At 39.8% G+C, this 115,343-nt stretch carries 100 protein-coding genes and 3 pseudogenes (2 of these 103 cut by a window edge); 40 read left to right on the top strand and 63 right to left on the bottom strand.

What is annotated here, in order from left to right:
- From glnD to FD716_RS09125, 4 genes are all read right to left on the bottom strand, one after another.
- Nucleotides 1-319: the 5' portion of a [protein-PII] uridylyltransferase gene (gene glnD / locus FD716_RS09140; RefSeq protein WP_139852037.1), read on the bottom strand. Its footprint begins 2,348 nt before the window's first position; 319 of the gene's 2,667 nt are visible here — the first part of the coding sequence; the start codon lies at nt 317-319; the stop codon falls past the left edge of the window.
- Between the two features lie 21 nt (nt 320-340).
- On the bottom strand, nt 341-1,558 hold the full coding sequence (gene purT / locus FD716_RS09135; RefSeq protein ID WP_139852036.1) for a formate-dependent phosphoribosylglycinamide formyltransferase: 1,218 nt from the start codon (nt 1,556-1,558) through the stop codon (nt 341-343).
- A gap of 152 nt (nt 1,559-1,710) precedes the next feature.
- The gene (locus tag FD716_RS09130) at nt 1,711-2,715 is read right to left on the bottom strand and encodes an LLM class flavin-dependent oxidoreductase (protein ID WP_139852035.1); all 1,005 of its coding nucleotides are present in this window, start codon (nt 2,713-2,715) and stop codon (nt 1,711-1,713) included.
- 350 nt (nt 2,716-3,065) lie between these two features.
- Nucleotides 3,066-3,488 (bottom strand): hypothetical protein, encoded by a 423-nt coding sequence (locus tag FD716_RS09125; RefSeq protein ID WP_139852034.1) that lies wholly within the window; start codon nt 3,486-3,488, stop codon nt 3,066-3,068.
- Between the two features lie 366 nt (nt 3,489-3,854).
- Here FD716_RS09125 and prfA point away from each other — a divergent pair, with 366 nt between their 5' ends.
- Complete coding sequence (gene prfA, locus FD716_RS09120) at nt 3,855-4,943, top strand: peptide chain release factor 1 (RefSeq protein WP_139852033.1); 1,089 nt, start codon at nt 3,855-3,857, stop codon at nt 4,941-4,943.
- Nucleotides 4,943-5,779 carry a peptide chain release factor N(5)-glutamine methyltransferase gene (gene prmC, locus FD716_RS09115; RefSeq protein WP_139852032.1) on the top strand — a complete coding sequence of 279 codons (837 nt, stop codon included), beginning with the start codon at nt 4,943-4,945 and terminating at the stop codon, nt 5,777-5,779. Before prfA ends, prmC begins: the two co-directional genes overlap by 1 nt.
- A gap of 128 nt (nt 5,780-5,907) precedes the next feature.
- On the opposite strand, the gene FD716_RS09110 is transcribed toward prmC, so the two are convergent.
- The 7 genes from FD716_RS09110 to FD716_RS09080 form a co-directional block, all read right to left on the bottom strand.
- Nucleotides 5,908-7,203, bottom strand: a complete 1,296-nt coding sequence (locus FD716_RS09110; protein ID WP_139852031.1) for an MFS transporter — start codon at nt 7,201-7,203, stop codon at nt 5,908-5,910.
- Between the two features lie 544 nt (nt 7,204-7,747).
- On the bottom strand, nt 7,748-8,527 hold the full coding sequence (pcaD, locus tag FD716_RS09105) for a 3-oxoadipate enol-lactonase (protein ID WP_139852030.1): 780 nt from the start codon (nt 8,525-8,527) through the stop codon (nt 7,748-7,750).
- A gap of 75 nt (nt 8,528-8,602) precedes the next feature.
- Complete coding sequence (gene pcaF / locus FD716_RS09100) at nt 8,603-9,811, bottom strand: 3-oxoadipyl-CoA thiolase (RefSeq protein ID WP_139852029.1); 1,209 nt, start codon at nt 9,809-9,811, stop codon at nt 8,603-8,605.
- Between the two features lie 268 nt (nt 9,812-10,079).
- The gene (locus FD716_RS09095) at nt 10,080-10,736 is read right to left on the bottom strand and encodes a 3-oxoacid CoA-transferase subunit B (RefSeq protein ID WP_139852028.1); all 657 of its coding nucleotides are present in this window, start codon (nt 10,734-10,736) and stop codon (nt 10,080-10,082) included.
- 21 nt (nt 10,737-10,757) lie between these two features.
- Nucleotides 10,758-11,429 (bottom strand): 3-oxoacid CoA-transferase subunit A, encoded by a 672-nt coding sequence (locus tag FD716_RS09090; RefSeq protein WP_139852027.1) that lies wholly within the window; start codon nt 11,427-11,429, stop codon nt 10,758-10,760.
- Nucleotides 11,430-11,807: 378 nt separating this feature from the next.
- A complete protein-coding gene (gene catC / locus FD716_RS09085) occupies nt 11,808-12,098 on the bottom strand; it encodes a muconolactone Delta-isomerase (protein WP_139852026.1) in 291 nt (96 codons plus the stop codon).
- Nucleotides 12,099-12,137: 39 nt separating this feature from the next.
- Nucleotides 12,138-13,244, bottom strand: coding sequence for a muconate/chloromuconate family cycloisomerase (locus tag FD716_RS09080; RefSeq protein WP_139852025.1), 1,107 nt, complete (start codon nt 13,242-13,244; stop codon nt 12,138-12,140).
- 114 nt (nt 13,245-13,358) lie between these two features.
- Between FD716_RS09080 and FD716_RS09075 the strand changes: the two genes are divergently transcribed.
- Nucleotides 13,359-14,285: a LysR family transcriptional regulator gene (locus tag FD716_RS09075; RefSeq protein WP_139852024.1), complete on the top strand. Its 927-nt coding sequence runs from the start codon at nt 13,359-13,361 to the stop codon at nt 14,283-14,285.
- Between the two features lie 170 nt (nt 14,286-14,455).
- Here FD716_RS09075 and FD716_RS09070 read toward each other — a convergent pair whose 3' ends face one another.
- Together FD716_RS09070 and FD716_RS09065 are read right to left on the bottom strand one after the other, a co-directional pair.
- On the bottom strand, nt 14,456-15,367 hold the full coding sequence (locus FD716_RS09070; RefSeq protein ID WP_139852023.1) for an alpha/beta fold hydrolase: 912 nt from the start codon (nt 15,365-15,367) through the stop codon (nt 14,456-14,458).
- Nucleotides 15,368-15,424: 57 nt separating this feature from the next.
- Nucleotides 15,425-15,970: a PadR family transcriptional regulator gene (locus tag FD716_RS09065; protein WP_139852022.1), complete on the bottom strand. Its 546-nt coding sequence runs from the start codon at nt 15,968-15,970 to the stop codon at nt 15,425-15,427.
- Between the two features lie 153 nt (nt 15,971-16,123).
- On the opposite strand from FD716_RS09065, the gene FD716_RS09060 reads away from it, so the two are divergent.
- From FD716_RS09060 to FD716_RS09025, 8 genes are all read left to right on the top strand, one after another.
- The gene (locus tag FD716_RS09060; protein WP_139852021.1) at nt 16,124-18,148 is read left to right on the top strand and encodes an NADPH-dependent 2,4-dienoyl-CoA reductase; all 2,025 of its coding nucleotides are present in this window, start codon (nt 16,124-16,126) and stop codon (nt 18,146-18,148) included.
- 177 nt (nt 18,149-18,325) lie between these two features.
- Nucleotides 18,326-18,730, top strand: coding sequence for a nuclear transport factor 2 family protein (locus FD716_RS09055; RefSeq protein WP_139852020.1), 405 nt, complete (start codon nt 18,326-18,328; stop codon nt 18,728-18,730).
- Nucleotides 18,731-18,913: 183 nt separating this feature from the next.
- Nucleotides 18,914-22,357 (top strand): DEAD/DEAH box helicase, encoded by a 3,444-nt coding sequence (locus FD716_RS09050; RefSeq protein ID WP_139852019.1) that lies wholly within the window; start codon nt 18,914-18,916, stop codon nt 22,355-22,357.
- Nucleotides 22,358-22,660: 303 nt separating this feature from the next.
- A complete protein-coding gene (locus tag FD716_RS09045; protein WP_139852018.1) occupies nt 22,661-23,341 on the top strand; it encodes a paraquat-inducible protein A in 681 nt (226 codons plus the stop codon).
- Nucleotides 23,338-24,156 carry a paraquat-inducible protein A gene (locus FD716_RS09040; RefSeq protein WP_139852017.1) on the top strand — a complete coding sequence of 273 codons (819 nt, stop codon included), beginning with the start codon at nt 23,338-23,340 and terminating at the stop codon, nt 24,154-24,156. Before FD716_RS09045 ends, FD716_RS09040 begins: the two co-directional genes overlap by 4 nt.
- An 11-nt stretch (nt 24,157-24,167) precedes the next feature.
- A complete protein-coding gene (locus tag FD716_RS09035; protein WP_139852016.1) occupies nt 24,168-25,865 on the top strand; it encodes a PqiB family protein in 1,698 nt (565 codons plus the stop codon).
- Nucleotides 25,855-26,598, top strand: a complete 744-nt coding sequence (locus tag FD716_RS09030) for a PqiC family protein (protein WP_139852015.1) — start codon at nt 25,855-25,857, stop codon at nt 26,596-26,598. Before FD716_RS09035 ends, FD716_RS09030 begins: the two co-directional genes overlap by 11 nt.
- A gap of 286 nt (nt 26,599-26,884) precedes the next feature.
- Nucleotides 26,885-27,733 (top strand): LysR family transcriptional regulator, encoded by an 849-nt coding sequence (locus FD716_RS09025; RefSeq protein WP_139852014.1) that lies wholly within the window; start codon nt 26,885-26,887, stop codon nt 27,731-27,733.
- Between the two features lie 64 nt (nt 27,734-27,797).
- On the opposite strand, the gene FD716_RS09020 is transcribed toward FD716_RS09025, so the two are convergent.
- The 3 genes from FD716_RS09020 to FD716_RS09010 form a co-directional block, all read right to left on the bottom strand.
- The gene (locus tag FD716_RS09020; protein WP_139852013.1) at nt 27,798-28,694 is read right to left on the bottom strand and encodes a SphA family protein; all 897 of its coding nucleotides are present in this window, start codon (nt 28,692-28,694) and stop codon (nt 27,798-27,800) included.
- 103 nt (nt 28,695-28,797) lie between these two features.
- Complete coding sequence (locus tag FD716_RS09015; protein ID WP_139852012.1) at nt 28,798-29,607, bottom strand: SDR family NAD(P)-dependent oxidoreductase; 810 nt, start codon at nt 29,605-29,607, stop codon at nt 28,798-28,800.
- A complete protein-coding gene (locus tag FD716_RS09010; protein WP_139852011.1) occupies nt 29,604-30,101 on the bottom strand; it encodes a cupin domain-containing protein in 498 nt (165 codons plus the stop codon). The genes FD716_RS09015 and FD716_RS09010 overlap by 4 nt, the downstream gene beginning before the upstream one ends.
- 430 nt (nt 30,102-30,531) lie before the next feature.
- On the opposite strand from FD716_RS09010, the gene FD716_RS09005 reads away from it, so the two are divergent.
- Both FD716_RS09005 and FD716_RS09000 read left to right on the top strand, forming a co-directional pair.
- A complete protein-coding gene (locus FD716_RS09005) occupies nt 30,532-30,894 on the top strand; it encodes a helix-turn-helix transcriptional regulator (protein WP_139852010.1) in 363 nt (120 codons plus the stop codon).
- Nucleotides 30,888-32,213, top strand: coding sequence for a type II toxin-antitoxin system HipA family toxin (locus FD716_RS09000; RefSeq protein WP_215895458.1), 1,326 nt, complete (start codon nt 30,888-30,890; stop codon nt 32,211-32,213). Before FD716_RS09005 ends, FD716_RS09000 begins: the two co-directional genes overlap by 7 nt.
- 87 nt (nt 32,214-32,300) lie before the next feature.
- On the opposite strand, the gene FD716_RS08995 is transcribed toward FD716_RS09000, so the two are convergent.
- Nucleotides 32,301-32,999, bottom strand: coding sequence for a DUF1826 domain-containing protein (locus FD716_RS08995; protein WP_139852009.1), 699 nt, complete (start codon nt 32,997-32,999; stop codon nt 32,301-32,303).
- Between the two features lie 162 nt (nt 33,000-33,161).
- Between FD716_RS08995 and FD716_RS08990 the strand changes: the two are divergent.
- Together FD716_RS08990 and FD716_RS08985 are read left to right on the top strand one after the other, a co-directional pair.
- Nucleotides 33,162-33,708, top strand: a pseudogene (locus FD716_RS08990) (HipA domain-containing protein); the annotation flags it as partial.
- The gene (locus FD716_RS08985) at nt 33,705-34,019 is read left to right on the top strand and encodes a helix-turn-helix domain-containing protein (protein WP_139852008.1); all 315 of its coding nucleotides are present in this window, start codon (nt 33,705-33,707) and stop codon (nt 34,017-34,019) included. The pseudogene FD716_RS08990 and the gene FD716_RS08985, both read left to right, overlap by 4 nt.
- Before the next feature lie 102 nt (nt 34,020-34,121).
- Here FD716_RS08985 and FD716_RS08980 read toward each other — a convergent pair whose 3' ends face one another.
- The 5 genes from FD716_RS08980 to FD716_RS08960 all read right to left on the bottom strand — a co-directional run bounded on the left by FD716_RS08980 (nt 34,122) and on the right by FD716_RS08960 (nt 45,726).
- Complete coding sequence (locus FD716_RS08980) at nt 34,122-35,579, bottom strand: DASS family sodium-coupled anion symporter (RefSeq protein ID WP_139852007.1); 1,458 nt, start codon at nt 35,577-35,579, stop codon at nt 34,122-34,124.
- 709 nt (nt 35,580-36,288) lie between these two features.
- Nucleotides 36,289-36,525, bottom strand: coding sequence for a VF530 family protein (locus FD716_RS08975; RefSeq protein WP_139852006.1), 237 nt, complete (start codon nt 36,523-36,525; stop codon nt 36,289-36,291).
- A gap of 463 nt (nt 36,526-36,988) precedes the next feature.
- The gene (locus FD716_RS08970; RefSeq protein WP_139852005.1) at nt 36,989-42,067 is read right to left on the bottom strand and encodes a hypothetical protein; all 5,079 of its coding nucleotides are present in this window, start codon (nt 42,065-42,067) and stop codon (nt 36,989-36,991) included.
- Nucleotides 42,068-42,140: 73 nt separating this feature from the next.
- Nucleotides 42,141-43,277 carry a hypothetical protein gene (locus tag FD716_RS08965; RefSeq protein ID WP_139852004.1) on the bottom strand — a complete coding sequence of 379 codons (1,137 nt, stop codon included), beginning with the start codon at nt 43,275-43,277 and terminating at the stop codon, nt 42,141-42,143.
- A 76-nt stretch (nt 43,278-43,353) separates the two neighbouring features.
- Nucleotides 43,354-45,726, bottom strand: a complete 2,373-nt coding sequence (locus FD716_RS08960) for a DUF4238 domain-containing protein (RefSeq protein WP_139852003.1) — start codon at nt 45,724-45,726, stop codon at nt 43,354-43,356.
- Nucleotides 45,727-45,873: 147 nt separating this feature from the next.
- Here FD716_RS08960 and FD716_RS08955 point away from each other — a divergent pair.
- Nucleotides 45,874-46,964, top strand: a protein-coding gene (locus tag FD716_RS08955) for an IS4-like element ISAba1 family transposase (RefSeq protein ID WP_088631513.1) whose coding sequence is annotated in 2 segments (ribosomal slippage) — nt 45,874-46,414 and nt 46,414-46,964 — 1,092 coding nt in all. Because the reading frame shifts where the segments join, the coding sequence is not laid out codon by codon here.
- Nucleotides 46,965-47,048: 84 nt separating this feature from the next.
- Here FD716_RS08955 and FD716_RS08950 read toward each other — a convergent pair.
- Nucleotides 47,049-47,540 (bottom strand): hypothetical protein, encoded by a 492-nt coding sequence (locus tag FD716_RS08950; RefSeq protein WP_171477013.1) that lies wholly within the window; start codon nt 47,538-47,540, stop codon nt 47,049-47,051.
- 85 nt (nt 47,541-47,625) lie between these two features.
- On the opposite strand from FD716_RS08950, the gene FD716_RS08945 reads away from it, so the two are divergent.
- Nucleotides 47,626-47,835, top strand: coding sequence for a helix-turn-helix domain-containing protein (locus FD716_RS08945; RefSeq protein WP_139852002.1), 210 nt, complete (start codon nt 47,626-47,628; stop codon nt 47,833-47,835).
- Here the strand turns inward: FD716_RS08945 and FD716_RS19060 are convergent.
- A pseudogene (locus FD716_RS19060) lies at nt 47,824-48,045 on the bottom strand (hypothetical protein); the annotation flags it as partial. The gene FD716_RS08945 and the pseudogene FD716_RS19060 overlap by 12 nt on opposite strands.
- A gap of 13 nt (nt 48,046-48,058) precedes the next feature.
- Between FD716_RS19060 and FD716_RS08935 the strand changes: the two are divergent.
- Both FD716_RS08935 and FD716_RS08930 read left to right on the top strand, forming a co-directional pair.
- A complete protein-coding gene (locus tag FD716_RS08935; protein ID WP_139852001.1) occupies nt 48,059-48,307 on the top strand; it encodes a hypothetical protein in 249 nt (82 codons plus the stop codon).
- A gap of 3 nt (nt 48,308-48,310) precedes the next feature.
- Nucleotides 48,311-48,682 (top strand): hypothetical protein, encoded by a 372-nt coding sequence (locus FD716_RS08930; protein ID WP_139852000.1) that lies wholly within the window; start codon nt 48,311-48,313, stop codon nt 48,680-48,682.
- Here the strand turns inward: FD716_RS08930 and FD716_RS08925 are convergent, their stop codons facing one another.
- Nucleotides 48,683-48,862: a hypothetical protein gene (locus FD716_RS08925; protein WP_139851999.1), complete on the bottom strand. Its 180-nt coding sequence runs from the start codon at nt 48,860-48,862 to the stop codon at nt 48,683-48,685.
- A 370-nt stretch (nt 48,863-49,232) separates the two neighbouring features.
- On the opposite strand from FD716_RS08925, the gene FD716_RS08915 reads away from it, so the two are divergent.
- Nucleotides 49,233-50,558 (top strand): ISNCY family transposase, encoded by a 1,326-nt coding sequence (locus tag FD716_RS08915; RefSeq protein ID WP_139850444.1) that lies wholly within the window; start codon nt 49,233-49,235, stop codon nt 50,556-50,558.
- A 110-nt stretch (nt 50,559-50,668) separates the two neighbouring features.
- Here the strand turns inward: FD716_RS08915 and FD716_RS08905 are convergent, their stop codons facing one another.
- Entirely contained in the window at nt 50,669-51,559 is an 891-nt protein-coding gene (locus FD716_RS08905; RefSeq protein ID WP_139851997.1) for a LysR family transcriptional regulator, read from the bottom strand.
- A 527-nt stretch (nt 51,560-52,086) separates the two neighbouring features.
- Between FD716_RS08905 and FD716_RS08900 the strand changes: the two genes are divergently transcribed.
- Nucleotides 52,087-53,310 (top strand): MFS transporter, encoded by a 1,224-nt coding sequence (locus FD716_RS08900; RefSeq protein ID WP_267285306.1) that lies wholly within the window; start codon nt 52,087-52,089, stop codon nt 53,308-53,310.
- A 101-nt stretch (nt 53,311-53,411) separates the two neighbouring features.
- Here FD716_RS08900 and mdlC read toward each other — a convergent pair whose 3' ends face one another.
- Both mdlC and FD716_RS08890 read right to left on the bottom strand, forming a co-directional pair.
- A complete protein-coding gene (mdlC, locus tag FD716_RS08895) occupies nt 53,412-55,013 on the bottom strand; it encodes a benzoylformate decarboxylase (RefSeq protein ID WP_139851995.1) in 1,602 nt (533 codons plus the stop codon).
- Between the two features lie 126 nt (nt 55,014-55,139).
- Nucleotides 55,140-55,901: an alpha/beta fold hydrolase gene (locus tag FD716_RS08890; RefSeq protein ID WP_139851994.1), complete on the bottom strand. Its 762-nt coding sequence runs from the start codon at nt 55,899-55,901 to the stop codon at nt 55,140-55,142.
- A gap of 313 nt (nt 55,902-56,214) precedes the next feature.
- On the opposite strand from FD716_RS08890, the gene FD716_RS08885 reads away from it, so the two are divergent.
- Nucleotides 56,215-57,417 carry an amino acid aminotransferase gene (locus FD716_RS08885; RefSeq protein ID WP_139851993.1) on the top strand — a complete coding sequence of 401 codons (1,203 nt, stop codon included), beginning with the start codon at nt 56,215-56,217 and terminating at the stop codon, nt 57,415-57,417.
- 117 nt (nt 57,418-57,534) lie between these two features.
- On the opposite strand, the gene FD716_RS08880 is transcribed toward FD716_RS08885, so the two are convergent.
- Entirely contained in the window at nt 57,535-58,647 is a 1,113-nt protein-coding gene (locus FD716_RS08880) for an S-(hydroxymethyl)glutathione dehydrogenase/class III alcohol dehydrogenase (RefSeq protein ID WP_139851992.1), read from the bottom strand.
- Nucleotides 58,648-58,948: 301 nt separating this feature from the next.
- Here FD716_RS08880 and FD716_RS08875 point away from each other — a divergent pair, with 301 nt between their 5' ends.
- Complete coding sequence (locus FD716_RS08875; protein ID WP_139851991.1) at nt 58,949-60,397, top strand: phospholipase D family protein; 1,449 nt, start codon at nt 58,949-58,951, stop codon at nt 60,395-60,397.
- 167 nt (nt 60,398-60,564) lie between these two features.
- Nucleotides 60,565-62,043 (top strand): phospholipase D-like domain-containing protein, encoded by a 1,479-nt coding sequence (locus FD716_RS08870; RefSeq protein ID WP_139851990.1) that lies wholly within the window; start codon nt 60,565-60,567, stop codon nt 62,041-62,043.
- Here the strand turns inward: FD716_RS08870 and FD716_RS08865 are convergent, their stop codons facing one another.
- Nucleotides 62,044-63,450, bottom strand: coding sequence for an aminotransferase-like domain-containing protein (locus FD716_RS08865; protein ID WP_139851989.1), 1,407 nt, complete (start codon nt 63,448-63,450; stop codon nt 62,044-62,046).
- 167 nt (nt 63,451-63,617) lie between these two features.
- On the opposite strand from FD716_RS08865, the gene FD716_RS08860 reads away from it, so the two are divergent.
- Nucleotides 63,618-64,481 carry a DMT family transporter gene (locus FD716_RS08860; protein ID WP_139851988.1) on the top strand — a complete coding sequence of 288 codons (864 nt, stop codon included), beginning with the start codon at nt 63,618-63,620 and terminating at the stop codon, nt 64,479-64,481.
- Nucleotides 64,482-64,581: 100 nt separating this feature from the next.
- On the opposite strand, the gene FD716_RS08855 is transcribed toward FD716_RS08860, so the two are convergent.
- The 6 genes from FD716_RS08855 to FD716_RS08830 form a co-directional block, all read right to left on the bottom strand.
- Nucleotides 64,582-65,232, bottom strand: a complete 651-nt coding sequence (locus FD716_RS08855; protein ID WP_139851987.1) for a uracil-DNA glycosylase family protein — start codon at nt 65,230-65,232, stop codon at nt 64,582-64,584.
- Nucleotides 65,233-65,281: 49 nt separating this feature from the next.
- Nucleotides 65,282-65,998, bottom strand: a complete 717-nt coding sequence (locus FD716_RS08850) for an SGNH/GDSL hydrolase family protein (RefSeq protein ID WP_139851986.1) — start codon at nt 65,996-65,998, stop codon at nt 65,282-65,284.
- 154 nt (nt 65,999-66,152) lie between these two features.
- On the bottom strand, nt 66,153-66,896 hold the full coding sequence (locus FD716_RS08845; RefSeq protein WP_139851985.1) for an SDR family oxidoreductase: 744 nt from the start codon (nt 66,894-66,896) through the stop codon (nt 66,153-66,155).
- A 13-nt stretch (nt 66,897-66,909) separates the two neighbouring features.
- Nucleotides 66,910-67,608 (bottom strand): histidine phosphatase family protein, encoded by a 699-nt coding sequence (locus FD716_RS08840; protein ID WP_139851983.1) that lies wholly within the window; start codon nt 67,606-67,608, stop codon nt 66,910-66,912.
- Nucleotides 67,605-68,726, bottom strand: coding sequence for a phosphotransferase family protein (locus FD716_RS08835; protein WP_139851982.1), 1,122 nt, complete (start codon nt 68,724-68,726; stop codon nt 67,605-67,607). The genes FD716_RS08840 and FD716_RS08835 overlap by 4 nt, the downstream gene beginning before the upstream one ends.
- A 46-nt stretch (nt 68,727-68,772) precedes the next feature.
- Nucleotides 68,773-70,023, bottom strand: coding sequence for an acyl-CoA dehydrogenase family protein (locus FD716_RS08830; protein WP_139851980.1), 1,251 nt, complete (start codon nt 70,021-70,023; stop codon nt 68,773-68,775).
- A gap of 92 nt (nt 70,024-70,115) precedes the next feature.
- Between FD716_RS08830 and FD716_RS08825 the strand changes: the two genes are divergently transcribed.
- Nucleotides 70,116-71,033, top strand: a complete 918-nt coding sequence (locus FD716_RS08825; protein ID WP_139851979.1) for a LysR family transcriptional regulator — start codon at nt 70,116-70,118, stop codon at nt 71,031-71,033.
- Between the two features lie 162 nt (nt 71,034-71,195).
- Nucleotides 71,196-71,843 (top strand): DUF805 domain-containing protein, encoded by a 648-nt coding sequence (locus FD716_RS08820; RefSeq protein ID WP_139851978.1) that lies wholly within the window; start codon nt 71,196-71,198, stop codon nt 71,841-71,843.
- Between the two features lie 14 nt (nt 71,844-71,857).
- On the opposite strand, the gene pdxR is transcribed toward FD716_RS08820, so the two are convergent.
- The 10 genes from pdxR to FD716_RS08770 form a co-directional block, all read right to left on the bottom strand.
- A complete protein-coding gene (gene pdxR, locus FD716_RS08815; RefSeq protein WP_139851976.1) occupies nt 71,858-73,327 on the bottom strand; it encodes a MocR-like pyridoxine biosynthesis transcription factor PdxR in 1,470 nt (489 codons plus the stop codon).
- A gap of 145 nt (nt 73,328-73,472) precedes the next feature.
- Entirely contained in the window at nt 73,473-73,637 is a 165-nt protein-coding gene (locus FD716_RS08810; RefSeq protein WP_139851975.1) for a cbb3-type cytochrome oxidase assembly protein, read from the bottom strand.
- A complete protein-coding gene (locus FD716_RS08805; RefSeq protein ID WP_139851973.1) occupies nt 73,634-74,446 on the bottom strand; it encodes a hypothetical protein in 813 nt (270 codons plus the stop codon). Before FD716_RS08805 ends, FD716_RS08810 begins: the two co-directional genes overlap by 4 nt.
- A gap of 157 nt (nt 74,447-74,603) precedes the next feature.
- Nucleotides 74,604-74,714, bottom strand: a complete 111-nt coding sequence (locus tag FD716_RS08800) for a DUF2474 domain-containing protein (RefSeq protein ID WP_139851972.1) — start codon at nt 74,712-74,714, stop codon at nt 74,604-74,606.
- A gap of 9 nt (nt 74,715-74,723) precedes the next feature.
- Nucleotides 74,724-75,728 (bottom strand): cytochrome d ubiquinol oxidase subunit II, encoded by a 1,005-nt coding sequence (gene cydB / locus FD716_RS08795; RefSeq protein WP_139851970.1) that lies wholly within the window; start codon nt 75,726-75,728, stop codon nt 74,724-74,726.
- Nucleotides 75,725-77,170 (bottom strand): cytochrome ubiquinol oxidase subunit I, encoded by a 1,446-nt coding sequence (locus FD716_RS08790; RefSeq protein ID WP_139851969.1) that lies wholly within the window; start codon nt 77,168-77,170, stop codon nt 75,725-75,727. The genes cydB and FD716_RS08790 overlap by 4 nt, the downstream gene beginning before the upstream one ends.
- 234 nt (nt 77,171-77,404) lie before the next feature.
- A complete protein-coding gene (locus tag FD716_RS08785) occupies nt 77,405-77,860 on the bottom strand; it encodes a DUF2946 family protein (RefSeq protein WP_139851968.1) in 456 nt (151 codons plus the stop codon).
- Between the two features lie 262 nt (nt 77,861-78,122).
- Entirely contained in the window at nt 78,123-78,614 is a 492-nt protein-coding gene (locus FD716_RS08780) for a hypothetical protein (RefSeq protein WP_139851966.1), read from the bottom strand.
- Between the two features lie 188 nt (nt 78,615-78,802).
- Nucleotides 78,803-80,197 carry a class II fumarate hydratase gene (fumC, locus tag FD716_RS08775; RefSeq protein WP_139851965.1) on the bottom strand — a complete coding sequence of 465 codons (1,395 nt, stop codon included), beginning with the start codon at nt 80,195-80,197 and terminating at the stop codon, nt 78,803-78,805.
- A gap of 122 nt (nt 80,198-80,319) precedes the next feature.
- On the bottom strand, nt 80,320-81,318 hold the full coding sequence (locus tag FD716_RS08770; protein WP_139851964.1) for an NAD-dependent epimerase/dehydratase family protein: 999 nt from the start codon (nt 81,316-81,318) through the stop codon (nt 80,320-80,322).
- 75 nt (nt 81,319-81,393) lie between these two features.
- Here FD716_RS08770 and tusD point away from each other — a divergent pair, with 75 nt between their 5' ends.
- From tusD to FD716_RS08750, 4 genes are read left to right on the top strand one after another with little or no spacing between them, the layout of a single operon-like run.
- On the top strand, nt 81,394-81,762 hold the full coding sequence (gene tusD, locus FD716_RS08765; RefSeq protein ID WP_139851962.1) for a sulfurtransferase complex subunit TusD: 369 nt from the start codon (nt 81,394-81,396) through the stop codon (nt 81,760-81,762).
- A gap of 43 nt (nt 81,763-81,805) precedes the next feature.
- Nucleotides 81,806-82,156 carry a hypothetical protein gene (locus tag FD716_RS08760; RefSeq protein ID WP_139851961.1) on the top strand — a complete coding sequence of 117 codons (351 nt, stop codon included), beginning with the start codon at nt 81,806-81,808 and terminating at the stop codon, nt 82,154-82,156.
- A gap of 11 nt (nt 82,157-82,167) precedes the next feature.
- Nucleotides 82,168-82,452, top strand: coding sequence for a DsrH/TusB family sulfur metabolism protein (locus FD716_RS08755; protein WP_139851960.1), 285 nt, complete (start codon nt 82,168-82,170; stop codon nt 82,450-82,452).
- A gap of 50 nt (nt 82,453-82,502) precedes the next feature.
- Entirely contained in the window at nt 82,503-82,814 is a 312-nt protein-coding gene (locus FD716_RS08750) for a TusE/DsrC/DsvC family sulfur relay protein (RefSeq protein ID WP_139851959.1), read from the top strand.
- A 182-nt stretch (nt 82,815-82,996) separates the two neighbouring features.
- Here the strand turns inward: FD716_RS08750 and FD716_RS08745 are convergent, their stop codons facing one another.
- Together FD716_RS08745 and FD716_RS08740 are read right to left on the bottom strand one after the other, a co-directional pair.
- Nucleotides 82,997-85,387, bottom strand: a complete 2,391-nt coding sequence (locus FD716_RS08745) for a glycerophosphodiester phosphodiesterase family protein (RefSeq protein WP_139851957.1) — start codon at nt 85,385-85,387, stop codon at nt 82,997-82,999.
- A gap of 326 nt (nt 85,388-85,713) precedes the next feature.
- On the bottom strand, nt 85,714-86,058 hold the full coding sequence (locus FD716_RS08740; protein WP_228714933.1) for an immunity protein Imm33 domain-containing protein: 345 nt from the start codon (nt 86,056-86,058) through the stop codon (nt 85,714-85,716).
- A 1,133-nt stretch (nt 86,059-87,191) separates the two neighbouring features.
- On the opposite strand from FD716_RS08740, the gene aroQ reads away from it, so the two are divergent.
- From aroQ to FD716_RS08720, 4 genes are all read left to right on the top strand, one after another.
- A complete protein-coding gene (gene aroQ, locus FD716_RS08735; protein ID WP_139851955.1) occupies nt 87,192-87,647 on the top strand; it encodes a type II 3-dehydroquinate dehydratase in 456 nt (151 codons plus the stop codon).
- An 18-nt stretch (nt 87,648-87,665) separates the two neighbouring features.
- On the top strand, nt 87,666-88,082 hold the full coding sequence (locus FD716_RS08730; protein ID WP_139851953.1) for an acetyl-CoA carboxylase biotin carboxyl carrier protein: 417 nt from the start codon (nt 87,666-87,668) through the stop codon (nt 88,080-88,082).
- An 18-nt stretch (nt 88,083-88,100) separates the two neighbouring features.
- Nucleotides 88,101-89,465: an acetyl-CoA carboxylase biotin carboxylase subunit gene (accC, locus tag FD716_RS08725; RefSeq protein WP_139851952.1), complete on the top strand. Its 1,365-nt coding sequence runs from the start codon at nt 88,101-88,103 to the stop codon at nt 89,463-89,465.
- A gap of 301 nt (nt 89,466-89,766) precedes the next feature.
- Nucleotides 89,767-91,776, top strand: coding sequence for an esterase/lipase family protein (locus FD716_RS08720; RefSeq protein ID WP_407641926.1), 2,010 nt, complete (start codon nt 89,767-89,769; stop codon nt 91,774-91,776).
- Nucleotides 91,777-91,851: 75 nt separating this feature from the next.
- Here FD716_RS08720 and FD716_RS08715 read toward each other — a convergent pair whose 3' ends face one another.
- The 6 genes from FD716_RS08715 to FD716_RS18875 all read right to left on the bottom strand — a co-directional run bounded on the left by FD716_RS08715 (nt 91,852) and on the right by FD716_RS18875 (nt 96,246).
- A complete protein-coding gene (locus tag FD716_RS08715) occupies nt 91,852-92,961 on the bottom strand; it encodes a DUF475 domain-containing protein (protein WP_139851950.1) in 1,110 nt (369 codons plus the stop codon).
- Nucleotides 92,962-93,791: 830 nt separating this feature from the next.
- Entirely contained in the window at nt 93,792-94,253 is a 462-nt protein-coding gene (locus tag FD716_RS08710) for a DUF3969 family protein (protein WP_228714931.1), read from the bottom strand.
- 112 nt (nt 94,254-94,365) lie between these two features.
- Nucleotides 94,366-94,647, bottom strand: coding sequence for an addiction module antidote protein (locus FD716_RS08705; protein ID WP_139851948.1), 282 nt, complete (start codon nt 94,645-94,647; stop codon nt 94,366-94,368).
- Complete coding sequence (locus tag FD716_RS08700; protein WP_139851946.1) at nt 94,648-94,944, bottom strand: type II toxin-antitoxin system RelE/ParE family toxin; 297 nt, start codon at nt 94,942-94,944, stop codon at nt 94,648-94,650. It abuts the gene before it with no gap.
- 86 nt (nt 94,945-95,030) lie between these two features.
- A complete protein-coding gene (locus FD716_RS08695; RefSeq protein ID WP_139851945.1) occupies nt 95,031-95,744 on the bottom strand; it encodes a hypothetical protein in 714 nt (237 codons plus the stop codon).
- Between the two features lie 349 nt (nt 95,745-96,093).
- Nucleotides 96,094-96,246, bottom strand: coding sequence for a hypothetical protein (locus FD716_RS18875; RefSeq protein ID WP_171477012.1), 153 nt, complete (start codon nt 96,244-96,246; stop codon nt 96,094-96,096).
- 138 nt (nt 96,247-96,384) lie between these two features.
- Between FD716_RS18875 and FD716_RS08690 the strand changes: the two genes are divergently transcribed.
- The 3 genes from FD716_RS08690 to FD716_RS08680 are packed head-to-tail and all read left to right on the top strand — an operon-like array spanning nt 96,385 to nt 99,095.
- A complete protein-coding gene (locus FD716_RS08690) occupies nt 96,385-97,014 on the top strand; it encodes an MptD family putative ECF transporter S component (RefSeq protein ID WP_139851944.1) in 630 nt (209 codons plus the stop codon).
- 3 nt (nt 97,015-97,017) lie between these two features.
- Nucleotides 97,018-97,680 carry an energy-coupling factor transporter transmembrane component T family protein gene (locus FD716_RS08685; protein WP_139851943.1) on the top strand — a complete coding sequence of 221 codons (663 nt, stop codon included), beginning with the start codon at nt 97,018-97,020 and terminating at the stop codon, nt 97,678-97,680.
- On the top strand, nt 97,668-99,095 hold the full coding sequence (locus FD716_RS08680) for an ABC transporter ATP-binding protein (protein WP_139851942.1): 1,428 nt from the start codon (nt 97,668-97,670) through the stop codon (nt 99,093-99,095). Before FD716_RS08685 ends, FD716_RS08680 begins: the two co-directional genes overlap by 13 nt.
- Nucleotides 99,096-99,396: 301 nt before the next feature.
- Here the strand turns inward: FD716_RS08680 and FD716_RS08675 are convergent, their stop codons facing one another.
- From FD716_RS08675 to FD716_RS08645, 8 genes and pseudogenes are all read right to left on the bottom strand, one after another.
- Complete coding sequence (locus tag FD716_RS08675) at nt 99,397-100,515, bottom strand: hypothetical protein (RefSeq protein WP_139851941.1); 1,119 nt, start codon at nt 100,513-100,515, stop codon at nt 99,397-99,399.
- A 9-nt stretch (nt 100,516-100,524) separates the two neighbouring features.
- A complete protein-coding gene (locus FD716_RS08670) occupies nt 100,525-100,713 on the bottom strand; it encodes a hypothetical protein (RefSeq protein WP_139851939.1) in 189 nt (62 codons plus the stop codon).
- Nucleotides 100,714-101,020: 307 nt separating this feature from the next.
- Nucleotides 101,021-103,660, bottom strand: a complete 2,640-nt coding sequence (locus FD716_RS08665; RefSeq protein WP_139851938.1) for a bifunctional aconitate hydratase 2/2-methylisocitrate dehydratase — start codon at nt 103,658-103,660, stop codon at nt 101,021-101,023.
- Nucleotides 103,661-104,077: 417 nt separating this feature from the next.
- Nucleotides 104,078-104,347, bottom strand: coding sequence for a hypothetical protein (locus tag FD716_RS08660; RefSeq protein WP_139851937.1), 270 nt, complete (start codon nt 104,345-104,347; stop codon nt 104,078-104,080).
- A 131-nt stretch (nt 104,348-104,478) separates the two neighbouring features.
- A pseudogene (locus FD716_RS19415) lies at nt 104,479-104,650 on the bottom strand (glyoxalase superfamily protein).
- A 54-nt stretch (nt 104,651-104,704) separates the two neighbouring features.
- Complete coding sequence (locus FD716_RS08655) at nt 104,705-105,079, bottom strand: hypothetical protein (RefSeq protein WP_139851936.1); 375 nt, start codon at nt 105,077-105,079, stop codon at nt 104,705-104,707.
- A gap of 183 nt (nt 105,080-105,262) precedes the next feature.
- On the bottom strand, nt 105,263-109,777 hold the full coding sequence (locus tag FD716_RS08650; RefSeq protein WP_139851935.1) for a translocation/assembly module TamB domain-containing protein: 4,515 nt from the start codon (nt 109,775-109,777) through the stop codon (nt 105,263-105,265).
- A gap of 134 nt (nt 109,778-109,911) precedes the next feature.
- Nucleotides 109,912-112,599 (bottom strand): autotransporter assembly complex protein TamA, encoded by a 2,688-nt coding sequence (locus tag FD716_RS08645; RefSeq protein WP_139851933.1) that lies wholly within the window; start codon nt 112,597-112,599, stop codon nt 109,912-109,914.
- A gap of 177 nt (nt 112,600-112,776) precedes the next feature.
- Between FD716_RS08645 and FD716_RS08640 the strand changes: the two genes are divergently transcribed.
- Complete coding sequence (locus tag FD716_RS08640) at nt 112,777-114,096, top strand: MFS transporter (RefSeq protein ID WP_139851932.1); 1,320 nt, start codon at nt 112,777-112,779, stop codon at nt 114,094-114,096.
- Nucleotides 114,097-114,098: 2 nt separating this feature from the next.
- Complete coding sequence (gene coq7 / locus FD716_RS08635; RefSeq protein WP_139851931.1) at nt 114,099-114,734, top strand: 2-polyprenyl-3-methyl-6-methoxy-1,4-benzoquinone monooxygenase; 636 nt, start codon at nt 114,099-114,101, stop codon at nt 114,732-114,734.
- A 202-nt stretch (nt 114,735-114,936) separates the two neighbouring features.
- Here the strand turns inward: coq7 and FD716_RS08630 are convergent, their stop codons facing one another.
- On the bottom strand, nt 114,937-115,343 hold the 3' portion of the coding sequence (locus tag FD716_RS08630; protein ID WP_139851930.1) for a response regulator. Its footprint extends 307 nt past the window's final position; 407 of the gene's 714 nt are visible here — the last part of the coding sequence; its start codon lies beyond the right edge, outside the window; the stop codon is at nt 114,937-114,939.

The following is a 115,343-nucleotide window of genomic DNA, read 5'->3' as shown; positions in this document are numbered from 1 at the left end:
CCATGGATTCTTGATCTGCACTTAAATCCTGTTCAGACAAAATCATGGTATCAACATCGGAACAGGGCAACATTTCGCGGCGACCGTAGCCGCCCACCGCAAATAAACTCAATGGGGTTTGATCAAGACCAACATGTGTCCAGAGAAAATGCAAAGCTTCATCAATCGAGCATGCGCGTGCACGGAGAATATCCCGTATCGGATGACCGATGGCATAGTACTGATCTAATTGCATTTCGACGGTTTGACGCCATTGATTAATCGCTTGAATATCATTCGCGTGATCAACGTTCTCTAACAAAGGCGCGGTCTTGATCATTTTAAAGTCCCCAGTGTTGTATTATTTATGGTGGCTAACGACGACTTGATCGGCAGCAGCTTGTGCCAATTGGCGTGCTTGATCGGTAGTTTCTGCACGTGCAGTCGCGACGCCCATACGACGGCGTTTAAAGCCTTCTGGCTTACCAAATAAACGCAAGTCAGTATCTGGATGTTGTAAGGCAAGGTTTAAATTGGAATAACTTAAATCGTTCGCATCAACACCCGCATAAATCACTGCACTGGCAGCTTGGCTATGTCGAGTGGTATTGACGCTAAGACCAAGAATCGCACGCGCATGTAATTCAAATTCACTTTGGAACTGTGAGGCCAACGTGACTAAGCCTGTATCGTGTGGGCGTGGCGATACTTCACTAAACCAAACTTTGTCGGCTTTAATAAACAGTTCAACCCCGAATACACCACAGCCACCTAACGCTTTGGTGACTTTGTCGGCAATACGTTTGGCTTCTTCCAGTGCGATTGGGCTCATGGCTTGAGGCTGCCAACTTTCGACATAATCACCCGCGTCTTGGCGGTGCCCAATTGGATCGCAGAAATGGGTTTCAATTTCACCTGTTTCTGGATTTTGAGCGCGTACAGTCAATAAGGTAATTTCAAAGTCAAAGTCAATTTGTGCTTCAACGATAACGGTACAGTTTTGTACACGGCCACCGGTTTGTGCGTATTCCCACGCAGCATCGACTTCTTCAAAGGCTTTAACGCGTGACTGACCTTTGCCAGACGAGGACATCACTGGTTTTACAAAGTTAGGATAACCAATGTCGTCACAGGCTGCTCTAAAGCTTTCAAGCGAATTTGCAAAGCGATAGGCCGAAGTGGGTAGGCCCAGTTCTTCCGCTGCAAGGACACGAATACCTTCACGATTCATGGTCAAGCTCACGGCTTTAGCAGAAGGAATGACTTTGGCGATATTTTTACTTTCAATGTCAATCAGCACATCTGTAGCAATGGCTTCAATTTCTGGAACGATTAAATGAGGTTGAATGCTTTCAATCAGCTGCTGTAAGGCCACTGGATCAGTCATATCAATGGTATAAGAAAAGTGGGCAACTTGCATGGCAGGCGCATTTGAGTAGCGGTCTGCGGCATGGACTTCTACGCCCAATCGTTGTAAAGAAATCACCACCTCTTTACCCAATTCTCCAGACCCAAGGAGTAAAACTTTATATGCAGAAGATTGAAGTGGGGTGCCAAGTGTTACGCTCATGCGACTCATCCATGCTGGTTATGCAGGCATTTAGCATAGCAGAACTCGTCGTGCTGTTCAGGCTTGATTGAAATAAAATATGCGATTTATTCAGCAATTGAGTTCAGGTCGGGACAAATGCAGCCACTGACCCGAACCCAATCGATTGATCTGTTCAGCGCTTAGGCTGATTGTTTGATTTGCATGAGTAAATCGAAGTTATTCAATCGCTTCGCTGTGTCGTAGATATCACATGTAAAAATAAACTCATCAACCTCATAGCGTTGTAACAATTGTTCTAGGCCTGCCTTTACGGTTTCGGCAGAACCAATTTGTGCCATGCCAAAAAAGTTGTTGACGGCCATTTTTTCAGCAGCACTCCACAAGCCTTGCATCGATGCAACCGGTGCTTTGAGTTTTAAACTGCCGCCACGCAATAAACCCAAGATACGTTGATAAGCACTGGTGGCTAAGTATTCAGCTTCTGCATCCGAGTCTGCAACCACGGTGGGTACGCCCATAGACACATAAGGGCGGTCTAAGTGAACCGAGGGTTGGAAATTTTCACGATACAGTTGAATCGCTTGGCCCAGCATCCGTGGTGCAAAATGTGATGCAAATGAATAGGGTAGTCCTAATTGAGCAGCAAGTTGTGCACTAAATAAGCTTGAACCTAACAACCAAACCGGAACATGTGTGCTTTGACCGGGGGTCGCAGTAATGCGTTGACCAGGTAGCGGGTCTGCAAAGTATTGCAAGATTTCAACCACATCTTGTGGGAACTGAGATTCAGTCTCTTGAACGCCACGACGTAAGGCACGCATGGTGGTCTGATCGGTGCCTGGTGCACGGCCCAGACCGAGTTCAATTCGATTGGGATAGAGGGTTGCCAAGGTGCCAAATTGCTCAGCCACCACTAACGGTGCATGGTTGGGCAACATGATGCCACCGGAGCCAACCCGAATTTTCTGCGTATTGGCGAGAATATAACCCAGTAACACGGCAGTTGCAGAGCTGGCAATCCCATCCATATTGTGATGTTCTGCTAGCCATAAGCGGTCATAACCTAGTTTTTCAGCGTGTTGAGCCAGTTCTAATGCATGTTGAAGGGAGAAGGCAATGCTCTTGTCATCGCGTACTGGCGCGAGTTCTAAGATTGAAAATTTAGTCTGTTGCAGGCTTTGCATAAACAACGCTCAATAATTTTGAATATCGAAATACTACGATATGTCAGCGACTTTGTATATCGTTTATTTTCGATATATGCTGTTTTTAGTTTTATTTAAGGGGCTTTCAGACATAATTGATTAATTTAAAATAGCAGTATTTGTCTTAACTGACTGGCATTCGGGTGAGGGGGATTTGGAATTCGAAGCAAAAAAAAACACCTTATCTTGAATGGAACTGCTCAGATAAGGTGTTTGGTTTATACAGAAACCACAGCGCTATATACTTTAAGAGATTGAAACTTTTAAACTTATTAAATAACCCATAATATATATATGGGTATGAGTGTTAGATAAATCAAGTCCAATCATTAACGATAATGTCTTTTATGACGCTTATGGCTTTTATAATTTGTCTTTTGGTTGTCTTGAGAAATTTTATTACCTAACGCCGAACCGCCAGCTGCACCTAGGGCTGAACCAATGTAGCCACCTGAGGTACCGCCCATATTTCTACCTGCTGCATAACCACCGGCACCCCCCAAACCACCACCAATGGCAGCAGAAGTACGATCACTTTTATGACTTGCAGCAGCAGCGCCCCCAGCACCACCAACAGCAGCACCAATCATGGCACCACTATGACCGCCCATTTCTTTGCCGATCGCAGTACCAACCACGCTGCCTAGGGCAGAGGTTGCAGCAACACGAGTGGTATTACCTGCATGCGCTGTTGTGATACTCAACAGCGTGGTTACGAATGCAGCACTTAGTAAATAAGCTTTAAATTTCATTATGTTCTCCATGTCCTAGGGATTGGACTTGCTTGATTTGATGCAGCAAATGTAACAAATGTTTTTCACTGAAATATGGAGATTCACATTGGAACTGCTACAGTTTAGTTTCCAGATGTTGAGTTTTATTAATGGATTAACTGAAAAATAGGCAAATCGTGGCAATTGAGGAGAAAAGATGTAAGTCATTGATCAAAAAGTGATTAACCAAGAAAACCCGCTTGCGTTCAGCATTGAAAGTTTTACATCTAGATATGTTATTTAAAAGTCAGAGTCGTTACACTATACGCAAATTTTACAATTGCTTAAGCAACCGCCATTTGGGTGTGTTGCAGTACTTAAGTTATCGATTGAGACGCTATTAAAATGAAAGACTCGTTACGGTTACGATTAGACCAACTGTGTGATCGACACGAAGAATTAACGGCGCTATTGGCCGATATTGAAGTCATATCAGACAACAAACGTTTTCGTAATTTGTCACGTGAACATAATGATTTAACTGAAATCACTGAATTTTGGAAAAAATACAGACAGGCCGAAGAAGATATTGTTACCGCTGAAGCGATGCTTTCCGATCCCGATTTTAAAGAAATGGCTGTTGAGGAAATCAAAGACAATAAAGCGTTATTGGAAACGCTTGAAAGCGACCTGAACGTTTTAATGATTCCAAAAGATCCAAACGATGCCAATGCGGCTTATTTGGAAATTCGGGCAGGGACTGGCGGTGACGAAGCTGCAATTTTCTCTGGCGATTTGTTCCGTATGTATAGTAAATATGCGGAAACTCAAAATTGGCGCATTGAAGTTTTATCTGCCAATGAAGGTGAACATGGTGGCTATAAAGAAGCGATTTGTCTGATTAAAGGTGAAGGCGTTTATGGTCGTTTAAAATTTGAAAGTGGTGCACACCGTGTACAGCGTGTTCCTGCAACTGAATCACAAGGTCGGGTACATACCTCAGCTTGTACTGTTGCAATTTTGCCTGAAATTGATGTCGATACCACGGTTGAGATTAACCCATCCGATTTGCGTATTGATACCTACCGCGCATCGGGTGCTGGTGGTCAGCATATTAACAAAACTGACTCTGCCGTTCGTATTACCCATATTCCTACCGGTACGGTGGTGGAATGTCAGGAAGAACGTTCACAGCATAAAAACAAAGCCAAAGCCATGGCTTGGTTGGCGTCACGTTTAGAAGGTGCCAAACGTGCTGCGCTAGAGTCGGCAACCTCTGAAATGCGCCGTGACTTGGTGGGTTCAGGTGACCGTTCAGAGCGTATTCGTACTTATAACTACCCGCAAGGCCGTATGACCGATCACCGGATCAACTTAACCTTATATAAGTTAGAAGCGGTGATGGAAGGTGATTTAACTGAATTGTTAGACAGCTTGCATCGTGAATATCAAGCAGACCAGTTGGCAATGCTTGCACAGCAAAATGGTGGCTAATGAATATTGCCCAAGCTTTGGCTGTTCGCGGTGATGCCGACAGCTATGAGCGTCAAGAAAATGCATGGTTACTCGAACATATTTTAAAGCTCAATTCGCTTGAACTTAAAATTCGTGCAGATGTCGTGTTGAGTACTGAACAACAGCAAACGTATGTTCAAGGGCTGGCACGTATTGCTGCTGGTGAACCATTGGCTTATGTGATTGGTTCTCAGCCATTTTGGTCTTTGGACCTAAAAGTAACCGCAGACACCTTGGTGCCAAGACCTGACACTGAGGTTTTGGTTGAAACGGTGCTTAATTTAGCGCTAACGGATACAGCACATGTGGTTGATCTTGGTACGGGCACGGGAGCGATTGCTTTATCACTGGCCACCGAGCGACCACAATGGCAGGTGATTGCCACTGATATCTATCCACCGACTTTAGCTGTCGCGCAAGAAAATGCCACACGGCATGGACTGAATCAGGTGCAGTTTTTCTGTGGCGCTTGGTATGCAGCCTTTGCAGGCCATGCGCTAGAAAAGTTTGATTTGATTGTATCGAATCCACCGTATATTGATGCACTCGATCAGCATATGTTGGCGCTTGCGGCAGAACCTGAACGTGCTTTGGTGGCTGATCATCAGGGACTAGCGGATATTGAACAGATTATTGCGGATGCACCGATGTGGTTAAAGCCACAAGGTTGGGTGGTGTTAGAGCATGGTTTTCAACAGGCTGCAGCTGTTCAGGCGTTATTTGCAGCGGCAGGCTTTGCTCAGATTAAAACTGTAAAAGATTATGGTGCAAATGATCGGGTTACTTTGGCGCAGTTTAATCCTGAGTTAATGTGAAAATCTAATGTTATAACTGTTAAAAAAGGCTGATTAATCATGTTAATCAGCCTTTTTGTTGTTTAAGATTTGGTTTTTTAAATTTTAACCACCAAACCCGTGATCTGAGTGGTTAAAATTCCAGTTATTTACTTGTCGTGGTGTAGATATTCTGGTTCTTTGGGCAAGCGCAAGCTACAGAATAAGCAGACAATCAACATGACAATGACGTAGACAAAGAAGGTGTTTTCATAGCCTGAACTTTTAAACTGTAACGCGACGGCAGGTGCAGAACCACCAAAAATGGCATTACCCACTGCATAAGCAAAACCCACACCGAGGGCACGGATATGTGCAGGGAACATCTCAGCTTTAACCAGTCCACTAATTGAGGTGTAGAAGCTGAGCAGCATCAATAAGAAGATCAGTAACAACGTCACAATTAAAGCAGAATCATGGAAATAGCGCATTGCGATAACCATCACTGGATAGACGAAAATCGCACAGCTGACACTGAAGCAAATCATGGATGCACGGCGACCAATACGGTCGGAGAGCATACCAAATAACGGTTGTGCCAACATAAATACAAACAGTGCTGCAGTCATCATATAACCAGAAACGCGTTCATCGAAACCGAGACTGGTAATATAGGTTTTGGAGTAAACGGTCAGTACATAGAAGGTTAATGAACCTGCAGAGGTATAACCAACCACCAATAAGAACGTCCCCCAATTGTTTTTAAACAATTCTCGCAAGCTACCTGCTTCTTCTGGCTTATCACTTTCTTGTAAGGTTTCTTTTAAGTTACGACGGGCAAAATACGACAAGATCGCAACCACACCACCGATCAGGAAGGGAATACGCCATCCACCATCCATCATTTGCTCTTTGGTCATTAACATCAGCATGACCACACCAAGCAAACTCGCCAATAACTGACCACCTGACAAGGTGACATATTGGAAGGATGAATAGAAACCACGCTGACCTTTCAGTGCAACTTCACTCATATAGGTGGCCACGGTACCATATTCACCACCAACGGATAGACCTTGTAGTAAGCGCACCGCAAGCAGTAAGAATGGGGCGGCCATACCGACTTGTTCGTAAGTTGGCAAAGCCGCAAATAGGAATGAACTGATGGCCATGAGGGTAATCGACATGGTCATGGATTTTTTACGGCCAAAGGTATCGCCAATCCAGCCAAATAACCAACTCCCCAATGGGCGCATAAAGAAACTGGCTGCGAAAATTCCCCAAACGTAAATGGCTTTGCTGGATTCGTCCATATCTGGCGCAGTCAGCGCATGTTGAAAATAAACCGCAAATGCGGCGTAAATATAAAAGTCAAACCATTCAACTAAATTACCCGAAGCAGCACCAACAATGGCTTTGATCCGGTCTTTTTTTTCATGAGGCTGATATGTAGGGGCTTCACTCATAAGCTATCTCGATTTTAGTACTTCAGTTTTAGTACTTCGGTTTTATTGGCAGTCCATTGAACTTATGTTCAAGTGATAAAGGCAGAATCACAGTATTACCCTGAATTGGCTAAGTTGTTTTTGTGATCTGTTTATTTAAAAATAATGTGTAGTAAAACTTATTAATGAATCATTTGTCTAGAGAGATAAGGGTGGCTTGCACATAAAATAAGATCGGGCGACCAAATTCATCAAACAAATAGATTTTCATAACCATAATCTTTTTTTAAAAAATGATTTGTATTTAAAGTGTTGCCTACAATTTAGTGTGCTTATGCTATTGCTCTAAAGCGCTTATCGCAATTACTCAGATGTTGTTTTTATGAGCATGTGGAAACTGAGGATTTAGGTTTTTTAATTTTTAAATTTGATTGTTGAGTCTGAATTTTAGAAAAGGCTAAAAAATTTAAGTCTTATTCGAAAAATTAAACACCTGCCAGTCAAGGACCAACAGGTGTTTAGGGAGAGATGTCATTTACAGCTTAAAACTCAATTTAAAACCTGACTAGCGTTGAATAAAATCGGCAACAGCTTGGTTAAATGCTTGTGGTTGCTCGATATTAGAAATATGCGAGGCATCAATTGCAAATAATTGGCTATTGGCAATCTGCTGTTGGATAAATTCACCATCAGCGACGGTGGTCACTGGATCTTGTGTTCCTGCAATCACCAATACCGGAATTTGAACTGTGTTCAAATCGGCACGTAAGTCCGCCTTAGCCAAAGCTTCGCAACAACTTGCATAGCCTTCGACGCTGCCAGCTGCCAAATCATGACTTAAGTTTGCGACAACTGCTGCTTGGCTTTGGATAAAGCGTTCGGTAAACCATCGTGTTGCTGCTGTTGCTGCAATTTGGCTCAAGCCATTGGCGCGAACTGCTGCTGCACGTTCAAGCCAAGCACTTTCTTGGCCAATTTTTGCAGCAGTATTACAGACAATCACGTGGTTAAAACGGTGTGGGTGATGCACCGCGAGCCATTGCCCGGTAATGCCACCCATTGAAATTCCACAAAAACTGGCTTTTTCGACTGCCAGATGGTCCAAAAGTTGAATCACATCATTGCCCAATTGTTCAAGGCGATAAGGGCCTTGGGGCGCAGTCGAATTGCCATGACCACGGGTGTCATAGCAAATCACAAAATAATCGTGCTTAAAATAATTAAACTGCTTTTGCCACATCCCATAGTTGGTTCCGAGCGAATTTGAAAAAATCAGCGCAGGTTTTGTTGCATCCCCAAAGGTTTCATAATTGAGCGTGACTTCATTGGTCGTCAGGGTTGGCATGCATTTTATCCTTAAGTTCTATTCGAGAGTTCTGTTCGAAAATTTTGTTTTAAAAGCTCTAATCTTAAATGGGATTTAGTCCATTCGCTCAATAATCAGCGCAATCCCTTGACCGACACCGATACACATTGAACAAAGGGCATAACGACCATTGCTGGCTTCAAGTTGGCTTAATGCTGTCATGACCAAACGTGCACCCGAAGCCCCCAATGGATGACCAATTGCAATTGCGCCACCATTTGGATTAACACGTTCACTGTCGTCTGGCAAACCGAGGCTACGCGTTACAGCCAGTGCTTGTGCAGCAAAAGCTTCATTCAGTTCAATCACATCCATCTGATCTAGACTGAGGCCAGTTTGTGCCAAGAGTTTTTCAATCGCTGGTGCTGGTGCAAAACCCATAATACGTGGTTCAACCCCAACAGTTGTTGCACCAATAATTCTGGCACGTGCTTTGAGTTGATACTGTTCAACGGCTTGATCCGATGCAATTAAAATCGCAGCAGCACCATCGTTAATCCCTGAAGCATTACCCGCAGTGACACTGCCATCTGCCGTAACGACACCTTTGAGTTTGTTTAAGCCAGCAAGTGTGGTTGAGGCACGTGGATGCTCATCTTGATTGATGACAATTGCATCGCCTTTTCTGGGCTGAATGGTCACCGGCAAGATTTCTTTGTCAAAGAAACCACGGGCTTGTGCTGCCGCCGTGCGCTGTTGGCTGTTAAAGGCAAACTGATCTTGATCTGCACGTGGAATTTGGAACTGTTCTGCAACATTCTCAGCCGTTTGCGGCATGCTATCCACGCCAAAACGGGCTTTTAAGGCTGGATTGATAAAACGCCAGCCCATGGTAGTGTCTTCAATTTTTTGACTACGGCTATAAGCGCTGTCTGCTTTACCCATTACAAAAGGTGCGCGTGACATGGATTCAACACCGCCAGCAATGATCAAATTGGCTTCACCAGCTTTAATCGCACGTGCCGCCATTGCGACTGCATCGAGTGACGAACCACAAAGACGATTGACCGTGGTCGCAGGAACTTGAAATGGAACACCTGCAAGCAATGCAGACATGCGAGCCACGTTACGGTTGTCTTCACCTGCTTGGTTGGCACAGCCATAAATCACATCATCTACTTTGTGCCATTCCACCGATGGATTACGTTGCATCAATGCTTGGATCGGGAGTGCACCCAAGTCATCGGCACGAATCGTGGCAAGTCCACCGGCATAATGACCAAAAGGGGTGCGAATTGCATCGATAATATAGGCGTTTTTCATTTTAACTTCCTTAATCTTTATACTCCCTCTCCCTTTGGGATGAGGGTTGGGGAGAGGGGTCATTCAAACCTCCCTCTCCCTTTGGAGAAGAAGTATCTTCTGAAAGTGCGGTGAGGGGGCATACAACCTCCCTTAATCCCTCCTTAAAAGGAGGGAGACACGCAATGCCAATTAGTGGTTTAAAAGCACCCTCTTCCCAGCCTTCTCCCAGAGGGAGAAGGGGCTTTCAAAACTCCCTCTCCCTTTGGGAGAGGGTTGGGGAGAGGGGTCACCCAGCATTCGTTGCATCAATCAGGGTTGCACCCGTCAATGACTGGAGTTCCTCAAAAGAAAGACCTTCAACTTTTTCAATCACTTTCATGCCATCAGCGGTCACATCAATCACGCATAAATCGGTATAAATACGATCAACGCATTGTTTGCCAGTGACGGGATAGCTGAGTTCAGCCACAATTTTAGCTTCGCCCGTTTTGGTCACATGATCTGTGGTCACAAACACTTTTTTTGAACCCACGGCTAGATCCATTGCGCCACCCACGGCAGGAATGGCATTGGGTGCGCCCGTATGCCAGTTGGCTAAATCACCATTGGCGGCCACTTGGAAAGCGCCCAATACACAGATATCTAAGTGACCGCCGCGCATCATGGCAAAAGAGTCGCCATGGTGAAAGAAGCTACCACCAGTAAGCATGGTGACAAATTCTTTACCTGCATTGATCAGCTCAGGGTCTTCTTCGCCTTTGGCAGGCGGAGGACCGAAGGCCAATAAGCCATTTTCAGAATGTAAGAAAATGTCTTTATCGGCTGGGAGATAATTTGAAATTTTGGTTGGGAGTCCAATGCCTAAATTGACATAGGCACCATCTGGAATGTCGATGGCAACACGTGCAGCGATTTGATCACGGGTCAGTTTCTGATAGCTCATTGCGCTTTTCCTTCTGGATGCTTATTGTGCAGGTTGAACCTGAACCACATGTTGGACAAAAATACCGGCAGTAATGATGTGCTCTGGATCTAAGGCACCAAGCTCGACCACTTGGGCGACTTGGGCAATGGTCACATCGGCAGCCATCGCCATAATCGGGCCAAAGTTTCGTGCAGATTTGTTATAGACCAAATTGCCCCAACGATCGCCTTGATGCGCTTTAATCAATGCAAAGTCGGCACGGATTGGGTTTTCCAATACATAGTCTTTGCCTTCATAGTTCATGGTGGGTTTGCCTTCGGCCAACAGCGTCCCAAAACCAGTCGGGGTATATACTGGACCAAGTCCCATACCTGCGGCTTGAATACGACAGGCGAGATTGCCTTGTGGTACCAATTCCAATTCAATTTTTCCAGCGTGGAACAGTTCGTCAAAGACCCAAGAGTCCGATTGGCGTGGAAATGAGCAAATAATTTTTCGAACAGCCCCTGTTTTTAGTAACTTGGCTAAGCCATAGTCACCATTACCCGCATTGTTATTGATAATCACCAAATCTTTGCAGCCCAGCTCAATCAGACCATCAATTAATTCGGCAGGCTGACCAGCCGTGCCAAAACCACCAATCATGATGCTTGAACCATCTTTAATTTGTGAAAGGACTTCTGCTAAAGAAGTGGAACTTTTATCGATCATGGTCTTTCCTCGTTAAATTCCAGCTGGATTCAACTCAATGATGGGTCGGGATGGTCTGTGTTTTGATCAACATCTCGAACGGCTAAAATGGTATTGAATAGATGATGCATTGATTACCCTTACCAGAACAGCCGATTGGATTGGCTGCTTTCGTAAAAGTACCTACTGAATGCCTTTAATTTAATGTAGTGAATTTAAGTCATTCAAGCAAATCATCTGTAATAAAATGAAGCTTAATTTTTTGGGACAGTCAGAAAGTCCGATCTCCTTCAAAATTAAGCTTATGGGGGTGAAGCTTAGGCAAGTGAGCAACACATTGGGGTTAATCAATTAAGTTATCAATCAACCCATCACCCCCTGAATACAAAAGTCGATTAATTAACTGTCATCGTCACGAACAGAAGAAGGATGACGATTAAGCGGCATAACTTCAATATCCATGTATGGATAAAGCGGTAAGCCTTGCAAAATGTTGTGCAGTTCTTCGTTGCTTTCTACATCAAAAATACTGATGTTTGAATATTGGCCAGTAACACGCCAAATATGACGCCATTTTCCTTGACGTTGTAAATCTTGTGAATAGGCTTTTTCAACCGTTTTAATTTGGTTGGCCTGTTCAGCTGGCATATCGATTGGAATGTGAACATCCATACGAACATGAAACAACATAATCTGCTCCTAATATTGCGTTATAACGATTTTGACGGCTTAACGGCGTAATTGCTCGATACGGTCTTCATCAATTTCAATTCCGAGTCCTGGGGTATTTGGAACCACCAACTCAAAATTTTCATACTGTAATGGGGTTTTTAAAATATCTTCAGTGAGCAACAACGGACCAAATAATTCGGTGCCGAAGGCCAAGCTTTTAAAGGTAGAGAAGGCATGTGCCGAAGCAATACTGCCCACTGGACCTTCGAGCATGGTGCCACCGTACAGATCAATTCCAGCAAGTCCAGCAATGGTTGCCACTTCACAAGCTTCAATCAAACCACCAGATTGGGCGATTTTAACCGCAAATACACCAGCAGCATGTTGCTTGGCAAGACGATAAGCACTCACCGGACCCGTCAGCACTTCATCGGCCATAATCGCCACATCGAAACGCTGGGTTAAACGGGTCAAGGTATCATTTTGGTCAATTGAGCAGGGCTGTTCAATGAGGTCAATGCCGCCATCTTGCAATTGCTGAATCCCATGGATGCATTCTTGCTCTGACCATGCACGGTTTACATCAACACGGATACTGACATCTGGGCCAAGGGCTTTCTTGATTGCAATCACATGATCAACGTCTTGTTGCCAAGGGTTGGCACCGATTTTCAACTTAAAGAAGTTATGGCGTTTTGCTGCAATCATTTTCTCAGCTTCAGCGATATCTTTGGCTGTATCACCCGATGCTAAAGTCCAAAGTACCGGTAAACGGTCACGTAAACGACCACCCAACAATTCACTGAGCGGCAATGACAAACGCTTGGCTTGAATATCCAGCAGTGCGGTTTGAACCGCACATTTAGCAAAGCGGTTGCCATTAATCGCCTTATTGAGCTGTTGCATGGTTTGCGCAATGTTCAATCCTTTTAGGGATTTGAGCAAGGGCGCAAAATAAGTTTCAATATTGGTCTTAACACTTTCAGGACTTTCTTCTGCATAATTGAGACCGCCAATCGTGGTGGCTTCTCCCCAACCAACCAGACCGTCTTCCGTGGTAATTTTGACCAACACCAAGGTTTGGGTTTGCATCGTCGTCACAGAAAGTTTGTGTGGACGTATTGTAGGAATATCTACAAGGATGGTCTCGATTGATTTATACATTTGGCTAATTCACCATATTCATTTTCATTTCATTTGTGAATACCTTAAAAGAATGATTTAATGCTGTCTAAGATTATATTGGCATTTATTTATACTTCTAAGGTATGCATAAAAATGGAACTTCGTCATTTACGTTATTTTGTTGCAGTCGTCGAAGAGCAGAGCTTTACCAAAGCGGCTGAGCGGCTTTTTATTGCACAACCGCCTTTAAGTCGTCAAATCCAAAATTTAGAACAAGAGCTTGGTACACAACTGTTTGAGCGTGGTAGCCGACCTTTGCAAACCACCGCTGCTGGACATTTTTTTTATCAGCATGCCACCAAGCTATTGGCCAATGCTGAAGAAATTAAATCGATGACACAGCGGGTTGGTTCTACCGACCGTGTGGTTCGTATCGGCTTTGTCTCTTCTTTGCTCTATGGTTTATTACCACGCATTATTTATTTTTATCGTCAGCAGTACCCACAACTTAAAGTTGAAGTTCTTGAAATCAGTACCAAAGATCAAATTCAAGCCTTAAAAGAAGGCAAGATTGATGTGGGCTTTGGTCGGTTACGGATTTCAGATCCTGCCGTGCGCCGTATTTTATTGCGTGAGGAACGACTGAGTATTGCCGTGCGCAACAGCCACCCTTTATCGCAACATCAACAGGGCATATTTTTGGCCGACATTGCCGATGAATCCCAATTTTTCTATCCAACCACGTCTAAGCCCAATTTCTCTAACCAAGTACAAGCGCTGTATTCTGAGCATGGTTTAGCACCGAAATACACCCAAGAAGTGCGTGATATTCAAGTCGCTTTGGGCTTGGTGGCTGCGGGTGAAGGGATTTGCATTGTTCCTGAAAGTGCCAGCAAAGTACAAATGCCGCATGTGAGCTATATTCCTTTGATGGATGCCGATGCGATCAGCCCGATCTTTCTTGCAATGCGTGGTTTAGAGCCAAGTGATGATATTCGTGCCTTATTTGGCTGTATCTATCAAATCTATGATTTGGAAGGGGTCAAATATGACCGCGAGGCTGTTCGACATTTTTTCTAAATTTTCGGGCAAACACTAAGCGCAGACACTAGCTTCAAAAAACCAAGTTCAAGCACTGTTCAAGCACTTGATTCCAATGATTCTAAATGCTTGGTTCAAATGCTTAGGCAAGACCCTAAAATGATGCGCTTTAAGGTAGGGCTTTGCCAAATGAGTTTGCTTTAGATTGGTTAATGGCTTTGGTTTAAAAAAGAGCTCAACTCACGGCTAAACTTGAAAGGCTCCGTCAACAGTGGTGTATGTCCTGAATGTTTAAACATAATCTGCTGACTCTGTGCTAAGCCTTGGGCAATTTGGATTTGACCTTGTGCCGCATACAAACTGGAGCGCTCGCCAATAAAAAAGGTGGTTGGACAGCGTAAGTCGGTAATTGCTTGCCGATAATCTTGATCATGTTCAAGGTAATTACGGATATACCACGACAAATAATCTAGACGTTGCATGGGCAAAAGATGCTTTTGCAATTTCGGTCGTTTTAACGCAAGTTTAAACAGCAATGGACTGAGTTTATTGCTGCCTTGTAGCTGAATAAAGCGCAGCCACATTTTAATCAGAGTTTGACGGGGCTGGGTTTCAAGTTGCTCAATCCGTTCAAGATGTTGATGTTCAGTCAGAAAATCCGACATCTTTTGCAGCAACTGCATAAATTTTGGATATTTTTTACCGAACAAGCCATAAGGCCAATTGGCATCACTCGGAATTTTGGGGGTCTGATCGATATGTAAGTAAGCTTTGAGTTGCTCACCAAGCTGGGCATATTGCATACCATGCATGGCGGTGGTTGCGCCCATCGAATAGGCAATTAAAATAAAATCGGTTAAGGCCAGTTGTTTGATCAAGCACTCAACATCAGACCAATGGCTTTGAATGGCATTGAGGTCATTCGGGATTTTACAGTGCTTGGACCCACCAAAACCACGCCAATCTGGAATAATAAAGCGATAATTCTTTAGATTTGGCAGTAAATAAGGAATCCATTGCCAACTTTGCATACCGAGGCCTGAAAGGATCAGCACTGGTTGGCCCTGACCAATTTCACGAACAAATAAAGATTCACCATCTGGCATTGCATAGAAAGACATCTTCGATTCCTCAATATTTTATTGCTTGTGCTGGCCGAGTCATGAATACGCTACAACTTAAACTTGGGCATCAAAGGCTTTTAATTGAGGAATAAAGTCCTCCAACCATTTGATCCAGCCCATTTCCAGATCAATGCCCAATTGTAAAATCATTTTATGAATAAACAAGGTCCGATCTTGCGTACAGGCTTGAGAAAAATCTTTGGCATAAATCTGCTGATAGATTTTTAGGTTTTGTTGATGCAGGAGCAAATGACGTTCTAGCTCAGGCAACATTTTATTGCTGTTCAACTGTGCTTCTGCGCGTAAACGGACCATGAGTTCTTCACGTAACTGTGCCGGTGAACTTTGTTTGACCATCCAATCGGCCAAGGCTTGGCGCCCCAAAGCTTCAACCTGATAGGTTTTTTTACGACCGGCATAATCGGGCTGCTCAAGGGTCGAAATCCAGTCATTTTTTAACATGCTGCTCAATTCACGATAAATCTGTTGATGCGTGGCTTGCCAAAAAAAGCCCATCGAACGATCAAAGCGCCGTGCAAGTTCGATCCCGGTGCTGGGTTTTTCTAAAAGACTGGTTAAAAGTGCATGACTGAGAGACATGAAAAAATCAATTACGAAGCATAAGATGAACAGTCATTATGCAACATGTTGCATTAAAATAGAAACTAGATTATAAAAATAGCCATTCATCTGTAATTCAACTTGTTTTGATTGAAAAATAAAAAGCCAGCATACGCCAGCGCAGGAGCATACATGTCAAGTTTTCCGCATTTACTCACCCCATTAGATCTGGGTTTTACCACTTTAAAAAACCGCGTATTGATGGGATCTATGCATGTCGGACTCGAAGAAGCTGAACATGGCTATGAGCGGATGGCCGCTTTTTATGCTGAACGTGCCCAAGGTGGTGTCGGGCTGATTGTGACTGGGGGCATTGCACCGAATGATGCTGGGGTGACTTTTGCTGGTGGTTCAAAACTCGACAGCTTGGCCGAAGCAGAAAAGCATAAAGTCATTACTCAGGCGGTACACGCGGCTGATGGCAAAATTGCGCTACAAATATTACATACTGGACGCTACTCCTATCAAGCAGATAACGTTGCGCCATCTGCAATTCAAGCACCGATTAATCCAGTGAAACCACATGCATTGACCTCTGCTGAAGTCCAACAGACCATTGCTGACTTTGCCAACTGTGCCAAATTAGCCAAGTACGCAGGCTATGATGGCGTTGAAATTATGGGATCAGAAGGCTACCTCATTAACGAGTTTATTGCGGCACGCACCAACCATCGTGATGATGAATGGGGAGGCAGCTATGAAAATCGTATTCGCCTAGCGGTTGAGATTGTGAAACGTACCCGTGCAGAGGTGGGTGAACATTTTATTATTATCTATCGTTTGTCGATGTTGGACTTGGTTGAAGGCGGTTCAAGCTTTGATGAAGTCGTGCAACTGGCCAAGGCGATTGAACAGGCAGGTGCAACGATTTTAAATACCGGGATTGGTTGGCACGAAGCACGTATTCCGACCATTGCCACCAAAGTGCCGCGTGCAGCCTTTACTTGGGTCACTAAAAAACTGAAAGGTTTGGTGAATATTCCACTGGTCACTTCAAACCGGATTAATACCCCTGAAATGGCAGAGTATGTGCTTGCGTCAGGAGATGCCGACATGGTGTCGATGGCACGACCAATGCTTGCCGATGCTGAATTTGTCAAAAAAGCCAGTGAAGGACGCAGTGATGAAATCAATACCTGTATTGGCTGTAACCAAGCCTGTTTAGATCAAATCTTTAGCATGCAAATCGCTTCCTGCTTGGTCAATCCGCGGGCATGCTATGAAACTGAACTGTTATTTAAAAGCGCAGACATCATCAAGAATATTGCGGTGATTGGTGCAGGGCCGGCAGGACTGAGCTTTGCCACCTATGCCGCACAGCGTGGGCATGAGGTCACTATTTTTGAGGCATCTCATCAGATTGGCGGGCAGTTTAACATTGCCAAAACCATTCCGGGCAAAGAAGAGTTCTATGAAACACTGCGCTACTTCAAACGTCAAATTGAGCTTTATCCCAACATCAAGCTTTGTCTCAATCAAACGGCGACGTATGAGCAACTCAAACAAGCGCAATTTGATGAAATCGTTGTCGCGACTGGCGTGACCCCACGTCATTTAGAGATTGAAGGGATCGATCATCCGAAAGTGCTGTCGTATTTAGAGGTATTACGTGATCGCATTACTGTGGGTGAGAAAGTCGCGATTATAGGCGCGGGAGGGATCGGCTTTGATACCGCAGAGTATTTAACTCACAGTGGAGAAAGTGGCAGTCTCAACCCAGAGAAATTCTATGATGAATGGGGAATTGACCGTGAATATGCACAGGCGGGTGGCATTAAAGCGGCCGCAGTAGAAACTTCACCTCGTCAGGTCTATCTATTACAACGTAAAGAAACGCCAGTAGGTGCAGGCCTAGGCAAGACCACAGGGTGGATACACCGTGCAGGACTGAAACAACGTCAGGTGCAAATGCTCTCTGGGGTGCGCTATGACAAGATTGATGATCAAGGCTTACATATTACGGTTGCAGACAAAGCAATGTTGCTTGAGGTCGATCAGGTGGTGATCTGTGCAGGGCAAGTTTCCAATACTGCGATGTTTGAACAACTACAGGCAGATGGCATCAATGTACATTTAATTGGTGGAGCGAAGCAAGCGGGTGAACTTGATGCCAAACGCGCCATTCGTCAAGGTGCTGAACTGGCAGCAGTGATTTAAGCCGTTGTTATAAGGTCATTGAGGATGAAGCCACACCGTGCGGCTTCATCTTACGTAATCCTGCCTATTATTCTTTATGTTTAACTAAAACTTTTGTTCTTAACTGAAAAATACCCAGCATATCTCAGCGTAGTAATCGCAAATCACAATCTGATTCGAATAAAAAAGGAAATAAGTATGCAATATCCACAAACAGCAGTATCGATTCAACATTGGCATCACATGTTAGCAACAGGTGATTTAAGCATTTTAACGACGCTTTTGGCAGAGGATGTGGTATTTCGCTCACCAGTGGCATTTAAGCCTTATGTGGGCAAGGCGGTGGTGACGTTTATTTTAACGAATGTGATTGAGGTATTTGAAAATTTTAAATATGACCGCGAATTTTTTACCGCAGATCATCAAAGCGTAGTGCTTGAGTTTTCCGCCAATGTTGCCGACAAGCAACTGAAAGGGATTGATATGATCCGCTTTAATGCAGAAGGCCAAATCGTTGAGTTTGAAGTGATGATTCGTTCATTGAGTGGCTTACAAGCACTGGCAGAACAGATGGGGCAGCGTATTACCCAGTTTAAGGGTTAAGTTGTATTGATGGTCTAAGGGTATTCGCGTCTTAACATCTATGTTAAATTACTAAAAACTTGATTTAATACATTTAATTTGATCAAAATGATCGATTTATCTCAATGAATGCTTAGAGTCGCAGGGTCAAATGCGCTCCCTCTTAGGATTTGACCCTGCGACTGCCCCGATCTAGGAATAAGAATGCGTATAGATTTAAAAGATGTTTTAAATAAACTCCTCAATCGAAAAGCGCCAGACCGACTAGATCATCATCATAATCATTCAGCCATCACTGAACATGAGATTCAATCTGAAGCAGAGATTGCTCAGCAACAACGTTGTGAAAATATTTTAAATTATTGGTTGGATATTGAACTCTTTGATTTACCTGAATGCCCATTTAAAAATGGCAAAGATATTTTAAGCGAAGAAGCCGATAGTTTTGAACAGAAAATAAAGCAAGACTTAAGTGAAAAAGTCGGGCTTGATCCAAAAATATTAAATGAAGATAGCCGCTTAACGATTATGTTTCAGTGTCATAAAGCCGGTTATATTGTGGCTGCGACAGATCGCCATCCAAATGTAATCGTGCCACGGACTTATCTGGTTGCACATAGCTTTGTACCGAGTTGGGATGCAGAGCAAGGCGTCATGAAATGGAAGTTGTCGGCAGAACAGAAAGATTTAATTATTAATCTATCCACCATTCGAACGATTTACCGAAAATGCCCACCCTCGACTGCCCATAATATGAGTTTGTCTGAATGGATTGCCTCACGGGTGGAGGATATTGAAAATATATTAACAACAACCTTTACTGATGTTGAAAATAAAGATTTATTCAGTACTGAAGCGCTGCAAATGGCGATCAAACGGGTAAATCGAATACTGGCAAAAAAGTTTTGGCCAGAGCAGGCAGCACAAGCGTTTATGTTGCAACATTGCCAAGCCATTGATGCACAGTATGATGATTATATTGGCAGTACCGATAAGCCTGTGATTACCCCGAATAATGAACTGACCTTTAGGTGGCGTTATTGCTATTACCCTGAGGGTAATGAGTCACAGCAGTTGGGGCCATTCTTTGTGAAAGATTTGGAAAGCTGTATCGCTAAAGTCACCGCGCATGGTATAGACGCTTTATCTGTCCCTTTGCAAAAGTATCTCTTGGGCAGTGAACAACAATACTTTGTACCAGAGGCCGTGAATCAAGGTGAATTTTTTGTTCCGCTGAGTAATCGTATTTCATTTGGGCGTTGGCCCAGTCACCCGCAGTATGGCTTGAGCTTATTACAGACAGTCGCTGTGAATATCGCCAAAGAAATTAAACAAAATCCAGTGGTGGCAGTTAATGGGCCACCAGGAACCGGTAAAACCACCTTACTTAAAGATATTATTGCAGATCGCTTTGTGCAAAGAACCAAGCTGTTGCTTGAGTATAGTCGCGACCCTGCGCAGGACTCATCAGATCGGGACTGGTTCAATAATGATGATTTGCACCAGCAGATTATGGATTTTAGCCTGCTGGTTGCTTCGAGTAACAATAAAGCAGTGGAGAATATCTCTAAGGAATTACCAGCACAATCGAGTATAGACAGCATTTTTAACAACCAGTTTCAGCATTTTAGTGCTGTGGCGAAGTCTGGTGATTGGGGAATATTCTGTGCGGTATTGGGGAATGCGTCTAACCGTAAGGAATTTAAGAACACCTTAAAAAAACTGGTGAATCATCTTAAGTATTTGGATGATATTTATAAGCTCAATCCCTTACTGAAAAAACTGAAAGCTGAAAGCGATATCGAAAAACGAGCCAGTATTCTTTCAAAACACATTCATCTTTGGAAAAAAACGCAAAGCATTCATGCAATGCTCGATGATTTTAAGCAATGTTCAAACTTTAAAAAACATCATGATTTCTTTCAGGCATTCAGTCAGGCACTGTATAAAGTAGCAGACAATCAGCTAGACATTACTGATTTTATCGAACATTGGAAAACCTTAAGTGAAAATGACTGGCAAGCTGCAATTACAGCGATCGAAGATGTCAAGAAGCAGTGGTTTGGTAAGAAGATATATCTAACCCATCACCAAAATAAATTGGAGACTGCCAAAACTGAATTCGACGCTTTATTTAAACGTCTGCATTCATCTGTAAATGCTGCTGAACAGTTTATTTTAAATCCTGAAAATACCCGAACATGGGAACTCGACCCAGAACTGCATTTAACTGATCCACAGGCTTATCAAGTTGACCTGTCTAGAGTAGATGCATCAGCAGTTGCCAAGCTTAAAAAAGAACGCGCTTTGCAGCAAAGATCGCCCTTTAGTTCGATGGCCTTAAATGAGGTCAGATCAAAACTATTTGCGGCAGCCTTGGCTTTAAATGAAGCCATTCTGGAATCAAAGGCAAAAGCATTTGAAGCGTATTGGGATGACTTAGAATCCTTATTAGATGGAACCCTCGAAAGTAATGAAAAGATTCCACATCATCAATTGCTGTGGAGCATTTTATTTTTATTCTTCCCCGTTGTGAGTACCTCGCTGTCGTCTGTAGAAAATCAATTTAAATTGATGCAACAGGCACAAGGTTTTGGTTTGGCGATGTTAGATGAAGCAGGGCAAGCGGTAAACTTTCATGCGGTGGGTTTATTACAGCGCTGCAAGCAAGTCATTTTTGTTGGTGATCCGATTCAACTGGAACCGGTAGTCACGATTCCATATCAAATTGATAAATCCATCGCTGAGGATTATCTACCGCTGTCTAAACAGTATGCGGAAAAACAGTGGGGTGATGATTTTCTGGTCTCGAATAGTTCAGCACAAAGCTTAGCGGATCAAGCCGGCAATTATTATGCGCTCATTGGAACGCGTAAAGTCGGGATTCCGCTGTTGGTACATCGCCGTTGTCTGGAACCAATGTTTTCAATTGCGAACCGTATTGCCTATGACAATAAAATGGTTTCAGCAACCAGCCCCAATATCGTGGCCGATTTAGATTTTATTGCCAGTGGTTGGATTCATGTTGAAGAACAGTCGGCTAAATTGCGTGGGGGTGGTTATGCCAATCAAGCCGAAGCTGATGTCGCACTGCAACTCATTCAACATTTGGCAGAACAGCAACCTGCAATGCTTAAAGGTGGGGTGTTTATTATTACGCCCTTTACCAGCATGAAAAAGGAACTGGTCCGTGCGTGGAATCGAATCGCAAAAGATGAATGTAATCATGCGTGGATGATGCAAGCTTTTGGTAAAGCAGCAGCCAATAAAAAAATAGCAGATTTTTGCAATGACCACATTGGTACTGTGCATACCTTCCAAGGCAAAGAAGCCTCGACCGTAATTTTCTGTGCAGCTGCCTCAGAAGTACGTAAAAAGGCGGGTGGTATTAAATGGGTTAACAGTAAACCCAATTTACTCAATGTCGCCGTGACACGAGCAAAGGCGCATTTATTTGTACTGGGAAATAAAAATGATTGGGCACTAGGTACGCTGTCTTCTGAATTACAAAATGGTGCGATGCATTATTATGAAAGTTTTGAGCAGCTCACCCAACAACAGACGATTCAATATGATCGGATTGAAAAGCAGCTATTAAATTTTGAATTGGCGGCACCCAAAGCAACCGGATTTTATTTTGGTGGCTGAACTACAGAAATTCAACTCAACTTATATTTACCAATAAATAAGTTCGTGATAAAACGCATACTAGATACTTCATATTAATAATCACGTGTTATTTTTTATTTAGATGGACTGACTATTCATGAGGCAAACTTGACACGCCGTAGATGATGATTATCAATTGTTATATTAGAGAAATCTATCACGCTACTTATTGTCTGCGCAAACTGAACAAGCTATGATCGAAGTCATACTTATCATACTAAATGAATAGTCTAGAACTATTTTCTAAATCTAAATGAATAATTAAAAAGGTACTTATGCTCTATGAGCCAATCGCCATTAAGCACGCAAGTTTCATCCACTGAAGCCTCAGATTCAGCGATTCAGGCTAAGGCTTTAGCTTATGCAGAATTGGTGGGCTGTGAGGAATGCGATACTGTTTATCGTAAGGTACAACTGGCACCAGGTGAGCGCGCATATTGTATTTGTTGTGGTGCAGAACTTTATCAACAGAGTAAGTCCTTCACGGGCCTCTTGGCAGTCGTGCTCACGGCACTGATCGTATTTATTATTGCGAACTGCTTTCCAATTGTTAAAGTTGAATTACAAGGGAACAGTTCACAAACCACCTTATTGGGTGCAGCATGGACAATGTTTCAAGTAGATCGCGCCTTCGTTGGGGTATTAATTCTAATCACGACCTTTATTGTTCCGCTTTTGGATTTACTGTTACTTATTTATATTCTTAGCTTTGTGGGACTATTTAAAACTCGCCCCACATTTTTAGTACCGGCACTTCGTATTTTATCGTTATTTAGAATCTGGGGCATGATCGAGGTGTTTCTGATTGGGGTGTTGGTGACATTGGTTAAGTTAGTGGGAATGGTAACCGTGATTCCGGGGATTGCATTGTGGGCTTTTGCCGCCCTGAGTGTACTGATGGTCTATATCGCATCGGTGAAGTTAACCAGTATCTGGGATGAAATCGATAGGTGCCTGCCATGAAACAACAAGACTCGATTGAGCTTTCGCTACAACACTATCCTCGTGCGCAAGATCTATCACTGAGGTTATGTCATTGCTGTGGTTTATTAAACTCCACTCAAACTGCTGAAACCGAGCAAACTGAAAATAAAAATCTTACGATAAAGTGCATCCGCTGCCATACGCTATTACACCACCGTAAACCGCAAAGTCTAGATCGCACACTGGCTTTGGTTACTGCTGCGGCAATTTTATATATTCCTGCCAATGTTATGCCGATGACAATCACCGATTCACTGTTCGGCAGCCAGCAAGATACCATCTTAACGGGAGTCATTTATTTTTGGCATAGTGGCGATTATTTTGTTGCTAGCGTGATTTTTTGCGCCAGTATCTTTATTCCAATGCTGAAATTACTCATTTTATTTTTTTTAATCATTGCTGTGCGTTTACAATCCTCGAAACGCTGGAATTTTTCACCCGAAAACTGCGCCAAGCTATACCGCTTAGTTGAGATCGTTGGTAAATGGTCAATGATTGATGTCTTTGTGGTTGCCTTATTGACTGCATTAATTCAAATCCAATCACTGGCAACAATTTTAGCTGGACCGGGCGCCGTGGCTTTTAGTGCGGTTGTGGTCTTAACCTTACTTTCGTCACTCAGTTTTGACCCACGAATTATCTGGGATAACTATTACGCAGCGCTTAGTGAAAAGCAAAAACCATCTGCGGCATCATCTGAAGTTTCAACAGCACTTTCAAGCAACAATACAACTATTATTAAAGCCCAAGCAGATTATTCGCTTATTAATAATCCTTCGAACTCCAGCCAATAAGAATGATGGATATGTCTGAAAATACAACGACTAACGAAAACTCAGATCACAACAAGCCAGAGGCTACTACAGCAGATGTGCAAGTGACTGAGCAAAATGGCAATGAAAAGCGTCAGACGTTGCCTGAACCTGCAAAAAAACAGGGGCGATGGCGGCCATCTTTTATTTGGTTTATTCCAGCCATTGCCTTGGTGATTGCACTTTCTCTCGCCTTAAAAGCTATTTTAGATACAGGACCTAAGATTTCTGTGTCTTTTAGAACTGCAGACGGCTTGGTTGCTGGAAAAACCACCGTTCGTTATAAACAAGTGGATATCGGCCTCGTTCGTCAAATCGAACTTTCTGAAGATCGTAGCCATGTTGTCGCACAAATTGAATTACGTAAAGATGCCAGCAATTTTGCCTCAAAAGATACGCAATTCTGGGTGGTTCGTCCACGTATTGGGACCAATGGCGTTTCAGGTATTGATACCTTATTGTCTGGTTCTTATATTGAGGTCGATGGAGGTAAAACCGGGGTAAAAGAAACGGTCTTTAACGGTCTAGAAGTTCCCCCTGTGATTGCCGCGGATGTGCCCGGGAAAGTGTTTTTCTTAAAGGCCAAAGATCTGGGCTCATTAGATATTGGTGCACCGATTTATTATCGCCGTATCAATGTTGGGCAAATTACGGCTTATAAACTATCTAATGATGGTACACAGGTCGAATTACAAAGTTTTATTCAAGCGCCTTATGATAAGTTTGTCACCCAAGATGCACGTTTCTGGCAAGCCAGTGGTATTGATGTGACATTGAATGCATCTGGCTTCAATCTGAACACTCAATCCCTTGCCAGTATTGTTGCGGGTGGGATTGCATTTGGTTATCCCGAGCATGCGAAAACCTCAGCGGTTGCTGCAGACAAAAGTAACTTTACTTTATGGGGTTCACAAGCAGAGGCTTTAAAAGATCCAGATGGTCCCGCAAGTCAAATTGTCATGTATTTTGATCATTCTTTACGTGGATTGAGCGCAGGTGCGCCGATTGATTTCATGGGAATCGACATTGGTAATGTCACATCAATCAACGCTGAGTTTAACCCAAGCTATACCTTGATGCGTATGCGTGTGGATGCCGTGATTTATCCATCGCGTTTAGCCAAAGGAAAAGAAGTTGATCCTAAGGGCGATATCTTCAAGAGCTTTGTTCAGCGCGGCTGGCGTGCGCAAATGCGGACTGGCAATGTATTAACCGGCCAAAACTATATTGCCTTTGATAAATTCCCGAAAGCCAAGCCTGCAACACTAAAAACTGTAGAAAATGGTGTCGTTGAAGTGCCAACCACCGTGACTGAGTTAAGTGGTTTACAAGCCCAAGTTTCACAAATCGCTGATAAACTCACTAAATTCCCACTGGTTGAGATTGGTAATGATGTTCGTCAGACATTGAAGACGATGAATGCCACGATTGTGTCTACAGATAAGTTAATTAAGCAGTTAGACAGTAAAGTTGCACCAGGTATGCAAGCCACATTAGATGATATAAGAAAAACCATGCAATCGAGTGAATCTATTCTTTCGAGTGATGCGCCAATGCAACAAGATGTACGCCGTGCACTGCAACAAATGACTCGTGCCGCAGCATCATTACAGTTAATGGCTGATTATATTGAACAGCATCCTGAATCGATTATTCGTGGGAAAAAACCGGAGGCGAATCATGCGAAATAAAATAAACATGGGTAATTTTTTATCGAGCATTTCATCAAGCGGCCTTGGTCATAGTGCTAGATTGATGCTACTGGTCGGTATGGGGATTGGCTTAACGGCGTGTTCGACGTCACCAACGCCAACCTATTATACGCTTACCCCAAAAATTACCCCTTTGGTCAACTCCAATGTAAAGCTGATTGAAGTGATGGCTGTTGGTCTGCCAGATCGTTTGAATCAAGCGCTTTTGGTGTTGCAGAATCCCAATGGTAAATCGACTTTATTGGAAGAGCATCGTTGGGCTTCAACCTTGGGTTCAGAGTTGCGCGATGGTTTATCTGCGGGTTTACAGCAGAAGTTAGGTGCAGTTGATCGCTATAGCAGTGGCATGACTGGTGGCCAAGTGTCTTATCGGATTGCAGCCGAGTTTTCACGCTTCGATATTGTTGAAAATACCAAGACCTCGACTATCGAAAATGAAATCGTGGTGGCTTGGATGATTAAACGTGAAGACCCGAATCGACCGTTAAACCCAGATCCAAATGCGAAAGGGCAGCCCAAGCAACAGTTAAGTTGTCGTATGACGTTTAGCAATAAAGTTGTTCAACAGGCAACACCACAAGGCAATAAAATTCCAGAAATTGTCAACACGTCTAGAGAGTCACTCAATCGGGTTGTTGATGCAATTGCAGCATCCGTTATTGCGGCCGATAAAGGAACGATGAATGAGATCGATGGTACGGTTTGCTCATAAGCGGTTTGTATAGACCGTCATAAACCACATTAAATGATAAAAAGCAGTTGCAGTGATGCAGCTGCTTTTTTTGTGCTTTGACGTTTGTAACTATCCTGATAGGCGAAGGAAAGCTGATTCCTATTGGTGGAATGGCAGGTGAGAAATATCAATTCAAACGTAAAATTAGTTTTTAAGTAAATTGCTAAATTTAGTACTTATATTCAATATTTATATGCCTATCTATATACGAGTATCATTTAATTAAATACACTTCTATTTGACTCGATCTTGTTAGGGGAATGAAATGCATCATGCATCGCGTCATGTTTCGTTAGATCAGCTTCGCTACTTTGTTGCGCTTGCAAATGAACAGCATTTCACTCGTGCCGCAGAAAAATGTAATATTGCACAACCTCCTTTTTCACGTAGCATTGCGAAGTTAGAGCAATCACTTAAAACGACATTAGTCATTCGAAAAACACGCTCTGTAGAATTAACTCAAGCAGGTATTTTATTTGCAGAACGAGCGAATCAAATATTAAGCATGCTTGATGATGCTGTAATTTCGATTCATACAGAACAAATAGGGCAGTCTCGTTTAAGGCTTGGAATGCTGGAATATGCATTTACAGTATTGGGGCCCCAGTTTATGGAAGCCTTTTCTTCCGCTCATCCTACAGTGCAATTAAAACCTGTGGATTTACCCCCAGAACATTTAACCTTCTCAGTGACACATGGCAATGTTGATTTGCAGTTTGCTGCTTTAAGTGAACGAGATCGATTGCCTGTGCGGTTAGGATTGCGGGAGGTTGTAATCATTACAGAGCCAATCGCCATACTGGTTGATGCCAATCATGCCTTGGCTCAAAAAACTGAGATCAGTATTGTAGAACTTGCTGCTGAACGGTTGGTTCTCTTTGAGCGATCGCGTGCACCTGACGTTTACCGCGCTGTCATGCAGTCTTTTAGTGATCAAGGTATACGGGTGAATATAGATTTGGAAGTTGGTTTTTTTCAAACCATGTTAGCGGCTGTACGAGCAACGCAGCGCGTAGGTTTAGTGCCGCTGAGTGCATCTAGTTTAGTCTCTTCAGAAATGAAGGTTTTACCTATTCGGGCAACCGATGTTCCACTACATCATCCTTCGACATAACCGTTGACGACCTTAAGTTTCCGTTTGTGATGCGTTCATTATGAACTACATGGCTACAAACAATTTAAAATGGAATGGCAAGTTTTATTTTGACCGCATTTCCTTCTGCTCTATTGCGGACCCCATAATCCTGTTGCCATTTGACTGACACCAAAAATCCGCTGTTGTTGTGATAACTAATGGATGGGCCAACTGCAAAAGCTCGACCTTTGCTATTGGACCTTACCGTACTATCTTGCTTGTCATCCGTGGTTTGTTGATAGAGATAACCCCCTATTCCAGCAGTCCATCCATTATTCAAGGCATACCCAAGTGCATAATCCATATGTAACTCTTGTCCTGAGCGATAATTGGTATCGCTATTTTTGAAATTAATCCCGTACATCAGCTTAAGGTCTGCATTGAGTCCACTTGCTTGAATATAGCTGAGTGCAAAGGCCGGTTGAATATTCCAATAGTTCCGCCCAAGGTTAACCAGATTATCTTGCTTATAGGTGCCTGTCGGTGCGGTGATATCTAGACCAAATGCATAATGCACCTTTTCTGATGGATGATATCCAAGCCCAGACCCAATAACCAAATCACCTAAACCTTGGTGTTTCTCTGAATATCCAGCAATGTGTGAATCCAGTGAAACTAGGGGGAGTACTGCATGCCAAGCAAGTTGTCCATTTAATAGCTTGGTGTCTGTCACCCAGACTGCACGTGGAGCAATCACATTTGCTTTTACATCAAATGGCAGCTCAATTTCATCTCCTTTGTCATCACGTAGCTTGCTTAAATGATCGTGACTTGCATAAACAAGCCCATAAAATCCAGGGGAGGGCATAAAGCCAACAAATGCATTCTCAGTTCCATGTGCATAGGTACTCCCTCCACCTTCCGTTGCCCATACTGGCATAATGCCCAGCAGGTTGATCAACGTCGTTACGCCTAATAAGCAGACATTATTTTTAGACATAGATTCCTTCTTTTATTGATTTCATATCCTGGATAGATATTCATTCTCTACAGGATTATCTGGATACGGCCTTTCCTCTGCCGCAACCTCAAGCGTTGATTGTCTAAGTTTGATCAAACTGCGGATAAACTTTACCTTGACTATTGATGTAGCCACCATCAACAACCAATACATCTGCCGTCACAAATGAAGCGTCATCACTTGCTAAAAATGCGACTGCGGCAGCAACTTCTTCTGGTTCTCCCCAACGTTGCATTGGGGTGGCTTCTTCAACAAGCCGTATGTAATTCGGGCTAATATCAGCAACTGCTTGAGTCATATTGGTTCGTATAGATCCAGGACAAACAACATTGGCACGAACTCCATCTATGCCATGGCGATAAGCAATCGAGCGCACCATGCCAATAACAGCATGTTTACTGGTTGTATAAGCAACCAATGGTCCAACGGTAGGGGGACCCCCACCTGTAATCCCCGCTAAAGATGCAATCATTACTATATTGCCACGCTGTTTTATGAGATGTGGAAGCGCATGTTTAGACAAATAAAAAGCCCCCATGACATTCACTTGCATGGTCTTTTCAAAATCAGAAGAGGCTGATTCAATTGGGCCACCAAGTGGACCTGGGGTTCCTGCACAATGGATGACGGCATCAATTTGCGTATGTGTTGTAATGACAGCTTGTATCGCATCAGCAACTGCTGTTTCATTTGTGACATCAACCACATGATAACTCGACTTACCGCCTAGTTCGGTCACCATAGCGACCGTTTGTGCGGCCGCTTGTTGTTGCATATCCATACAAATAACATCAGCGCCTTCAGCCATGAGTCGAAGTGCACATGCGCGACCTATACCAGATCCAGCTCCAGTTACCACAACAACTTTTCCTTCAAAACGCGTAATTTTCATAGCGCCTCCTTGTGTGCAAGATGGTCAAATGCATTATTCGCTTTTACTTGCTCAATTAACCAATCAACATCAATGATGCCTGATAGTTCACCTTCAGGAGAAAATCCAGCTACTGCACCATGGTTAAATCCAAGTAAGGTACAACCACCTTCAAATACGTGAGGCATATGTGTAACGCCTCCTGCTTCACACATAAAATCACCCTCGTAGACAGCGCCGTGTTCATAGCCAAATCCACCTTCGAGAATAAAAGCATTTGCAGCACCAATATGCTTATGTATCGTGGCAGGTGCATCAGCAGAAATGCGTAGCAAGATGCAAGAATAAGAATGATTTTTATCGTAATCTAACAATTTAAACTCAGTACCAGGTAGAGCCCAAGGAGTCCAAGGAATATGTTTGGTGCGAACGATAAGTGAACCATCTTCCCAATGTGCATGTTTGGTTTTGTCGATACTCGCACCGGGTAGATATTGAATTTCTGTGTCTAGCATAATAAATGTCTCCTAATGAAACGTAGAGGCTAATTAAAATCAAAGCCTGATTTATGGATAACCACATGATTAACATGGTCAAAGCAGTCTCGCCTTGATACGATTTAATATCCAATACCTTTCAATAGGTCGAATTAATACTCATAGGGTATTAATTTGTATTCAATAACGAATTACTTTTTCTACAATGGCAATCTTTAAATTACTTGATGTGGACAGGCATGCAGTGCAGTTTTAATCATGCTTGATTTCGCCTTTTTCATTCAATATGCTTTCTGGTTAAAACCAATATCGCAGAACCATAATGATCAAATATTTAACTATAACTCTCTAAAACACCACCTAATGATTAAATTTATGACCACTATATTGCAAGATTGGAAAGTGCTATGCTGTAGCAGATTAGGCCGTTCTCAATCATGGTGAAATTATGAAATTCAGTGCTTTAAAAACACCCGATGCCATGGGGCGTGAATTGGGTGAACGATTAAGGCAAGCCCGACTTAATTTAAATCTCACCCAAGAAGACCTTGGCTTATCAGCTGGGATAAGTCGCTACAGCGTCAAAAAACTAGAACATGGGCAGGGTAGTGTTCAAGATTTAATGGCGCTCTTGATTGCATTGGAAAGTACCGATCAATTAGATAATTTGATGCCACCACAACAAATATCACCAATACAACTATTAAAGTTACAAGGTCGCGTTCGTAAAAGAGCATCCGGTGTGAATCATGATACCGCACCAGATCAGACCGTTAATAAAGTAGATAAAGAGGAAGATCTCGGATGGTAATCAAGGCAGATGTCATTAAAGTAATGTATAAAAACCATGATGTTGGCGCATTGAGTTTTGATCCATCAACGGGGCATGGGGCATTTATGTATACCCCTGATTTTGTTCGAACGGGTATCGAATTATCACCGTTAATGATGCCCTTGCGAGAAAATTACATCTATAACTTCAATACCTTGAACCCTGAAACCTTTAAAGGTTTACCAGGAATGTTGGCGGACTCACTTCCTGATGATTTCGGGAATCGTATTTTGAATGTTTGGTTGGCTACAAAGGGACGCGCACTGAATAGCATTACCCCAATTGAGCGCCTGCGCTATACAGGCAAGCGTGGTATGGGCGCATTAGAGTTTTTACCTGCGGAAGCCCGCGGTGAGTTAAATGCCAATGAATCGGTGCAAATTAATGAACTGGTCGCGATTGCTCAGGAAGTCCTATCGTCACGCAATACATTTGATTTGGAATTAAAAGCAGATGGCTCGGATGACCGAGATGCAATGCTTTCACTGCTCAGTGTCGGTACCAGTGCAGGTGGTGCAAGACCCAAAGCGGTATTGGCTTTTAATGAAGATTTTACAAAAGTTCGCTCAGGGCAGACGAAGGTTCCAAATGGATACACACATTATTTGGTCAAATTTGATGGTGTAACTGAGCGTAATACCAACAAAGAAACTTTCGGTGATCCAATGGGTTACGGAGCTATGGAATACGTCTATTACCAAATGGCAACCGCCTGTGGAATTGATATGATGCCTTGTCATCTCTTAAGTGAGGGTGATCGACAGCATTTTGTAACGCAGCGCTATGATCGTATTGGGAATGAAAAACTACACGTACAAACCCTAAATGGGATGGCACATATTGACTATAAGATGCCAGGTTCGTTCTCTTATGAAGAACTGTTTATGGTGCTTCGTACACTCAAAATGACTGCGGTCGAGGCTGATCAACTGCTAAAACGCATGATTTTCAATATTGTTGCGCGGAACCATGATGATCATGCTAAAAATTTCTCTTTCATCTTGCGTGAGCATAAATGGGAATTGGCACCGGCTTATGATTTAGCATTCAGCTATAAACCAGATTCTTTCTGGGTGGACTCACATTGGATGTCACTTAACGGTAAGCGTAAAGATTTCGTATTGGCTGATATTCTTTCAGTGCAACATTTAAGTCGAAAATTTACGCCTAAATATGTCTCAGAAGTGCTAAATCACACCATAGCGGTTGTCTCAGGATGGAATGCTTTGGCAGAAGCCGCCAAGGTTCCTCATGAATTGATTGAGAATGTTTCAGGAAATCTGAGACTTACATTTTAAAAATATCTTGGCTGTTTTATAAACTTAATCTATTACTTCATTTTCATCATAAAATAGCCTAAGTATTTTTATTGATGATATCAATAATTAACAAATCAAGAGCAATCTATACTCACCATCATTTTCCATCGGTGCTCTATGCACACAGGGCAAAACTTGTTGCGTGGGATGATCGACTGCCAAGCGCCAAAGATGCCCTGAACCTAAATTTACCGGTTTTGAATTGGGTTTAGGCTGATAATGCAGATCAAAGAAATATTCTTCTAGAAAAGCTTCAAATTCAGCTTCGGGGCCATCATATAATTTTTTAAGCTTTTCTCTGATTTCTGGAATTAAGATCTTTTGCTCCACCTGATCATGCGGCAAGATCTCACTTGCAGGACCATGATAAGTACATAAAAAAGTATCCGTTTCAATCGGGGAGCGGTCAATATGATAGGAATAAACATCTGTTGATATAAAATCGAGCTCGTCATCCCGCTCATAATTTTTAAGCAGATTCAGCGATGGGGATGCACCGAAATCAGTTAATTGTTGGATATCGCTTAAGATAACGTTCCTTGCAAGATTTGCTTTTTCTGAAAGTTGCAGCATTAAAAGATCTTCGACGGAAACTTCAGTCATATTCTCTTTCAACTCAAGTTTAGCCACAATTTCTTTAAAATCACCAAGCAAACTTCTATGCCAGCAAATGGCATTCTGATCGCCTTGAAAATTAGCGTTTATAAGTTCAGAAAAATTAGAAACCACGCTTATTTGAGCGTGGTCAGCAAGTGCGTTCGTCATAGAAAATCCCCTTGAATATAGGGTATGCGATTTTCTGATTTTAAGTTTAATTATTTTCAGGGGAGTTGCTTATTCAAGCATCTGCTGAGAGACATCAGCTAGATTTAGCACGATTTTTAAAATTAGTAATTGAGAAAATATTTGCTCATGATGATAATGAAAGAACTGATGATAGGTGCTAAATATCCTGCATTGTGATTGCCACGATTTGATAATGAGTGGTGTGATCAGCAATGGCATCGACATGGTCTTGAATCTGTATATTCAATTTTAAATAAACCATCGGGTAGCCATTTAAATCACTTTAATCTAATAAATGATCTTTGTGATTTATTGAATATTATTTTTGGAAATTCAGACAATCATGGGCGCAATACATCCTTTATTAAAAGTGCTGGTCAAATATCACTTGCACCTATATATGATTTCGCCCCCCATGAAAGCTGATACAGAAGTAGTGACGAGATCGACCACTTGGGAAAGCCCATATGAGGAGGGAGGTGAGTATCGATGGGATCTCATAACTCAACAGCTTGCGCATTTGTGTGACCCTCGTCTTTCTTTAAGGACTTTAAAATCTTTAGCAGTTAAATTGCTTGGTCTCAAGGAGAGATTGATTCAGAGAGGTGTTCCAGAACAAATTATAAAAATGCCTGTGCTGTCATTTGATTATATCGAAGCCAAATTAAAGCGGTGGAATTTATTATGAGTGCTGAAAATCAAGAAAAGAACCGTCAACAGATTCTTATCGACTTATATAAGCAGTATTTATTAAATGAAATGACGCTGGGACAAATGATCATTTATTTAAGAAAAAATATTTTAGAAATGTCGCAGCAAGAATATGCAGATTACGTTGGGATAAGTCGTAGAACGCTAACCAATATTGAGCAAGATAATGATAAGTTAACGCAATCCGTCTTAAATAAAGTATTAAAACCACTTGGAATGAAAGTCGGGATTATCCCTACACATGCGCATGTTATTCAAAAAATTATCGATGCTCCTGATAAAACCTAAAATCAGCATCGATAATCAGGGGGCTTACTGAAGCGGTGGATTAACGTAAATACAATAACTGAATATGCACGTTAATCCATTGCATGCGCTTAGTTTAAACCTTTACCAATAACCGAGGAATTTCCACCATATTCCACCGAGGAAGATAAAAATTAAAATATTCACGACACTCATAACAAAACCAGCCTTCCACCATTCACCCAACGTGGTAAAGCCTGAGCCAAAGATAATTGGTGAAGTACCCGTTGCATAATGGGTTAAGGTCATCATAATGCTTGAAGCAGCAGCCATCATTAAAGCAAAGTACATAGGCGGTGCACCAACGGCAATCCCAGCAATATAAAATGCCGAGAACATGGCAGTAATATGCGCTGTAGTACTGGCAAACATATAATGTGCGTACATATAGGCAAGTAATAATAATAAACTAGCCGGTATCCAGGTTAAGCCTAAGTGTCCAATACCTGTTTGTAACACACTAGAAAACCAAGCAATTAAACCTAATTTATTTAAGAAGGTTGCCATCATTACCAAGGCAGCAAACCACGTAACCGTATCCCATGCACTTTTTTGAGTAAGCACATCATCCCAAGTTAAAACACCAGTTAAAAGCAGCAATGACAACCCAATAAATGCAGTGGTTGTTGGATCAATCAACCATAGATCACCTAACAACATCGCTGGAATGCCAGCCCATAAAATCAATAACAGCCCAAATACACAGAGCATAATCATTTCATGTAAGGTAATTGGCCCCATTTCTTTTAAACGACTTTTGGCAAATGCAGCCGCGTCAGGTGTTTCTTTAATCTCTGGTGGATACATCAAATATAAAATAACCGGCATCACGGCTAAAGCAACAATTCCCGGTAAAATCATAGCCAACGCCCAAGTGGTCCAACTTAAATGGATATCACTATTGGTCGCTTTGGCAATTAAATCTACAATCAGCGGGTTCGGTGCTGTTGCAGTAATAAACATGACAGAGGTAATCGGGTTCGAGTGATAATTGACTAAAGCTAGATATTTACCAATTTTTCCTTGCGTACCTTTTTCAGGATCAGAATCAAAACTTTCGGCAATTGAACGTACAATCGGGTGAATAATACCACCACCACGTGCCGTATTACTTGGTGTAACGGGTGCTAAAATAAGCTCGGAGAGTGCCAGGCTATAACCAATGCCAATGGTTCGTTTTCCCCATACAGCAATAAAATAATAGCCTAAACGTGCACCTAAACCTGTTTTTTGCAATCCTTTGGAAATCATAATGGATATACCAATTAACCAAATTAATGGATTGGAAAAACCACTGAGCGCATCTTTAATTGCATCACTGGGTGAATCTGACGTGACCCGAGTAATAGCAACCAATGCAATTGCAATAATAGAAATGGCACCAATCGGCATCGCTTTACCAATAATGGCAGCAATTACACCCAAAAACATCGCAAAGAGTAACCAAGCATTTGGCGTCACACCATGCGGTATAGGAATAATAAACCAAATAGTAAGTGCAATAGAGACAGAGATTAGTGTTGGTATAAGTTTAAATCCCATACAGGATACTCCGACATAAATAAGTTTGATATGTTTCAATATTTAATAAATTTATACGAGATTATTAAAATAAATTTTAAAGAAAGTAGTGGCAATCACAGATGGTATTTAAACAAATATGAAGTTAAAAAAATACTGTATAATCAAATATCTTGCCCATAAAAATAAAAAATAACAAAGAAACCCATAAAAATAATAATGAATTAAGAAGTGATTATAAAAAGTACTCAATAGACCTCTTGCGTAAATCGTTTTTTAACCAAACTTATATTTCAGTTTTTATAATTCTCACTGACCATACACTTGCTGTATTCGCTCAAATCAGATCTGACCGTTACCGATGTTCGCAATATCTCTGTGAGATTAAAATTGAGCTAAAATTTTTTCTGTCCAAATTCGCTTTACATCAAATGCTGCAGCAGGGATCGCGGTATACAAATCAATTCGAGTTCTGATTTGGGCATAACTTAAATGATATTTGAAAGGGCATCAAAGCAGCAAATAATCTAATTTTCACAATGCTCTGGATTTGTCTGGCGCAGTAACTTGACCCGTAAATTTTAATTCTATGCAATCTGATGCAGTAAGATGGATCAGGTAATTACAGATTTAGCTGCCATTAAATGAACTAAGGATCAACTAAAAAATTAAAAGTACGGGAATGACGTTGTACGTTAGCAACATCTAAGTGAGGCTAGGGGTTTGATAACTACGATTTCTGTTTGGCTTTTTGGCGTAAGACATACAAATATAAGCTTTCTACTTTTTCACGTGCCCATGGTGTGGTACGTAAGAATCGCAATGATGATTTAATACTTGGATCTATGCAAAAACATCTAATTTCAATTTTACGATTTAAGCCTTCAAAGCCATCGTAGTAATCCAATAATTCATCCAAAATATCAGCAAGTTTTTTGCCGTGTAAAGGGTCATTGGAGGTGTTCATAATAGATTAACCATATTTTGGGAGGTCATTATTATAACCTGAGCAAGTTGAAAAATGAGAGGGTTGGAATTTAAATGTGATTTTACAACAGTGCTGATGCATAAAATATTTCAAATAGTGAATCAGTCGGGTTCAAGCGGCAAGTGCAGCCAGCATATACCAGCCTAAACCTAATGGACATTCTGAATGGTGTTGTAAAAGCAAAGCTGATCACTAGCTACAAACAGTACTGCGTAGGCTACAGTCTCAGATATTCTATTTAACTTATGTTCACCTAGAATATTGTTCATAACTAAATTTATGTTTAATAAACTGTAAATTTAAATACTTAGAGCACTAAAATGGCAACTTATAAATATTTAGTTCATGAACTTAGCTATGAACACATAGTATTCTATTAAAAACGTCTTAAGAATAGATTAAATTTGTCTAACAGAATTGAGTTACCATAACAGCGTACAATTCAAATGGCCCTATGAAATAATTTTTCAGCAGCCTCATCAAGACGATCTACTTCATCTTTAGCAAAACATTCAAAATTAGACGTGTTAATTAGTTGAGATTCAATTGTAATATATGAAGAAGGGTGTCGCTCTAAGATACGAAAAATATCTTGTTTACGAAAATATATTAAATCTGATCTAAGGACTATAGTTAACTCTGGCACTAAATTTGGTATAAATTCAAACCGTTTATGGTTAGTAATATAGTTAAATCCACGCCAAATTTGAGTATTATAATTAACGTCAACTTGTGATGTTTTTTTAAAAAACTGGACAAAACGAGAAAATAATTTCTTTAATACTATGTCAATATCATCAGTGTGAACTTCAGCAGCTAACATACATAATCCCTCAAATATGTTGTCATTCCCAGATAAAACCAATGGCTTGATAAATGGAATAATACGACTATCAATATATTTTAGAATCCACCTAGACTTATTATATTTACAAATTGATGGTATCAATATCTTTTGTTCTAAAGCCAAAGTTTTATAAAAATGTTCTGAGTCATTTTGAAGTCCTAATAACTTGATATAATTATCTAGATATTGATCATAGTAGACACCCTGTAAACCATCTTCATGCCAAGGTATATATATTTCATATCTATTTGCAGCTGCAAGTGCTGGTCTTAATAGGGCTCTTAATTGCATAGAACTAGGCTTTTTGCTAGAAGTAGAGGATCTTTTAACAACAGTGTAGCCATCATTTGTAAAATCAAGTTGGGGTTTAATACTCTCTACCATAGGTGGTCGTTCATTCGGAGTATTAAGAAGGGGAATTAATTTCTCAATTTCTTCATGAGTTAAAAATGAAAATGTAAAATCTTTATCAAGTAAAAGCTGAGGTTGTTCAAGTCCATGTAAAATATCTTCGTAGTTTAAGTGGATCACTGGTGGTACTGAAATGGAGGAATCAGCTTCAATAAATTTATCCTCATGTTCAATCTCTTTATTTTTTTTGTTCATAAAAAGATTGTTTACTACATTTTCTACAATTGGATGCTCTTGCCATGGAGTTAGCGACAGTATTCCAAGAATTTTTTCTAAGCTATAAACATTAGGTTCTCGTATTAAATGAAGTTCTTTTAAACATCTTATTGCAAACCAAACATAAGATGATTGAGCTAGATAATATTCAAGCAAATCAGTTTTATTGCATAATCGTAGTGATCTTAGAGTTGCAGCATGTAATATAGGTACATGTAACTCATTCATAATTTGATCAAGTATTTTTGTTTGTGGTGGGTATTCATTAGAAGTTAAACGTTCAAATAACCAGTCTGCTACGTTATCTCCCGTGGGGAGATCATATTTCATAAGGCAACCTTCCCAATCCTGTTCAAAAACCGAACCCCAAATGTAAATAAAGGAATCTTTACCTCTTGAAAGTGAGCCGATTATATCATTACCACAAGTCAACAAACGTTCAGATACAATGCTGTGAGCCAAAAGACTTGAGTTATTATCAATTATTAATGGTGAATGTTCTTTGATAATATTCGGTACAATACTATTCAGTGCAATCTCAAAAGGAAGTCTTCCCGCAGCTAAAATCGCAGCACGTCGTGTTTGCCAAGGAAGATTTTTATTACAGGCTAATGAAACAATTCTTTCAGCAAAACTTATGTCACGAGCCCTCATTGCGAGTATACATTTCCACAATTCAATAGTTGGTGATGTGAATTTTATTAATGATAAATCTGAAGTGTGAGTTGAACCTGATGCTAGAATTGCGGTAAGTATTGTAACCGCAGTATTTTCATCGACTTCTAATGCAAGTTGTTTAACTAAGTATGGTAAAGTTTTAGTGCTTCGTTTTGTAGATAAAACTAATGCTGCATGTCGTCTAATTATCACGTCTGTATGGTTTAGACTATTGATCAATAAATTAAGTATTTCTGGAGTACTTAACTCACCTAGTTTAACCAATAATATTGCGTCAATTGTTCGATCATTTTCTGAAGCTAATCTTGCTTCTAATAATGGAATTGCCTCTGGAAAAGGTTTTTCTAGACTCTGCATTAGAAACCAATAATTCCAGCCAGTATTTAGGGGCTCTATCTTCTGAATTTTTCTATACAGTTCTCCTATATCAGCATCGTGTGCAAGAAGAGTGGATAAAGCTGTAATTCTTTTATTCAAAGCTAGATTTATATCAAAAAATGCATTTTCATAAATAGATTTATTAAGTAAAGATGGTAATACAGATGGTAGTAATGATATGAATGCTGATGTACTATCTGTCCGTGGCTCAAGGGAGTTACATAGTTCTGGAAGACTAGGCTCAGCTAAAAAAAGTAAAATTCGCAATGCATTATTTATAACTATCTCATCAGAATCATTTTTTTTAATTAAAGCAATTGAATGTTTAGTTAAATTGTATTTATTTTCCCAAATGAAATCTTCGAAAGCATCCAAACATGCTGATTTAGTAACAAGCATTTTATCAATTTCAATATTTGGGAGTGCTGCAAGGAATTCAGTTGTTTTTTCTATGTTGTTAAACTTTTCATATATATTTATTTTGTTATTTGTTCGAAAGTCACTTTTCCTCATTATAGGATGTGATGTTATAAAATTAAAGACAGGTTTTAATATATCCCGACGCCAGTCCAATAAAAGAATAGGAATTAACTTTCTTTTAATTTCAGGATGTTGATTTTCAAAAAAATTTAATATACTTGGATTAATAATTAAATCAATGCAATGTGTAGCAATTTTAAACCAGTCAAGCACTGAATTTTCTAGATCTTCCACATTCTGAATTTTTATTGCGAATGCAATTAATCTATGTAAATTGGTTATATCAAACTCTAAAATTATCCTCATTATTGATGTTGACCAATGAAAATCTTGTTGAAAACGGTTAGACTGAATTTTTATTAATTCAAAAAGCTGCTCTATAAAATCAACATTACCTATACGCTTTATAATCTGTGGTAAAATGTAGTAGTCAGCAACTTTTATTTCTGCATTGCTAAGCATATTCAAAAGATCATTTTGCGTAATAAGATTGTTTTTTAAAATATATGCTTTTAATGACCATATATCTTTACCATTCAGAAAGGCCTCTTTTGCAATTGCATGTGCTTTAATCAAGTTGCCAGATTTTTCAAGATGAAAGATTTGTGCTGATATGTTACCAATTTCTGCATACCATTCAGCCAACTGTTGATGCGTAGTTCGATAAATATCTAATGAAATAAAACTTTCAAGTCCTGCACGAACTGTTTCATGCATCTCATAAAGATCATCTCCAGTTTTGCGAAGCAAACCTAATATTAAAAGCTCGTGGATAGCTTCTCGTATGTTCTCTGTAGAAAAAATTTCTATAGCATCAGTTTTGTTAAATGGTAAAGCAAAACAGGTTAGTTTTTTAGCTGCAGTTACTAGAGTTGGCGTAACACGATCAAAACGCTTCCTTTCAGCCTCTGCGAGCATTTCATCAGCGGGCATTTCAGCGATTATTCTCATATCTTCTATTGTTTCGACATGGGCTAATGTCTGTGCAAGACTCACTAGCAATCCTGCTTCTCTTCCAACTGTAATACGTTGATAGATCCACAAGAGCTTTGATCTATCCACATCTTGATGCTGATATGTTACGAGTTCAACAAATTCTTCAAAGTTAAATCCAGGGATGTTAAGTTGTTCAATTTTATATAAAACTTTGCTTGAATAGCTCATCTCACGCAATGGCATTTCCTGGCTAAAAATAGCAATTTGTAAATGCTGGCTTGAAATAGAGCTGATGAAGTGATTTAGCTCTTTCGCAAAAGAATCAGAACAAGTTCCATGCACTAAGTCGATTAATAGCATAATTTTTAAACTGCATGAGGATAAAGATTTAGCTAATTCTTGAAGAGCGTTTTCGGTTGATAATTGATTATCTATAGCTATCTTAAACGGAGTGTTTATTCCATATCTACGTAGGTGAAAAGCTAGTCCTGATAGAACATCAATTAATGAATTATTTTCAGATACATTGGCATAAAATACATTTCGATCAGGTTGATTTGAACGAATATACTCTAATACTTCACTTGCTAGAGAAGTTTTCCCCGAACCTGAAACTCCAGTTATTTCAATTGCTTTTCCTGTAAATCTATTTGCTATTTGTTTGACTAAGTTGTTTCTAGGTAGAAATTGTAGTCCACGCAGAGGAGGCTCTTTAATTATAACCATTGTTGGCCATACAGTACGTAGTTCAAATTCGAAGTCTTCTTTGTTAAATGTTTTGTTCGGTTGCTTAGAGATATCATTAATAAAACCTCTTAAGTTTCGAAATAATGTATTTTTAATTACAGCTTGTGGTAATTGATAGTTATCCTCAAGTCGCGAATAAACTCTAGCAGCTACATCATCTTCTGTACCATAGGAACTCAATACTGTAATACGTTCAAGAATATCTGGAAGCAGAGCATCAATTTCTATAATTTTTTTAACATATTGTTCTAAAAAAGATTTTGATAAACTAAGCATCTTAGCAAAATCAATAAAACTCTCAAGTTTTTGTACAATATTTAAGTTAGGGTCTATATCTTTATTATTGGGAATTTTCCAGCGTTGAATTTTAGTCCTATTTTTTTTAGATAATTTTAATTTTAGACAATGATCTTTAGCTAGTTTGTGAATAACTGCTAAATAGGATAAGGATTGCTCTAAAGCAGCTTGATTACCCGAATCTACAAGCTTATCAAGATCTTTGTTTACTTCATCACCAAGAATCCAAATTTGTTCATAACTATTATTATTTAATCGTAAAATTGCATTTGGAAATAATTCATTAATAGCATCGGTTAGCGTCCATGGGGAAGGATTGAGAATGCCCTCATTTGTTTCAGTGGGCTTTTTAATTTGAATATATTGTCGATATTCAATATTATTTTCAACCCAAAATAAATCTAAATCATCTTCACCCTCAGGTCGAACAAAGGCAGTATTATCATGTTGATCGAAAAGATAAAATAAACGGTCAAGAATTACTGTTGCTTGATAGTCAAATCCTTTAATTGCACTAATTCCTCCCGACATAACTACCTCTAAAATCAACCTTAATAAATAAAATAAATATTTAACTATATCAATCTGTAAATAGCATACTAGGCTATGCTTCCCTAAACGTTCTTGAAAGAATAGTATCTTTCCAAATATTTGTATCATTAGAATTATTTTGACTAATTGATATTTTCATTTGTGCCATTAGCCAATAGAAAGGAAATTCAGAATATTGATTACAACTATTACAAATAAGATGATTGAGCATAAACATTTTCAAAGCATTTTCTTTTTTTATCTTAATTACTTTTTTACAATGAATACAATTCAATAAAGGTTGAAATTGCTTTGATAATGACTTTGTTAATAATCTTTTTCTACCATCTACATATAAGTTTTCATAACTTGCTATTGATACTAAGAGTAGATGTTGGTAGGTATTATTGTTTAACTTTATCAAATTATTAAAAGCCTCAAGAATCACATGTGTTGTAAATAACATAATATATGGAAGGCATATATGCATAGAATCATAATTAGTATCATCAAAAGGATTATTGAAAATTGAATTTATAGACCTTTCTTTAGTTTTAAGAAACTCTCCTTGAGATGTAATTAAATGTGTAGCTCTTTGACAATGGACTTCTAATCCATTACTAAATTTCTTAGAGAATATCATTTCGTATAGGAGTTCATAATCAAACATTTCAGATAATGGAAGTTTATCTATAGTTTCTTTAAGAATTAACTTAATTTTCTCTTCGCGCAAATTATTAAGAGATTTATGTGTCTCTTTTTCAAATGAATCTATAAAATCCTCATGATTATTAAACAACCAACAAATGAATATTAAATTTTCTTTCAATGGTTTTCTTAATAGACTGTATGCGACTGAAAATTTTCTTTTTTCAAAGTTTTTTAGTGCTTCATATAGGAAATGTAATAAATCACCTATAAGACCACTTAATATTTTTGATGTTAAAAAGTGGAAATAAGGTGCATCTAGTTTATTTTCTTTGTAATAGGCTAGAATATCAATAATATTGAAATCTGAATTACCTGTTTTTTCTAAATATTTATCTATCAAGTAGTCTTGGCCAATTTCTGATATATTACTGCTTTCAAATTCCACTAAAATTTTTGCACAATTGTCATGCAAGAAAAAAATATATTCATGGGAAGGAACATAAAAACTAGGAATGTTAGCGACATTTTTATATTCTAAATAGCCAATGTAATTTTTCAAAAATTTGTCCTATCTATTAATTAAAATACTAGAATTATTTACTATAAATAATGTTCAGCTCAAAATATTTGGTTATTTATAGGTTTACGCCATAAATGGATCGAACTTTATTCTCATAATTCATACAACTAGAGCGAGCAAGTAATCGTTGAACATTTTTATCATAAAAACCTCCATCTGGGCTAACTATCTTCAAATCCATCGTTCTTACTAAAGATGAGGTATGCTGAAATTCTTCTTTTATATTTAAAATTTGATTGGCTATTTTAGTTAACTTTTCCGTATCTTGATGATTATTTAAAATTATATGATCAACTTTTTTTAAAATATCTCTAAATGTAGAAATTCCAGCTTGTGACTTTATAATTTTTTTTAAAAATTGATCATCTATTGGGGCTATATCTAATTCATTAAGCATCCTATTCCAAGGATAAATGATCAATCCTTGATTTCTATGTTGTGCACTAATTAATTCTTGCCATCGTGATTCACTATCAGTAACAATTACTGAACCAGTGATTTGTGCTATTAGAAGAGCCATTTCATAATTTGGGCCCATACAATATTGTATAAATTGCCCACTTTTTTCAGATGATATTGGCTGTAATAATGTTAATGCTGAAGTTTCAATATGACTATCAAATTCTTGAAGAAATTGTTTTGCTTCAATTTCATCTAAATTAAATTCATTAATCAACATTTTAATTCTAGTTTCTATAGGCATGCTTGAGGTTGTATTTAGTAAATCTGCAGCTCCTAATAGTAAGCATGCTTCACGATCAGCTTTTGAGTTGACAACTTTTAGATGACTTCTGCTTTTAGCCATTTCAAACATTGCTTTCTTCAATTCTAAATCGAATTCGCTTGGATCAGGTATTAGGTTGATATATCCATATTCAATATAAGGCTCTAATTCAAGCATAAAAAGAAAGTCTTTCAGTGCTTGATATTTATATTGATTTGGTGAGCTAATAGGATTGAATTCAGGTTTTAAGTTGTTAGGATTCATTATAGGTATTTGAATTAAAAACTCTTCAAACATAGCGGCAGCTGGTAGAGCATTTTTATGAATTGTTCTAACATCAAGTATTCCTGTATACAGTCCACGATACTTTCCATCCAGCTTAGGAAGTAATGAATAAATATCTGTTTCTCTAGGCCAAAGTATTGAATAATATTTATATATATCAATTATTTGACTATTGGACAATTCTCGTCGGATATCTTTCCATGTTTTACCATTGTCAATACCTAGTATATCTCTGATACATCTACAAAATGCTAGATTTCTTTCTCTTATACTAGCTACATTCCACGTTGTACGTAGTTCAATAGGAGTCCTTAAACAACAAGTTTTATATTTTTTACCACTTCCACAACCACACAAATCATTTCTACCTAGTTTGGTTTCATCTACTAATTTATTAAGATAGTCATTTTGTTTTGTAGATCGACCAAAAGAATCTTGATAGTGAGTTGTTCCATCCTCAAATTGGGCATACATTTCACTATAAGTACTAATCTTATCAGGTGGCGGCAATAGTACAGTTCTTAACTCATCCCATGTACATCCTAAATTTTCTTCAGGATGTAACCAGTTTTTATTTCCAGCAGCAATAGATGTTTTTGCTCTACATTTTATAATGTAGTTAATTTTACTTACTTCATCTCTTGTGAGTTTTCTGCAATTTATAAAATCTATTGTGCTTACGAGGCTTTGTCGATTACGTATTGCATTTGTACGCGGCTCAAGTGGATTAGTGTTAATTGGATCTTGGGCGTACTCTTGATTTGTTAAAATTAGACATCGATTTTTATCTAGAGGAAATATGGTTTGCGAGCCTTTTAATGCAATATCAGGGTCATTAGGATATTGACATTCTTTAGAATTAGGAGAACAGGCATAATTATATATAGTTATAGGATGATCAGAAATAATAAATTTAACATCTGAATCCTCTGCTGAGACTAACTCCCTAATACCTTCACTCCACAATGTACAGTGTATTGTACGTAAAGCTTGCATTTCTAACATAAGCTCTAATTGCGTTAGTTCAGGATAGCGACTTTTAATCCAATCCAGACCCTTTGGAGTACGTATTTTTTGGGCATCAATATAAGTAAATAAATCTAGGAAATTATGGTGCCACAATGACTCATCATCAGTTAAAAATGCTTTAACAGCTTTTGATCCATTATCATCAATTGGACCAAATAGTTTTTTCTCAATATCATCATTTATTTCTGTCCCAAAAAAAGTTGAATAGAGATCAATTTCATAAAATCGTTGGGCTGAGGTCTGCCATTTCTTAGAGTTAATGATTTTAAACTCACCATTTTGAAGATCTATTTTACGACGACTTAGATGACATAGTTGATTATCCTTTTCATCAATAAAACCCTTTTGGTACCATTGAGGAACATAATGATTATCTCGAGTTTTTGTCACGACATTACACCATATGAAAAGTACAAAAATAGATTGTAAATATGTTTCACCAATAAGTTATTGATATAAAATATTTCTCTGTACACGACAAAAATAGATAACTCATTGAAATAATGTCATAATAATTGTTTTCTAACGACGAATACTATGACACATCTCAATGAGTTATATCTTATCTTAAACAAATATCTAAAATGGAACAAGTCACATTTAAAGTGCTTTGCGCTCATCATGCTTGTGATTATTTTAAAGCAAACATGTAATCTTTCTTCTGCATCTAAAGCCTTGCCCATCAAGTGCTTACCACAATCATTTTATCGACGTATGCAGCGCTTCTTTGCAGGTCAGTATTTTGATTATCGTCAAATTTCTCAGTTGATTTTCAATATGTTTTCATTCGACCAAGTGCAACTGACTTTAGATAGAACCAATTGGAAATGGGGAAAACGAAATATTAATATCCTGATGCTCGCAATCGTTTATCGTGGAATAGCGATACCTATCCTTTGGACATTGCTTAATAAACGTGGAAATTCAGATACGAAAGAGCGTATTGCTTTGATTCAACGCTTTATAGCCATTTTTGGTAAAGACCGTATTGTGAATGTGTTCGCAGACAGAGAGTTTATCGGTGAGCAGTGGTTTACATGGTTAATTGAACAAGACATCAACTTCTGCATTCGTGTTAAAAAAACTTCATTGTCACCAATCATTTAGGAAAGAATCATAAAATTAGTGATTTATTTCGCCATCTTAAAGTTGGTCAAATTGAATGTCGTAAACGACGGATTTTGGTTGGTCGGGTGAAACTATATATAAGTGCACTACAGTTAGAAAATGGAGAGCTTTTACTCGTCGTTTCTCCTCAGTTTAATGCCAATGCTATTCAGGATTATGCATTACGCTGGGAAATTGAAACCTTATTCAGTTGTCTCAAAGGACGCGGGTTTAATCTTGAAAATACGCGCTTGACAGACCCTAGACGAGTGAAAAAATTGATTGCGGTGTTAGCTATAAGCTTCTGTTGGTGTTACTTAACGGGTGAATGGCAACATGATCAAAAAAAAGTGATAAAAATAAAGAAGCATGGACGACTCTCAATGAGTTTATTTCGCTATGGTTTAGACTATGTTCAAATGGCGATTCAGCGTTTAATTGGTTTTGGGAAAAAAGAAGAGTTTAAGGAAATTTTGGCAATTTTAAGAAGGCAGAACCCTGATAGGATAAGGGTTCTGTGAAATTTGTCGTGTACAGAGAAAATATTTATTAAATCTACTAGAGCTTATAAATAAAAGTTGCTCAATGGAATCTTATAGCATTATTCAAGAAAGATATTCAATTAATGAATTTATTGCACGAACTTTTGACTTAAAATTATTATATTCTTTTATCTTTAGTTGTTTTAATTGTTCAATTTTAAATTGGATATCAGGAAATTGTCCTTTTAAATCATGCAATGCTTCAATTTCTTCTTCTAATGCAATGATTTCGCCCTCAAACTCTTCTTTTTTCAAATTTAGTTCTTGGATGGTAGATGTTGACTCAATGCAAAACTGTGATCGTAGATCATGCAAATTTTCAGCTTCGGTATAAGCGGTTTGTCCATACCTACTTTTTTTAACCTCAACGGTTAAATAACCATCTTTAACCAATCGAAGTATCAACCGATAAACACTTTGATAGTTAACATTACTATCTACTACTTCTAAAAGTTTAACTTTATCCCAGAAATCTACAGTTTGCCATGACTCAATTTTATAGCTACAAAAGACTCTAGAAAGCTCTCGGAACATTGGTAAATTTTGAATTTCCATATACATCAAACAAATAATGAGGATTATAGTCCGTGGATTAAAACACTTCAATTATTGATAGTTCTTGTATTTACGGTTGTCACCTATGAATCAAGAACTAGCATTGTCGATTGGCTCTAAAATCAGAGAAACTCGGAAAAATAAATATATTAGCCAAGAACAATTAGCCTTGTTAACAACGATTGATCGTAGCTATTTAGGGCGAATTGAAAGGGGTGAAGTCAGTATTACGGTTGAAAAACTCTATCAAATTTCACATACACTCAATGTTGATCCTAAAATCTTACTCCCGTGATAAATATTTTTTGAGAAGGTGAGGAGCTAGTAGATGATCTATCTTCAAGTTAGTTCTTAACTTTACCTCTTCAATAATACCTATAAGTGTTTCTGTATTTTGATTAAGTTGTGACTCCAAATCATCAATTTGTGTGCGCAGATTTTTATTGGTATCTGTAAGAGCTTGTCTTGTCTTTTTATTCACATAAAGTTGTGGTTCAAATTTCTTGGACCACCTCTCTATGACTGCTATATCGTTTCAAAATCATCTCGATTTCATTCAAGCTGCTTTTAATCAAGTTGCCAAAATTGTTGCCGAACACGGTAATCCATGCTTGGAAGTTTGTTGCCCAGCAGAATCTACAGAAAGATGCCTTGAGCATTTAGCAGTCGTTGCCAGTGATTGGTCTTATGACTATTCATTGATTGATGCTCACCTAGAAACTTATAAAAAAGCGAATGCTGAAATTCGTGAATATTTAGGAGAGTAGGGAATGGACAAGGCATGTGAACTCATCAATAAAATTCAAGACTTCGATCAGAATATTCATCAGCTTGCAGAAGTTTATGAGCAATCCAATTGCATCATGGAAGAAATCGTCCTAGCTGCAACATATTCAGAAATAGATCTTCGCATCTGTCAAAACCTAAAGGACTTTCTTAATGGTGTTGTAAAAACCAAGCTAAATAAAAGCCAAGAACTTATTACTAAAAAACAAATTAAACCTAAAGATAATTCTGTCCTTGAAACCTTCGAACAAAAAATAGTCAATGCGTGTAAAAACACAGGCACTCATAATTTGACTGCAAAAGAAGGACTTCAACCCCCGATTTATAATATGCGGGTAATGATTAATAATCTTTAATCAATCTTCTTTTTTAATATACTGACCAAATCTCGACCATTTGCTAAGACCTAAAATATATATGTTTTTATCTTCAAGTTCTCGAATTGAAAGCAAAATCCAATTTTCTTTTAATAGGGAGTTTACTTCCGAAATATCATCCAGTTCTTTTATTTCTTGGATTTGGCCTAAGTCTGTCATTTTTAAAGCTTCTTACATAGAGGGATGGATATTATAGCTTTAACAGGTGGTCATAGCCACGCAGACTTGCGTAGGCTTGACTAATACGCAAGTCGAGTAGCGGTCTGATTTCGGCATAACTTATATTATGTTACTTGGAATACTCAGCAACGTGAATTATGATCATAGAGATTCACGTTGCTGAGCTGTAGCACCAACTGAGTTGCATAGGCTACAGTCTCTAATATTCTATTTAACATAATATACATTATGCGAAATCAATCTGTAAGCCCAAAATAGAAATGTCCGGTTTCTCCAAAGTAAAAATGTCCGCTTTTAGAATATGCACTTTTGCGATTATTGAAGCGGACGGTTTGATATGTTGGTGTCTATGTCGGATAAAGAACTTAAACGATTGTCGGTCTTGCAGGAAATCTGCGATCAACGCATAACTCAATCCCAGGCTGCTCAGCTACTTCATATTTCAGAACGTCAGATCAGACGCTTACTGCAGAAATACAAAGCTCAAGGCCCAGCTGCATTAGCCCATGCTGGTCGTGGCCAAACCAGCAACTGCAAACTTCCTGAAGAACTCAGACTCAAGTGCCTCAATATTGTTTCGGATCAACTCCATGGTTTCGGACCCACTTTAGCGCATGAAAAGCTCACTACCGTTCATGGATTCGATCTTTCAGTGGAAACCCTGCGTTGCTGGATGATTGCAGCCGATTTATGGATTCCTCGCTCCAAGCGCCTGAAACGCCCATATCAGCCTCGATATAACCGAGATTGTTATGGTGAACTGGTACAAATCGATGGCTCACACCATGACTGGTTTGAAGGAAGAGCCGCTAAATGCTGTCTGCTAGTCTTTATCGATGATGCCACAGGCAAATTGCAGCATTTACGCTTCTGTGAATCAGAATCAGCCTTTGACTATATGATTTCGACACGCTTGTATGTTGAACAGCATGGTAAGCCTTTAGCGTTTTACAGCGACAAACATTCAGTCTTTAGGGTGAATCAAAGCAGCAAGAAAGACAGCAAGATTACCCAGTTTGGACGCGTACTCAGTACCCTCAATATCGATATCATCTTCGCTAACTCCCCTCAGGCCAAAGGACGGGTGGAACGGGCCAACAGAACCCTTCAGGACCGTCTGATTAAGGAGATGCGCCTGGAAGGTATCAGTTCGATTGCAGATGCGAATAAGTGGTTACCCTGCTTTATTGAGCAGTTCAATCTCAAGTTTGCAAAGATGGCCTTTAATCCTAAGAACTTACACCGCTCTGCCACCGAAACAGCTGAGCAATTAGATGATATTTTTACCTGGCGAGAGCCACGTAGAGTCACCAATAGCCTGACCATTACTTATGATAAATGTGTATATCTCCTGGAGAGTACAGAAGAAAACCAGAGGCTGATTGGTAAATATCTTGAGTTTCTAGAATACCCGGATGGTACTGTAGCCATCATGCATGAAGGCCGGAAGATCAATTACAGCATCTTCGATAAATTAAGTCAGCTCAACCAGCGAGAGATTGTTGAGAATAAACGGTTGGGTGCTGTTCTGAATCATATCCAACAACAGCATGAAGAACTGGAACAACAAAACAAACGCAATCGTTCTCAAAAGATGCCAAGCAGACGTGCACAGAAAACAGCAATTCAACAACGAAATCTGAATCCTGTGCTTGACTTGGAAATGTCCATATAGGACATTTCTATTTGGTTATTAGGTAGGACATTTCTACTTGGGAATAACACAATCCAATTAGATTAAATACAACATATTGATACTAAACAACTTTAATTATTTTAGTGAGTTCAATTATCTCTCAATGCTTCTTTTAGAAACGTTATAAACCATTGATGTGCTGATGTGTCTCTACTTTTCTTATGCCAATGTAAAGTCATATCAAGTGTTGGTAAATCCATAGGAAGATCGAATATGCTTGTTGCTGAATCATGCTTTGAATATCTCCCGACTCTTAATGGTCGTACCATCATTAAATTATGGGTTCCAGCATATAGATCTAAATGACCTGATTGGGACACTTTAAGTTTAATTTTACGCTGTAATCCCCGTTGGCTTAAATAATCATCGATTAAATCATTCATTGTAGAATTAGAATGAATGGCATGATTGCCTAGCAGAAAATCATTGAATGTCAGCTTGTAGTTGAGTAATTGATTTTTCTTACTCACCATACAGATATATTTTTCTGTAAAAAGTTTGAATGACATAACATTCTTATCGAGTATTAACTGGTGACAAATAACAGCATCAATTTTCCCTATCCTTAGCCAATCTAGAACCTTATTTATTTCAATGGCTACAATTTCTAAAGAGATATTGGGTGCCGCTTTTTCCAATTGTGATAACAGCACTGGAAGGATATTAAAGCCATCAGTGTCCATTAAGGCTAATTTGAAACATGCATCACTTTTTTGGGGATCAAAATCTTTTATATCTTTGAGCGCATTTTCAATTTCAATCATTGGTTTGTTAAGTACTTCATATAATTTCATTGCATAAAATGTCGGTATCATGCCCTCTTTTGTACGAATAAACAGTTGCTCATTAAATATATATCTCAGTCTAGATAAGCTATGACTTACAGAAGGCTGTGTGATATTTAATTTTGTTGCAGCAAGACTTACACTTTTGGTATCAAAAATTGTAATAAAGACTTTCACTAAATTTAAGTCGACCATTATTATTCAAATTAATATTAATATGTAGTCCATCATAATTCAGCCAATTGATTTATAAGCGTGAATTTGTAGTAATTGGGTTTCGGTAACATATTGAATATATGTGACTTATATGTCAAAAAACTTCCAAACCAACGTTAACTCTTCTATTTTCAATCTATATTAATGTTAAGTCTCATTTTGGATATAGATTAAATCTATATCTAGACATGCTGAATTATAATTTGATTGTTAAAAACAAAGACCATAGCATTAACATGATTAATTGTTTTAATAGAGCAATAGCTCAAGCATATAACCAAAAAAACAAATGAATTTAAATCTAAAACACATATTTAATGGTGTGGGAAACTTAATTATGAATTTTTAGTTTCATTAAAATATTTTTTATTTAATAGACTTAATATAAATTTTATTGAGTTTCCCCCAAGGAAGGGAAAATGCAAAATATAGATGTAACTAGCATTTTAGATAAGGCGCCTATAAATAAGCAACATTTTATTTTAGTATTTTGGTGCTCGGTAATAATGCTATTTGATGGCTATGATATGGTGATTTATGGCTCTTTACTCCCACATTTGATGAATGATTGGCAGCTTTCCGCACAGCAAGCTGGTTTCTTGGGATCAGCCTCATTAATAGGAATGATGATTGGTGCTGTAACACTGACAATCGCTGCAGATAAATTTGGACGTAAGCGCATTGTATTATTCTGTACAACCTTATTTAGCCTTGCCGTTTTGTCGAATTGCTTTGCTGATAACCCAACAAACTTTTTTATTTGTCGGTTATTCACTGGCATTGGTCTGGGTGGGGCTATTCCAACGATGGTCACAATTATTAAGGAAATGGCGCCATCAGACTATCGTAATCGGCTGATTAATTTTATGCTGGCAATGTATGGTGTCGGTGCCATTTTATCTGGGTTGGCTGGTTTGTTTTTAATTCCTGTACTGGGTTGGCAAGCAGTATTTATATTGGGTGGATTATCTATATTGTTATTGCCTTTACTTTATAAAACCTTTCCAGAATCTGTTCGCTATTTGGTTCAAAAAAACTTGCAGCATGAGGTTATTCAGGCCCTAAAAAAACTTAATCCTAACCATCAACATCAAGAAGGCATGCTTTATATTAATGAGGGTATTGGAAGTGAGCAAAAGACCTCATTATTAAATCTGTTCAATCATGGTCGTGCCTTTCAAACGATTTTAATTTGGCTGTGTTTTGCAATGATTATGCTGATGGTATATGGCGTAAATACATGGTTACCCAAATTAATGAATATTGCTGGATACTCTCTAGGTGCAAGTATTACTTTTCTGGTTGTATTAAATATAGGCAATATTTTTGGGACGATGTTATTCGGTGCTTTGGCAGATAAATGGGGAGTGAAATCTACTTTAATTTTAGGTTTACTTATTTGTGCTTGTGCAATCGCGGCATTAGGCTTACACCCACCAATGCTGCTGTTACATACCCTACTCCTCATTGCTGGTGGTGTGATGTTTGGCAGTCTATCTGTCGCGCATGCTTTGGCTGCGGATTTTTATCCGACATCTATACGCTCTACTGGAATTGGTTTTGCTGCAGCAATGGGCCGTTTTGGTGCGATCGGAGGACCCTTATTAGGTGGATTAATTCTATCCATGCAGTTGCCGTTTGAGCTCAACTTTATTGTCTTCGCTATTCCAGGCGTAATAGGTGCACTTGTGATTGGTTTATTCAATATTAAAATGAAAGCAATCGAGTGATATTAAGCAGGTATATAGATTAGTCGCTCATCGTTTAACAGATATTCACCAGATAAAATCAGCTGGTGAATATCTTTAATAAAGTGGATGATCCGTATGGGTTAATCAAGGTCTTGTGACGGTATTTCTGCTACGGTTTGCACTTCAATTAATGTCGGTTTTTTAGCAGCTAAAGCCTGTTTGAAGCATTGTATAAATGCTTCATCATTATTGACACAACAAGCACTCACGCCATAACCTGCCGCAAGTTGAGTAAAATCGATATTTGGAATATCTAAACCAGGAACATTGTGTGCATCTAATACATCGGCAAACCAACGTAATGCACCATAATTGCCATTTCTTAAGATAATAAAAATAATAGGCAATTTATATTGGGCAGCAGTCCATAATGCAGTAATACTATAATTGGCAGAACCATCGCCAATAATCGCAATCACTTGTGTATTCGGTTTGGCAATTTGAATTCCGACAGCAGCTGGCATGGCATACCCTAGCCCACCTGCTGCTGCAAAATAATAACGGCCTTGTTTGTTGAAATGAATACGCTCCCATAAAATACTATTGGTTGAAGTCGACTCATTGGTATAGATACTATTCTTGGGGGCCGTATTATTGATTAAGTCAAATAATCGCTCAGGCGCAATATAGCCATCTTTTGATGGTGGAGCGCTGGTTAATGTTGCTCGTGGTTGTAGTTTTTTGGTTTTGGCTACAATGTTCTGAGTAAGTCGTTTCAGGCTATTTTTTAAATCACAAACATAAATCAATCCCATTGGTGCTCTGGCCGCTTCTTGAATATCGCAGCTTAAGGCGATTAATTTGGTGTTTGCAGCTAAGTATTTTCCCGGCTCATATTGGTGGTATCTAAATACGGGTGCACCAAAGACCAAAACCAAATCGAATTCAGTCAATATATTTGATATTCCCGCAATACTTGCAGGTAAAAAGCCACGAAAATTGGCATGCTGATTGGGGAATGGACAACGAGGTGGTGACGGTGCTCCCCAAACCGGTACATTTAATTTTTCAACAAATTTGACTGCCTCATCAAAGGCATCTTGTCGATCAATATCTGGCCCTAAAATGACTGCAATATTTTTGGCATTATGAATATGTTTATGAATATCGCTCAGCGCTTGCTTGCTCAGGCATTGTGCTGTTACGACTTGTTTGGGGAGTAAATGTTGATTTTCATCATCGACTTCGACATCCCAATCATTATACGGAATCGATAAATAAACTGGCCCAGCGGCTTCTGCACTTGCTAACGCAATCGCACGGCTCATCGCATGTGGCACTTCTGCTGCACTGGCAGGCTCATGACTCCATTTAACCAAGGGTTTAGGCAATAAAATGGCATCAAAGTTGGTGAGTAAAGCCTCAACCCCCATCATTTGCCGAGTTTGCTGCCCAGAAGTAATAACCAGTGGCGTATGCGAATTCCAAGCATTGCTGAATGCTCCCATGGCATTACCTGTTCCTGCTGCAGAATGTAAGTTAACAAAGCCAACTTGGCCCGAGGCTTGCGCATAACCATCAGCCATCGAAACAGCTGCACCTTCATGTAAGGCCAAGATATATTTAAAATCTTCTGGAAAGTTTTTTAAAAATGGCAGTTCATTCGAACCAGGATTACCAAAAATTGTGGTGATATTATTGTTTCTTAAAATTTCATAGGTATATTCATGAACAGTTTTCACAACAGTTCCTTTGTTGTAGGGTGTTCTTTTATCATAAGTTTGAGATTTTTATAGCTCAAATCAAGAATCAATATGATGACTTATAGAGCACATGCATAATTGATTATCCATGTGCCTGATTCTGGGTTAATTCAAATAGCTTTTTATTTCCTCAATCACCAGTTGCGGCTGTTCTGCATGTAACCAATGGCCAGCGTATTCGATGGTTTTTAACGTGGCCAATGGAAATTGCTTTTGTAGTGCTTCCACTTGTGCGGCTTGAGTTAAATAGCCAGAACGTCCACCCCGAATAAACAGCGCTGGCTGCGGCCAAGCTGAAATTTCATTCCAATCGAGAATATTGGCGTAGTTGGCATACAAAGCATCGACATTAAACAACCACTGCCCTTTTTGAAATGATCTTAATAAAAATTGATTGACCATCGGTTCTTTAATGTACTGCTGCATGATTTCAGTGGCTTGTTGGCGATTCTCAGCTTGGCCTTTTTGTACTGCCATGAGTGCCTTGAAGATTTCATCATGGTGATTTTCCTGATAGGCATAGGGCGCCATATCTAAGACCACCAATTGTTGTAAACGATCTTTGGCTAAGTCAGCCAGTTCCATCGCAATCTTGCCACCCATTGAATGGCCAATCACGCTAAATTGATCAATCTGCAGATGTTCCAAAGTATCTAAGATGTCTTGTGCTAAGTCTTTAAAATTCATCTCAGCTGATCGACCCGAATGCCCGTGATTGCGGACATCTACTTGGATGGTGTCACGATTTTCTTGTAAAGCTCGGGCAATTACGCCTAAATTGCCAATACTCCCAAATAAACCATGGATCAGAACCACTGGGGCTTGAGTGGCATTTTGTGCGGGAGTATGCTCGAAATTTAATATCATAAATTGACCTAATACTTGATGCGGTAACTTGCCGATGATTCTAGCAATTCCTAAAGATTTTCGCCAAAAATGAGTGCTTATAATATAAAGGATGACTTTAAAAGATGAGTTTGAATCGAACAGATTGGCAAGAACCATGTTATCTGACCATTTTATTCTAAGTATAAAACCTATTCATACTTATCAATTCGTATAAATTTGAGAATTGCTTGGACAATATCACTAAAACACGGTATTAAATTAGACGGCTTCGGCCGCATGCAATGCATGAAATATTTAGATTTATTATGAACATTAAGTAGGACTTAAAACCATGTTCCAACATGTCGATCCATATGCAGGTGATCCAATCCTTTCGCTTATGGAAGATTTCAGCAAGGATGAACGCACAACTAAAGTCAATTTAAGTATTGGCCTTTATTATAATGAACAAAATATTGTTCCCCAATTGAATTCTATTCAAGCGGCTTATACCACGGTTAATGCCCAAAATGATAAAGTTAAACTTTATCTACCAATGGATGGTTTAAAACCTTATAACCAAGCGACGCAAGCCTTACTGCTCGGTGAAAACAGTCCAGCGCGTAAAGCTGGTCGTGCTATTACCGTTCAGACCCTAGGTGGTTCTGGTGCGCTGAAAGTCGGTGCTGACTTTTTGAAAAAGTATTTCCCAGAATCTGAAGTTTGGGTGAGTCAACCGACTTGGGAAAACCATATTGCCATTTTTAATGGCGCTGGTATTCAATCCCATTTCTATCCTTACTTTGATGCAGCGACCAATGGTGTTGATTTAGATGGGATGTTGGCTGAACTTCGCAAGATTCCTGAAAATGGTATCGTGCTACTTCATCCGTGTTGCCACAACCCAACGGGTGCTGATTTAACCCCAGCACAATGGGATCAGGTGATTAGCGTATTACAGCAAGGTAAATTAATTCCGTTCCTTGATATTGCCTATCAAGGTTTTGGTCAAGGGATTGATGAAGATGCTTATGCCATTCGCGCCATGGACCAAGCAGGTCTTAATTTCATTGTAAGTAATTCATATTCTAAAATTTTCTCACTCTATGGTGAGCGTGTTGGTGGTCTAACCTTCCTATGTGATGACCAAGCTGCTGCACAAAATGTTTTAGGTCAATTAAAAGCGACGATTCGCCGCATTTACTCAAACCCACCAACGACGGGTGCGTTACTGGTCAATCAAGTCTTAAATGATGCTGATCTAAACAAAACTTGGCAAACTGAACTTGCAGAAATGCGAGTTCGTATTGCAGAAATGCGTGAAACGTTACATGCGCAACTCTCCGCTGCACTGCCTGAGCGTGACTTCAGCTATTTGATTAAACAACAAGGTATGTTCAGCTATACCGGTTTAACCGCTGAACAAGTCGATCAGCTCAAAGATCAATACGGTATCTATATGGTACGTAGCGGTCGTATTTGTATTTCTGGTTTAAATACCAAAAATATCGGCTATGTCGCAAATGCGATGGTTGAAATTCTTAAAGCGGCTTAAGCGCTGAACTAAATCAGTCTAATCCGAGTAAACAAAACGGGCGTATTGCCCGTTTTGTTTGTCTGCTATTTTTTTATTGGGTTTAGATTTTAGTTCGCTTTGGGGTTGACTCCAAATTTAGTCAAAGTGCACCACAGTACGAATAGACTCACCGGCATGCATAAGCTCAAATGCTTTATTAATATCGGTTAATGGCATGGTATGCGTGACAAAAGGTGCCAATTGAATTTCACCTCTCATGGCTTGTTGCACCATTGCCGGTAATTGCGAGCGACCTTTAACGCCACCAAATGCAGTGCCTTTCCAAGTGCGACCGGTTACCAACTGGAATGGACGGGTTGAAATTTCTTGACCAGCACCTGCAACACCAATAACCACGGACTGCCCCCAACCACGATGTGCTGATTCGAGTGCCGAACGCATAACATTGACATTGCCAATGCATTCAAAGGTATGGTCAACGCCCCAAGTGGTCAGATCAACAATCACTTGCTGAATCGGACGATCATAATCCAGTGGATTTAAACAGTCCGTTGCACCAAATTCTGTAGCCAGTTTAAATTTCTCAGGATTGGTATCAATCGCAATAATACGAGCAGCTTTGGCCTGACGCGCACCTTGTACCACAGCAAGTCCAATGCCACCTAAACCAAATACCGCAACACTATCGCCCGCCTTTACTTTGGCGGTATTGTGTACTGCGCCAATGCCTGTCGTCACGCCACATCCAAGTAAACAAACCTGTTCCGGATTGGCTGCAGGGTCGATTTTGGCCAAAGAGACTTCTGCAACAACGGTATATTCACTGAAGGTTGAACACCCCATATAGTGATAAATTGGTTGGCCATTATAAGAAAAACGGGTTGTCCCATCTGGCATCAAACCCTTACCTTGTGTGGCACGAACAGAAATACAAAGGTTGGTTTTATCTGACTTACAAAATAAACATTCACCGCACTCTGCCGTATAGAGTGGAATAACGTGATCGCCTGGTTGTACGCTCGTCACACCCTCGCCCACTTCAATCACAATTCCAGCACCTTCATGGCCTAAAATTGCAGGAAAAACACCTTCAGGATCATCGCCAGATAAGGTAAAAGCATCTGTATGGCAAACGCCGGTATGGGTGATTTTAATCAGGACTTCCCCAGCCTGTGGCGGTGCAACATCGACTTCCACAATTTGTAAGGGCTGACCTGCTGCAAATGCGACTGCTGCACGTGATTTCATGGTATTACTGTCCTTTTTAATAACTCGAGTTGCATCATATATGAGGGATTGATGCTTGAGAATGCCTCATTCAAACCAAGCAGAGAACGTCCGTTAAAAAAAGAAAGGATGATCGCTTTGTATGAAATATCAACAAGGTTGCTTTACTGTTTAGAAATGTTCTTTAAGCACTTAATTGATTGACCAATCATGATAATTTTAATCAAAATAGATAAAACCTATATTACAACAATTGACGATGCTGCCTCTTCTCATTATTGAGAAATTTACGGATACATTATCTAAGCCAGGAAAAATAAATATGCCTAATTTAGAAAATTGGATTGATACCACAGAATCAAAAGATAAATTACAACAACAATTGACCGGTTATTTGGTCTTAGACAAAGCCTTTGCCAGTATTGCAGCTCGCATACATTTAATTCGGGGTGCAAAAACCAGTTTAGATTTGCAATATTATATTTGGGGGAACGATTATATCGGCAATATGATGCTGCATGAACTGCTTTTGGCGGCAGATCGCGGTGTACAGGTTCGAATTTTGATTGATGACCATAATGGCCGTCAGCTAGATCAACATTTTAAAATATTAATTCAACACCCGAATATTCAGATCAAGCTCTATAACACCTATAAGTTTAGAACTTTACGTATTTTTGATTATATCTTTAGAGCCAAACAAATTAACCGTCGAATGCATAATAAATTAATAATTGCAGATGCGACCATTGCCGTCACGGGGGGGCGCAATATCAGTTGTGAGTATTTTGATGCCAGTGAATCAAGACAGTTCACCGATATGGATGTTTTGTTCTTAGGACATGCAATTACCCATAGTAATCAAGTATTTGTTAATTTTTGGGATCATCACCTCAGTGTCTGCGTCACTCACTTCATACAGCCTGGTCGAGCAAAAGATCTTGAAAAGTTTAGAGAAAACTTTATTCAGGTCAATAAAAAAGATCGCCTAGCGGGTAAAACAGTCGAGCAAGAACAGCAAAAACTCTATATGCAGTTGAAATACAGTAAAATTCATTGGGGCGTTGCTCATTTTCTTGCCGACATCCCAGAAAAGACCTTAGCACAAGCTGAAGGACTCCAACTGATTTTCAACCAAATTGAAGAAAAAATTGGCCATCCTAAACGTACGATTGATTTAATCTCCGCATATTTTGTACCCAAAAAAGATGGAAATAGCCTGATTGCAAAGCTTTTAGAGAAAAAAGTGGCTATTCGCATTTTGACCAATTCCTTTGCCTCGAATAATGTTGCCCTTGTGCATGCCTCCTACCAAAAATATCGTAAAGGCTTACTTCAAAATGGAGTGAGGCTTTATGAGTTTAAGCCATATATTCAACGTGAACAGCGGACTTGGTATGAGATTGCATCAGGGAATGTCATTCCACCCAAGGGTAAAAAAATCACAAGTTTACATGCTAAATTTCTGAATGTAGATCAGAAAGTATTTATTGGTTCGTTTAACTTTGATCCGCGCTCTGTTAATCTCAATACCGAAGTTGGTTTACTAATTGAGTCAGAACATTTAAATCATACGATCTCAAATCAATTAGATCGTGATCTTTGTGAAGTAGCCTTTGAGTTACAGCTCGACGCTCAAGGTGAAATCATTTGGCTCGACCATCAACAAGATGGGACAATTATCGAGCATAAAAAAGATCCACAAACGACTAAATTTCAAAGATTTATCATGCATTGTGTGTCGTTCATACCAATTGAATGGATGATGTAGTAAGGTCGTCAATGTATGGGTTTATACTTGTGACCTATTTCAACCTTTGCTTCACAGCTGAATATAACCATTTCAATCAAACTGGACCGTTTTTGATGTTGAGAAAAACCCGTATTACGCTTCTTTTGATTGTAATTCCAATCGTAATAACTGGATGTAATCTGCCTATGAATCAGTCTAAGCTTGGGGAAATGACCAACACCAATTTAGATCACTGGGTTACGCTGCCTGAATCTAAGCAAAAAATACAACAAGATCAAACGGGTTATTTGGTCCTAGATGAAGCATTCGTCAGCATTGCGGCACGCATACATTTGATTCGTGAAGCCAAACAGAGTTTGGATTTACAATATTATATTTGGGGTGATGATTTTATTGGCAATTTGATGCTCAGTGAATTACTCCAAGCCGCAGATCGTGGTGTCCATGTTCGCATTTTGATTGATGATCAAAATGGTCGCCAGCTAGACACTCAATTTAAAGCCTTAATGCAACATCCCAACATCGAAATAAAGCTTTATAACCCTTATAAATTTAGAACACTACGCATCTTTGACTATGTATTTAGGACCAAGCAAATTAATCGCCGGATGCACAATAAGCTGATTATTGCAGATGGTGCGATCGCCGTGACAGGCGGTCGAAATATTAGCAGTGAATATTTTGATGCAAGTAAATCCCTACAGTTTTCCGACCTCGATGTATTGTTTTTTGGGCAGATCATCCAACAGGCCAATCAAGTATTTATTGATTTTTGGAATCACCAACTGAGCTTCCCTGTTGAACAATTTGTTACCGTTGGGCAGCCAGATGATCTTAAGCAATTGAGAACTGACTTTATTCAATTTAAGCAAGACAATCTACAAACTGGAAAAAAAGTCGATCTGGAACAACAAAAGCTATATAAGCGACTGAAATACAGCCAAATCAATTGGGGGACTGCATATTTTCTCGCAGATTCACCAGACAAAACCTTGGCACAGGCGCAAGGAAAACAATTGATTTTCAATCAAATTGCAGAAAAAATGGGTGAACCCAAATATGCATTAGATTTAATTTCAGCCTATTTTGTTCCAACACAAAGTGGCACTGAATATATCAGCGCACTGCCAGAAAAAGACGTGAAAGTTCGTGTGTTGACCAATTCATTTGTCGCCAATGACGTTGCCTTAGTGCATGCTTTTTATCAGCAATATCGTAAAGAACTGCTTAAAAAAGGCGTAAAACTCTATGAGTTTAAACCCTATATTCAGCGCGAACGACGGACATGGTATGAGATTGCAACGGGCAATGTGATTCCCCCCAAAGGGACGAATCGCTCAAGTTTGCATGCCAAGTTCATTAACGTTGACCAAAACATTTTCATTGGTTCTTTTAACTTTGATCCTCGTTCCTTTAACTTAAATACCGAAGTGGGTTTAATGATTGAATCCCAGCAATTACATCAGACGATTTCGGATGCATTGGATCAGTACTTACCTCAAATTGCGTATGAACTACAACTAGATAAACACGGTGAAATTATCTGGCTTGATCAGCAAGCAGATGGCACTGTGATTCAATATCAAACTGATCCGCAAACCACCAAATTTCAACGCTTTATTATGTATAGTGCTTCGTACCTACCAATTGAATGGATGATGTAATTACATAAGGTTGACGGTTGGGGATCTTGACTGTGCCAACACTTGTTGTATTGCAATTTCAAGCACATCATAAATGCGTTTGTCATTACATTGGGCGACATTAAAGCGAAGAAAATGACGGGCTTGCTTGGACTCACTAAAAGAATTACCCGGTGCAAGTACCACTTGATGCTGTAAACATATTTTAGAAATCTCCCCTGCATCCAGTTGATCAGGTAAGGCACACCACAAAAAGATGCCACCACGTGGAATAATCCAAGGTTTAATATTTAACAAAGCCAAACGTTTAATGGTTTGATTCATCGCCTCTATTAAATGGTTTTTAATCCACTCCAGATGTTTAGGGTAGCTACTATCCGTTAATGCCAAATAAACAATTTCTTCGTTCAACTGTGAACAGCTAAAATGCGTGGCTATTTTAAGATCGATCAGGGCTTGGATCTGTTCAGAATGACTAATGATATAACCACAACGGATTGCTGCAGATAAGGTTTTAGAAAAGCTACCAATATGAATGACCTTTTCTAAACCTGCTAATGCGGCATATTTGGGTGCTGGGCTATGTTCAAAATCTGCAAAAATATCATCTTCCACAATGGTCATATCGGCCTGTTCAGCCAGTTTCGCGATTTGATAAGCAATTTGAGTGGTGAGTACCGCCCCTGTTGGATTGTGAATACCGGTATTGGTTAAATAGAGCTTTGGTCGAAACTGCAGTGCTTCTGCAAAACGCTCAACATCAGGACCATTTTCATTGAATGGAACGGCAATGGCTTGTAGATGATGGGCTTTTAAGATGGCATGAAAGTTAAAATAACAAGGATCATCAATCAGAATGAGGTCCCCTGGTTTTACCAGTAATCGCAGGACGAGATCAATCGCATGTGTGCCTGAACCTGTTAAACAAATCTGATTGGCATTGACATGTAAATCATTGCTTTGTTTTTTTCGTGCAATCAACTGTCTTAAGCCCAAATGCCCGTGTGGTGTAGCATAGTTGGTTAAGAGTTCAGCATCCAAGCGCGAAGCCATTTTTAAGGCCTTGCGAATACTTTGCTCTGGCATCCAGTTTTTGGGTAACCAACCACAACCGGGCTTCAGCATATCTGCAGGGGCTTCAAGGGATTGTCGAGAAATCCATAAAGGATCAATCTCACGGTGATAGGCATAACTTGGTTCAACGATTGGATTTTTCACGACTTTGCTACAAACAAAAAATCCAGCACCAGCCCTAGACTCTATAAGATCTTCTGCAACTAAGCGTGCATAAGCCTCCACAACTGTAGATACCGAATGATTTAATTGCGTGGCCATTTGTCGAACTGAAAGTAAACGTGCGCCTTCTCGTAATTTTTTACTGTTGATCTGATCACGGATGACCTGCATGGTTCGTTCAATTTTATTCATTGTATTTCTTGCCGTAGAGATTAAGCGTGTAGGCTGGGTCAGCGTTGGACTGTATGGCTGTATTGGTTTTTTTAACCAGTACAGTATGCTCAAATTGTACTGTATTGTAGCTGTTTTTAATGCAAGGAAATTTGTATAACACTCGCATTAACAATGAGAATGTACAAATGGATGCGCAAAACAAGGGTTGGCTAAATGGTCTAGTGGGTGTCATGATTTTTGCTGGTTCTATGCCAGCAACACGTATTGCCGTGACGGGGTTTAATCCTGAGTTCCTGACTGGTGCAAGAGCTGTGATTGCAGGGCTATTTGCATTATTAATTTTGGTGGTATTCAAACAGCGTATGCCGCAACTGAAAGATTTCATTCCCCTCTGTATTACTGCTTTGGGTGTGGTGTTGGGCTTTCCTTTATTTACAGCGCTGGCTTTACAGGAAATCAGTGCTGCACGGGCTTTGGTGTTTGTTGCACTACTTCCCTTATCGACTGCAATTTTTGGGGTATTCCGTGCTGCAGAACGTCCCAGTCTGGCATTTTGGCTTTTTGCCTTGATCGGAAGTATGTTGGTGATAGGCTTTATGCTACAGGGTGATCAAGGTCAAATATTTAGCCGTGCAGACTTGTATATGATCGTGGCTATTTTGCTGTGTGGGCTGGGTTATGCCGAAGGCGGTCAACTTTCTAAGTCTTTGGGGGGATGGCAAGTGATTTGCTGGGCATTGGTGATTGCCCTGCCATTTATGTTCGTGCTCAGTTATTACTCCCTTCCACAAAGTTTAGCCAACGTGTCAATTTCGGCTTATTTGGGTCTCATTTATGTCGCTGTGTTTAGCATGTTGCTCGGATTCTTTTTTTGGTACAAAGGGCTGGCACTGGGTGGCATAGCAAAAGTAGGGCAAATTCAATTAATTCAACCATTTTTAGGATTAATGCTCTCCGCGATTTTCTTAGGTGAAAGCGTGAGTCTAGCTATGGTCGTGGTCTCAATTGCAGTTATGCTCTGTGTGATGATGGCAAAGCGGTTCGCCTAGAATCTGCACTAAGTCCTATTGTGCACTTCTGCGCATCATCTAGATCCAGATCAATTGCACTGCGTCGGGCAACCAACACCAACACCAACACCAAGCTTACTTATAGTAAGCCTATTTCTTTAAAAAAGTCTCGATAGGCGTCTGCCTTTTTCTCAAGTGCCAAAGGATAGGCTCGTGATGAAGATGGCATCCGATACAACTGAAGTTCTCGATCAGCGAAATAGGCATGACTGGATTGCCCATGAAGTTCTCGATCAGCGAAATAGGCATGACTGGATTGCCCAATACTTGGTTTTTCAGTACCTTCAGGCATCGACAACAGCAAAGTATCTGTAGCTTTATCTCCGGTTGTCATCACGGCATGACACTGGGGAATTTGCTCGAGCAGTTTGCTTAAATCTGTTGGGGTATGCACTTGTAGAAACTTATCAGATGCATTGCCTTGTAAACGAATCACCTGATACGCCGTGTCAAAGATTGCAATTCCACGTTCAGTTAAAAATGCACGAATCTCGGCTTCTTTAAATGTTTTCAGACCTAGATCAATAAAGTGATCTTTGTTGTCAAAAAAGATTATGCCAAAGATTCGCCACATATCATTTTGAAAATTTGGATAATAAAAATCCATTTTCCAACGGCTTTTGGGTGGTGGAAAACTCCCTAGCATCAACAACTTGGCATTGGTTGGCAAAAAAGGCGCTAAGGGATGCGTTTCGATGTTTAATTCAGGAATGGCTTTATCTTCTGACATATTTAACTCAGTTTACAGACTCGTTAAGGCATTTTTGATTTGCAGGTATTTACCCCTTAAATTCCTGCTGTATACAGCTCGCAATTTTCTGCGCCCAAAGTTGATAAATCGCTTGGCTGGGATGAAAACCATCTTCGGCCATTTCTAAGTTGAGCTTTTTATATTCAGTTATATCTGACTGAATAAGTCGATAATGTGAATGACTTTGCACAAAGCGCGCAAGTAATTGATTCATCTTTTTGGCATATTGGCCAAACAACCAAGCCAAAGGATTTGGCAATGCTGGAAATTGTTCCATGGGTGGAACACCTGAGATAATCACCAAATTGGGGCTGAGGTATTGCTCAATGTCGGTATACAGTCTTTGTTGTTGTTCTATCCACTCTTTGGGATCGCGTAGTTGTGTGACGTCATTCACACCAACCGAGGTAATGACCACATCATAGTGTTTAGTTTCGAGTTGCTGCAGTTCTTTATAAATTCGACTGGTGGTATGCCCTGTTTTGGCATGTAGGTGATATTCAATTTTAAAGCGATCACCCAGTTCCGCCAGCAACGCACCGAGTAAAGCTTGATCTTGATGGGCAACCCCAACGCCCGCAGCGGCGGAATCGCCTAAAATTAATATCGATAACGCTGTCCCTTGCCCGTGTATCCCTTGGCGATCACCGACAGGCTCTGCTAAACGGGGCGTATTTTTTTTAACCCGGTAGCCTTGAATAAGAATAGCAGGCAGTAATACCAAGCTGGATATCTTTAATAACATGATTCGCCTCAATAGCTTATGACATGATGACTATGATCGTGCCGCATAGTGTCATTTAGTTCAAAGGCGCGTCAAGATGTGTTTGGCTTTAAACCAATAAAAGCGCCTCATCCTAAGCTGCTCACTTTGGGATGAGGCGCTTTTGCAGAGCAACTTAACCGAGTTTATTCACAAGACTCAAAGGTAAAACTTTCATTGCCAGCCCAAGGGGTAACCAAGGCCATTGTGGGACATAGGCTTTGACCGGTTGCTTTTCAATCGCTTTCACGAGTAAATGTGCACCTGTTTTTTCATCGATTTCAAAAGGTAGCTTCTTTGCCCCTTCATTCAGTTCGGTACGGATATAGCCTGGGAAAATGGTTGATACTTTGATTGGTGTTTTCATCAACTCTGCACGTATGCCTTCTGCCAAATGTGCCACAGCAGCTTTACTTGCTGCATAAGTCGACAAATGCTTGGGTAAACCACGCATTGCGCTCATTGATGACATGACCACCAAATGCCCGCTATTTTGCGCACGAAAAATTTCAACTGCTGCTTCACATTGTGCCAACGCAGAAATAAAATTGGTTTCGGCAGTTTCACGATTAATGGCGAAGTTGCCTTTACCAATACGACGACCATTGCCAATACCCGCATTCACAATAATCCGATCGATTTGCCCAAAGTCCTGCTGAAATGCTTTGAATACCACAAAGACTTGATCATAGTCGGTCACATCAAGGGTTCTAACCTCAACTCTAACTGCATATTTACTTTCTATTTCTTGCTTTAAGCTTTCTAAACGTTCTAAACGCCGTGCGCATAATGCCAAGTTATAGCCTTTTCCTGCAAATTCACGTGCCATGCCTGCACCTAAACCCGAACTTGCACCCGTAATTAAAATTGTTTTTGCCATGAGGTTGTCCTTGTTATACCCAGGTCACTAAGTCAGCATTTACTGCTTTCAAAAAATAATGTTCGTTTAAACTCAATAATTTTAAATGATGCTCAGATAAACCCAATGTGGTGATACTGGCATTGTTAATTGCCCAATTCAGCTCAAAGGTTTTATACAAACTTAATTCTAATAATTGACCTAAAACCGTTGAAATCACACCACCAGAAGTAAATACCAGCGCCTGCTTGGTTTTCTGTTCAATTAAGTCTTTACAGAGTTGCTGTAATGCCTGATCAATGCGTTGTTTAAACATCGGCCATGGTTCGTCATAGTCATGATCATATTCTCCACTCGTCCAACGAGATACAGCCGCATGAAAGATTTCGGCCATATATGCCTTCGGATTAGCTGCGAGTGCTAATTCTTGTTTAATGGCTTCAGCTTGCTCAAAACGCGGATCATATTTTGCAATCACCTGTTGATGATTAAACTCATTCCAACCCGCATTGGTTTTAAGCGCAATATCAGGGAAACATTCGGACAGTGCAATATTTGCGGTCTGTTGATGACGCTGTAGTGAACCCGCAATCGCATATGTGGGTTGATTGCTCACCTGTTTGAGCGCTTGGCCCAGAATTTGAGCCTGTCGTTCGCCTTTATTTGACAGTTGATCATAGTTTTGTTGACCAAATGAGGCTTGCCCGTGGCGAATTAAATAAATCGTGGTCATTTTTTTAAAAGTTCCTCAAGTTTTGGTAAATACTTCTGTACCAAATGATTTGCTTCTATTTTTTGTTTACCGATTAATTTCAGCGCTCGAATATGTAAGGCGTGGATCACAATCCAAAAATCTTTGAATGCTGGATTTTGTGTCTGCTTATGAAAATATCGATAGTAAATCTGCTGTGCGATGACTGCCAAACGGAAGATGCCGAAAACTTCATAGAAAATCCAGTTCTCAGGCACAAGGCCTGTTTTTCCTAGATAGTAATCAACCACTTGCTGCCGGGTAAACATTCCTTTTAAATTGGTCGGTTGGCGCCGTGTTGATTTGAAAATCATACCATCGCTCTCTTCAACCCAATAAGCCAAAGCTGCACCCAAGTCCATCAGAGGGTCACCCAAAGTGGCCATTTCCCAATCCAAAACACCAATGACTTGAGTTGGGTTGTTCGGATCTAAAATCACATTATCAAAGCGCCAATCATTATGAATAACGCAGGTTGTTGAATCCTCTGGAATATTATCTAATAACCAATGACGTACAAACTTAAAAGATGGCACATTGATGGTTTTGGCTTTCTCATAACGTTGATCCCAGCCTTCGACTTGACGTCGACAATAGCCATCCCCCTTGCCAAGTTTTTCAAGTTCTGTACCTTGATATGGAACCTGATGTAAAGCAATCAGTTGATCGAGAACATTGCTACAGAGTTGCGTAATTTGCGCTTCACTCAAGTTAAGTTCTGCTGGGAGTTTCGCACGTGGAATAATCCCCTCAATGCGATTCATAACATAAAAATCACAGCCAATGACCGCTTGGTCCTGACACAAAGCCAACATTTCAGGTAAGGCAGGATAGAACGGTGCAAGATTCTTTTGCACCGAATATTCACGTGCCATATCATGTGCTGACTTGGCCTTAGTCCCATGCGGTGGACGACGTAAAATTAAGTCTTGATTATTATATTTTAGACGGTAAGTCCAATTCGAAGCACCACCAGAATATTGAGTTACCTCCGCAGTACCATCTAGCACCATGCCTTGCGCACGTAACCATCGTTCAACGGCTTCAATATCAAGCGCTTCGCCTTCTCGTACTTGTCCACCGACATCAATCACTGACATTCATTTTGTCCTCTAAAGGGTTTGATTTTTATTAAGTATGTAGATTTCAATCTAACGTCTTTTTAGTTTTAGATCCATAACCACGTTTTCTTAACTCAAGTTTTGCAATCATTCCCTTATGAACTTCGTCTGGGCCATCGGCTAAACGCAGTGAACGTGCTTGTGCAAAAAAGCCAGTCAGTGCTGTGTCGTGTGACAGTCCTGCACCACCATGAATTTGAATCGCCATATCGACCACTTTTTCTAACATACTTGGCGCAACCACTTTAATGGCTGAAATTTCAGTTAATGCTGCCATATTGCCTAAGCGATCCATTTTATATGCCGCATAAAGGGTTAAAAGTCGCGCTTGATCGATGGCAACACGTGCTTCAGCAACACGTTCTAAGTTGCCACCTAATTTTAGAATCTCAGTACCAAAAGCATGGCGCTGCATACCGCGATCAATCATCAATTCCAAAGCTTTTTCAGCTGCCCCGACACAACGCATACAGTGATGAATGCGGCCAGGTCCTAAGCGACCTTGTGCAATTTCAAAACCTTGGCCAGCACCGCCAATAAAGTTTTCAATAGGAACACGGACGTTTTCAAAACTCACTTCACCATGCCCGTGTGGCGCATCATAGTCGCCAAAAACAGGAAGCATTCGTTCAATACGCACCCCTTTGCTCTCGACAGGTACCAGTACCATCGAATGTTGATGATGGCGATCTTTGCTTGGATCTGGCGTATGTGCCATGAATATAATGATTTTTGCATTAGGATCGCCTAAGCCTGAAGACCACCATTTACGACCATTTAGAATAATTTCATCACCGTCAATAATTGCTGTGGCCTGCATATTGGTCGCGTCACTTGAAGCAACCGCAGTTTCTGTCATACAAAAAACAGAACGGATTTTGCCTGCTAATAATGGCTGTAACCATTGTTGTTTTTGTTGTTCTGAACCATAACGCCAAAGCACTTCCATATTGCCACTGTCAGGTGCATTACAGTTAAATACTGTTGGTGCTATTAAACTACGTCCAGACAGCTCTGCAATATGTGCATACTCTTGTACAGTTAATCCTGCACCCAATTCTGCATCAGGTAAAAACATATTCCAAAGGCCTGCGGCCTGCGCTTTTTGTTTTAAGATTTCAAGTTGTGCTGGCCATTGCCAAGTGGTCCAATCGCCATTTGGATTTAAATGGCGTGCTTCTTCCCAAAATGCAGCTTCAACGGGCTCAATCTCTTTTTCTATAAATGCTTTACAGCGCTGAATAAAATCTTGTGCACGTGCAGATAACTCAAACATGGGGGATATCCTTAATATATTTATGATTACGCTTTACAACACCATAACTGAAAACTTACTATGAATTAAATGGTTTTGTTCAATAGACTTGTATGCATGATATTCATAATAAAGGTTCACTCGACTTAAGTTTATTTCATCGTATCGATATTAATTTATACCCGCTTTTTATTGCTGTATTTGAACAAAAGAGTATTTCTAAAGCTGCACATGTTTTATCAATTAGCCAATCTGCGGCCAGTCACGCTTTACAACGTCTAAGACAGCATTTACATGATGAGCTATTTTTACGTAGTGGCCATCAAATGCTGCCCACCTCATTTTCGGAACAAATTTATCCGAGTATTAAACAAGCGCTCGCCAATATTCAGGCTATTTCACAGCAATCCCAGCAATTTGAACCTAGTCTGTTGCAGAGCCTAAAAATTGCAATGCATGATGAAGTTGAACCAATGGTCTTTCCACAGTTGGTACAGCATTTTCAAGCATTAAATCCCAAGATGCAGTTTTTTAGTATTAAGCTCGATCGTAAAACGGTTGTTTCAGATATTCTCACGCAACAAATTGATTTCTTTATTGATATAGAACAAAACTTTGGCGATAAAATTGAATCTAAAACACTGGTGAATGATCATTTTATGGTATGTAGCCAACTGCCGAGCATGGATGCAACAACCTATTTAAACTCGCCACATATTGGCGTTTCATCCCGTCGTACTGGTGTACTTATTGAAGATATTTACCTAAAACGACAACAGCTTTCAAGGCAGGTTTTATTACGTTGTCAGCATTATTCCACTGCCCTACAGATGATTAAACAACAACCTCAAACCATTTTAACCATTCCACAAAATATATTGGTGCATTTACAGGTGCCGCTACAGGTTAATATTTACCCAACGCCTTTGGATTTTCCTGATATGAATCTGAGCCTATATTGGTCTAAAGATTTAAGTCAAAATTTAAGGTTTGCTTTTTTGCGAAGCGAAATTTTAAAACAATTTGCTTAGGCTATTTGGTTAACGGGATTTATTTGACAAAAACAAAGAAAAAAACTCACAACCGCCTGTTTATTGCATAAAATATGACTGCCTCTTAAAGCTGTCGCATCTCATATTTAAATTTGCACAGCATACTTTTAAAAAACTAATTAAATATTGTGAGTACTTTGGATGCCAAATTTAAATCAAAATTCCTCCATTCCTAAAAATACATTATTCACCGCCAATGGCCGATTTAGTCGGCTCTCTTATCTCGCATGGCTGTTGATTAGCAGCTTAATCTATTCCTGCGCATTGATGTTCGTAGTTGCTTTTGGTCTATTTGCAGCATTGGGTTCTAGCCTTGATCCGAGTTTATTTTTAAGTACAGGCTTAGGTCTTTTAACCATTATTCTTTTTGTCGGTATAGTGATTATTTTCATCGTGATCTCTGTCCTTATTACCATCCGTCGTCTACACGATATTAATAAAAGTGGATGGATGTGCCTTTTATTCTTTATTCCCGTCGTTAATCTTATTTTTGCACTCTATCTTATTTTTGCACCAGGAACGCCAGGTGAAAATAACTATGGACCCGTCCGCCCAACGGAACAGACTGAACGGGTTTTAGGCATTGTTTATGCTGTTCTTTGTGCCTCAATGCTGTTGAGCTATGTTGCTTTATTCACAGTCGCTGCAAGTTTGCAAAATAATAGCCAAGCTTCTTTTCTAGAGGCCCTGCAAAATCAAACAGGATTAGATGTAGAAGCCATAGAAAGTGATTCACAAGATTCGGAGTCTATGGTTGAAAGCGAAGAAACTAAAACAGGCACACTATAATTTATGCTTTAAATTTAAGTCGTGAGTCGCGACAACTCATTTTTGATGAGTTGTCGTAATTGCAACATACAGGCTTTAATCTCAGTTTGATTTAATGCGCTAAACCCTAAAACAAAACCATAGGCAAGGTCATGCGCATAAAACTGACTTAAACGAGTAATCCCAATCTGGCGAATTTCTGCAGCTTGCACCAAGGCCATTTCTAAGGCTTGGGGTATATTCGCTTTAAAATAGCAGGCGATTTGCATACTGGCATTGTGCTCTTTGAGATAACAATAATCTGATAAATATAAATCAAAGCATCGTATAAAGGTTTGATAGCGCTGTGTATATAACTGCTGCATCTGTGCTAAATATTCTGCGTAATGCCCTCTTTGCATGAAATTGGCCAAAATTATTTGAAAATACTGCGATGGTGCACTGCCATCAATATAATTACGATAGCGCTTAAATGGCTCAATTAGGGCTTCGGGCAGAATCAAATAAGACATTCTTAGGCTTGGCAAAATATATTTACTAAATGAGCCTAAATAGATGGTTCGTTGAAAATGATCAAGCCCTAAAATAGCTGTATTTTTATATTTACTCAGCATCAATGCATCATAATCATCTTCAATAATATAGCTATTGCGCTCTTCCGCGAATTGAATAATCTCTTTCTTCCGCGCCAAACTCATCTCAATACCACTCGGATATTGATTGGCAGGTGTAACATAAATGGCTTTCACATCTTGCATGGTCTGACACTGCTGAATATCAAGCCCTTCTGCATCTAAGTTAATGCACTGCAAGTCTAAACCCACCAAATCAAATAAATGATAGGCATTCGAATAATATGGATTTTCCATGATAATTCGATCCGCTGGGCTAAATAGAACCTGCGCACATAAATATAGGGCTTGCTGCGTACTATTAACGATTAATACTTGCTCTGCGGTGACCTGTGTATTGCGATTTAAATTGGTAAACTGAGCAATCTCCTGTCTTAATAATAAGTCACCTGCGCCATTGTCTTTCAAGAAAATACTCAGGCCATGCTGACTTAAAGTAAATTTTTCAGTTTCATACCATTTTTTAAAAGGAAAATTTCGAATTTCTGGCATGCCATCGGCAAAAAAATTAAGATTTTGATCAAAGAATAAGGCTTCTAATTTTTCAGCATTGGCTGGCAATAGATATTCAACAGTATCATTTTTTTTAAACACTGTACTGGTTTTAGCCTGTATATGAACAAAACTCCCCTTGCCTTTTATTCGATAAAATATGCCTTCTAGCTCAAGCTGAGCATAGGTTTTTTCAACTGTATCTCTTGATATTCCAAGCGCTTCAGATAAGAAACGCGTCGATGGGCATTTAAACTCTTGAACCAAATCAACATCAGCCAAGCTTTGTTTAATCGCAAGATACAACTTTGTTTTTAGTTTTTTTTCCTGAATCAGTTTAAAATTTTCACTGAGTAATTGGATAAATTCATTTTGTTTCATTTTAACATCCAACTCGAAGTGGATAATGCCTTACCAAGATAAAGCATTATACGTGGTAGATTGCATCTATGCGGGCCTAAACCATTTAACTGAGTAATCAACAGATAAGTTGGCCAGTTACACTTATTTGCCATCTCATCTAGATTTAGTGAGTTGACTTAGCTTGGCTTTCAGCCACTTTGGCCTTTTGTGATGGCATATAATCTGGTTCATTGCTGACGGCTAAATAAAAGAGTCCGAGAAATAGGCATCCCAACATCAAACTAATAGCAACGACGAGATATGGAAAAGGTTTCTTTGGCTGGTTCATACAATCATTCTCGGTGTAGAGGCGCGGTGATGTTTTAAAATCGTTTCGGTGTATTCACCAAATACAGAAAGTTTTTCAAAAATATGTTCGCTATACAGCAAATCATCAATCAGATGTTCTGCTTTATCTAAAGCAACCTTTAATTGCTGACTCAGCAAAGGTGCATTGGCAAAAGCAATATTGCGACATACGCTCGATGACGCTGTCGTTTTGGTTTTCCAAAAGAGTTGTTTAAAGTTAATGTTGTTTAGATTTTGATCCGTTTCACATAAAGCGATATTAATGATCTTAATATCAGTCAAGGCCTGAATACGCTCGATAATCGACTGACTTAATTCAGTGCTACCTAACATATAAATCTGGCAGCACTCGCTGTCGAGTAAGGCTTTACACAAGCCATAGCATTGAATATCTACTGACTTGAAATTCTCGGGTAATAAATCAAAGCCTAAATACATTTCATCAATAGATTGCTGCTTTTGCAGTTCTAAAGCATCGAGTTGAAAATAATGCGGATAGACCTGTTCGATAATGCCCTGCTTAGAAGCAATATATACGGTTTTTAAATTGAGTACCGCGCCAATAAAAGGAGAAAATAAATGGCTTAGGCTATTTTCAGTGATGGTACTTTGCACAATATAATAATGCTCAGCCCCAGACTTTTGTGCACGTACTGCTGCTGCCTGTTGTAATGCTTGGTCGAACGCTTCGGTATTTTTAAAGCCAAGCTGTTCAATCAATTGAGTCGTATTAAGCGGATCAAATTGTGCGATATCAGTAAGTAAGCCAAGGTTTAAACCAGATTGCATTTCGTGCCCCAAAAGCAGAATGTTTCATTACAATCGTTTTACTATAAATGACCTCGATACAAAAGTGGTCTGAAGCATAAAACCAAAGTGGTCTGAATTAATCAGACCACTTTGTTAAAAATAATAGATAACAGCGCAGATTCTCTGCCCTCATTACTTAAACATAGGCAAGCTGTACCAAAAATCTAAACGCACCTGCAATGACAGCCAAAGCTAAAAATCCAGCCACCCACAAGACGATAAACCATTGTGTTTGAGAGAGTTTCATCATGACTCCTTAGTGATAACCTTCATCGCCAATACGAACTTTGTCCCTAAATACCCAATAGGACAAACCGGTGTACATCAAAATAATCGGAATTAAGATTAATGCACCAATCAAGGTAAAGAGTTGGCTACTTTGCGGAGATGCAGCTTCCCAGATGGTAATCGATGGTGGAATAATATAAGGCCATAAACTAATAATAAAGCCTGTATATGCCAAGAATACCAGTGCCAAGGTATAAATGAATGGGCTTAATTCCTGACGTTTTTTACATGAGCGTAATGCCAACCCTGTAAAGAGTGCCACTAAAATTGGAACTGGACTAAAATAAACCAAAAGTTCATGATTAAACCAGCGCTCAGCAATTTCTGGATGTGCTAATGGCGTATAAATACTGACACAACCAAAGATAACAAATAAAACCACAATGAGTTTTGGCATTAACTCATACATTTTATTTTGGATATCTTTCTCTGTTTTGAAAATTAACCATGCACAACCCAGTGCTGCATAAAGCACCACAACACCTAAGCCCGTAAATAAACTAAAACCGGTTAACCAATCTAAACCACCACCGGCATATCGGGCATTTTCAACTTTGATCCCTTGAATATAGGCACCTAAAATCACACCTTGGAAAAAGCTCGCTAAAATAGAGCCACCAATAAAGGCTTTGTCCCACCAATGTTTACTTTTATTGGCTTTAAAGCGAAATTCAAAAGCAACGCCACGAAAGATTAATGCAATGACCATTAAAATAATCGGCATATATAATGCAGATAAAACCGTTGCATAAACCAATGGGAATGCGGCATAAAGTGCCGCACCACCCAATACCATCCAGGTTTCATTTCCATCCCAGACAGGCGCAACGGTATTCATCATGACATCACGTTCATCCTGACCTTTTAGGAATGGAAATAAAATACCAATTCCAAGGTCAAAGCCATCGAGCACCACATAAATCAACACACCAATGGCAATAATTACCACCCAGATCAATGATAAATCAATCATTTGTCATGCTCCTGTTGCTTCGGCTGATGGTCTGTATCGATCTCATCCTCAATACTGCTTAATGGGCGCTTAGACGCTTGTATTACAGCAATATCAGCATGATATGTTGGTGTTGAATGTACGAACTCAGGGCCTTTGTACATCAGTTTCAACATATAGTAGATTCCGATCCCAAATACCACGCAGTACACCAATACAAAAATAATCAAGCTCAAACCGACTTGTTCTGCTGAGACTGGAGATAGACCATCTGAGGTGCGCATTACGCCATAAACCACCCAAGGCTGACGACCAACTTCGGTGGTAAACCATCCAGCCAACAATGCGATAAAACCTGATGGTCCCATACACAATGCAAAGCGGTGCAACCATTTGTTTTCATAAAGCTTGTCATTTTTACGTAGCACTAAAGCGGCAAGTGCCAACAAAATCATTAAGCCGCCTAGGCCTGCCATGATTCTAAAACTCCAAAACACCACCAAAGCATTTGGACGATCTTCAGCTGGAAAGTCTTTTAAACCCGTCACTTTTCCATCCATAGAATGCGTCATAATCAGGCTTCCAAGGTTTGGAATTCCGACTGCATATTTGGTTTCTTCAGCTTCCATATCTGGAATACCGAATAAATACAATGGCATGCCTTTATCATGATTGGTTTCCCAATGACCTTCCATTGCGGCTAGCTTCGCAGGTTGGTGTTTTAACGTATTTAAACCATGTAGATCACCAATAAACATTTGTAATGGTGCGAGTACCAGTAACATCCACAATGCCATTGAGAATGACTTTTTCACCAATGCATCACGGCGGCCTTTAATCAAGTGCCATGCTGCAGTTGCTGCAACCAGCAATGCAGAGACCAAGAACGCTGCAGCAGCCATATGCATCAAGCGGTATGGGAAAGATGGATTAAATACAATGGCAAACCAATCTTGCGGTACGATAATGCCATTTTCGATACTGAAACCTTGCGGCGTTTGCATCCAACTGTTTGAAGACAAAATCCAGAACATTGAAATACAGGTTCCGACTGCAACCATCAGCGTCGCAAAAAAATGCGCACGTGGCCCAACACGGCCCCAACCGAACAACATAATCCCCAAGAAGCCAGCTTCTAAGAAAAAAGCACTGAGCACTTCATAGGTTAATAGTGGTCCAGTGATACTTCCTGCGACTCGTGAAAACTCACTCCAGTTGGTCCCGAATTGATAACTCATGACCACACCAGAAACCACGCCCATACCAAACGCGACAGCAAAAATTTTGGCCCAGAACTTAAATAAATCTTGATAGACCGGATTGTTGGTCTTTAACCAGCGCCATTCAAGCACAGCTAAGAAACTAGCCAAGCCAATCGAAATAGCTGGAAAAATAATATGAAAGGAGACCGTAAAAGCGAATTGAATACGCGCCAATTCAAGCGCTGTCAAACCTAAGTTCATTACACCACCTTCTTAATAACGTTTAAGCGATGGATTGCTGCAAAACACTGCAGCTGCAACTGTTCAAGCGGACTATTTATTGTCCGAGTAAGATATTGAAACAGGAATATTGCACGATGAAAAGCATTTTTAGCTTGAACGCGGTCGCACCATAATGCATAGCGTTGGTTAAATTTTACAGACATAAGTGCTCTCTACATTAAGCAGTCAATTGAAAGTTAAAGATTTAAGTGACTAAATAGCGAGAGAAATAGGTGGCGCCCTACTTTGAGGAAGCAGATAAAGTTGTTGTAATTCAAAATAGACATGTCTAAACGTTTGTACATATGCCAATAAACGTATCTGTATACGAATCAACATTTCTTTAATGCCAATTTCAGGTGGCAAAATTAAGTTGGCGTAGAATGTACAATATTGACATTGGTGGTTTACATCGTGGTGATGATGCCCACCATCTGCACTTACTTTTTGATGCTGATCATGATCAATAAAATGAAATGCAAAACTTTTTGAGGTGGAGGTATGAACTTGTGTGTCGACTGCTTCTGATAATTTATTTCTAAATGCATTGGAAATAGTTTCACAGACCGGAGCAATTTGATATTGCTCAGGGAGAAGCGGCTGTAAAAACACCGCGATCTGTAAAAGCACTGTTGCGAAAGCAAGCAGCAATCCACTGGTTTTAACCAAAATAACAATCTCAAACCTATGCTGTTTTCGACCATAATAATGTTCAATATGAAGTAAATAGCGAACTATTTACACCTGACATTATTAACTCAACCATAGTAGTGTATTGCATGACAATATGAAAGTGGTCTGCTGTCCTAACGGGACATGGTCTGATCAATTAGATCATTATTCTGCGATATTAAGTATTAAGCATCACAAAAAAAATCGCCCCTTTCGGAACGACTATTTTTATTGGGTGAAACCTATCGAATACAACTCATTAAAACTTCACATTCAGCACTTGATCCGATACAACACCTTGCCAGATGCTACGTAATACAGGTAAATAGAACTTCTCACCTAAATCAACTAATTCGGCATCCAGTAAACCATGTATTTCATGCATGAAAATATAATCTAGTTCTGTGTTGGAAAGCTTGGCATGTTCAATTTTCAGTTGTTGGCGTTTTGTCTTGGCTTTTTTCACAAGCTCATCGGCATACGTCTTATTTTTATATTGACTCATTGCCGTTAAACGCAATTCAATAATGCCCCAGCCTTCAAGTAATTTTTGAAAAACAGCGAAATCATGTGTCGTTGATTCCCAAGTCATTTCTTCTAGATTTTCATCTTCTGGAAGAACAGGAAGTAAAAGTTCCATGACACTCGGAAAAATTTTCTTAAAACTTAAAATAAATTTAACAGGATGCTCACCTGGATAATCATTAAATTGCACATTTTTTTGAACATCAGTCAAATATATATCTAGCATAACTTTCATCGGTTAATTAAATCTAAAACATATTGTACGCATTTAGCGCTTGAAGGGATATACGGGTATTTTACAATTGCTCAAATTAAATCAGGTTTATTCGCCTAAGGTGATTAAACGAACAAACCCTGATAACTGAATAAAGAATTTAAAAATAGACGACTCAATCAACACGCTTTAAGCCAGTCTTATTTTGCATTTGGGTAAACCATTTTTGCCGGTTGTACCACTTCATCAAACTGCTCTGCTGTGACTAAGCCCAACTCCACGGCGACGTCCTTTAACGTTTTTCCTTGCTGATATGCAGTCTTTGCCACTTTTGCAGCATTCTCATAGCCAATCACTGGATTTAAGGCTGTGACGAGCATCAGTGAGTTATGTAAGAAGAAATCAATTTTTTCATGATTTGGTTCAATCCCGACTGCACAGTGCTCATTGAAGCTATTAGAGGCATCACCCAATAACTGGATGGACTGAATCAAGTTGTATGCAATAACAGGCATAAAGACGTTTAGTTCAAAATTACCAGAAGCACCAGCAAAATTAATCGTGGTGTCATTCCCCATCACTTGTGCAACCACCATAGTCATGGCTTCACACTGAGTTGGATTGACTTTGCCCGGCATAATACTAGAACCTGGCTCATTTTCTGGAATAGAAAGTTCTCCCAAACCACAGCGTGGTCCACTCGCCAACCAACGAATATCATTGGCAATTTTATTTAGACTTGCGGCTAAGGTTTTTAATGCACCTGACGCAAAAACAGCAGCATCACGCCCTGCCAAAGCTTCAAACTTATTGGGTGCTGTAATAAAAGGTAAGCCTGTGATTTGCGCAAGTTGCTCTGCTGCTTTTACTGCATAATCTGGATGTGCATTCAGCCCTGTACCAACAGCAGTACCACCAAGTGGCAATTCATATAACCATTCTAAAGCTTGTGCCAACCGTTTTAAGCCATTATCCAGTTGAGTCACATACGCACTGAATTCTTGGCCCAAGGTTAATGGCGTTGCATCCTGTAAATGTGTACGACCAATTTTCACAATGTCTTTAAAATCTTGTGATTTTTGCGCTAGCGTGTCACGTAACTGTTTGACTGCAGGAATAAGTAACTCATTGATTTGCAAACTTGCAGCGACATGAATTGCGGTCGGAAAAGAGTCATTGGTTGATTGCGCACGATTGACATGATCATTTGGATGCACAGGTTGCTGTGAACCCAGTGCATTGCCCAGTTTTTGGTTTGCAATATTTGCAATCACTTCATTGGTATTCATATTACTTTGCGTGCCAGAGCCAGTCTGCCACACCACCAATGGAAATTGAGCATCCCACTGACCTGCAATAACTTCATCTGCTGCATCAACAATGTATTGGGATAGATCTTCGGGAATTTGTTTCAGTTCTGCATTGGTTTGAGCGGCAGCTTTTTTAACTAGACCCATGGCACGAATCATGGGTCTAGGCATATGCTCTGTACCAATTTTAAAGTTCTCTACACTACGTTGAGTCTGTGCTCCCCATAGCGCCTGACTTGGAACTTCCACATCACCCATGGTGTCATGTTCAATACGTGTTTGCATATCAACCTCATTGTTTAAAATAATGATCACACCAGTGCGTCAATTGTGATTCATCCAAGATATTAATCAAATTAGCTGACTATGTAAATGATAATCAATATCAGAAATCAGGTATTCAATAATTAATGCAATGTGGTGCGGTAAAAGTTCCATTCATCTTCGATCATCTTGTTGACACTGCGATGAGCCGACCAATTTAAAATATTCTTCGCTTTCTGACTGGTTGAAGCCAGTCGTTCCAAGGTTACTGTCGCATAACTTGGATCAATGGTATTGATCCCGACCTGCGTCACTTCAGAAATGATATCTAATAATGCTTGAATAGATGTTATTTCACCAGATATATCAAAGGCCTCACAAATATTGGTTTGGTTTTGCAACCAGTGCAAGGTCGAATGAATCGCTTCACAAACATCAAGTACATGTACGAAGCTTCGCTCAACAGTATGATCTGCTGTACTGGCATTTTTTTGTAGTTCGATTGCTTCACGTTGCATGGAAGCAACTTGCATCGCCAATGGCACAATATTTTTAGGCAGTGGCACAACCACCTCCCCTAAAATCCCGTGTTCAAATGCACCCGCAACATTCCCTAAGCGCATAATGGCAATTTTCCACTCATTGTCTGTGCTAAAGGTATCTCGAATGATGTCCTCAATCATTTGTTGAGATTTAATATATGGATTTGGATATCCATAGTTAAATTGCAATTCCTCATGTAATTCAAAACTAGATTCAGCATAGACGGTTAAACTGGACAAATGCACCAAACGTCTAACACCTGTTCTTTGCATAGATCGCAATAAACTCATAATACAACTGACATTATCGTTATAATACTCTAGCGGTTTTAAATTTGACTCTTCTAGACATTTAAAACCAGCGGTGTGTATGACAGTATCAATTGAATATTGTTCAAAAATTTTGTTTAATGCCGGTGTGTTTCTAATATCAATTTTGGCAAATGGGATGTACATTCTTGAAATATATTCGAGTCTTTCTAAAATTTCTAAACTAGAGTTGGCTAAGTTATCAACGATAACAACCTCTTGTCGTTGAGCTAATAAACTTAACGCCACATGCGAACCTATATAACCTAATCCACCAGTTACTAAAATCATTGTATACTTCCTATTTCTTATGATTTTTACACCCTATATCAATCTAGTTAGGCCCTTCTTATTAGTGAAAACGCCATGAGTACATTATTGCTGATTACCTCTGCACCGAGTTCGATTCATGCTTGGCATGGACTTGCGCTTGCCCAAGCCTTACTGCAAAAAAAACAAGACGTTCGCGTTTTTTTCTATCAAGATGGTGTGAATGTTGCCAATCAGTTGCAATGGGTACCCGATGACCAGCGTAATCTCTCCCAAGCGTGGGCTAAACTCGCGATCCGCCTTCCTGTGTGCGTAAGTGCAGCACTCGCAAGAGGCATAACAGATCATGAAAATGCACAACGCCATCAACTTCTTTCAGACAACCTCGCACAAGGGTTTGAGTTGGTTGGCCTTGGTGAATTGGCGGATGCAGTTCAACTAACTGATCGGTTGGTTCGATTCTAATTCTTAACTTTTTGTATATTGTTGCATTTAAAAGGCAAATTGTGTGCGTACTGTACTTGTTATCTTAACCCAATCTAACTTAAATACTTTACAGGTTTCCGAGAGTATATCTTCGACCATGGTTTTGGCCACTTTTGGTTGCCAAGTCAAAGTATTATTAATGGATGCAGCATTGAGTTTACTCAAAACTGATCTCAGTTTCGATGGTTTAAATCATGCATTTAAGCTTGCATCTAATTTAGTTGAAAGCTTTGAATTTTATGATCTCACACCAATCTTGGTACAGAACCACGATAAAAACTCAGCTTATGTTACTCAAACAACACAGGAGTTAGAATTTGTGACGTTTGATCATGCATTTATTCAATCTTTTGATCATGTCTTGTATTGGTAGGTTTCGTTAACATGCAAAATAAAAGCTTATACTTAATTCAATCTGACTATGCCAAAACAGCTCAAAGCTTAGATAAAATTGAGCAAATTTATTCAGTTGATGATGCTATCGTGTTAATGGGTGATGCGGTCATGTGGATTGAAGATGTGCGCCTGCGAAACAAGGCCAATATTTTTATTTTAGAGCATGATACAGCGTTATTGGCTCACTCACCACCACCCCATATTCAAGTCATTAACTATGCTGAATTTGCCGACGTGGTACTCAGTTATACCCGCTGTATCAGCTTTCAATAAGATCCAACCGATCTATTTAATACACCACTCAATACTGCTTAGGCTTTGTTATGAATTTAGAACTTGATCAAGATGGTCACTTAGTCGATTACGCACAATGGAATGAAAATATTGCGCAACAACTTGCAGATACAATCGATTTAACACTGAGTCCTTGGCATTTTCAAATCTTGGCAGCAGTCCGTCAGTTTTACCAACAGTTTGGGCATGCGCCAGCAACTCGCCCCTTGATAAAATTTTTAATAAAAACAGTCGATCCGGACCTCAACAATGCCTTACTACAAGAGCAATTTAAAACAGGTTTAGTTGCACGTCATTTAAGCCGACTGGCTGGCGTACCCAAACCGGCAAACTGTTTGTAAGCGCGTTAATCCCCCAAATTCCGCTTTGCACAAAAATATCCATGATCTTCGTGAGTATTAGCGCTCCACCATAAAATAATGGTACTAGAAAAAGAATCCCCCGCGTTTAAAGCGAGGGATTCAGAGACATCAGATTAGAAAATATGCTTTTTATACAGAATAAATTTCAAATAATCAGACCTTTACTGAATGGTCACTTTAACCGGTGCAGCAAAAATACTGTAATGATAATTATCATCGATTTTGTATTGATAACCTGGTAACACATAAGCCGTTCCTTTTTCAGAGAAACTTACAGTTCCATCAGCATTACTTTGATGTGCAGGTGAGTTGCTTAATACCACATATTGATTGGCATTCTCTGTATACACAGCCCCTACACGCGGTGTTAAATTTGCACTGAGCTTTAATGGCTGACCCATTGCCACAACAGCATTGTTTGCGGTGCTCATTTCTGTTACATATTTCGTCGCAAATTGGCTGTAATTGGTAGTAATGCCATAGGTACCTGTTGTGTATAGCATTTTAAACCTATTTTCCTCATTTACTGTCCATGGCCAGATACTCACCCCACGATGTTTCAACGCTTCCATTAAAGGTACGGTCACATTGCTATGCGCAGGATTATAAGTTGATGAGTTATTTTGCGTATCCATTAATATTTTATGGACATTACGTGATAGATCATTTGAGTTCGGTACTGAACCCGTTAGATAACCTGTCGATATGCCTGGCAATGTGGTTTTCATACGCTGAATTTGATTGCGATCGAAAGAAATCGTAATGACTTGGTCTTCCACGCCATACTTTTGCATTTCAGCTTTTAAGGCAGGTACGATTTTTTCATTCGGGCTCTTAAGTTCAACAAAATGCATAACATTTCTATGCTGCTTTAGCTCTGTAAAGAACTCTGCAAGTGTAGGTACTTTATAGCCTTTGCCTTTGGTGGTTAATTTTTTAACCTCAGCCAAAGTCATTTCTTCGATATTGCCTTTCCCATCAGTCGTACGATCTACTGTGGCATCATGCATAATCACCAAATGATCATCCTTGGTAATATAAATATCATTTTCAATTGCTTCCGCACCCAATCTCACCGAATGCTGTAAGCCTTCTAAGGTATTTTCATCCTCAAGACTCGGCACCCCGCGATGTGCAATGACCAACGGTTTACGCAATAACGTATAGGCTGGGAATTTTTCTAAAATCTGATTAAATACTTCAGGTTGTTCAGTCAAAATACCATTTACACCAGTGACTAAGGTCGTTGCAGCATCCTGTGGTGTGCTACCTGCTGATGTTGCCCACACCGTCAATAACTGTCGCTGTAATACACTGACATTTTCACGACTTAACAACTGTGGTGGAAGTAGCACAATTTTAGCCATAGCCTGATTGGTTTTATTGGCTATTGCAGTTAAATCTGTGGAGCGAAGTGCTGTTTCACGGCGTAAATCAAGAATAGAGCGCAGCATTGGTACCTCTGTTCTTGCACTGCGCAATAGTTCTACATCTGTTGAAATGACTGCGACATCAGTTAAATTCTCTGTCTCAGCTAGCTTTTTCAAAGCCGCAATGGTGGCTTTATCTTGTAATTGCAAAACAGGAAGTGTGTTGCGCTGTGAGTCGGATAAATAATGCTTTAAGCTCAATTTATTGCCTGCAGCATCGAGCATATTTAACTGGCTGTCTAAGCGTAAATAAACCTGACTGGCACGAACTGTTTTCAGTTGATCTATCTGACTGATGTTTTGAATCATCGTCGGTGCCATTGCAGCAAGCGTATTAGGCTGCTGCACCGTTGTACCTCTTGCCAAAGCAGGTAAAGCTTTTAGCTGTGTTACCACCTTAATGTGATTGACCTTCATGACTAGGCCAGCCGTTGATAGGCCGATGCCGCCCTGTGCACGATCATCCGCAAGCTCAGCATCTTGGACCAACACACCATTGATATATTGCTGTACCCGATTGCCATACACAATCACAGTGGCTTTGTAGCTTTTCGCAGCATCAATTTTTTCAGTGAACGGAGCTTTCTCTTGAACATCCCAGCTATTGTCAGTGTTTTTACGTGCAAACTCAGTTCCGTTGGATAAGGTCGCATTAGAACGAATCGCGAATTGATAATACGGATAATAGGCTGGACTCGCAGTCGCTTCTGCTGCTCGGTAAATAATACTGCCCCAACGACCAGTATTAATCGGATTTTCAAAAGTAAATTCAACATCAATGCGATAGTTTTTTTGCTGTTGTAATGCCTCAGGTAGCATAACCGTGGTGGTATTACTGCTATGTGCACGACCATCAATATACAAATGACCATCTTTGACTGAAGCAGTACCCGCATTATCACTTGGTGTCATCCACCCAGCTGGTAATGCATTGGCTTTTTCAAAACCCTCTTCTAAGAGAATTGCACCAGTTTCAGGTTGTTCTGGCTGCTCAGGCTTCGGTTGTTCAGGTTTTGGGTTTTCAATGACTGAACCCGAGTCGCTAGAATCATCGTCTGATCCACCACAAGCGCTGAGAGCTAATGCCAATAAAACAGATGAACATAACTGAGTGTACTTCACATGACTTTCCTTGGATAAAATATAGAAAGAAAGTTACTTTCAATTAATTACAGTCCGGTTATGTTCTGATTAATGTTTTATTAATACATGATTTCTATCGTTTTTATAGGTTTTTTTTACCCACTTAAAAAACCCGCCTTTGACAGCGGGTTCCAAAACATCAAACAGTGTTGACGATTAAAACAAGAAAAATCAGCAAGACTAGGGAATGTCTAAAATGACTTTGTTTTAACGGATTTATTATTCTATTTTTCATAAAAAAAGACGATAACATTTCCTGCCATAATCTGGATATTTTCGGATAAATTATGCTCGCCCCAAAATGCTTAGAAAGCCTCTTCTTTCCAGACATCTTCGTAGTCATCTTGATCAATCATAAAACGATAACCATGATCTAAGGCCAAGTACGGTAATACTTCTGGAAGAATATCCTGCAATTCCTTGATGCTCATAATTTCAAAATCTTCATCCTTGGTTTGCAACTCACCACCATAGATATACCAAGCGACTGACTCACCTGGGATTGGCTTTTTACGAATTCCAACAATCGGTTCTTGCTTAATGCTCTGTAATGCAACAGCAACCAAGTCATCCCCTTTGACTTCGATATACGCTGAATCAAACTCTTCACAAAGTAGTTTTTGCTCGTCGATTAAATCTTGTAGTTTCAATGTTTCATCATCGCAATCAATGTGTTTGGTGGAAGTTTAAAACAGCCTCGACTGAGACACAAACGATATATGCAGAATGTTGCACCTTGAAATTGTTACGTATTCAAAGTACACCTAAAACCATCGCTATTTTTGCTCTTTAAGCCAACACCTATTTGCAATAACACGCACCCCAAATTGAATATTGTGCATAAATACCGCAAACCCTTGCAGCAGCATGGCGATTAAAATGACGATACTTTAAGTTTTGCCAATAGCACTGAATGATTAAAAGTCTTACTCAGCAGCATGGCCAACATCGAAGATGAACAAAATAGTCAATCCATGCGGCAACTCAAAAAAATTAATCACGCTCAAAATGAACAAAAGCGCCATTCCAATATACCCTCACGATCTCTTGTATTCTTCATGCCATATGCGCCGCTCCCCCACACCCGATTAGACTTTGCGATAAAGTGGCTAAAGTTGACTTGCATACCATTCACACAACCTTTAGACATGATTTAGATTATAGGGTGACATGATTTAAACAGCGCACGCAGACTAAAAACCATTCATACCGTTGGTGGTCAGATCAATTCAAATACCTTAAATTAAATTAAGGTTATGTTTTTATGGAATAAAAAATACATAACCGCAGCATAAAACCTGATTTTCATCTTTAACCTCTATTCGGTTCATGTAGGCATTTGGCTCATATGTGGTCTTAAGATAAACTCACAAAGTGTTAAAGCTGAAACTAACCGTTAGCATTGAATTGAATATCAATGTATTCCACAGAAACAGCTTGTTTTTTTTATAACTTCACTCGTAGAATATAGCCGCTTCCATATTTCTTGTATTCACTAAATAAGCTAAAACTGTACGTATAGTTGTGTTTGTGGTCAGACCCAGTCATCGGCAAATAAGTCATTTTGGTTAATTTCACAACAACAATAAAAAAGTAAAATTTGTCATTTTTTAACATTGCCAATTCTTCGCAAAATTAACAATATATTGCACTATGTTGGATGTAATTTTCTGCTGCAATGAAAACAAACTACAAAGTACCTGTAGAAAAACATGCCATAATAAGCAAACTTTGTAATGAACATGCAAAATATTTTTGCAACTTTTAAATTGGAGCAGGCTCAATGCGTTCGACAGTTTTGGTCATTCATGGACCAAATTTAAACTTGCTAGGAAAGCGCGAACCTGAAGTCTATGGTCATCTTACTCTAGCTGATATCAACCAAGATCTTTTAGCCAAAGCTCAAGCCCAGCAAATAGACCTAGAACACTTCCAAAGTAATTGGGAAGGTGCTGTAGTCGACCGAATTCATCAAGCACAACTCGATGGCGTACAATTTATTATTATCAACCCAGCAGCATTGACCCACACCTCCGTGGCGATTCGCGATGCACTCTTGGGTGTCGCCATCCCTTTTATAGAAGTACATCTTTCAAACGTACATAGTCGTGAAGCATTTAGACATCATTCTTATTTATCAGACAAAGCCGTTGGCGTGATTTGTGGCTTAGGTGCCAAAGGGTATACATATGCCCTGTCTTATGCCATCGAACATCTTCAATCTACAACCCAATCATAATGTTAGGAACACGAACACATGGATATTCGCAAAATCAAAAAGCTCATTGATTTGATGATTGAATCTGATCTGCAATCGATCGAAGTCAAGGAAGGAGATCAATCAATTGCGTTAACACGTCGTAATCCTGTTGTTGCAGGTGTTGCTATGGCGGCTGCGCCAACGGCTGAAGCACCTGTAATTAAATCTGCTTCTCGTGGTGCAGTTGAAACATCGCCAATGGTCGGTGTGTTCTATGCCGCGCCAAGTCCAGGTGAAGCGCCATTTTTAAATGTTGGTCAAACAGTTACTGCAGGCGAAACCCTCGGTATTATTGAAGCCATGAAAATTATGAATCCAATCGAAGCGACTCAGAGCGGTGTGATTGAAGAGATTCTTGTAAAAAATGGTGATGTGATTCAATTTGGACAAGCTTTATTCCGCTACCGCGCATAAGCTTTAGGGGGAATGAACATGTTGCAAAAAGTTCTTATTGCCAACCGAGGTGAAATTGCCTTACGAATTACCCGCGCCTGTAAAACTTTGGGCATTAAAACGGTGGGTATTTATTCGGATGCAGACAAAGATCTCATGCATTTACGCTTTGTTGACGAAGCAGTCTGTATTGGACCCGGTGCAAGCAGTGAAAGTTATTTAAATATCCCAGCAATTATTACCGCTGCGGAAATCACTGGGGCGGATGCGATCCACCCTGGTTACGGCTTTTTAGCTGAAAATGCAGAATTTGCTGAAATCGTAGAAAGTTCGGGTTTTATTTTTATTGGACCTCGCCCTGAGCACATTCGCTTAATGGGGAACAAAGTTTCTGCCATCACGGCGATGCGTAAAGCCGGTGTTCCAACCGTACCAGGTTCTGCGCATGCAGTCACCACCAGCAATGCTTTGGCCGAAGCCAAAGAAATTGGCTTCCCATTGATTGTTAAAGCTGCATCAGGCGGTGGTGGTCGTGGAATGCGTATTGTTGAGCGTGTTGATACCCTACTCGAATCTGTACAAGCGGCACAACGTGATGCAGAAATGTGGTTTGGTGATGACACGGTCTATATGGAACGTTTTCTACAAAAACCACGTCACGTCGAAGTCCAAGTTTTAGCAGATGGTAATGGCCATGCAATTCATCTATATGACCGCGATTGTTCATTACAACGTCGCCATCAAAAAGTACTAGAAGAAGCGCCTGCGCCAAACCTTCCAGAACAAGCACGTGCGGATATCTTAGCAGCCTGTGTCGATGCCTGTAAGTTAATGCAATATCGTGGTGCAGGTACTTTTGAGTTTTTATTTGAAGATGGCGAATTCTTCTTTATTGAGATGAATACCCGTGTTCAAGTTGAGCACCCTGTATCTGAAATGGTTACTGGAATTGATATTATCGAACAGCAGTTGTTAATTGCTGGTGGTTTAGGCTTAAACCTAGAACAAGATGATATTGAAATCAAAGGCCATGCGATTGAATGCCGTATCAATGCAGAAGATCCAACGACATTTATGCCTTCACCAGGCAAAATTGAGACCTTCTATGCGCCAGGTGGTGCGGGTATTCGTTTAGATTCGCATATTTATACTGGTTATAGCATTCCACCTTATTATGATTCAATGATTGCTAAAATCATTGCACATGGTAAAGATCGCAGCACGGCTATTGCACGTATGCGACAAGCCCTTGATGAGACCATTCTCACGGGTGTTAAAACCAATATTCCTTTACATAAGGATTTGATTTTAGTCGATCCGAAATTCTGTGAAAAAGCGATGGATATCCATTATTTGGAAAAACATTTATTGAAGCAGATTTTAGGTGCAGAAGTTGAAGCATAGTCACATCATTGTGCGTTAAATCCCCAAACCCTCACCGTCCGCGCTGAGGGTTTTTTAATATCCCCATGAAGACTACAAACCTCAACTTCACAATCAGAAAGCCTAGTGAGATAAAAGCCCGGCATTTTATCCAACACGCGAGCAAAACTCATTAGCTCAACTTACTAATCTTACAATCTATAACCTCGTCGGCTTATCTGCACATAATCACACTTCACAAATTAAATTTGCATTATTCTTTAAAACTTAATTGAAATGCCTGATAAATACCGTATTATTTTGCTCAAGTGCTTTTCAAATGATGATTATGTCTCAGAAAAATATAAAAAAAATGCTTCTATTTATGATGCTTACCCCACTGTTACTCAGTGGCTGTCAAGTCGTCAGCGTAAAGAACCAAGCATTGAATGTTACCATTGCCAATGAACGAGATAGCATTCTAACGCGCAATAAGCTCAGCGAAGCCAGCCTGAATGTTTTATCTATGACAGGCAGTGAAGCCAAACCCTGCATCGAAGAGCCTGGTGAGTGTGTCGCTAAATTGGCACAAATTCCACAAATCCAAGATGAGCAACTTCTATCGACGGCCAGTGAGATTTATCTTGCTAAAGCAATGACCTTAAGTGATTCCGCAAATTGTAGAGTCAGCCTGCTTGCAAAACGCCATTCAGAAGCACGACAAAAAGCGGATCAACAGAAATACCATACTTGTCTCGACCAAAGCCTCACCATGCTTGATAAAAGTATACGTTACAGCTATGCCTATTTATTTGAAACCAAACGTCTTCCCAAAGACCGAATTTTTGATAACCGCCAAGTACAAATTCGAGATTTCTATAATCAGGCTTTGGCAAAAATGGTCAATGGATACAGCTTACGCCACCCCAATCAAAAAATTGAAAAGCACATTCGAGTAGCGGATAGTGTCTATAGCGTTGACGTGACCAACTATCCTCAACTTCAAGATAAAGAAATTGAAAATCTACTGTCCAGCTATAATCTCAACTTCTCTGGCCTACGCAGCATTAACCGCCGTGATGGTTTTGGTTCAGAATTTGTGGCCATCTTACCTAAAATAGAGAAAGAGGAAGAAGATCAATACATTATGGACCCTGTACACCATGATTATAAAAATGGTGTCAATCCCAACATCCATACGGCGCGCTATTTAGCGGTGACCATTGCAGCCGAACCAGAATCCACAGAAACTATCGAACAAATTATTAATGGTCCAAATTTTAATTTAAAAATTTATGATCCATTTAATGTAGATCAGCTCAATGTTGCAGATAAAACTTATCCATTAGCCGCCAATTTCTCTGCACCCTATGGCTTATGGTTAGCTGAAAACAATCTTGGTGCTGCGGCATATTTAAGCTTAATCGATCGTGATAAGCATTTAACCATGCCTCATTTATATATGTTGGAACCATATAACCCCCACAAAAAAGTGATCGTTTTGGTCCATGGCCTTGCCAGTAGTCCCGAAGCTTGGATTCGACTGACCAATGACATTATGGGTGATCCCGTTTTACGTGATCACTATCAAGTTTGGCAAACCTTCTATTCAACCAATATGCCAATATTAGAGAGCCGCTTTCAAATCAACACCATCATCAATCAAGCCTTTAGCACCTTAAACCCCAATGACTCTGCCAACAAAGATGCGGTATTAATTGGTCATAGTATGGGTGGAATTGTTGCACGACTCTTGGTGAGTGATGCAGACCTAAGCAAACCTGCATTGGCACTCTACAATTCAAGACAAGTTAATAAATTCAAAGACAATCAGTTCTTTACACAACGTTTTGTCATGCAACCGATTATGAATTTCGATCGTGCTATTTTTCTTTCAGCACCACATCGTGGCACAGCCTTTGCCGATCGTTGGTTCACCAAACTCGCGCGCCGTATTATTAAATTACCGGGTGCCTTTGTCGGTGCATTGGCAGATGCTGTCGTAGATCAAGACACTAACTTCAAAAACTTTATTAATGAAATTGGTAAGGGCGTGATTCAAAATGGCCCAAGTGATTTAAGCCATAACTCCAAGTTCACCGAACTCACTGAAGATGTCATGCCACGCAAAGGAATCGTGTTCCATTCAATTATGGGCAATATCACCGACAGTACCGACCCTGATGTCATCACAGATGGGATTGTTCCTTACCGTAGCGCACATCTTGATGGTGCAGCTTCAGAACAAATTTTCAAAGGTGGCCATTCTATTCAAGAAACACCAGAAGCGGTATTAGAGCTGCGTCGAATCTTACGCCAGCATTTGGTTGAATTGGGACGCTATAAACCTTAATCAAAATACGGTAAAACACATAAAAAACCGCGCTAGATTTAGCGCGGTTTTGCTTTCTGGGCGTTGGTATTTAGATTAAGACTGCTCTGAGTTCAAAGACTCAGTATCAGCATCTGGATTTTTTTGCTGCTTTTTATTATAGCTAATTGAAGATGCCACCGCCCAAACGATAAATGCAACACCGATTAAACCGGTTACCACTTCTGGAATATGTAAGCCGGTTCCGCTACCCAGCATAATCAATGCCAGTGCACCAATAGCATAATGTGCACCATGCTCTAAGTAGATATAGGCTTCTAACGTGCCCTTTTCAACCAAGTAAATCGTCATAGAACGCACAAACATCGCACCAATCGCTAGACCAAGCATGATAATCACAACATCATCTGTAATCGCAAAGGCACCAATCACACCATCAAAGCTAAATGAGGCATCAAGCACTTCCAAGTAAAGAAAACCACCAATACCCGCTTTGACAATATTACTACTGCCATTTGATGCGCTACTTTGTACTTGATCATCTTCCTCAGTGCCACCGCCCAATGCATGTCCAATCACTTGCACACCCACATAGACGATAATCCCCCAGATTCCCGCCATCGTAACGGCAAGACGTGATGCTTCTGGTACATTGCTTGCCATGATTACCAACGCAACCAATGCAAGAAAAATCGACATTGCTGGAATATTGGCAAGCTTCGCCAAGCGGACTTCAAGCCAATGAAACCAATGGGTGTCTTTGCCCTGATCGAATAGGAAGTTTAAAAATACCAGCAATAAGAACAAACCACCAAAGGCCGCAATCTCTGCATGATGTGCATTGAGTTTTGCAGAATATTCGGCAGGATGATTGAGTGCCAGTTGTGCAACCTCAATCATGCTTAAATCGGCGGTCACACCAACAATCAGGAGTGGGAATAATAAACGCATACCGAATACAGCAACGATGATCCCGACCGTTAAAAATAGCTTGCGCCAGAACTGATCCCAGTGTTTAAGTACTGAAGCATTCACCACTGCATTATCGAAAGATAAGGACACTTCCATCACCGCCAAAATAGCCGTAATCGCAAGTGCTTTGAGCATCGTCATCACGCCGCTTTGCACACCATGCGTGAAGCCCCAATAGGCTGATATTGCTAAGCAGATGATGGTAAATATAATTGAAAAACGAAAGTGTTTCATAATGTTAATTTAGAACCTAGATGTTAATAGCATAGTCTTCATTTAAATCGACCGCTACAATTTTACGTTGAATATCTGGACTGACAATATAAATAAAGGCAATTGGAGTTTAAGTAAGCACTGCCGGTGTTTCTGCATGATGTTGACTGCTTATTCTATTGAAAATGTCTTATAAATATTAAAATGAAAAAGCATATGTTCCTCTCTATTGTTTCTTTTCCGCGATCACATACACGCAGTTGGGTTAAATAAATCAGCACCCAAACCAATCCTGTAAATTTTCGCTATTTCAAATGAATTTTAGCAGGACGACATGACTTAAATATGATCGCCATACCACTGTAAATCACAGTGTTCTTTTTAAAATGGATCATAGCGCCAAAGCGATCATTAATCGATTTGTTTTTAAGTCATTTCTTTATTCAAAATACCACTTGCTTCAAACTTGATCGATGCACCCGTTGCGGCCTTGCGCTTAGCACTTCTACATTTGTGACCGAAATCAAAACATCTATTTATACAACGCCTGCTTTAAAACAAAGCCAAAAAATATTGTGCTTAGTCCATTAAAACCGCATCACAACGATACCGTGATTGTTAACCTTGAAAAGTTCTGTAAGTCAGGAATCTCTTAAATAAAATTAATTTTCACTAACACATCAGCAAATGTTTATGTTCTAATACGCGCAGTTTGAGATGAGCCTCTTACAGTATATGAGCTTTGACTCATATACGACTAGCCCCTAACCATGGGGCTTTTTATTGTTTAATAATTGGCACCTATGGTAAGACTAATATTTATATATTTATTCTGATCATTTTTGTTGATTTCAATCGACATACCAGCGCTGCTCCCCTGCAATGTCTGCACATTTTGTGAGAGCTTCTTCAGATATTGCTATCATCTTTTCGATTGCCAAATTTAAATCCAAATTTAAAGCAGTGACATCTTCTAACTCAGTCCCTAAATGAATAATGTTTATTAGTTCTTGTCGAATTTTATTTTCTATTAAAAGATTCATCATATGAGGTGAGTAAAGCATAATTTCAGCCTCCTCAATTGTTATTATCTTATTTTTCAATGCATGTAAAATACCTAAGTTTAGAAGCAATAACATTTTAAAATTTGTTGGGTTTTTCAAATCTAAAAGCATCAAAATTATCACCTGAGTAAGTCGCCAATATACAATCAATAAAAGCAAATCAATGAGTTTGATTTGAGAAAAACTTTCACTGCTATCAAGACGTTTTATTTTATGAGTCTTCTCTAGATTATTTAAAAAGACCTCCAAACAGCTACATATATAGAAATCCCGATATCTCATTAATCGGGATTCACTTTCTCTTATTGAGCTATTAATAATCTAAAGAGGGTATTACCCTCCCATTTTTATTAATTTTTTATTAAATTGCTAAACGTAAATTCAGTGCTTTAACGACTTTAATTATAGTATCAAAGCTTGGGTTTACATCACCTGAAAGTGCTTTATAAAGGCTCTCGCGTCCTAGACCAGTATCTTTGGATAATTGAGCCATGCCTTTAGCTTTTGCGATATTTCCTAAAGCTTTTGCGATAAATGCTGCATCACCATTAGATTCTTCAATACAAGCTTCTAAGTAAGCTTGCATATCATCTTCGGTTTTAAGGTGCTCAGCACTATCCCATTTACGAAGTTTGATAGCCATTTATAACTCTTCCTCTAAATCTTGTGACAATTGAAGGGCAAGTTTTATATCTTTGCTTTGTGTAGACTTGTCTCCGCCAGCTAATAAGATAACAACCCTTTGTCCTTGCTTGCAGTAATAAACTCTATAACCAGGACTAAAAAAGAAACGTAACTCAGAAACACCTTCACCTACAGGTTCTGTATCTCCAAAATTTCCATCTTCAACCCGATCAATCCTAACTTGTATACGTCTTTTTGCTTGTTGATTTTTTAACTTACTAAACCATTCATCAAAGACTTCGGTGGTGTATTTCAAGCTTCATTTAGCTAAAAAGTATTTACAAAATCAGTGGCTATTCAAAAACATGGGACTATCGAATTCCTATTTTATTTTATTAACTGCTAGATTGGTTTCGAATTACATTTTCTAGATAATGTAATGGTATCTGTAAATTTGTGACGATTCTTAGACCAGTTAGCTTTTTTCGGCTGAATTGTTTTAGCATATTCCACTGCTTCACCCGCATATAACCAAAAATAGTCTTTTGAATTAATACCACGAACATTAGAAATTTTGCCATCTTGAGAATAAAATTCGATCTCAAATTCGCCAAGATTTTCATCTACATATTTAGATAGCTCAAATTCACGTTTTGAAACTGGTGCATTAAGATATACATAATCTAATTCTTTTAATGCCTCAGTAGAATCTGTATATTGCTGTTGAGATTCATAATTTTTTGATTTTGTCTCAAATCTACATAGATAATACGTTTTATCATTGGCGTATTTATTATTAATTTCAAAGGCTTGAATAGCATAAAATGGTGTTGGTTTTCCATTTTCATAATAAATTTGTAATTTTTCTAAATAGAGCCCAGCTAAAATATATGTATCGACTTGTCGTCTACCAGAGCTTTTTATAATTTTAGCATTGACGATTTCACCTTTCTCATTTGCAGTAAAGGCAGCTTGTACTTCAAATTTTTTGATTTTATGACCAGCAACACTTTCACTTAATGACAATACAGGTGAACGTATCCACTTAATAGGCGCTTCAATTGCGAAAGTAAACCCACTAAATAATATTAAAAAAAGATAAACTATTAATTTCACAATTATATAACCTAATTAATCTGAATCTTGGTTAAGAAATAGATTTAAAAAATTGGCTGAAGACTATTAGGAAGCGACCACAAAACCTACGCCTTCAGCCATTATGTTCGATTTTACATATTTCTTTTGCATCATTGCTGGATAAATTTTTTCAGCTTTTAAATTTTTATAAGTATTTCTAAAATTAACATAATACGGGTTATGCGAAACTTTCAAATATCCAAATAAAAATCAATCACTTAATTTATTAAAAAAGCCAAATCATCACTGTTTGGGATTTTTAATGATTTTTCACGTTTCACGTGATAATACTTAACCAGTATTTCTAAGTCCATCCTTATATTTCAACTCACTCAGGCCACGCCTCATTCAATCGCTCTTTATCAATTCGCTCTGCATCAGCTGCTTTTGCCATAAGTCGACATTCTGCAACACACTGTTCGAGCAGGTTTAAACTTGCGTTGGTGTAGTTAACGATGCTTTCTGTGGAAGTACTGGACACATGATGCTTGACTCCAAAATTGAAACAACTCCCAAGTAATTCAAATATTGTTATCGAAATTCAGACATATCACCTGATAGCCGACATCGATGATTGAGAAACAAACACAAATGATATAGTTTCTCATTTGAATTTTTAATGAAGCGTATCTCTATTGTGAAAAATTTAAATATTAAAGATCTCTCGATTATTGGCGTATTGGCGACCATGGCATTTATTTGTAATTCATTGGTTGCCACATTTATCACCCCGCTATTGGGTGATATCGGAATTTATGCTCATGTCGGCCCTTCATTATTATTGGCTGGTATTATCTTTGTGGTCATGCTGAAAAAGATTGCTAAACCAGGATGTTTCTTTCTTTTTGGCGTGGTGTTTTCCATCTTATTTAGTTTGATGGGTTTATGGCAAATGAGCCTTGTGATTATTCCTGCCACATTAATTGGAGAGCTGATTTTATCTGGCCAAGGATATCATTCTAACTTCCGGATTATTATTGCCTATACCGTCTATGGTGCTATTTATAGTTTGCACCCAGGATTTTTTGTCTGGATTCTTGGACAATCAGGCCTGATGAGTCAGTTTCCAGAAATGTTTACTGAGGCAGATGCCGTTGCACATGTCGCCAAATACACCAATCTCGCCTTTGTTTCTAAAATATTGATCTTCACTTCTTTATTTGCTTGCGCTGGTGGTATTTTCGGAGTGTTGCTATATAAAAAGTTCTTCACAGAAAATAATAAAAATAGTTTATTGGATCAGTTATAAATCATGAATTTAGACCCTCGTACTGTTTTTATTCTGATGCTTATGGCAAGTATTGCACTCGCAAGCTTGCCTACGCCATTTTATTTTGCTGCATTGACCTTGGTCATTTGCATCGCGTTTTGGCAGAAAAGACCGAGTACCTACCGCTATATTATTTATGGCGTTATCACTTATAGCTTACATCTGCTGCTGATTTATTCTGAATCATCGGTTGCATTTAAATTCTTTGGCATGCTGAGTTTCTTTTTATATCGCTTTACCATTATTTTAATTTTGGTGGATCTGATGCGTTGCTACTCAACTGGGCATTTAGTTGCAGCCCTATTAAAGCTACGTATTCCAATTAAAGTAATTATCCCTCTCGCGATTGCTTTGCGGTATTTTCCTGACTTCACCGAGTCACTGTCTAATATTCGTGACAGCATGAAAATTCGTAAATTCAAGTTCGGTTGGCTGCATCCTTATAACTCCTTTCGCTATTTGGCCATTCCGCTGATCCATAAGGCTTTGAATACGGCAAGTGATATTGCTGAATCTGTTACGACCAAAGGCATTGAATATCAAGGGCAACGTAGTTGCTATCATGAAGTCGGTTTTAAAATACAAGATGGCTTGGTGCTATTGGCATTTATTGCTATTTTATTGGGTGCGTTATGCTGGAATTAAAAGATATCAATTTTTGTTATGACGGTCAGACTGATGGTTTAAAAGATATCAATCTAAAAATCAAAGCTGGCGAACTCATTGTCATTACCGGAAGTTCGGGTTGTGGTAAAACCACGCTGACCAAAATCATTAATGGGCTTATTCCCAAATATTATCAAGGTCATTTAACTGGACAAATTCTGATTCAAGGTCAGCCTATTACTCAAATGGCTGTGGGTGAATTAGGTAAATGGATTGCAAATGTTTTTCAAAATCCAAAGTCACAGTTTTTCTCTAATATCGTAGAAGATGAAATTGCTTTAATTGGTGAAAACTTTGGTTTAGAACGGCAAGAACTTAGAGCCCGTGTACGTAAAGCATGTCAGTTATTAAATATTGAACATTTGATGTCTGCTGAAGTCCATAGACTTTCTTCCGGAGAAAAGCAAAAAGTTGCGATTGCCTCAACTTTAGTGCATGACAGCCCGATTATTTTGCTGGATGAGCCGAGTGCAAACCTCGATTTAAAATCTGCATATGAACTTGGGGAAATTTTAAAACAGCTCAAACACATGGGTAAAACCATTATTATTTCAGAGCACCGTTTATTTTTCTTAAAGGATATTCTAGATCGCCTGGTTATCATGAAAAATGGAGAAATTAGCAACGTTATTTCTGCAGCAGAATTGGTCGATTTTGATTATCAGGAATATGCACTCAGACCGCTGCACTATAATCAATTACAGGCTGAAGCTGAATATCTAACTGGGCAGGCTGAGATTCAGTTATGCAAAAATCTCACGATACAACACCCGCAGCAAGTATTACTCAGCAATTTAAATCTCTCTATGTTAGAGGGAGAAATTATTGCGGTGCTTGGGAAAAATGGGATTGGTAAAAGTACCTTCGCACGGCAACTCTGTGGTCTGAGCAAGATTAAATCTGGTGAAGTCTGTACGGGAGTAACGCCCAAACAGCGTTTAGCGCAGAGTTACTATGTAATGCAAGATACCGACTCACAATTATTCTTCGAGACCATTGAACAAGAGTTGTTGGCTGGGCAACATGCAATTGAGCAATTACATTTGGCCAAGAAACTCTTGCAACAACTGGACTTGTGGCATATGCGAACCAAGCTTCCACAAATGCGTTCTGGCGGTGAAAAGCAAAGGGTTTGTATCGCAGTTGCTTGTATGCAGAATGTGCCCTATTTAATTTTAGATGAGCCAACCTCGGGACTAGACTATGCACGTATGCTCAGTGTCGCTGAAGTACTCAAGCAAAAGACCCAAAGCGCGAGTATCTTTATTATTAGCCATGATTATGAGTTTATTTTAAAGACCTGTCATCGTGCGATTTTATTACAGGATTCTGGCTCAGCATTCATTACGGTAAAAAATAATGAACAGCGTATTTTAGATTTCTTAAAGGCTTAATGTATCGCATGGTTTATACACGCTCAATATACCTATAAATATTTTCATTCGTGATTCAATCAAGTCCAATACTACATTATTGGGCTTGATTGAATTCAGGTTAAAAACTTTGGCGAGAAATTTACAATTGATTTTAGTATTTAATGTAACGCAGATCGTTGCAAAACCACGAATATCTATAGCCCTGAAAGTTATAAGAACGCACTACAATCTATTGTTCAACCAGGTACATGTTAGTTCTCAATACTGACTCTTAATCGAAATAAATAAGCCGCTTCAACATCACCAACGAAACCTAGACTTACAACGGTTGCTCTTCTTCGACAATTTCACGCTGATCGACCAGTCGATGCTCAAATAATTTAAGCAATAGCTCTGGTGACATACGTTTGTTTTTAAGCCAAATATCTTCAGGCTTGGTCCTAAACCAAATACTCTCGACCTCTCTAAAGCTGACACTACAATATAAATCTTTGGTATTACTAAAATCATAGTACTGATCAATTTTCAATTGATCTCGCTCATAAATACACTGATACGATAAATTTAAGCCCAAGTGAATAACATCACTTAAAGTCGAATATGCTGAAATATTATCGGCCAATCGACCAATATAAATATTTTTATTTTTCATGGTCACCAATACCGGTAATTTCTTCACATAAACAGTATTTAGTTTATTTAGAAAATCTTCCTTGTCCATAAAATCAAATAAAGTGTCTAAATCAATTTTGGTCGCCGTGACAATATTCTTGCGATTTAAAATTACTTGGTATTTATGATGATCCGCATTTTGGTCTTTTAAGTAATCGGTGGTAATGACTAACTCTAGCGTTTCTTTATGCCGATACCCACTATACATCGGGCAAAAAATAAACTCTGTTTGTCCGTAGAGAAAACGTTCAAATATTTTTCGGTCAGGAAACACGGTACCCACATAAATCTTTTTATCATCCATACTGAGCATGACAATTTTATTTTTAAAATCATCTTCAGAGAGAAAGGCCGAGTCATTTAACAGTTTATCGAGTGGTGTGGTTAAAGTCATGGCGTAGATTTTATTGATATTATTAACCCGATCAATACCATGCAGCAGAATATAATTTTTTAACCAGACAAATAAGATGCAAATCACCAACGCACAACAAAAGCCCATGAACCAGAGTATTTTCAAATCTGGAAGAAATGCAATATTGTCGATTAGATTTTTATCGTGGTGATATTCGATCAGTGAAAGTTTAAGTAATACAATAAAGGTGCAAACTAAACCAATAAAGAAAAAGATAAACCCTGTAATTGCACTTTTATAATATAAATGATGTGCAGGCATTTCAGTGGTTGAGTATTTGGTAACTAAGTTTCTGTTTTGATAAATATAGCCAATAACAATGACACTAAGGGCTAAAAATATTCCATTCATTCATTTTTTTCATTCGTTGGTAAGGGTTAGGCTCTGAAGTAAACGTGCTTCACGCTTACGTGCCAGTTCAAGCTGTACCAAGCGCATGGTTTCAGCCACGACTTTTTCAGGATCAGCATCTTCGCGGATGTATTTACTACTATCCGATTTGTCTAATAATTTTTTACGAATCTGACGTTCTGTTGAAAAAAATAGCATCACCTTCTCCAGTCCAACATCGACTAATCTTGCCGCATTATAGCATCAACAATAAAAAAGGGTTAAATCCTTCGCTGTTTTTATCAAATCGCTAAAGTTCTATTTAAAAACAATGTCATAAAACAATACGATTTATCACAAGTAAAGTTAAGCATAACCTATGCTCAAATACTCCCAACGCTCACACTTTTTAGCTTGGTGATACTGCAAACTAAACTGTCTTTGCCGGTGATCATCATTTTTAATTTTAAGCTCTCCAAAAAAATAAGGGCTGAATAATCAGCCCTTATTGATACTACGAGATCAATTAAGCCAATTGAGCCGCAGAGATTTTTTTGGTATCGACTTCAGCAGCTGCTTTAGTATATTCAGCCATCTTGTCAAAGTTTAAGTACTTGTAGATATCTGCAGACATGCTATCAATTTGAGCAGCATATTCTTGATATTCAGCAGGTGTTGGAAGTTTACCCAACACTGCAGCTACAGATGCAAGCTCAGCTGATGCTAAGTATACATTCGCACCTTGACCTAGACGGTTCGGGAAGTTACGTGTAGACGTTGATACACAAGTCGTATTTGGTGCAACACGTGCTTGGTTACCCATACATAGTGAACAACCAGGCATTTCTGTACGTGCGCCAGCTTTACCATAGATGTTATAGAAGCCTTCTTCCATCAACTGATGTTCATCCATACGTGTTGGTGGAGCGATCCACAAACGCGTAGTCAATGAACCACCTGGTACGTTTTCTAACAACTTACCAGTCGCACGGAAATGACCGATGTTGGTCATACATGAACCAACGAATACTTCGTCAATTTTCACGCCTTGAACGTCAGAAAGTAATTTTGCATCATCTGGATCGTTCGGGCAGCAAAGTACAGGTTCAGTGATTTCAGCAAGGTCGATTTCATAGACTTTGGTGTATTCAGCATCTGCGTCAGCTTTAAGCAAGCTTGGGTTTGCTAACCATTTTTCCATGTTTTCAACACGGCGAGCCATAGTACGTGCATCGCCATAACCTTCAGAAATCATCCATTTCAACATGGTAATGTTTGACTGTAGGTATTCAGCAACTTTCCCTTCAGAAAGTGTAATTGAACAACCCGCAGCAGAACGTTCAGCAGAAGCATCAGAAAGTTCGAATGCTTGTTCTACAGTTAGTTCAGTTTCCATTTCTGTTAAATCGATCTCGAGGATACGACCAGAGAAAATGTTTTTCTTACCTTTTTTCTCTACAGTTAAGTCACCCGCCTTGATGGCATAGTAAGGAATCGCATGAACCAAGTCACGTAGTGTGATACCAGCTTGCATTTTACCTTTGAACTTAACCAAGATAGATTCAGGCATATCGAGTGGCATAACACCAGTCGCTGCAGCAAATGCCACTAAGCCAGAACCCGCTGGGAAAGAAATACCAATTGGGAAACGTGTATGCGAGTCACCGCCAGTACCAACAGTATCTGGAAGAAGCATACGGTTTAACCAAGAGTGAATAATACCGTCACCTGGACGTAAAGACACACCACCACGGTTCATAATGAAGTCCGGTAGTGAGTGTTGCATTTGTACGTCAACTGGTTTTGGATATGCAGCAGTGTGACAGAAAGATTGCATTACGAGGTCTGCAGAGAAACCTAAGCAAGCCAAATCTTTCAATTCGTCACGTGTCATTGGACCTGTGGTATCTTGTGAACCAACAGTGGTCATACGTGGTTCACAGTAAGTACCCGGACGAACGCCTTGACCTTCTGCTAGACCACATGCGCGGCCAACCATTTTCTGTGCTTGAGTAAAGCCTTTGCTGGTGTTCTCAGGCTGAACTGGAGTACGGAATACAGTTGAAACAGGTAAACCCAACTCTTCACGTGCTTTGGTTGTTAAACCACGGCCGATGATGAGGTTAATACGACCACCCGCACGGACTTCATCAAGAAGTACTGGCGTTTTAAGGTCAGCTTCAGCAATTTGTTCGCCATCTTTAAATGCAGTAACTTTCGCAGTTGCATGATCGATTTTAAGAACAACTTCATCACCCATGTTCATGTTAGAAACGTCAATTTCTACAGGTAATGCGCCAGCATCTTCCATGGTGTTGAAGAAAATAGGGGCAATTTTAGAACCTAAGCACACACCACCATCTTTTTTGTTTGGAATGTGTGGAATGTCGTCGCCTGTGAACCAAAGTACTGAGTTCGTAGCAGATTTACGGCTTGAACCGGTACCTACAACGTCACCCACATATGCAACTTGGTTACCAATTGCTTTAAGTGCTTCGATTTGTTTTAACGGACCGACTTCACCTGGTTGTTCAGGATTGATGCCATCACGTTCGTTTTTCAACATTGCATTTGCATGTAATGGAATGTCTGGGCGGCTCCAAGCGTCTTGTGCTGGTGACAAGTCATCTGTATTGGTTTCGCCAGTCACTTTAAGCACAGTGATTTTGATTTCAGCTGGAACGTCAGGACGGCTCGTGAACCATTCAGCATCTGCCCAAGACTGTAATACAGCTTGTGCGTTAGCGTTACCCGCTTTGGCTTTTTCTGACACATCATGGAATGAATCAAATACAAGCAATGTTTTTTTCAATGCTTCAGCAGCTAAAGAAGAAAGTGCTGCATCGTCAAGCAAATCAACTAAAGGCGCAACGTTATAACCACCAAGCATCGTACCTAAAAGGTAAACAGCACGTTCTTTGGTCACAAGCGGTGAAGTCGTTTGGCCTTTTGCAACAGCAGCTAAGAAAGCAGCTTTCACATAAGCAGCTTGGTCAACCCCAGCAGGAATACGGTTTTCAAGCAAATCAACTAAGAATGCTTCTTCACCTGCAGGTGGGTTTTTTAACAGTTCAACCAAGTCAGCAGTTTGAACATCATCAAGTGGCTTAGGTGGGACTCCGAGTGCGGCACGTTCAGCAACGTGTTGGCGGTAAGCTTCTAGCACAGTGTAATTCCTCTTTTTAAAAAATTGCCTGTAAATTCCAGCTTGTCAAAAGCTTTACAGATAATATGGACGATCAAATTCTACTAAAAATCAAGGCAAAAGTTAATGCAAGTGACGTGTTTATTCGTGATGACCATTATTTTTTAAATAAATATGCGATTCAACAAATCTTGCATCTAGTTTCGTTCAACTACGCAACATTGTATGGCTTTCACCCCGAAAAATATAGCTATACCAAAGGATTAATCCCTTTGTCTAAAAAACAGCTGAAATACAATACAATAAGGCTAAAATTCATGCGTTTATCTATATTTTTTCAGTAAATGATGAATAAGTAGATACGATTTAAAAATGACCCAGACTGGAAAGTGACTAACTGAGTCATCATTTTGATTGATGATGTGCTGTGATTGCAGATTAATGCACTTTTTTATTATGCAGGTACTGCTTTAAGCTCTCGTGACAGCCTTGGAATTTCAGTTGAATTTGATCTTGATGCAAGCTTAAATGCTCTGCACTGCCAAAAGAAATTTGCACTTGGTATATTTTTGCTTGTTCATCAATTGCTTGTTCTATGAAAACGCGATCACCGAGACTCAGTACATAATGACTCCCACCGATAATCGCAGCGCCCTGTTCATCTTCTATGATTAAATCTGCATTGTGTAAATAGGCAACAACATTCATTTCCTACTCCTTAAATCCTGATTCGGCCAATCCATTATTAACTATTCAGATAAGCTTTTCTACAGAGTGATATAAGATTTAAAGATCGAAAATGTCCTTTTATTCAGCAATTCGAGTAAGGCAAGTTGGGATTATTGATCCTTCCAAAAGGTTAGTCGATTTGCAAATGGATCAACGATTGAAAGCTCAAGGGTATGCCATGCTGTTTTCTCAGTTGAAGTCGAGAAAATCAATATAAAATTCTTTGGCTTTGCTCAAATCAAAAATTCGAAGTACAGGCGTAACCCGCTGCGGTTGTTGCATTTCAAGTTACTCCTGCTGAATTAAATTATTTTATACAATCTAAAAGTCTGTGGCTTAAAATGCTTTGTAATCTGGCATTTTATTTGGATCATAAGGTGTTTTTAAGCATAGATCCGTGGCTTCTTGTTTGAACTTGGCCTGTAACGCATCTTTATCGACTTTAAGTTGATCTGCAGGGAAACTATAAACTTTTTCAATTTGTCCCATTAGAAAGGTATTGGTGGTCACATCAGTGACTTTCTCAGCATAGGCAGTCGCTTCTTCTCGCGTAATCCCATTTTGACGATCCAAAGTAATGGTACGAGCAGCATTGCCAATACTGGTACAGTAGCCATGCCACAGTTCTTCAGGCGTCGCGACTTTCTTTTCTGTACATGCACTCAAGCTCAATAATAAACCAGCGCCCAATATTACAACCCATTTGTTCATAACCTACTTACCCATATCTGCATTTCTCTGCGCACTATCATACTGAATACGGCATATTTTTACAGCCTTCAGTGAAACAAAAAAGCGTGATAATGGCAACGAGTGCCCAAAAGAGCAGATTAGAGCAAGCCTAAAATAAAAAAATAGCCCAATCTGCATTGGGCTATTGGGGTCGTTTTTATCCTAGAAGCGCCAGTGATAGAAGACATCGATGGCTTTTTCCACCGACTCACTCGCCTCAAGATATAAGCGCTTATTCATCTGATAACGTAAAGTCAGTTTATTGACTGGGGTAAATACGCCGACACCATAACGAATATATAAGTCTGGTGTAATATAACCCGTTACACTCACTTGAGTATCATCACCGGTCCCTTGTGCATCGAGTGCCAAACCACTTAAACCAAAAGTACGGCCAATTTGATTGGTAAAGGCACGCGTCCCCCCTAGACCCAAACTAATCCCCGCAGCAGCGATGGTATTATTTACATCAGATTTAAAGCCTTCTGTATTGCTCAGACCACTGCCACCTTCATTGATTCGCCCAGTAATTAAGGCATTCAAGGCTTCTTGCTGAGATAAACCAGCATCATTATAAATTTGAATGCTTGGGCTGGTCGCTGTACCTGTTACACGCACCCCTATCAGGCTGCCTGAAACGTTTTTACGGGTTTCAACATCTAGGGTTGGGTTGGAGAGCGGGCCATTAAAACGTGCAATTGCACGGGTCAAATCCAAGTTTTGCCCATAGGCTTCAATGGTTACTTTTTGACTGACCCCAATTGCACCGTTGGCACGCATTGCAGTTTCTAAACCCCGTTGGGTCAAATCTAGACGCCCAATCAACGGAATACGACTATTAAAGCCTTGGAAAATCACTTGATTGCCCAAGCTAACTGAAATATTTGCACGAATATCCCACGGTTTAGCTGCACGTAGAATTGCCAACTGATCATCACCTTGACGTACAACACGTACATCTGGAGACAAGTTGACCACATCTGGGCTCGACTCTGGCATTGAAATCAAGGCCCGAGGAATTTCCACCTTACCATTCACTGTAACGCGACGACTCAATGGCAATACATCCACTTCCATGTCAGTGTTGACCACGGCAGTGACCAATGGCGCTTGGCGAACTGTTAAGTTATTGCCTTTTAAACGCAATTGAATGCGCGGATCATTTTTCCAATCAATCTCACCCGTCAGATGACCGACTCCAACACCACTGTTAAATGCCCCGTTAATGCTGGCATGATTTTGGCGAATAGAGGAATAAAGCTGCATGTTGTTTAGATCGATAGGCAATGAAGCCATGCTAAATACGCCATTTTTTAAGCGCATTTCGCCATCAAATAACGGATCTGTTAAGGTGCCCCCAATTTTTCCTGCCAGCGATAAACTGCCGTCCATTTTACGAACGTCGGCAATAAAAGGTTTAAAGATTTTAAGTTGCACTTCATTGAAGGCCACTTCACCTCTCATATTTTTACTGGCTGAATATGGATCAACCAGTACATTGGCATAACCTGTTCCGATATTCGGTGCCTTAAGATCAACCCTTAATAACAGTTTGTCATTGATGCTTTTGGCAATAACACTGGCTTCGTCATAACTTAAAGTTGACGCAACATCATCTGGATCTGCAGCAGACAAGCCTAGCTCACCATTGCGTGTCACTAAACGTGCATCAATTTTCGGTTTAGCCCCTTGTGCCCACGATGCTTTGGCATAACCATTGACCTTACCAGTAAGGGCCAGACCTTCTGGCATAAAGGCTGCGAAGTCTTTTAAGTCGATATTTTTCGTTAGGAAGGAAACATTGCCACGTGCTGGACTAACCTGTATCGGCTGATCAAAGCAAAGTTGACTCTGATCACTGGCCCAACAATGCTGTCCCACATAAAGCGATGACTTGGCTGCGGTATAGATGATTGGTGCATTGGCATTTTGTTTTAAATGAACACGAACCGAGTCGAACTCACCTTTTTGAACTTGACCTAACCAGTCGTTATTTGCATTGAGACCACCAGCAAACTGTACATAAAACTTGGAATAATAGTTCCAACCTTGCAGCTGCAAAATATGATCTTTACGCGTTCCGGTTAACGTAATCGCACCATGTTGAATTTCACGATCACCCGATCTTAGGGTATCCATTTGCGCCTTAATTGTGGTTGCAACACGCTCTGAAGTCGGCAACTCACCAATCAAGCTGATTTTTTTAACACTCAGACCATTAAAGGCAAAGTTATCGACCACCAAATTGGCTGTTGCACTTAATCGCGGCTTGGCTTGTAAATTTAAATACCCATAAGCACGACCACGTAAGCCTGAATACAATTCATATAACGCCGGCGCATCCACTTTTAAACGAAGATTCTGTGCATTACCAGTCGCTTGAAGTTGATTGCGCGCATACGACAGGAATAAATTATTGGCTTCAAATTGTTCTGGCATCAACCCGTCTTGAGTTGAATTGAGCAGCACCGCCAAATTACCTTGACCACGTAATACTTTGTCGTTGATCACACCCGCTAAATTTAGCTTTTCTATACTGATACGTTTTAGCTTATCCGACCACTTCCCTTGAGACTTCACATTACCTGATACTTGCCCACGTAATGAAGAAACAAAATAGTGCGGTTTAAAACGGATCAAAGAGGCATTTACATCCCAAGCAACCCCATCTTCCAAGTTGAGTAAGCCATTGGCAAATATGCCGCCTGCAATACCTTCATGTTCAAACTGACCAATTTTAATCAGTGAGGGTGTGCCTGATACTTTGATTTTAAGACGACCACTGCCTTGCTGTAATTGCGAAGCATTTAAAGCACCATCATATTGCACGGCGAAGCTGCGGAAAGCCCCCCCAGCTTTTTCGTCAGCAAATAGTAAGGCTGCCGTACTTTTACCCGTTAATTTAACCGTTTCTGTTTTACCTGCATTGAGCATTTGCCCAGTTAAATCAACCGAATCCAATTTGATAATCTGTTGATTTGGCTTGGCATAACCATTGGCCTTTACCGTACCATTGAGTAAGTTAAAAGGTGCTTCGGCAGCAACTTGCTGTGGATTGAAATTGTTGGCATTCAGTAATGCAGTCCATTTAAGCAAGCGTTTTTCAGTCGGCAACTCGACAAATGCACGGCCACTGAGACTGCCTTTACCTTCTGCCAAGCTAAATGATGGAACATTTAAATTATTGTCTTTAATATTGAGTTTTGCTTTATAGGCACCCGCTGGCAGACTGCCTTGTGGATGTTTGGCAATCTGTGTTGCCAATTCAATATCTTGTTTATCTCCATCCAGTACGATGTTGACTTTACCCGTCTGACTATTCAACCAGCCGATATAAGGCATCGCACGATCAATTTTATTCCATTGCACATCGAGGTGCATCGGCTCAGCATGATCTGGTTTTTTGGCTTCAGCTTGCTTGAGTTCAAGATTCCATGTTTCATAACGATCAAAAGCAACTTTGGCATTGAGCTTTAAGCCATCTTTAAGTTCACCTTTAGAACCAATTTCTGCATCCAAGCTTGGTGGTAAGAAGTCACGCACCACTTGGGGAATGATTTCATTTTTGGGATTCAGCCGATCAAGACGACCATTCATATCCCAAGTCACATGATCTTTCCAACTCACCAAACCGTTTAAATTGGCACTACCATCCATCAACTGAGCATTAAACTGTTGAATATTTAATTGATTAACCAAGTCAGTGACCATCGTCGCAGAATACTGACCTTCTGGAATATCTTTACCACTGATATCCGTGTCTAAATCGAGTGTCAATGACTGAGTATCACCTGAGAATTTGATAATCCCTTGCTTTGAAAGTAATTCCTGATCTTGTAGCAGTGGCCAATGATAGTCTTTTAGATTTGCCGCCCCAACCATCGGCACATTTGGACGTACAGGATGTAATACCGCCCATGCCGTGAGCATATCGGGGGTTTCAGTCGCAACACCCACACGCAGCGTGTCTAGCGAATTACGGGCATGAATATGAATATCCTTCATATTCAAACTATGTAGTGCTGGAATATCGATCACTGCCTTGGCATCAATCGGATATTTACCTTCAAAGGTCATACTGCCAGAGGCACTTTTAAGCGCCAAATAGCCCATATCCATTTTGGCATCAGCAAACGTCAACTTCGTCCCAGACCACAGGCCATCTTCTAAATAGACCTGTTTAAAATCAATCGCGGTTTCGCCATTTTTAATCACTAATTTATCGAGATTGACCGTGTCTAAGCGCAGCACAAAAGGCAATTTAATCGGACTAAACTTAAAAGGCTCATTGCTTGGTGGCGCACTGTTAATCACTTGTAGATTTGAAATGTTGGCACGGCGTAAATGGATTTCTCGACTGACAATTGCACGCCAGCCCAAAGAGACATCCGCGCGATCCACTTTAATTTCTAAGTCAGTTAAACCTATACGAATATTTTTAAGGATAATACCCTGAACGATATTACCGCTTTCATATTGGTATTGGATCAGGCTCTGCGTGGATAACACCCGATCAAGCAAAAACTTACTGCCTTTATCCGTGGAGACCATCACCACAATGGAGGCCAACAAACACACGAAAATAAAGACAAAACTATAGATTACACCGCGCAAAATCGAACGTTTTTTCGGAGTCTGTTGAGGTGCCTGTGGTTCTTGCTGTTCGACTTCAACCATCGTCATTCCAATATTCTCATGCATTGTTATCGGTTAATGTTCTAATGCAAGGCTTGCGTCATCTGATCTAAGCCAGTCTGGTTGACGCAACACCCTGATCATTCACCGCTGAAAAATCAATTTATTTAATCACTTTAAAGTTGTGAGCCAATAAAGAAGTGTAAACGAATTGGGCTGCCTTCTTGCGAGATCCCTGAAGCCACATCAATTCGAATTGGGCCGATTGGCGAGCGCCAACGTAAACCGACCCCGACACTATATTCAGTTTCGTTGCTAAAGGTTTTGTCATAAGCATTACCGAAATCTGAAAAAACGGCAGCGCGCCAGCCTTCTTTAAACTGATAGTTAAATTCGGCTGTACCCACGGCCAAGGCTTGACCACCGACTTTATAACCATATTCCATTGGCGATAAACTTTTATAATCGAAGCCACGCATACTTTGGTCACCACCCGCAAAGTAACGCAAGTTATAGGGAACACTGGTAAAATCTTCCGCAAAGATATAGCCTAAATTAGCACCACCGAGCACTTGGTAATTATCATTTTCACCAAATGAATATAATCCTTTCCAGTTGGTATTAATAATGGCCATATTGGTGTCAGTAAGTAAAGAACGACTGCCCAACTCAAGTTTATAAGATTGTTTAAAGCCACGGGTTGGATTAATTCGTTGGTCAGCTAAGGTTTTAGAAACTTCATAGCCCATCAACAATGATTCTTGTTCGGGCCGCGCACCAGGAATAACAAAAGCATCGGGGATTTCACTATTATCAATAACGCCTTGTTGGGTCACACGATCGAGACGATAACGCACCCCAAATATATGCTGCCAATCCATTCGAGCGCCTTTAATAATACGGTCAGCACCCAATACTGCAGATTCAATCACTAAACTCATATCTGGACCGACATTATCGCGATCCTCACGTTCATAACCACCAACCAAACTAATATAATCATTCAATGGATGGGTATAAGGAATATTATAACGACCATCGATTGCTTGACGTATTTGAGAAACCTCTAAGTTGGCATCAAAAGAATGTCCATAACGATTGACGATGGCACGACGATACTGGCTACGTAAGCGTACACCAGTATCGGTTCCATATCCCAAACCTGTTTCTAAACTATTCAACTGATCGGCATTTAAGGTCACAATCACAGGAATACGCTTTTCTTCACGTGCCAATATTTTTAAACGCTCAGCTTCTGTTTCTTTTTCTGTGTGCTGGGTATCTTCAACACGCATAGAACGTGCCGCTTCTGGAGAAACCTCAGTCCCCGCAAATTGTTTTTCATCCACGATGGTCTGTGTTACTTCTTTTGCTGATACTGCTGTTACTTTATTGGTTGCTTGCCCCGCCAATTCAGACTCAGTGATTTTTTGTTGATCAACCAAGGCTTGGATATCTGGTGGAAGTTCTAAAGGCACAACCATCGGGTCGGGTTTAATTGCATCGACCAATGTGTAATTAAAATAACGCGAGTTGGTTAAATTACTGGCCAAGCCATTCACACGCCAAGCGGTATAATCGGCACCTTCTTCCCAAGGCGCCAAGGTTTTTAAAATATCTAAATTAATTGGGAATGGTTTAGAGGGATCGCTCATTCTAAACTCAACTTCACCTAATTTATAACGTGAACCGGTTTCATAACGTAGATTGATGTCTGCGGTATTTTCAGGTTGATTCACTCTGACATCATGCAAAAGCCAGTAGCCATCAAAAAATCCGTTATTACTTGCCGCTTCTAAAATTCGGCTTTTGGTTTTTTCATAATAGCCATGATTAAAGGTATCACCGACATATAGGTCTGGTAATACACCAATCACACGAAATTGCGGTAAATTTGCGCCTGCGCCAAAAAATGCAATTTCTTCTTCTTCAACTTTAACGGGATTCCCAGGAGTCACTTTAATTTTAACTTTGCTTTCAGTTACTTTTTCAAATTTAAAGGCTGCATTATAATAACCAACGGCTTGCGCAGCTTGATTTGAGAGTGCCCGTAATTGTGGAACAGCAGAACTATATTCGGTAAAAGACTCCACAGTAAATGCAGAAAGTTTGGCCTTAATATTCTCCGCCAAAATGGGTGGTGCACCCTCGACACTCACTGTAATTTTGGCAGCAACCACAATATTGTCTTTGGATGGGCGTACTTTATTGACGATACGTTGCAAGAAATTTAATTTTTTTACAGGTTCTTCAGACTCATCTTGCACGAGGTTGTTCAAGGTTCTGCCTGCGCTGTTCGCCTCAACCACAATTTTGCTGTCAGCTTGAATTGAATTCATCAACTGATCAATGTCGACAGGTGCACGCGTCATCTCTGTGATTTCTTGTACAGTACTGTCTTTAACCACTTGTTCTGGAATACGCGTTGATTCTTTACGCGCCAACTCAGCCTCTTTTTTAGCTTCATCAGCCGCCGCATAAATTTCATTGGCCATGCTTTGATCAACAGGACTGATTGCCAAATCTTCCAAATCTTCAAATTCAATCGGTTTAAACTGAATCTTTGGATTGGGTGGAGACTGCTCCTGCAAGAGCTGCATACTGTCTGTGTCGTTCGAAACCTTTGCTGGATCTGAAGGGGCAACCACTGGGTCAATCACGGGTAATTCAATGGCAACGGGTGTACTCAATGATTGACTTGGCTGTGTCGCCACTTCAGCTGTTGTTTGAGCAAAACTAATCGGTGCAACAAAGGCACTCAAAAAAATCCCGAAAACCAAATATTTATTGATATCATTTGTATGGAATATACACTGCATGTCATAAGCCAGTGTCGACTTCCTAAATTTATTTTTTACTAGCATACCAAGCTCTGATCTAAATTTGGATGAAAACGCAGCAACGAAGCGAAGTTAACGCACAAACATACATTTAAATTTATGAAATTACATGATTTACATCACGAAAAATATCATACATGAATTTAGCGATATAATTACCAGCCAGACACATTTCTTTATATATTTTAATGAAGCCATAAAATGCCTAAAAACGAACAGATCTTAACCAGTCGCCGCTTCCTGCCCATGTTCTTGACTCAGTTCTTTGGCGCACTCAACGACAATGTGTTTAAACAGTCTTTATTGTTGGTGATCACCTACGGGTGGCTGCACCATCAAGCAGGTGAAATCAGCACCCTAAATAATATGGTCGCCTTACTGTTTATTCTGCCTTATTTTATTTTTTCAGCCACGGCTGGACAAATTGCAGATAAATATGAACGTTCAGGATTGGTCCGCAAAATTAAGATACTGGAAATCATCATTATGGTGATTGCAACCATAGGCTTCTTCATTGGCAATTTATGGTTACTGCTGTTCGCTTTATTTTTAATGGGCACCCACAGTACCTTTTTTGGCCCCATTAAATACGCGATTTTGCCTGATATTTTAAAACCTGAAGAATTGGTTTCTGGTAATGCGTTATTTCAATCTGGCACCTCGATGGCCATTATTATTGGGATGATTTTAGGTGGCCTCGTCATCTCATATGCCGCTGGCGATCTGACTTGGATCAGCCTAACGGTATTAATCATTGCTGGATTGGGTTATCTCTGTAGCCGATTTATTTTAAAACAGCCCGTTCCCACACACAAAATAGAGATCGACTGGAATTTTTTTAGAACCAGTTTTCAAACCTTAAAATATGCAAAAAGCCTCCCAGTGGTGTATTGGGTCTTACTCGGCAACTCATGGTATTGGTTTTATGGCGCAACCTATTTAACCCAAATTCCACTGCTGACCAAAGACAATCTACATGCTTCTGAAAATGTGGTCAGTCTATTACTCACCTTCTTTTCTGTCGGGATTGCAGTCGGTTCTTTGCTGTGTAGAAAAATTGGTGGCAGTCAAGTTAGTCTAAAAATGGTGCCTTATGGCGCAATTGGGCTCACCCTATTTGCCCTCTATTTAGCAGGTAGTTTGGCCTTCCTCCCTGAACGCAGCGGTGAACTGATCGGGATTTATGAAATGTTTAATTCGGGCCCAGCGTATTATCATGTGATGCTGTCGATGGCATTACTGGGCATTAGTGGTGGTTTTTATATTGTGCCGCTCTATACCATGATGCAAGCCTATGCACCGCCATCTCACCGTGCTCGCGTTGTCGCTGCCAATAATATCTATAATGCGATCTTTATGGTTGCATCTTCAATATTCTCAATTATTATCTTAAGTCTTTTTAAAATTGACCTTAAAATATTATTTTGTATCACCGCGGTGCTCAGCGCCGTATTCAGTGTTGTATTATTACGTCAATTATCGTTTAAGTTGGCCACCACGGATCAAATCGTAGAGGAATAAGCATGCGCAATTATACTGGTTTAGATAAGCTGATTAACTCCTTTGACCAAGCCCTAAGAAGTTTAGTTCCTGGTGCAACCTCAGCACATCGCCTCAATCCTGGTGATCAGGTTGAAAGCCAACTCGGTGTGAGTGAAGCACGGCATGTTGCAGGTCTCATGCGGGTCAATCATAGTGGCGAAGTTTGCGCTCAAGCGCTCTATCACGGTCAGGCATTAACCGCAAAACTCCCCAATGTGCGTAAAGAAATGCAGCATGCAGCCATTGAAGAACAAGACCATTTGGCTTGGTGCGAACAGCGTTTAGATGAACTCGACAGTCATACCAGTTTGCTGAATCCCGTTTGGTACGGTCTATCATTCAGTATGGGTGCGCTGGCTGGCATCGCTGGTGACAAATACAGTCTAGGCTTTGTGGCTGAAACTGAGCGTCAAGTCAGCTTGCATTTATTGGATCATCTCAGCCAACTACCACCACAAGATCAACGTTCACGTGAAATCTTAGAGCAAATGAATACCGATGAATTACAGCATCGTGATACCGCATTAAAAGCAGGTGGTGTTGATCTTCCAGCCCCCGTGCGTATTACCATGACGGCGATTTCTAAATTAATGACCAAGACCAGTTATTTTATTTAAGCGCGTCAATATAATACGCCCTCAATGCCCCAAGCCCCTCATTCCACTTGCGAAATATATTCCTCATCCTAATGCCCCTCATCCCAACCTTCTCCCAAAGGGAGAAGGAGCTTTATATTGAAGAGCGTTTTAGATACTAAAATTCCCTCTCCTTTTAGGAGAGGGCCAGGGAGAGGTCTTATTCTCTCCTTTTAGGAGAGGGTTAGGGAGAGGTCTTACTCTTCCCCAAAAACCGCAATCCTACTCCCGGTTCAGTCACAATATAGGTTGGATTAATCGCATCATCGCCCAGTTTCTGCCTTAGCTTTGCCACCAATATGCGCAAATAATGGGTGTCTTCTTGATGGGTTGGCCCCCACAACTCTTTTAAAATTTGTGGTTGGGTGACCAGCTGGCCACTAAAATGTGCCAGCATCGACAGCAGCTGATATTCTTTACGGGTCAAACTAATTAAACCCGCTGATAAAAATACTTGTCGCTGTGCAAAATCAATTTTTAAATGGCCATCATCAAAAACAGCTGACTCCGTCGTGGTTGGTACTTGACGTAACATCACCCGAATTCTGGCCATAAGCTCTTGTACACTAAAGGGTTTGGTCACATAATCAT

The sequence above is a fragment of the Acinetobacter pullicarnis genome (assembly GCF_006352475.1).
GTDB classification, from domain to species: Bacteria; Pseudomonadota; Gammaproteobacteria; order Pseudomonadales; family Moraxellaceae; genus Acinetobacter; species Acinetobacter pullicarnis.
The sequence above is the reverse complement of the archived record's forward strand: the minus strand, read 5'-3'. Positions and strand labels throughout refer to the sequence as shown.

Coding starts and splice junctions, on each gene's coding strand:
- purT (WP_139852036.1), bottom strand. CDS start 1,558: ATGAGTCGCATGAGCGTAACACTTGGCACCCCACTTCAATCTTCTGCA.
- FD716_RS09130 (WP_139852035.1), bottom strand. CDS start 2,715: ATGCAAAGCCTGCAACAGACTAAATTTTCAATCTTAGAACTCGCGCCA.
- FD716_RS09125 (WP_139852034.1), bottom strand. CDS start 3,488: ATGAAATTTAAAGCTTATTTACTAAGTGCTGCATTCGTAACCACGCTG.
- prfA (WP_139852033.1), top strand. CDS start 3,855: ATGAAAGACTCGTTACGGTTACGATTAGACCAACTGTGTGATCGACAC.
- prmC (WP_139852032.1), top strand. CDS start 4,943: ATGAATATTGCCCAAGCTTTGGCTGTTCGCGGTGATGCCGACAGCTAT.
- FD716_RS09110 (WP_139852031.1), bottom strand. CDS start 7,203: ATGAGTGAAGCCCCTACATATCAGCCTCATGAAAAAAAAGACCGGATC.
- pcaD (WP_139852030.1), bottom strand. CDS start 8,527: ATGCCAACCCTGACGACCAATGAAGTCACGCTCAATTATGAAACCTTT.
- pcaF (WP_139852029.1), bottom strand. CDS start 9,811: ATGAAAAACGCCTATATTATCGATGCAATTCGCACCCCTTTTGGTCAT.
- FD716_RS09095 (WP_139852028.1), bottom strand. CDS start 10,736: ATGAGCTATCAGAAACTGACCCGTGATCAAATCGCTGCACGTGTTGCC.
- FD716_RS09090 (WP_139852027.1), bottom strand. CDS start 11,429: ATGATCGATAAAAGTTCCACTTCTTTAGCAGAAGTCCTTTCACAAATT.
- catC (WP_139852026.1), bottom strand. CDS start 12,098: ATGTTGTTTCATGTTCGTATGGATGTTCACATTCCAATCGATATGCCA.
- FD716_RS09080 (WP_139852025.1), bottom strand. CDS start 13,244: ATGTATAAATCAATCGAGACCATCCTTGTAGATATTCCTACAATACGT.
- FD716_RS09075 (WP_139852024.1), top strand. CDS start 13,359: ATGGAACTTCGTCATTTACGTTATTTTGTTGCAGTCGTCGAAGAGCAG.
- FD716_RS09070 (WP_139852023.1), bottom strand. CDS start 15,367: ATGTCTTTCTATGCAATGCCAGATGGTGAATCTTTATTTGTTCGTGAA.
- FD716_RS09065 (WP_139852022.1), bottom strand. CDS start 15,970: ATGTCTCTCAGTCATGCACTTTTAACCAGTCTTTTAGAAAAACCCAGC.
- FD716_RS09060 (WP_139852021.1), top strand. CDS start 16,124: ATGTCAAGTTTTCCGCATTTACTCACCCCATTAGATCTGGGTTTTACC.
- FD716_RS09055 (WP_139852020.1), top strand. CDS start 18,326: ATGCAATATCCACAAACAGCAGTATCGATTCAACATTGGCATCACATG.
- FD716_RS09050 (WP_139852019.1), top strand. CDS start 18,914: ATGCGTATAGATTTAAAAGATGTTTTAAATAAACTCCTCAATCGAAAA.
- FD716_RS09045 (WP_139852018.1), top strand. CDS start 22,661: ATGAGCCAATCGCCATTAAGCACGCAAGTTTCATCCACTGAAGCCTCA.
- FD716_RS09040 (WP_139852017.1), top strand. CDS start 23,338: ATGAAACAACAAGACTCGATTGAGCTTTCGCTACAACACTATCCTCGT.
- FD716_RS09035 (WP_139852016.1), top strand. CDS start 24,168: ATGTCTGAAAATACAACGACTAACGAAAACTCAGATCACAACAAGCCA.
- FD716_RS09030 (WP_139852015.1), top strand. CDS start 25,855: ATGCGAAATAAAATAAACATGGGTAATTTTTTATCGAGCATTTCATCA.
- FD716_RS09025 (WP_139852014.1), top strand. CDS start 26,885: ATGCATCATGCATCGCGTCATGTTTCGTTAGATCAGCTTCGCTACTTT.
- FD716_RS09020 (WP_139852013.1), bottom strand. CDS start 28,694: ATGTCTAAAAATAATGTCTGCTTATTAGGCGTAACGACGTTGATCAAC.
- FD716_RS09015 (WP_139852012.1), bottom strand. CDS start 29,607: ATGAAAATTACGCGTTTTGAAGGAAAAGTTGTTGTGGTAACTGGAGCT.
- FD716_RS09010 (WP_139852011.1), bottom strand. CDS start 30,101: ATGCTAGACACAGAAATTCAATATCTACCCGGTGCGAGTATCGACAAA.
- FD716_RS09005 (WP_139852010.1), top strand. CDS start 30,532: ATGAAATTCAGTGCTTTAAAAACACCCGATGCCATGGGGCGTGAATTG.
- FD716_RS09000 (WP_215895458.1), top strand. CDS start 30,888: ATGGTAATCAAGGCAGATGTCATTAAAGTAATGTATAAAAACCATGAT.
- FD716_RS08995 (WP_139852009.1), bottom strand. CDS start 32,999: ATGACGAACGCACTTGCTGACCACGCTCAAATAAGCGTGGTTTCTAAT.
- FD716_RS08985 (WP_139852008.1), top strand. CDS start 33,705: ATGAGTGCTGAAAATCAAGAAAAGAACCGTCAACAGATTCTTATCGAC.
- FD716_RS08980 (WP_139852007.1), bottom strand. CDS start 35,579: ATGGGATTTAAACTTATACCAACACTAATCTCTGTCTCTATTGCACTT.
- FD716_RS08975 (WP_139852006.1), bottom strand. CDS start 36,525: ATGAACACCTCCAATGACCCTTTACACGGCAAAAAACTTGCTGATATT.
- FD716_RS08970 (WP_139852005.1), bottom strand. CDS start 42,067: ATGTCGGGAGGAATTAGTGCAATTAAAGGATTTGACTATCAAGCAACA.
- FD716_RS08950 (WP_171477013.1), bottom strand. CDS start 47,540: ATGGAAATTCAAAATTTACCAATGTTCCGAGAGCTTTCTAGAGTCTTT.
- FD716_RS08945 (WP_139852002.1), top strand. CDS start 47,626: ATGAATCAAGAACTAGCATTGTCGATTGGCTCTAAAATCAGAGAAACT.
- FD716_RS08935 (WP_139852001.1), top strand. CDS start 48,059: ATGACTGCTATATCGTTTCAAAATCATCTCGATTTCATTCAAGCTGCT.
- FD716_RS08930 (WP_139852000.1), top strand. CDS start 48,311: ATGGACAAGGCATGTGAACTCATCAATAAAATTCAAGACTTCGATCAG.
- FD716_RS08925 (WP_139851999.1), bottom strand. CDS start 48,862: ATGACAGACTTAGGCCAAATCCAAGAAATAAAAGAACTGGATGATATT.
- FD716_RS08915 (WP_139850444.1), top strand. CDS start 49,233: ATGTCGGATAAAGAACTTAAACGATTGTCGGTCTTGCAGGAAATCTGC.
- FD716_RS08905 (WP_139851997.1), bottom strand. CDS start 51,559: ATGGTCGACTTAAATTTAGTGAAAGTCTTTATTACAATTTTTGATACC.
- FD716_RS08900 (WP_267285306.1), top strand. CDS start 52,087: ATGCTATTTGATGGCTATGATATGGTGATTTATGGCTCTTTACTCCCA.
- FD716_RS08890 (WP_139851994.1), bottom strand. CDS start 55,901: ATGATATTAAATTTCGAGCATACTCCCGCACAAAATGCCACTCAAGCC.
- FD716_RS08885 (WP_139851993.1), top strand. CDS start 56,215: ATGTTCCAACATGTCGATCCATATGCAGGTGATCCAATCCTTTCGCTT.
- FD716_RS08880 (WP_139851992.1), bottom strand. CDS start 58,647: ATGAAATCACGTGCAGCAGTCGCATTTGCAGCAGGTCAGCCCTTACAA.
- FD716_RS08875 (WP_139851991.1), top strand. CDS start 58,949: ATGCCTAATTTAGAAAATTGGATTGATACCACAGAATCAAAAGATAAA.
- FD716_RS08870 (WP_139851990.1), top strand. CDS start 60,565: ATGAATCAGTCTAAGCTTGGGGAAATGACCAACACCAATTTAGATCAC.
- FD716_RS08865 (WP_139851989.1), bottom strand. CDS start 63,450: ATGAATAAAATTGAACGAACCATGCAGGTCATCCGTGATCAGATCAAC.
- FD716_RS08860 (WP_139851988.1), top strand. CDS start 63,618: ATGGATGCGCAAAACAAGGGTTGGCTAAATGGTCTAGTGGGTGTCATG.
- FD716_RS08855 (WP_139851987.1), bottom strand. CDS start 65,232: ATGTCAGAAGATAAAGCCATTCCTGAATTAAACATCGAAACGCATCCC.
- FD716_RS08850 (WP_139851986.1), bottom strand. CDS start 65,998: ATGTTATTAAAGATATCCAGCTTGGTATTACTGCCTGCTATTCTTATT.
- FD716_RS08845 (WP_139851985.1), bottom strand. CDS start 66,896: ATGGCAAAAACAATTTTAATTACGGGTGCAAGTTCGGGTTTAGGTGCA.
- FD716_RS08840 (WP_139851983.1), bottom strand. CDS start 67,608: ATGACCACGATTTATTTAATTCGCCACGGGCAAGCCTCATTTGGTCAA.
- FD716_RS08835 (WP_139851982.1), bottom strand. CDS start 68,726: ATGTCAGTGATTGATGTCGGTGGACAAGTACGAGAAGGCGAAGCGCTT.
- FD716_RS08830 (WP_139851980.1), bottom strand. CDS start 70,023: ATGTTTGAGTTATCTGCACGTGCACAAGATTTTATTCAGCGCTGTAAA.
- FD716_RS08825 (WP_139851979.1), top strand. CDS start 70,116: ATGCATGATATTCATAATAAAGGTTCACTCGACTTAAGTTTATTTCAT.
- FD716_RS08820 (WP_139851978.1), top strand. CDS start 71,196: ATGCCAAATTTAAATCAAAATTCCTCCATTCCTAAAAATACATTATTC.
- pdxR (WP_139851976.1), bottom strand. CDS start 73,327: ATGAAACAAAATGAATTTATCCAATTACTCAGTGAAAATTTTAAACTG.
- FD716_RS08810 (WP_139851975.1), bottom strand. CDS start 73,637: ATGAACCAGCCAAAGAAACCTTTTCCATATCTCGTCGTTGCTATTAGT.
- FD716_RS08805 (WP_139851973.1), bottom strand. CDS start 74,446: ATGCAATCTGGTTTAAACCTTGGCTTACTTACTGATATCGCACAATTT.
- FD716_RS08800 (WP_139851972.1), bottom strand. CDS start 74,714: ATGAAACTCTCTCAAACACAATGGTTTATCGTCTTGTGGGTGGCTGGA.
- cydB (WP_139851970.1), bottom strand. CDS start 75,728: ATGATTGATTTATCATTGATCTGGGTGGTAATTATTGCCATTGGTGTG.
- FD716_RS08790 (WP_139851969.1), bottom strand. CDS start 77,170: ATGAACTTAGGTTTGACAGCGCTTGAATTGGCGCGTATTCAATTCGCT.
- FD716_RS08780 (WP_139851966.1), bottom strand. CDS start 78,614: ATGCTAGATATATATTTGACTGATGTTCAAAAAAATGTGCAATTTAAT.
- fumC (WP_139851965.1), bottom strand. CDS start 80,197: ATGCAAACACGTATTGAACATGACACCATGGGTGATGTGGAAGTTCCA.
- FD716_RS08770 (WP_139851964.1), bottom strand. CDS start 81,318: ATGATTTTAGTAACTGGTGGATTAGGTTATATAGGTTCGCATGTGGCG.
- tusD (WP_139851962.1), top strand. CDS start 81,394: ATGAGTACATTATTGCTGATTACCTCTGCACCGAGTTCGATTCATGCT.
- FD716_RS08755 (WP_139851960.1), top strand. CDS start 82,168: ATGCAAAATAAAAGCTTATACTTAATTCAATCTGACTATGCCAAAACA.
- FD716_RS08750 (WP_139851959.1), top strand. CDS start 82,503: ATGAATTTAGAACTTGATCAAGATGGTCACTTAGTCGATTACGCACAA.
- aroQ (WP_139851955.1), top strand. CDS start 87,192: ATGCGTTCGACAGTTTTGGTCATTCATGGACCAAATTTAAACTTGCTA.
- FD716_RS08730 (WP_139851953.1), top strand. CDS start 87,666: ATGGATATTCGCAAAATCAAAAAGCTCATTGATTTGATGATTGAATCT.
- accC (WP_139851952.1), top strand. CDS start 88,101: ATGTTGCAAAAAGTTCTTATTGCCAACCGAGGTGAAATTGCCTTACGA.
- FD716_RS08720 (WP_407641926.1), top strand. CDS start 89,767: ATGATTATGTCTCAGAAAAATATAAAAAAAATGCTTCTATTTATGATG.
- FD716_RS08715 (WP_139851950.1), bottom strand. CDS start 92,961: ATGAAACACTTTCGTTTTTCAATTATATTTACCATCATCTGCTTAGCA.
- FD716_RS08705 (WP_139851948.1), bottom strand. CDS start 94,647: ATGGCTATCAAACTTCGTAAATGGGATAGTGCTGAGCACCTTAAAACC.
- FD716_RS08690 (WP_139851944.1), top strand. CDS start 96,385: ATGAAGCGTATCTCTATTGTGAAAAATTTAAATATTAAAGATCTCTCG.
- FD716_RS08685 (WP_139851943.1), top strand. CDS start 97,018: ATGAATTTAGACCCTCGTACTGTTTTTATTCTGATGCTTATGGCAAGT.
- FD716_RS08680 (WP_139851942.1), top strand. CDS start 97,668: ATGCTGGAATTAAAAGATATCAATTTTTGTTATGACGGTCAGACTGAT.
- FD716_RS08675 (WP_139851941.1), bottom strand. CDS start 100,515: ATGAATGGAATATTTTTAGCCCTTAGTGTCATTGTTATTGGCTATATT.
- FD716_RS08670 (WP_139851939.1), bottom strand. CDS start 100,713: ATGCTATTTTTTTCAACAGAACGTCAGATTCGTAAAAAATTATTAGAC.
- FD716_RS08660 (WP_139851937.1), bottom strand. CDS start 104,347: ATGAATGTTGTTGCCTATTTACACAATGCAGATTTAATCATAGAAGAT.
- FD716_RS08655 (WP_139851936.1), bottom strand. CDS start 105,079: ATGAACAAATGGGTTGTAATATTGGGCGCTGGTTTATTATTGAGCTTG.
- FD716_RS08650 (WP_139851935.1), bottom strand. CDS start 109,777: ATGGTTGAAGTCGAACAGCAAGAACCACAGGCACCTCAACAGACTCCG.
- FD716_RS08645 (WP_139851933.1), bottom strand. CDS start 112,599: ATGCTAGTAAAAAATAAATTTAGGAAGTCGACACTGGCTTATGACATG.
- FD716_RS08640 (WP_139851932.1), top strand. CDS start 112,777: ATGCCTAAAAACGAACAGATCTTAACCAGTCGCCGCTTCCTGCCCATG.
- coq7 (WP_139851931.1), top strand. CDS start 114,099: ATGCGCAATTATACTGGTTTAGATAAGCTGATTAACTCCTTTGACCAA.